The 115,343-nt window shown below is 41.6% G+C and carries 91 protein-coding genes (2 of these 91 only partly in view); 53 read left to right on the forward strand and 38 right to left on the reverse strand.

What is annotated here, in order from left to right:
* The 7 genes from N480_RS25810 to gyrA all read right to left on the reverse strand — a co-directional run.
* Window positions 1-92, reverse strand: partial view of a LapA family protein gene (locus tag N480_RS25810; RefSeq protein ID WP_331245805.1) — the 5' portion only. It extends 145 nt beyond the left edge of the window; 92 of the gene's 237 nt are visible here — the first part of the coding sequence; it begins with the start codon at window positions 90-92; its stop codon lies beyond the left edge, outside the window.
* 48 nt (window positions 93-140) lie between these two features.
* A complete protein-coding gene (ihfB, locus tag N480_RS18200) occupies window positions 141-431 on the reverse strand; it encodes an integration host factor subunit beta (RefSeq protein ID WP_063357208.1) in 291 nt (96 codons plus the stop codon).
* 60 nt (window positions 432-491) lie between these two features.
* Window positions 492-2,159, reverse strand: a complete 1,668-nt coding sequence (rpsA, locus tag N480_RS18205; protein ID WP_063373857.1) for a 30S ribosomal protein S1 — start codon at window positions 2,157-2,159, stop codon at window positions 492-494.
* Window positions 2,160-2,256: 97 nt separating this feature from the next.
* Window positions 2,257-2,964, reverse strand: a complete 708-nt coding sequence (gene cmk / locus N480_RS18210; protein WP_063373858.1) for a (d)CMP kinase — start codon at window positions 2,962-2,964, stop codon at window positions 2,257-2,259.
* Window positions 2,965-3,117: 153 nt separating this feature from the next.
* Window positions 3,118-4,398, reverse strand: coding sequence for a 3-phosphoshikimate 1-carboxyvinyltransferase (gene aroA, locus N480_RS18215; RefSeq protein ID WP_063373859.1), 1,281 nt, complete (start codon window positions 4,396-4,398; stop codon window positions 3,118-3,120).
* Window positions 4,398-5,480 carry a 3-phosphoserine/phosphohydroxythreonine transaminase gene (gene serC / locus N480_RS18220; RefSeq protein ID WP_063373860.1) on the reverse strand — a complete coding sequence of 361 codons (1,083 nt, stop codon included), beginning with the start codon at window positions 5,478-5,480 and terminating at the stop codon, window positions 4,398-4,400. Before serC ends, aroA begins: the two co-directional genes overlap by 1 nt.
* Before the next feature lie 184 nt (window positions 5,481-5,664).
* Complete coding sequence (gene gyrA, locus N480_RS18225; RefSeq protein WP_063373861.1) at window positions 5,665-8,343, reverse strand: DNA gyrase subunit A; 2,679 nt, start codon at window positions 8,341-8,343, stop codon at window positions 5,665-5,667.
* A gap of 181 nt (window positions 8,344-8,524) precedes the next feature.
* Between gyrA and ubiG the strand changes: the two genes are divergently transcribed.
* From ubiG to nrdA, 3 genes are all read left to right on the forward strand, one after another.
* Window positions 8,525-9,235 (forward strand): bifunctional 2-polyprenyl-6-hydroxyphenol methylase/3-demethylubiquinol 3-O-methyltransferase UbiG, encoded by a 711-nt coding sequence (ubiG, locus tag N480_RS18230; RefSeq protein WP_063373862.1) that lies wholly within the window; start codon window positions 8,525-8,527, stop codon window positions 9,233-9,235.
* The gene (locus tag N480_RS18235; RefSeq protein WP_063373863.1) at window positions 9,232-9,879 is read left to right on the forward strand and encodes an HAD family hydrolase; all 648 of its coding nucleotides are present in this window, start codon (window positions 9,232-9,234) and stop codon (window positions 9,877-9,879) included. Before ubiG ends, N480_RS18235 begins: the two co-directional genes overlap by 4 nt.
* Before the next feature lie 335 nt (window positions 9,880-10,214).
* Complete coding sequence (nrdA, locus tag N480_RS18240) at window positions 10,215-12,500, forward strand: class 1a ribonucleoside-diphosphate reductase subunit alpha (protein WP_063373864.1); 2,286 nt, start codon at window positions 10,215-10,217, stop codon at window positions 12,498-12,500.
* 263 nt (window positions 12,501-12,763) lie between these two features.
* Here nrdA and N480_RS18245 read toward each other — a convergent pair whose 3' ends face one another.
* From N480_RS18245 to N480_RS18260, 4 genes are all read right to left on the reverse strand, one after another.
* Window positions 12,764-13,588 (reverse strand): PhzF family phenazine biosynthesis protein, encoded by an 825-nt coding sequence (locus N480_RS18245; protein WP_063373865.1) that lies wholly within the window; start codon window positions 13,586-13,588, stop codon window positions 12,764-12,766.
* The gene (locus N480_RS18250) at window positions 13,588-14,586 is read right to left on the reverse strand and encodes an L-histidine N(alpha)-methyltransferase (RefSeq protein WP_063373866.1); all 999 of its coding nucleotides are present in this window, start codon (window positions 14,584-14,586) and stop codon (window positions 13,588-13,590) included. Before N480_RS18250 ends, N480_RS18245 begins: the two co-directional genes overlap by 1 nt.
* On the reverse strand, window positions 14,586-15,860 hold the full coding sequence (gene egtB / locus N480_RS18255) for an ergothioneine biosynthesis protein EgtB (RefSeq protein ID WP_063373867.1): 1,275 nt from the start codon (window positions 15,858-15,860) through the stop codon (window positions 14,586-14,588). The genes N480_RS18250 and egtB overlap by 1 nt, the downstream gene beginning before the upstream one ends.
* A gap of 379 nt (window positions 15,861-16,239) precedes the next feature.
* On the reverse strand, window positions 16,240-17,307 hold the full coding sequence (locus N480_RS18260) for a DUF4331 family protein (RefSeq protein ID WP_063373868.1): 1,068 nt from the start codon (window positions 17,305-17,307) through the stop codon (window positions 16,240-16,242).
* 432 nt (window positions 17,308-17,739) lie between these two features.
* Between N480_RS18260 and N480_RS18265 the strand changes: the two genes are divergently transcribed.
* The gene (locus N480_RS18265; protein WP_063373869.1) at window positions 17,740-18,747 is read left to right on the forward strand and encodes an AraC family transcriptional regulator; all 1,008 of its coding nucleotides are present in this window, start codon (window positions 17,740-17,742) and stop codon (window positions 18,745-18,747) included.
* 194 nt (window positions 18,748-18,941) lie between these two features.
* Here the strand turns inward: N480_RS18265 and pssA are convergent, their stop codons facing one another.
* On the reverse strand, window positions 18,942-20,267 hold the full coding sequence (gene pssA / locus N480_RS18270; protein WP_063373870.1) for a CDP-diacylglycerol--serine O-phosphatidyltransferase: 1,326 nt from the start codon (window positions 20,265-20,267) through the stop codon (window positions 18,942-18,944).
* A 255-nt stretch (window positions 20,268-20,522) separates the two neighbouring features.
* On the opposite strand from pssA, the gene trxB reads away from it, so the two are divergent.
* The 4 genes from trxB (at window position 20,523) to infA (ending at window position 23,291) form a co-directional block, all read left to right on the forward strand.
* Window positions 20,523-21,473: a thioredoxin-disulfide reductase gene (gene trxB / locus N480_RS18275; RefSeq protein ID WP_063373871.1), complete on the forward strand. Its 951-nt coding sequence runs from the start codon at window positions 20,523-20,525 to the stop codon at window positions 21,471-21,473.
* 96 nt (window positions 21,474-21,569) lie between these two features.
* Complete coding sequence (gene aat / locus N480_RS18280; protein WP_063373872.1) at window positions 21,570-22,286, forward strand: leucyl/phenylalanyl-tRNA--protein transferase; 717 nt, start codon at window positions 21,570-21,572, stop codon at window positions 22,284-22,286.
* Window positions 22,279-22,983, forward strand: a complete 705-nt coding sequence (locus N480_RS18285; protein ID WP_063373873.1) for an arginyltransferase — start codon at window positions 22,279-22,281, stop codon at window positions 22,981-22,983. The genes aat and N480_RS18285 overlap by 8 nt, the downstream gene beginning before the upstream one ends.
* An 89-nt stretch (window positions 22,984-23,072) precedes the next feature.
* Complete coding sequence (infA, locus tag N480_RS18290; RefSeq protein ID WP_023401681.1) at window positions 23,073-23,291, forward strand: translation initiation factor IF-1; 219 nt, start codon at window positions 23,073-23,075, stop codon at window positions 23,289-23,291.
* Between the two features lie 347 nt (window positions 23,292-23,638).
* Here the strand turns inward: infA and clpA are convergent, their stop codons facing one another.
* Together clpA and clpS are read right to left on the reverse strand one after the other, a co-directional pair.
* The gene (gene clpA / locus N480_RS18295) at window positions 23,639-25,903 is read right to left on the reverse strand and encodes an ATP-dependent Clp protease ATP-binding subunit ClpA (protein ID WP_063373874.1); all 2,265 of its coding nucleotides are present in this window, start codon (window positions 25,901-25,903) and stop codon (window positions 23,639-23,641) included.
* Between the two features lie 28 nt (window positions 25,904-25,931).
* The gene (gene clpS / locus N480_RS18300) at window positions 25,932-26,249 is read right to left on the reverse strand and encodes an ATP-dependent Clp protease adapter ClpS (protein WP_063373875.1); all 318 of its coding nucleotides are present in this window, start codon (window positions 26,247-26,249) and stop codon (window positions 25,932-25,934) included.
* 201 nt (window positions 26,250-26,450) lie between these two features.
* Here clpS and cspD point away from each other — a divergent pair, with 201 nt between their 5' ends.
* The 8 genes from cspD (at window position 26,451) to N480_RS18340 (ending at window position 35,030) form a co-directional block, all read left to right on the forward strand.
* Window positions 26,451-26,669, forward strand: coding sequence for a cold shock domain-containing protein CspD (gene cspD, locus N480_RS18305; RefSeq protein ID WP_063373876.1), 219 nt, complete (start codon window positions 26,451-26,453; stop codon window positions 26,667-26,669).
* A 355-nt stretch (window positions 26,670-27,024) separates the two neighbouring features.
* A complete protein-coding gene (locus tag N480_RS18310; protein WP_063373877.1) occupies window positions 27,025-29,247 on the forward strand; it encodes an NADP-dependent isocitrate dehydrogenase in 2,223 nt (740 codons plus the stop codon).
* A gap of 58 nt (window positions 29,248-29,305) precedes the next feature.
* Window positions 29,306-30,025 carry an rRNA large subunit pseudouridine synthase E gene (locus N480_RS18315; RefSeq protein WP_419554949.1) on the forward strand — a complete coding sequence of 240 codons (720 nt, stop codon included), beginning with the start codon at window positions 29,306-29,308 and terminating at the stop codon, window positions 30,023-30,025.
* A gap of 78 nt (window positions 30,026-30,103) precedes the next feature.
* Complete coding sequence (gene mnmA, locus N480_RS18320; protein ID WP_063373878.1) at window positions 30,104-31,204, forward strand: tRNA 2-thiouridine(34) synthase MnmA; 1,101 nt, start codon at window positions 30,104-30,106, stop codon at window positions 31,202-31,204.
* A complete protein-coding gene (gene hflD, locus N480_RS18325; RefSeq protein ID WP_063373879.1) occupies window positions 31,204-31,806 on the forward strand; it encodes a high frequency lysogenization protein HflD in 603 nt (200 codons plus the stop codon). Before mnmA ends, hflD begins: the two co-directional genes overlap by 1 nt.
* A 36-nt stretch (window positions 31,807-31,842) precedes the next feature.
* Window positions 31,843-33,213 (forward strand): adenylosuccinate lyase, encoded by a 1,371-nt coding sequence (gene purB / locus N480_RS18330; protein ID WP_063373880.1) that lies wholly within the window; start codon window positions 31,843-31,845, stop codon window positions 33,211-33,213.
* 77 nt (window positions 33,214-33,290) lie between these two features.
* Window positions 33,291-34,445: a cupin domain-containing protein gene (locus tag N480_RS18335; RefSeq protein WP_063373881.1), complete on the forward strand. Its 1,155-nt coding sequence runs from the start codon at window positions 33,291-33,293 to the stop codon at window positions 34,443-34,445.
* Between the two features lie 126 nt (window positions 34,446-34,571).
* Window positions 34,572-35,030: a GNAT family N-acetyltransferase gene (locus tag N480_RS18340; RefSeq protein ID WP_063373882.1), complete on the forward strand. Its 459-nt coding sequence runs from the start codon at window positions 34,572-34,574 to the stop codon at window positions 35,028-35,030.
* Here N480_RS18340 and N480_RS18345 read toward each other — a convergent pair.
* Window positions 35,014-35,457, reverse strand: coding sequence for a DUF4826 family protein (locus tag N480_RS18345; protein ID WP_063373883.1), 444 nt, complete (start codon window positions 35,455-35,457; stop codon window positions 35,014-35,016). The two genes, N480_RS18340 and N480_RS18345, sit on opposite strands and share 17 nt — an antisense overlap.
* 148 nt (window positions 35,458-35,605) lie before the next feature.
* Between N480_RS18345 and N480_RS18350 the strand changes: the two genes are divergently transcribed.
* Genes N480_RS18350 through N480_RS18395 form a run of 10 tightly spaced genes read left to right on the forward strand, consistent with a single transcriptional unit; the run spans window position 35,606 to window position 46,197 of the window.
* Window positions 35,606-36,751, forward strand: coding sequence for a methyl-accepting chemotaxis protein (locus tag N480_RS18350; protein WP_063373884.1), 1,146 nt, complete (start codon window positions 35,606-35,608; stop codon window positions 36,749-36,751).
* 7 nt (window positions 36,752-36,758) lie between these two features.
* Entirely contained in the window at window positions 36,759-37,127 is a 369-nt protein-coding gene (locus N480_RS18355; RefSeq protein ID WP_023401668.1) for a response regulator, read from the forward strand.
* 10 nt (window positions 37,128-37,137) lie between these two features.
* On the forward strand, window positions 37,138-37,413 hold the full coding sequence (locus N480_RS18360) for an STAS domain-containing protein (protein WP_063373885.1): 276 nt from the start codon (window positions 37,138-37,140) through the stop codon (window positions 37,411-37,413).
* Between the two features lie 9 nt (window positions 37,414-37,422).
* Complete coding sequence (locus N480_RS18365) at window positions 37,423-39,534, forward strand: chemotaxis protein CheA (protein ID WP_063373886.1); 2,112 nt, start codon at window positions 37,423-37,425, stop codon at window positions 39,532-39,534.
* Window positions 39,535-39,554: 20 nt separating this feature from the next.
* Window positions 39,555-41,537: a methyl-accepting chemotaxis protein gene (locus tag N480_RS18370; RefSeq protein WP_063373887.1), complete on the forward strand. Its 1,983-nt coding sequence runs from the start codon at window positions 39,555-39,557 to the stop codon at window positions 41,535-41,537.
* A gap of 5 nt (window positions 41,538-41,542) precedes the next feature.
* The gene (locus tag N480_RS18375; protein ID WP_063373888.1) at window positions 41,543-42,151 is read left to right on the forward strand and encodes a chemotaxis protein CheW; all 609 of its coding nucleotides are present in this window, start codon (window positions 41,543-41,545) and stop codon (window positions 42,149-42,151) included.
* Window positions 42,144-42,689 carry a chemotaxis protein CheW gene (locus N480_RS18380; RefSeq protein ID WP_063373889.1) on the forward strand — a complete coding sequence of 182 codons (546 nt, stop codon included), beginning with the start codon at window positions 42,144-42,146 and terminating at the stop codon, window positions 42,687-42,689. The genes N480_RS18375 and N480_RS18380 overlap by 8 nt, the downstream gene beginning before the upstream one ends.
* A 9-nt stretch (window positions 42,690-42,698) precedes the next feature.
* Window positions 42,699-43,502 carry a CheR family methyltransferase gene (locus tag N480_RS18385; protein WP_063373890.1) on the forward strand — a complete coding sequence of 268 codons (804 nt, stop codon included), beginning with the start codon at window positions 42,699-42,701 and terminating at the stop codon, window positions 43,500-43,502.
* A complete protein-coding gene (locus N480_RS18390) occupies window positions 43,499-44,572 on the forward strand; it encodes a protein-glutamate methylesterase/protein-glutamine glutaminase (protein WP_063373891.1) in 1,074 nt (357 codons plus the stop codon). The genes N480_RS18385 and N480_RS18390 overlap by 4 nt, the downstream gene beginning before the upstream one ends.
* A gap of 2 nt (window positions 44,573-44,574) precedes the next feature.
* Complete coding sequence (locus N480_RS18395; protein WP_063373892.1) at window positions 44,575-46,197, forward strand: bifunctional diguanylate cyclase/phosphodiesterase; 1,623 nt, start codon at window positions 44,575-44,577, stop codon at window positions 46,195-46,197.
* A 1-nt stretch (window position 46,198) separates the two neighbouring features.
* Here N480_RS18395 and N480_RS18400 read toward each other — a convergent pair whose 3' ends face one another.
* From N480_RS18400 to N480_RS18410, 3 genes are read right to left on the reverse strand one after another with little or no spacing between them, the layout of a single operon-like run.
* Window positions 46,199-47,428, reverse strand: a complete 1,230-nt coding sequence (locus N480_RS18400) for a lipoprotein-releasing ABC transporter permease subunit (protein ID WP_063373893.1) — start codon at window positions 47,426-47,428, stop codon at window positions 46,199-46,201.
* Window positions 47,421-48,125 carry a lipoprotein-releasing ABC transporter ATP-binding protein LolD gene (gene lolD / locus N480_RS18405; protein ID WP_063373894.1) on the reverse strand — a complete coding sequence of 235 codons (705 nt, stop codon included), beginning with the start codon at window positions 48,123-48,125 and terminating at the stop codon, window positions 47,421-47,423. The genes N480_RS18400 and lolD overlap by 8 nt, the downstream gene beginning before the upstream one ends.
* Complete coding sequence (locus tag N480_RS18410; protein WP_063373895.1) at window positions 48,118-49,320, reverse strand: lipoprotein-releasing ABC transporter permease subunit; 1,203 nt, start codon at window positions 49,318-49,320, stop codon at window positions 48,118-48,120. Before N480_RS18410 ends, lolD begins: the two co-directional genes overlap by 8 nt.
* A 156-nt stretch (window positions 49,321-49,476) precedes the next feature.
* Between N480_RS18410 and N480_RS18415 the strand changes: the two genes are divergently transcribed.
* Complete coding sequence (locus N480_RS18415) at window positions 49,477-51,132, forward strand: SulP family inorganic anion transporter (protein ID WP_063373896.1); 1,656 nt, start codon at window positions 49,477-49,479, stop codon at window positions 51,130-51,132.
* Between the two features lie 5 nt (window positions 51,133-51,137).
* Here N480_RS18415 and N480_RS18420 read toward each other — a convergent pair whose 3' ends face one another.
* Window positions 51,138-52,013: a LysR family transcriptional regulator gene (locus N480_RS18420; protein WP_063373897.1), complete on the reverse strand. Its 876-nt coding sequence runs from the start codon at window positions 52,011-52,013 to the stop codon at window positions 51,138-51,140.
* 98 nt (window positions 52,014-52,111) lie between these two features.
* On the opposite strand from N480_RS18420, the gene N480_RS18425 reads away from it, so the two are divergent.
* Together N480_RS18425 and fghA are read left to right on the forward strand one after the other, a co-directional pair.
* A complete protein-coding gene (locus N480_RS18425; protein WP_063373898.1) occupies window positions 52,112-53,233 on the forward strand; it encodes an S-(hydroxymethyl)glutathione dehydrogenase/class III alcohol dehydrogenase in 1,122 nt (373 codons plus the stop codon).
* 79 nt (window positions 53,234-53,312) lie between these two features.
* A complete protein-coding gene (gene fghA, locus N480_RS18430; protein WP_063373899.1) occupies window positions 53,313-54,155 on the forward strand; it encodes an S-formylglutathione hydrolase in 843 nt (280 codons plus the stop codon).
* Window positions 54,156-54,246: 91 nt separating this feature from the next.
* Here the strand turns inward: fghA and N480_RS18435 are convergent, their stop codons facing one another.
* Window positions 54,247-56,148, reverse strand: coding sequence for a beta-ketoacyl synthase (locus tag N480_RS18435; RefSeq protein ID WP_063373900.1), 1,902 nt, complete (start codon window positions 56,146-56,148; stop codon window positions 54,247-54,249).
* Window positions 56,149-56,270: 122 nt separating this feature from the next.
* On the opposite strand from N480_RS18435, the gene N480_RS18440 reads away from it, so the two are divergent.
* Window positions 56,271-57,260 (forward strand): GlxA family transcriptional regulator, encoded by a 990-nt coding sequence (locus N480_RS18440; protein ID WP_063373901.1) that lies wholly within the window; start codon window positions 56,271-56,273, stop codon window positions 57,258-57,260.
* Here the strand turns inward: N480_RS18440 and N480_RS18445 are convergent, their stop codons facing one another.
* The 5 genes from N480_RS18445 to N480_RS18465 form a co-directional block, all read right to left on the reverse strand.
* On the reverse strand, window positions 57,261-57,740 hold the full coding sequence (locus N480_RS18445; protein WP_063373902.1) for a GreA/GreB family elongation factor: 480 nt from the start codon (window positions 57,738-57,740) through the stop codon (window positions 57,261-57,263).
* A gap of 58 nt (window positions 57,741-57,798) precedes the next feature.
* Complete coding sequence (locus N480_RS18450) at window positions 57,799-59,688, reverse strand: hypothetical protein (protein ID WP_063373903.1); 1,890 nt, start codon at window positions 59,686-59,688, stop codon at window positions 57,799-57,801.
* 9 nt (window positions 59,689-59,697) lie between these two features.
* On the reverse strand, window positions 59,698-60,750 hold the full coding sequence (locus tag N480_RS18455; protein ID WP_063374238.1) for a hypothetical protein: 1,053 nt from the start codon (window positions 60,748-60,750) through the stop codon (window positions 59,698-59,700).
* An 80-nt stretch (window positions 60,751-60,830) separates the two neighbouring features.
* Window positions 60,831-63,905, reverse strand: coding sequence for a hypothetical protein (locus N480_RS18460; protein ID WP_063373904.1), 3,075 nt, complete (start codon window positions 63,903-63,905; stop codon window positions 60,831-60,833).
* A 460-nt stretch (window positions 63,906-64,365) separates the two neighbouring features.
* Window positions 64,366-64,671 (reverse strand): hypothetical protein, encoded by a 306-nt coding sequence (locus N480_RS18465; RefSeq protein ID WP_155732893.1) that lies wholly within the window; start codon window positions 64,669-64,671, stop codon window positions 64,366-64,368.
* A 468-nt stretch (window positions 64,672-65,139) separates the two neighbouring features.
* On the opposite strand from N480_RS18465, the gene ccoN reads away from it, so the two are divergent.
* From ccoN to N480_RS25670, 11 genes are all read left to right on the forward strand, one after another.
* A complete protein-coding gene (gene ccoN, locus N480_RS18470) occupies window positions 65,140-66,573 on the forward strand; it encodes a cytochrome-c oxidase, cbb3-type subunit I (RefSeq protein WP_063373906.1) in 1,434 nt (477 codons plus the stop codon).
* A 12-nt stretch (window positions 66,574-66,585) separates the two neighbouring features.
* A complete protein-coding gene (gene ccoO / locus N480_RS18475; RefSeq protein ID WP_063373907.1) occupies window positions 66,586-67,206 on the forward strand; it encodes a cytochrome-c oxidase, cbb3-type subunit II in 621 nt (206 codons plus the stop codon).
* Between the two features lie 6 nt (window positions 67,207-67,212).
* On the forward strand, window positions 67,213-67,398 hold the full coding sequence (locus N480_RS18480) for a cbb3-type cytochrome oxidase subunit 3 (protein WP_063373908.1): 186 nt from the start codon (window positions 67,213-67,215) through the stop codon (window positions 67,396-67,398).
* On the forward strand, window positions 67,395-68,360 hold the full coding sequence (gene ccoP / locus N480_RS18485) for a cytochrome-c oxidase, cbb3-type subunit III (RefSeq protein WP_063373909.1): 966 nt from the start codon (window positions 67,395-67,397) through the stop codon (window positions 68,358-68,360). Before N480_RS18480 ends, ccoP begins: the two co-directional genes overlap by 4 nt.
* Window positions 68,361-68,491: 131 nt before the next feature.
* Complete coding sequence (locus tag N480_RS18490) at window positions 68,492-68,983, forward strand: FixH family protein (RefSeq protein WP_063373910.1); 492 nt, start codon at window positions 68,492-68,494, stop codon at window positions 68,981-68,983.
* Window positions 68,984-68,988: 5 nt separating this feature from the next.
* Complete coding sequence (locus N480_RS18495; protein ID WP_063373911.1) at window positions 68,989-71,361, forward strand: heavy metal translocating P-type ATPase; 2,373 nt, start codon at window positions 68,989-68,991, stop codon at window positions 71,359-71,361.
* Window positions 71,358-71,531, forward strand: a complete 174-nt coding sequence (gene ccoS / locus N480_RS18500) for a cbb3-type cytochrome oxidase assembly protein CcoS (RefSeq protein WP_063373912.1) — start codon at window positions 71,358-71,360, stop codon at window positions 71,529-71,531. The genes N480_RS18495 and ccoS overlap by 4 nt, the downstream gene beginning before the upstream one ends.
* Window positions 71,518-72,189: a sulfite exporter TauE/SafE family protein gene (locus N480_RS18505; RefSeq protein ID WP_063373913.1), complete on the forward strand. Its 672-nt coding sequence runs from the start codon at window positions 71,518-71,520 to the stop codon at window positions 72,187-72,189. The genes ccoS and N480_RS18505 overlap by 14 nt, the downstream gene beginning before the upstream one ends.
* Window positions 72,190-72,379: 190 nt before the next feature.
* Window positions 72,380-73,108, forward strand: a complete 729-nt coding sequence (locus N480_RS18510; RefSeq protein WP_063373914.1) for an FNR family transcription factor — start codon at window positions 72,380-72,382, stop codon at window positions 73,106-73,108.
* 95 nt (window positions 73,109-73,203) lie between these two features.
* A complete protein-coding gene (gene uspE, locus N480_RS18515) occupies window positions 73,204-74,124 on the forward strand; it encodes a universal stress protein UspE (RefSeq protein WP_063373915.1) in 921 nt (306 codons plus the stop codon).
* Window positions 74,125-74,611: 487 nt separating this feature from the next.
* Complete coding sequence (locus N480_RS25670; protein ID WP_063373916.1) at window positions 74,612-78,706, forward strand: GEVED domain-containing protein; 4,095 nt, start codon at window positions 74,612-74,614, stop codon at window positions 78,704-78,706.
* 454 nt (window positions 78,707-79,160) lie between these two features.
* Here N480_RS25670 and ccoG read toward each other — a convergent pair whose 3' ends face one another.
* From ccoG to dapB, 6 genes are all read right to left on the reverse strand, one after another.
* Window positions 79,161-80,543 carry a cytochrome c oxidase accessory protein CcoG gene (gene ccoG / locus N480_RS18530; RefSeq protein WP_063373918.1) on the reverse strand — a complete coding sequence of 461 codons (1,383 nt, stop codon included), beginning with the start codon at window positions 80,541-80,543 and terminating at the stop codon, window positions 79,161-79,163.
* A 139-nt stretch (window positions 80,544-80,682) separates the two neighbouring features.
* A complete protein-coding gene (locus N480_RS18535; RefSeq protein WP_063373919.1) occupies window positions 80,683-82,122 on the reverse strand; it encodes a sigma-54 interaction domain-containing protein in 1,440 nt (479 codons plus the stop codon).
* Window positions 82,123-82,376: 254 nt separating this feature from the next.
* On the reverse strand, window positions 82,377-82,853 hold the full coding sequence (greA, locus tag N480_RS18540) for a transcription elongation factor GreA (protein WP_063357270.1): 477 nt from the start codon (window positions 82,851-82,853) through the stop codon (window positions 82,377-82,379).
* Window positions 82,854-82,899: 46 nt separating this feature from the next.
* On the reverse strand, window positions 82,900-86,118 hold the full coding sequence (carB, locus tag N480_RS18545; protein WP_063373920.1) for a carbamoyl-phosphate synthase large subunit: 3,219 nt from the start codon (window positions 86,116-86,118) through the stop codon (window positions 82,900-82,902).
* 18 nt (window positions 86,119-86,136) lie between these two features.
* On the reverse strand, window positions 86,137-87,273 hold the full coding sequence (carA, locus tag N480_RS18550) for a glutamine-hydrolyzing carbamoyl-phosphate synthase small subunit (RefSeq protein ID WP_063374239.1): 1,137 nt from the start codon (window positions 87,271-87,273) through the stop codon (window positions 86,137-86,139).
* A gap of 210 nt (window positions 87,274-87,483) precedes the next feature.
* Window positions 87,484-88,284, reverse strand: a complete 801-nt coding sequence (gene dapB / locus N480_RS18555) for a 4-hydroxy-tetrahydrodipicolinate reductase (protein WP_063373921.1) — start codon at window positions 88,282-88,284, stop codon at window positions 87,484-87,486.
* A 390-nt stretch (window positions 88,285-88,674) separates the two neighbouring features.
* Between dapB and N480_RS18560 the strand changes: the two genes are divergently transcribed.
* From N480_RS18560 to N480_RS18595, 8 genes are all read left to right on the forward strand, one after another.
* Window positions 88,675-89,988 (forward strand): Na+/H+ antiporter NhaC family protein, encoded by a 1,314-nt coding sequence (locus tag N480_RS18560; protein WP_063373922.1) that lies wholly within the window; start codon window positions 88,675-88,677, stop codon window positions 89,986-89,988.
* A 109-nt stretch (window positions 89,989-90,097) separates the two neighbouring features.
* The gene (locus N480_RS18565; protein WP_063373923.1) at window positions 90,098-90,877 is read left to right on the forward strand and encodes a hypothetical protein; all 780 of its coding nucleotides are present in this window, start codon (window positions 90,098-90,100) and stop codon (window positions 90,875-90,877) included.
* Between the two features lie 297 nt (window positions 90,878-91,174).
* Window positions 91,175-91,678 carry a hypothetical protein gene (locus tag N480_RS18570; RefSeq protein ID WP_081231919.1) on the forward strand — a complete coding sequence of 168 codons (504 nt, stop codon included), beginning with the start codon at window positions 91,175-91,177 and terminating at the stop codon, window positions 91,676-91,678.
* 706 nt (window positions 91,679-92,384) lie between these two features.
* A complete protein-coding gene (locus tag N480_RS18575) occupies window positions 92,385-96,482 on the forward strand; it encodes a TOMM system kinase/cyclase fusion protein (protein WP_063373924.1) in 4,098 nt (1,365 codons plus the stop codon).
* The gene (locus N480_RS18580) at window positions 96,469-97,650 is read left to right on the forward strand and encodes an amidohydrolase family protein (RefSeq protein WP_063373925.1); all 1,182 of its coding nucleotides are present in this window, start codon (window positions 96,469-96,471) and stop codon (window positions 97,648-97,650) included. Before N480_RS18575 ends, N480_RS18580 begins: the two co-directional genes overlap by 14 nt.
* On the forward strand, window positions 97,647-99,314 hold the full coding sequence (locus N480_RS18585; RefSeq protein ID WP_063373926.1) for a hypothetical protein: 1,668 nt from the start codon (window positions 97,647-97,649) through the stop codon (window positions 99,312-99,314). The genes N480_RS18580 and N480_RS18585 overlap by 4 nt, the downstream gene beginning before the upstream one ends.
* Window positions 99,315-99,373: 59 nt before the next feature.
* Entirely contained in the window at window positions 99,374-100,141 is a 768-nt protein-coding gene (locus N480_RS18590) for a phytanoyl-CoA dioxygenase family protein (RefSeq protein WP_063373927.1), read from the forward strand.
* A 17-nt stretch (window positions 100,142-100,158) separates the two neighbouring features.
* The gene (locus N480_RS18595) at window positions 100,159-102,237 is read left to right on the forward strand and encodes a YcaO-like family protein (RefSeq protein WP_063373928.1); all 2,079 of its coding nucleotides are present in this window, start codon (window positions 100,159-100,161) and stop codon (window positions 102,235-102,237) included.
* A gap of 85 nt (window positions 102,238-102,322) precedes the next feature.
* Here N480_RS18595 and N480_RS18600 read toward each other — a convergent pair whose 3' ends face one another.
* Window positions 102,323-104,095 carry a winged helix-turn-helix domain-containing protein gene (locus tag N480_RS18600; RefSeq protein WP_063373929.1) on the reverse strand — a complete coding sequence of 591 codons (1,773 nt, stop codon included), beginning with the start codon at window positions 104,093-104,095 and terminating at the stop codon, window positions 102,323-102,325.
* A gap of 117 nt (window positions 104,096-104,212) precedes the next feature.
* Here N480_RS18600 and N480_RS18605 point away from each other — a divergent pair, with 117 nt between their 5' ends.
* A complete protein-coding gene (locus N480_RS18605; protein ID WP_063373930.1) occupies window positions 104,213-105,703 on the forward strand; it encodes an amidohydrolase family protein in 1,491 nt (496 codons plus the stop codon).
* A gap of 49 nt (window positions 105,704-105,752) precedes the next feature.
* Here N480_RS18605 and N480_RS18610 read toward each other — a convergent pair whose 3' ends face one another.
* The gene (locus tag N480_RS18610; RefSeq protein WP_063373931.1) at window positions 105,753-106,121 is read right to left on the reverse strand and encodes a cupin domain-containing protein; all 369 of its coding nucleotides are present in this window, start codon (window positions 106,119-106,121) and stop codon (window positions 105,753-105,755) included.
* A gap of 95 nt (window positions 106,122-106,216) precedes the next feature.
* Between N480_RS18610 and N480_RS18615 the strand changes: the two genes are divergently transcribed.
* Together N480_RS18615 and N480_RS18620 are read left to right on the forward strand one after the other, a co-directional pair.
* Window positions 106,217-107,140: a LysR family transcriptional regulator gene (locus tag N480_RS18615; protein ID WP_063373932.1), complete on the forward strand. Its 924-nt coding sequence runs from the start codon at window positions 106,217-106,219 to the stop codon at window positions 107,138-107,140.
* A 122-nt stretch (window positions 107,141-107,262) separates the two neighbouring features.
* Complete coding sequence (locus N480_RS18620; protein WP_063373933.1) at window positions 107,263-109,794, forward strand: TonB-dependent receptor plug domain-containing protein; 2,532 nt, start codon at window positions 107,263-107,265, stop codon at window positions 109,792-109,794.
* A 526-nt stretch (window positions 109,795-110,320) separates the two neighbouring features.
* Here the strand turns inward: N480_RS18620 and N480_RS25455 are convergent.
* The 3 genes from N480_RS25455 to N480_RS18625 form a co-directional block, all read right to left on the reverse strand.
* Window positions 110,321-110,479 (reverse strand): hypothetical protein, encoded by a 159-nt coding sequence (locus N480_RS25455; protein ID WP_155732894.1) that lies wholly within the window; start codon window positions 110,477-110,479, stop codon window positions 110,321-110,323.
* A 49-nt stretch (window positions 110,480-110,528) separates the two neighbouring features.
* Window positions 110,529-110,663 (reverse strand): hypothetical protein, encoded by a 135-nt coding sequence (locus tag N480_RS25940; protein ID WP_269201034.1) that lies wholly within the window; start codon window positions 110,661-110,663, stop codon window positions 110,529-110,531.
* 170 nt (window positions 110,664-110,833) lie between these two features.
* The gene (locus N480_RS18625; protein ID WP_155732895.1) at window positions 110,834-111,700 is read right to left on the reverse strand and encodes a hypothetical protein; all 867 of its coding nucleotides are present in this window, start codon (window positions 111,698-111,700) and stop codon (window positions 110,834-110,836) included.
* A 437-nt stretch (window positions 111,701-112,137) separates the two neighbouring features.
* Between N480_RS18625 and sbcB the strand changes: the two genes are divergently transcribed.
* The gene (sbcB, locus tag N480_RS18630; protein ID WP_063373935.1) at window positions 112,138-113,607 is read left to right on the forward strand and encodes an exodeoxyribonuclease I; all 1,470 of its coding nucleotides are present in this window, start codon (window positions 112,138-112,140) and stop codon (window positions 113,605-113,607) included.
* Between the two features lie 42 nt (window positions 113,608-113,649).
* On the opposite strand, the gene N480_RS18635 is transcribed toward sbcB, so the two are convergent.
* Window positions 113,650-114,819 (reverse strand): cystathionine beta-lyase, encoded by a 1,170-nt coding sequence (locus N480_RS18635; RefSeq protein WP_063373936.1) that lies wholly within the window; start codon window positions 114,817-114,819, stop codon window positions 113,650-113,652.
* Between the two features lie 3 nt (window positions 114,820-114,822).
* Window positions 114,823-115,343 carry the 3' portion of an NAD(+) diphosphatase gene (nudC, locus tag N480_RS18640; protein WP_081231922.1) on the reverse strand. 415 nt of this gene lie beyond the right edge of the window, so only the last 521 of its 936 coding nucleotides appear in the window; its start codon lies beyond the right edge, outside the window — the gene reads right to left on this strand; its stop codon occupies window positions 114,823-114,825.

The following is a 115,343-nucleotide window of genomic DNA, read 5'->3' on the forward strand; positions in this document are numbered from 1 at the left end:
GCCAACGGCATTTCAGCACTTGCAACAATAAAGTTGACCTCTACAAGGTTTGGATTTTGTGTACCAACAACAAAAGCCACCAACAGCAACACTAACAACAGTCCTTTTTTTACAACTCGAACCAAACTAGGTTTCTCCAATTAGCCTTCAATACTAGCGTTAACGCGATCTCTTAACTCTTTACCAGGCTTGAAGTGTGGTACATATTTACCGTCTAACTCTACTGTTTCACCAGTTTTAGGGTTACGACCTGTTCTAGGTGAACGGTAATGTAGAGAGAAACTGCCAAAGCCACGGATTTCAATTCTATCTGAGCCAGACAGCGAACCTGCCATTTGTTCTAAAACTTCTTTTACTGCATTTTCTACATCTTTAACAGGAACATGCGCATGCTGTTCAGCAAGTTTTTCTATTAATTCAGACTTTGTCATAACGTTTCCTTAAGGTAAAAAAGAAGGGCAAAAGTGCCCTTCTTGTTTAGACTTTAAAAATTAGTCTTTCTGAGCATTTTTGAAAGCTGCAGCCATTGCATTTTCGAATGCAGGCTCTTCTTTCTTAAGCTTCTCTAGCGCTTCTTTCTCTTCAGCTTCGAAGATAGCTTTAACTGATAGGCTGATCGCACGGTTCTTACGGTCAACACCTACAAATTTAGCTTCTAGTTCGTCACCTTCAGAAACAACAGAAGTTGCATCTTCTACGCGCTCTTGAGCAATGTCAGCTACACGGATGTAACCTTCAACGCCTTCAGCTAGCTCTACAGTTGCGCCTTTCGCGTCAACTTCAGTCACTTTACCTTTAACAATAGCACCTTTTTTGTTTGCGTCTAGGTAGTTATTGAAAGGATCAGCTTCGATTTGCTTAACGCCTAGTGAGATACGCTCACGCTCTGGGTCAACCTGAAGAACGATTGCAGTGATCTCGTCGCCTTTCTTGTACTCGCGTACAGCTTCTTCGCCTGGAGTGTTCCAAGAGATATCAGAAAGGTGTACAAGGCCGTCGATGCCGCCTTCAAGACCGATGAAGATACCGAAGTCAGTGATAGACTTGATCTTACCAGTAACTTGATCGCCTTTGTTCTGTAGACGAGCAAATTCCTGCCAAGGGTTAGCTTTACACTGCTTAAGACCTAGAGAAATACGACGACGTTCTTCGTCGATTTCAAGAACCATAACTTCAACAGTATCACCTAGTGAAACAACTTTTGAAGGGTGGATGTTCTTGTTAGTCCAGTCCATTTCTGAAACGTGAACTAGACCTTCAACGCCTTCTTCGATCTCAACGAAACAACCGTAGTCAGTTAGGTTAGTTACGCGACCAGTAAGCTTAGCGCCTTCTGGGTAACGACCAGCGATTGCTGCCCAAGGATCTTCGCCAAGTTGCTTAAGACCTAGAGAAACACGTGTCTTCTCTTTGTCGAACTTAAGTACTTTAACAGCGATTTCGTCACCAACATTTACGATCTCAGATGGGTGCTTAACACGCTTCCAAGCCATGTCAGTGATGTGAAGTAGACCGTCAACACCACCTAGATCTACGAATGCACCGTAGTCTGTAAGGTTCTTAACGATACCTTTAACTTCTTGACCTTCAACAAGGTTAGCAAGTAGTTCTTCACGCTCTTGAGAGTTTTCAGACTCGATAACTGCACGACGAGAAACAACAACGTTGTTACGCTTCTGGTCAAGCTTGATTACTTTGAACTCAAGCTCTTTACCTTCAAGGTGAGCAGTGTCACGTACAGGACGAACATCAACAAGTGAACCAGGTAGGAAAGCACGGATTGAATCAACTTCAACAGTGAAACCGCCTTTAACTTTACCGTTGATAATACCGATAACAGTCTCTTGCTCTTCACAAGCTTTCTCAAGACGGATCCAAGCTTCGTGACGCTTCGCTTTCTCACGAGAAAGGATAGTTTCACCGAAACCGTCTTCGATTGCATCTAGTGCTACGTCTACTTCGTCGCCAACAGCAACTTCTAGTTCACCAGCAGCATTTTTGAATTGCTCTGCAGGGATTGCACTTTCAGACTTAAGGCCAGCATCAACAAGAACAATGTTGTTCTCGATAGAGATAACTGTACCTTTAACGATAGAGCCTTGCTCTGCTTCAAAACCCTTTAGGCTTTCTTCAAATAACTGCGCAAAATTTTCTGACATACTAAATACGTCTCATATATAAATGTACCAATAAGCAACCATGCTGCATGGGGTAGTTAAAAAAACACCAGCAGCCCTGCCAGTGCTATGAAATAAATTAGCTAACTTTTGGAAGTTTTCCTGCTAACACAGCCTCGTCAACGAGCTTTAACACTTGTTGGAATACCGCATCAGCGTCAAGCAACGTAGTATCAATATGAATGGCATCGTCTGCTGGCACCAAAGGTGCAACAGGGCGATTCATATCTCTATCATCACGCGCTTTGATATCTTCTAAAAGGCCCTCTAGTGTAACATCAAGGCCCTTATCCTTCAACTCATTAAAGCGTCTGTTAGCACGTTCTTCCGCACTTGCCGTCAGATAAATCTTTAGCTCGGCTGAAGGGAACACAATAGTGCCCATATCGCGGCCATCTGCGATTAAGCCATTTTCGGTGCTAAAAGCTCTTTGTCTTCTTAAAAGCGCTTCTCTAACACGAGGGAGCATCGCTATTTTTGATGCTGTAGCACCGACTTCTTCATTGCGAATTGTATTAGTTACATCTTCCCCTTCGAGTACAATTTTAGATTTTTTAGTCTCACTATCAATCATAAATTGAACATCAAGGTTTGCCGCAAGTGGCACTAATGCTTCTTCGTTATCTAAAGCAATTTGATGATGTAAAACAGCAATAGACAGCACACGGTATATTGCGCCACTATCTAAAACATCCCAATTTAGTTTCTCAGCCAACAAACGACATACAGTCCCTTTGCCAGATCCGCTTGGGCCGTCTACGGTGATTACGGGCATTGCAGCCTGCATTAATACCTCCTGAAATGCACACCTTATATAAATCGGCGCCTATTATACGCAAGTTTGATGAATAGATCCTTATCAACATGTAACTTTTTGTTCTGTTGATAAATTTGTCTACTTTTCAGGTAATAGGTGTGCGGGTGCACACCTATAGAATTTTTAGAATTGAGAGATGGAAGATAGTACTTCGAAATAGGTAGGAAAAGTTTTTGCTGTACAACCAGGGTCGTTGATTACAACTGGTTTTCCTCCTACAGCCACCATAGAAAAACACATGGCAATTCTGTGGTCATTGTAAGTATCAATTTCGGCTAATTTAAATTCTGTCGGTGGTGTAACTTCAATATAATCTTCACCCTCAACGACTTCAGCCCCCACTTTACGAAGCTCCGTTGCCATCGCAAATAATCTATCTGTTTCTTTTACGCGCCAGTTATAAATATTTCGTATTGCCGTTTTACCTTCAGCAAAAAGAGCAACAGTTGCCAGTGTCATTGCGGCATCAGGAATCTCATTGGCGTCTATATCGACGCCCTTCAAATGGCCTTTTCTAACGATGAGTTTTTCATCAAACCATTCAATTTGAGCGCCTACTTGCTCCATCACTTTGGCAAAACCAATATCCCCTTGAACACTAGCTAAACCAACACCGTTAATTTCAATTTCTCCACCAGAGATTGCAGCTGCGGCAACGAAATATGATGCAGAGGAGGCATCCCCTTCAACCATAATGCTACCTGGTGATTGATAACCTTGTTGTCCCTTAACATAAAAGACTTGATAGTTGTCATGTTCCACCACAACACCAAAGTGCTTCATCACTCCGAGTGTGATGTCTATATATGGTTTCGATACAAGCTCGCCAATTATTTTGATTTCACTATCACCTTCAAACAAAGGCGCAGCCATCAGCAATGCAGTTAAAAATTGACTAGAAATACTACCGTCAATTTCCACTCTACCTCCGGCAATTTTTTTACCTGCGATCTCCAATGGCGGGTAGTGCTCATTCTTGAGATACGTGACATCAGCGCCCAACGCGTCAAGTGCATCTACCAAGTGCCCTATTGGTCTTTCTTCCATTCTAGGTTCACCGGTTAACGTAAACTTGCCTTGTGTCGCAGCCAAGACTGCAGTTAAGGGGCGAAATGCGGTACCGGCATTACCTAGAAATAACGGCGCTTGAGGAGTGATTAATTTACCACCTGTGCCATGCACTGTTGCGACCGTCTTGTCTTCGTTTAATTGAACTTGTACACCCATTTCATCTAGCGCGCCAAGCATATGACGAATGTCGTCACTATCCAGCAGATTTCGAACTTCAGTCACACCATCACATAACGCAGCAAGCAACAAAATTCGATTCGATAAGCTTTTTGACCCAGGCAATGTAACCGAGCCCGATACTTTTTTAATCGGTTGTAGAGAGAGTTGTTCCATCAGCTATTCTCCTGAGCAAAGCGCTTCATAAATGCGATTAGCGCTTCGATACCTTCTTTGGGCATTGCGTTATAAATACTTGCTCGCATACCACCAACAAAACGATGACCTTCAAGTGCCATCAAGCCATTTTGTTCCGCTTCAGCTAAGAACTTTTCATTTAGCGCATCGTCTTTTAACCAGAAAGGTACATTCATCAAAGAACGGCAATCGGTTGCGACTTTGTTGAAATAAAACTCTGAACTATCAATGTAGTCATAAAGGAGTGCTGCTTTATCTCGGTTGTGCTTTTCCATTGCAGGTACGCCACCGATTGACTCTAGGTATTTGAACACCTCAGCAGCTAAATACCACGCATAAGTAGGCGGCGTATTATACATGCTATTTTGATTTGCTTCGATTGCATAATCTAAGATGGCCGGTCTTGGTAAGCCTTTTCTTTCTAAAAGAGTCTTGCGAACAATTGCGATACTTAGCCCAGAAGGTCCTATATTCTTTTGTGCACCTGCATAAATCAGATCAAAATCGTCCACATTAATTTCACGCGACAAAATCATTGAAGACATATCCGCGACAATCGGCGCGGTTGGATGCTTAGGGACATCAAATATTTCTATGCCATCTATTGTCTCATTCGGACAATAGTGAATAAAGGATGCTTTCTCTGGTAATGCCCACTTTTCTACAGGCAAAATATCAAACTTTCCTTCGGCATCTGTTCGAATGTCCAAAGATTCTACAGCCGTAAACTTAGCACCTTCTTTCGTGGCGCCAACAGACCAAATACCGTTTTCAACATAGACGCCTGGTGCGTCGTCTAGGTGCAAATTAAGCGGTACTGCAGCAAAATGGCCACGACCACCACCATGCATAAACAAGACTTCGAATTCATCTGAAATATTCATTAACCTTCTCAAACTAGCTTCACACTCTTGTGCCAACTCAAGAAACGGTTTAGAACGGTGGCTTATCTCCATTACCGAAACACCCAGACCTTGCCAATTAATAAATTCAGCTTGGGCTTTTTCCATTACGGCTGGAGGCAACATAGCTGGCCCCGCACAAAAATTATAAACGGTCATTTTTTCCTCATTCCAAATAAAAGACGTTATAAAAGACGAATGCTCTGCAGGTTAAACGCGCCGAACATAAAATAGTAGTCTATGAATTTACATCAAATACGATGTTTGATGAAACAAAATTATCTGCTAAATAATTTAATTTGATTGAATTTTTTTAATAAAAAAGCGGCCTAAGCCGCTTTTATTATTCTTCTGAGTCTTGTTCCGGTGTATTTTCTGGTGCTTGTTCACCAGTCGCCTCATCAGTGGCTACCTCTTCAAGGTCATCCACTTCGATTTCTTCAATACGCTGGAGTCCAACTACTTGCTCATCTTCAATGGTACGGATCAAGATAACACCTTGTGTGTTTCGACCAACGGTAGACACCTCGTTAACACGAGTTCTAACGAGCGTACCTCTATTTGAAATTAGCATGATTTCGTTGTTGTCTTCTACCTGTACAGCGCCAACTACATTACCGTTACGCTCAGTTACTTTGATAGATACAACACCTTGCGTTGCACGGCTCTTAGCAGGATATTCTTCAAGCGGTGTACGCTTACCATAGCCATTCTCGGTTACAGTTAAGATAGCACCATCGTTTTTAGGTACGATTAAAGAAACCACCTTCACGCCATCAGGCATCTTGATACCACGGACACCCGTTGCAGTACGGCCCATTGGACGAAGCGCTAGCATTTCTTCACCCGTTTCTGGGTCTAATTTTACTTCACCTGTTTCTGAGTCGCGTAGCTTCTCATTAAAGCGGACAACTTTACCGTGATCGGTGAATAACATGATGTCATTGCTACCATCAGTGATATCTGCACCAATTAGGTTATCGCCGTCATTTAGGTTAATAGCGATAATACCGCTCGCGCGCTGGCGGCTGTATGCTGTCAAAGGTGTTTTCTTCACTGTACCGTTAGCAGTTGCCATTAATACGTACTTGTCTTCTTCGTATTCACGAACAGGTAGAATTGTCGTGATACGTTCGTCTGCTTCAAGAGGCAGTAAATTAACGATTGGCTTACCACGTGCCTGACGAGAAGCAAGAGGCAGTTGATACACCTTCAACCAATACAAACGACCCGCTGTCGAGAAGCACAGAATCGTATCGTGTGTATTCGCGACAAGCAGACGTTCGATGAAGTCTTCATCCTTCATCTTAGTGGCTGCTTTACCTTTACCACCACGACGCTGTGCTTCGTAATCTGATAATGGCTGGTACTTAACGTAACCTTCGTGAGAAAGCGTTACTACAACATCTTCTTCGTTGATTAAGTCTTCTAAGCTAATATCATGGGCTGCTGCAGTGATTTCTGTGCGACGCTCGTCACCATACACTTCTTTAATTTCTACAAGCTCATCACGGATAACTTCCATTAAACGCTCTGGCGAAGAAAGAATGAGTAGTAATTCTGCAATTAGTTCTAATAACTCTTGGTATTCACCTAAGATCTTTTCATGCTCTAAGCCAGTTAGCTTGTGAAGACGAAGGTCTAGAATCGCCTGAGCTTGTTGCTCTGATAGGTAGTACTGACCGTCTCTAATACCAAGCTCTGGTGCCAACCAATCCGGTCTAGCAACATTTTGCTCTCCGGCTCTTTCAAGCATCGGCTGTACTGAGCCAAGCTCCCAAGCGCGAGATGTTAACGCGGCTTTTGCTTCAGATGGTGTTGGAGACTTTCTAATAAGTTCAATAATTGGGTCGATGTTCGCAAGTGCAATTGCCAGACCTTCAAGAGTGTGTGCTCTATCACGCGCTTTACGCAGGTCATATACTGTTCGGCGTGTCACAACTTCACGGCGGTGAATAACAAACGCTTCTAGCATTTCTTTCAGGTTGAAACACTTAGGCTGGTTGTTATCCAAAGCAACCATGTTCATACCGAACACAGTTTGTAGCTGAGTTTGCGCGTATAAGTTATTAAGGACAACTTCGCCTACTTCGCCACGCTTAATCTCAATAACAATACGCATACCGTCTTTATCTGACTCGTCGCGTAGTGCACTGATCCCTTCAACTTTTTTGTCTTTAACTAACTCAGCAATTTTCTCAATCAATCTTGCTTTGTTAACTTGATAAGGGATTTCATTGACAATGATGGTTTCTTTGCCAGTCTTCTCGTCAGTTTCGATTTCCGCGCGAGCTCGGATATAAACTTTACCACGACCAGTCTTGTAAGCTTGTTCAATCCCTTTTTTGCCGCTGATAATTGCTGCAGTTGGGAAATCAGGGCCCGGAATATATTCAATTAACTCTTCAATGGTGATATCTGGGTTTTGAATAATCGCCAAGCAGCCATTGATAACTTCTGTCAAGTTGTGAGGCGGAATGTTCGTCGCCATACCAACCGCAATACCAGATGAACCGTTTACTAACAGGTTAGGCACTTTGGTCGGTAAAACATCAGGGATTTGCTCGGTACCATCGTAGTTAGGTACGTAGTCTACCGTTTCTTTTTCTAGGTCAGCTAATAGTTCATGAGACATTTTAGCCATACGAACTTCGGTATAACGCATCGCAGCAGCTGAGTCACCATCTACTGAACCGAAGTTACCTTGACCATCAACGAGCATGTAGCGAAGTGAGAAAGGCTGAGCCATACGAACAATTGTATCGTAAACCGCACTATCACCATGAGGGTGGTATTTACCGATAACGTCACCGACTACACGAGCTGATTTTTTATATGGTTTATTCCAGTCATTGCGTAATTCGTTCATTGCGAAAAGCACACGGCGGTGAACAGGCTTCAAACCGTCACGTACGTCTGGCAATGCACGCCCTACGATTACACTCATCGCGTAATCTAGGTATGAATTTTTCAATTCATCTTCAATATTGACCGGGAGGATTTCATTGGCGAGATCAGTCATTTGATACCACTTTCCTTCAGAGTCTTGCCCTTTTATGTCACACTATTGGTGCCAAAGGGTTAAGTTATTATTTATTCGGCTGCCGATACTAACACAGATAAATCTAATTTGCAGTCGTAAAATGTCTGGTATTTTTATAAATAGCCAATACAATGCGCCCAGATAAACGAGGAAGCTTTTTATGACCGAACATCAAAATGTAGACCACGAAGAAATCGCGAAATTCGAAGAAATTGCCGAAAGATGGTGGGATACAGAAGGTGAATTTAAACCACTACACGACATCAATCCACTGCGATTAGATTTTATAAATGACAAAAGTGCTGGGCTTTTCGCAAAAAAAGTACTTGATGTTGGCTGTGGAGGCGGCATTTTAACCGAGAGTATGGCCAAGCTTGGCGCAGAAGCTACAGGTATCGACATGGGACAAGAGCCACTCAATGTCGCCAAGTTGCACAGCCTTGAAAGCGGCATTTCTGTCGAATATAGGAAAATACCAGCAGAGCTGTTTGCGGATGAGAACCCAGAGCAATTTGATGTCGTAACCTGTATGGAAATGCTAGAGCATGTACCGGATCCTTCTGCGATCATTGCCGCAGTAGCCAAAGCAGCGAAGCCTGGAGCAAGCGTATTCTTTTCAACTCTAAACAAGACACATAAAGCATATTTACTCGCTGTTGTCGCCGCTGAGAAGTTACTAAAAATGGTACCAGAAGGCACGCACGACCATAACAAGTTTATTCGTCCTTCAACTTTAATTGGCTGGGCAGAGCAACATGGACTAAAAGTTCGTCATTCAGCTGGGATCAGCTATAACCCATTCACTAAAACGTTCACTCTAAGTGATGACGTCAGTGTTAATTACCTACTGCATTTCGAGAAACTAGCATGACCAAAGCCGTTATTTTCGATCTAGATGGAACCTTGTTGAATACCAGCGATGACCTAGGCGCCGCGCTCAACCATGTATTACGTATTCATAACAAACCCGTTGTTTCTAAACGTGAATACAGTCCAGCTATTTCAAACGGAGTAAAAGCTTTGCTTGAAGTTGGATTTGGAGAAACGCTAAAAAACTACGATGTTGAAGTTCTTAGACAACAAGTGCTAGATAGCTACGCGCAAAATATTGCTGTCCATTCTCATTGCTTCGACGGTATCTCCGAGCTATTGCAAAAGCTCGAATCAATGGATATTGCTGTTGGCATCATGACCAATAAACCAGGCTTTCTAACAATCCCCCTTTTACAACAGATCCCTGATCTGGCTCATATTAAAGTTGTGGTTTGTGGAGACACGCTAACAGTCGCAAAGCCCAATCCAGAGCCATTGCTATTAGCCGCAGAACAGCTTGGTGTTGAACCTGCTCAATGTATTTATGTGGGTGATGCGCAAAGAGACATTGAAGCCGCCCATGCCGCTGAAATGCGTTCGGTCTCCGCTTTGTGGGGGTTCATACCTTCTTTGCAAGACGCACTCTCTTGGGGTGCTGAATTAAATCTAGAACACCCAACAGATATAATTTCGCATATATAGTGAGAAATTATAATTTGAGACACTACATATTGTGTCTTACACTTAGTTGGGAAAATAATTGAACATAAAAAAATCACTCGGATTTTTTACCAAAAAAAGACAAAAATCCTTGTATTGAAGTTGATTTTTTTACGGGCTCAGACAACGTGGATAATTGAAGGTTAGTAAATACTAACGTCTTGAATTTATCCCAATGTTATCCACAATCTGAGCCAATTTGTTCTATTGCAAAATACAAATAACCACACTATCTTGTGATGCACTTTCAAATAGGCACCATATCTAGTGGTGATTTCCTAACCAATATAAAGAACTTGGGAATACAGGCATAGCTTATGAACCAACAATTATCTGTCAGTAAAAGAAACGGTCGTAAAGAACCGCTTGATTTAGATAAAATTCATCGTGTGATAACTTGGGCCGCAGAAGGTCTAGATAATGTCTCAGTCTCTCAAGTAGAGTTAAAATCCCATATTCAGTTTTATGACGGGATCCGTACTGAAGACATTCATGAAACTATCATCAAAGCAGCTGCTGACTTAATCTCTAAAGACACTCCAGATTATCAATACCTAGCCGCTCGCTTAGCTGTGTTCCACCTAAGGAAAAAAGCTTACGGTCAGTTCGAGCCACCACACCTTTACGACCAAATCGTCAAGCTTGTGGAAGAAAAGCGTTACGACGAGCACCTATTGAAAGACTATACACGCGAAGAACTCAATGAACTTAATGAGTACATTGATCATAGCCGTGATATGACTTTTAGCTATGCCGCAGTAAAGCAATTGGAAGGAAAGTACCTAGTTCAAAACCGTGTAACAGGTGAAATTTACGAGAGCGCGCAGTTCTTGTACATACTTGTTGCAGCAAGTCTATTCTCAGATTACGACAAAGAAACACGTCTTGATTACATCAAACGTTTTTATGATGCTGTCTCTCAGTTTAAAATTTCTCTACCTACGCCTATTATGGCTGGCGTACGTACACCAACACGTCAATTTAGTTCGTGTGTACTGATTGAATGTGATGATAGCCTTGATTCTATCAATGCAACTTCTTCTGCTATCGTAAAATATGTTAGCCAACGTGCAGGCATCGGTGTAAACGCAGGTAGGATCCGTGCTCTAGGCAGCCCTATTCGTAACGGCGAAGCTTTCCATACGGGCTGTATTCCATTCTACAAACACTTCCAAACGGCGGTAAAAAGCTGCTCTCAAGGTGGTGTTCGTGGTGGTGCAGCTACCCTATTCTACCCGCTTTGGCACCTAGAAGTAGAGAACTTACTTGTTCTTAAGAACAACCGTGGTGTTGAAGAAAACCGCGTTCGTCATTTGGACTATGGTGTTCAATTCAACAAAACAATGTACTCTCGCCTTTTAAAAGACGACTATATCACGTTGTTTAGCCCATCAGACACGCCAGGGCTTTATGACGCATTCTTTGAAGATCAAGAGCTTTTCGAAGAACTTTACACTAAGTACGAGAAAGACGAATCAATTCGTAAGAAGCGTATTAAAGCAATTGAGCTGTTCTCAATGTTTGCGCAAGAACGTGCAAGTACTGGTCGTATTTACCTACAGAACGTGGATCACTGTAATACACACAGCCCGTTTGACTCAAAGGTTGCGCCGATTAGACAATCAAACCTTTGTCTAGAAATTGCTTTACCTACGAAGCCTCTTAACAACGTGAATGATGCAGAAGGCGAAATCGCCCTTTGTACTCTTTCGGCATTCAACTTAGGCGCAATCAAAGACTTATCTGAGCTAGAAGAGCTAGCTGAGCTTGCTGTTCGTGCACTAGATAACTTGTTGGATTTCCAAGACTACCCTGTTCCGGCTGCACACACAGCGACAATGGGTCGTCGTACTCTGGGTATCGGTGTAATTAACTTTGCTTACTACCTTGCTAAAAATGGTAAGAAGTATTCCGATGGTAGTGCAAACGCATTGACGCATAAAACGTTCGAAGCGATTCAATACTACCTAATGAAAGCGTCTAACGAACTAGCGAAAGAGCGTGGCGCATGTCCTAAGTTTGATGAAACGACTTACTCAAAAGGTATCATGCCTATCGATACATATAAAAAAGATATCGATAGCATCTGCGATGAGCCTTTACACCTAGACTGGGACGCACTTCGAGACAGCATCAAAGAATTTGGTATGAGAAACTCGACAGTTTCTGCATTGATGCCTTCAGAGACTTCTTCTCAGATCTCTAATGCAACTAACGGTATCGAACCACCTCGTGGCCACATCAGTGTTAAAGCGAGTAAAGACGGTATCTTGAAACAAGTAGTACCAGAGTATGAAAAGCTTAAAGATCAGTATGAGCTACTATGGGATATTCCATCAAATGATGGGTACCTTGGCCTTGTAGGTATCATGCAAAAGTTTATTGACCAAACAATTTCAGCTAACACAAACTATGACCCGACAAAGTTTGAGGGTGGTAAAGTACCAATGAAGCTGTTGTTAAAAGATTTACTTACAGCATACAAACTTGGTGTTAAGACGCTTTACTACCATAACACCCGTGATGGTGCGGCAGATGCGCAAGACGAATTGAAGCCAGAAGCAGAAGATGATGGCTGTGAAGGCGGCGCTTGTAAAATTTAACAAGCCATAAAATAGTAACAAGCCCAGCAAAAGCTGGGCTTTTTTAATTCAATGACGTAAAGCCAATTAAAGTCTCCCATAAAACCTCCCAATATAATATTTATTGTGGCAATAGTGACAACCCAAGCTGTTATTCTCATTGTTCACACTTGTCTCAATGAGTGTCCATTCGCACTATTTCCCTCACTAAAGCCTCACTGCTATATTGACGTTAGGAAATTCATACAAAATATTTTACTCAAAGTGTAAGGCTGTGAGTCTAACTAACAAGGAGTTCGCACATTTGCCAAAACACATACCTGATCCTTGTTCCTCGATATTTGATAACAAGCGCCTTGAGGTGACAATTGATAGCAGTTGAAAACCTGATGGAAGGGTAGCTGCCAAAACTCCGCCAATAGTGGCGCCACAGATCCTGTTGCGGGGTCTTCTTTAACCCCATACTGCGGTGCAAAATATCTAAAATATAGCGTATTAGATTGTTCAATATCTTGAGCCGTAACAAGTAACGCTCTGCGTGTAAGTTGACAATATTTAGCAACATCAAACTCAAAACTGGGCAACCTACCCTTATTTGGCACCTGGGCCACGAAGTAACCATCGTCAGACTCTGTGTGTTCCAATCTACAAACATTTTCGCCAAAAATATTGAAAATGTCGCTCCATAGCGCGCTGGGTCTGAGTTTGATTGAAGAAAGCAACATTTTGTATTTACCCGAAGCCTCCTTTTCAACACAAATTAAGTGACTGGCAGACTGGAAGCGTAGTGTATCTTGAGATGTATTTAAGGCTGTGAACAAAACGTCTGCTGCAGCCAATGTACCATGGCCACAGAGTTTAATCTCACTGAATGGGGAGAACCAACGAATTAAATGAGCGCCACCAGCCTTCAGAAATACAAAAACTGTCGCAGCTGCTGTATTGCTAGCGGCTATGGATTGAAGGTTTTCATCATCATTAAACTCACAGAAGCGCGTGCACAACCTAACATGCGCAAAGCTACCTCGATAGTGCTGCGAACAAAACACTTGACGAACAAAAACCTCATTCATATCGATTGTTTCGCCAACCACGTCTCTTACCTGCATTACAGGTCATCTTTGACCACTTGCCAAAGAGAGTCGACAAAATGATGCTGATCATCTGTAAAGTGTTGAATGACTTTGAAGCCAGTTTGTTGGCACAAACACTCAATATCATGAGGTGTAAACTTAAACGAATATTCTAGATGGATAGCTTCATATGCATCAAACTGAAATGCGCGTTGCAGCGCAGAGATGTATACTTCCTGCTTTTCGGTTGAAAGCACATAGCTTTCCATTGCACCTAATATGGGGTTATAAACGCCAAAATGTTGAAACTTATCTAGCTTAAAGTTGCCACCCAATTCGGTGTTTATTCGATGCAGTAAATTGAGGTTAAATTGTGCCGTCAGCCCAGCTTTATCATTGTAAGCCGCAGTGAGTTTATTCACGTCCTTTTTCAAATCATAACCAGTTAAAATAAAGTCTGATGCATTCAAACTCATCCAGAGTTTTCTTAGAAAACCATGACTCTGCTCTCGATTAAAATTACCAATATTAGAGCCTAGAAAGAGTACCAATTGCTTGTTACTCGATTGACTTCTAACGAGCTTTAGCCCTTCAAAATACTCTGCAACGACACCATGAATTGCCAACCTTTCATCCGGTACAATGTTCTCTTGTAACATTACCATGGCTTTTTCTGAAATATCGATAGGGTAAAAATTTACTTTGCAGCCAATTTGTAAAAAACCATCTATAATCAATTTGCTTTTGTGGCCATCCCCTACACCAAGCTCAATAATATCAATTTCAGGTTCATCAATTAACTGCGCTAACTGCCCGCTTATTCGAGTCAGGATTTCAACTTCTTTGGCTGTGAGGTAATAATCTTCATGCTGTGTAATCTTTTGAAAAATTTCACTTCCAGTATCATCATAAAAGTACTTTGCTGACAGGTGTTTTGGTGTCGCGCTCAATCCCGTCAGTACTTCTATCGCTAACTGGTCATCTTGGGTATTTTCGCAATGTGTGTCTTGCGTGAGTAATCTGAAGTGTGTCATTAAATATCCTTTGCTAATCTGATGCCTGAAAACATCCAACGTTGATTTGGTGCATAAAAATTTCGATAGCTATGTCGATAATGACCGTTAGGTGTGGCTACACATCCCCCTCTTAAAACAAATTGATTGCACATAAACTTGCCATTGTATTCATTGAGCATTCCCTGATAAGGTTTGTAGCCAGGGTAGCCTGAGTAATGACTTTTACTCCAACACCAAACCTGGCCAAATGGCACACTACTCTGAGTTGGATGATAAATGTCAGGTTTTTCGTTCGGGCGCCTGTCAAACTCAGGTACGCCAAACAAGTCACTGTCGAATGAGGTCAAAAACACTTCCATCTCTTGCTCACTAGGCAACCTGTGCCCCTTCCATTTTGCATACGCATCAGCTTCAAAATAGCTGATGTGTGTGACAGGCGCATTGAGATCCAGTAAATTTAAACCATGTAACGAAAACTCATACCACTTGTTTTCTATTTTTTGCCAATATAGTGGGTGTGTGAGTTCTTCACTAGTTACCCAATCCCACCCTAGGCTTAACCAAAACGCCGCTTCGTCATACCCTCCACTGTCAATAAACTCTAGATACTCTCCATTTGTAACCGTATTTTGGCTAATCGCAAAAGAATAGATATAAGCTTTATGCTTTGGTTTTTCATTGTCATATGCAAAAGTTCCCGCCAAAGCACCAATTTGAATTATCCCTTCGTTAAATGAACGCCATGCCGGTTTGGGGAAAGATGCCGTATTAAGGCGAGTCTTGCTAAATAACGGTAAGATAGGGTTGCATCCAAAGATATATTTAATGTCCATTAACAACAGCTCTTGATGTTGCTGCTCATGATGAAGTCCAACCTCTAACAAGGACAAAGCATCATCATCGACTTCAGCACTGGACAAATAATTCACGACCAGCTTATCCACATGGCTTCTATAGCGCATCACCTCCTCAACGGTTGGCCTTGAAAGATCACCGCGTTGGTTTTGCTGCCAATGATTGCCTGCTGACTTGTAATATGAATTAAACAACAGCCTATACTGACAATTAAACCGCGTATATCCGCTTAAACACTTTGCCAATATGACTTCTTCAAAAAACCACGTAGTGTGGCCTAAATGCCACTTGGGTGGACTCACATATGCAACTGGTTGCATAACGTAATCTTCAATTACTAGACATGAGCAAAGCGAAGTTGTACGCTCCCTAACCCGAAGGTATTTATCAATAAAGTACTTAGATTTTTCGTTACTGCTTAATTGTTGCCATTTCATACGCTACCTGATCAAGAAGCCTTCGTAATTTAGCTTGCTTTTTGATAGATAAACACCACAAACTGATGTCCACTGAAACCTTGACCTACCAGCCACTATTTCGATGTTTTTATCTACTTACCTGAGCACTAACTAAATACATTCCAGTCATTGAAGATTGTCTAGTGATGTATGTGTGTCAAGTTTGCTGTAGGGAAAGCGTGCTGCTGCGCTCTTCCATACGCTTTTACACAAGAAAGCACCGCGAATTGACATCTCAATGCGTATTGCACCACCTAGTCTGGTAAATAAGGTTTCAACTTGAAAAGTTTGCTGTCATCAAAGAAGGTGCTTCAACAAAATAGAAACACCAACACTTTGATAAATGCTATCAGTTGCTTTATTTTACAGGCACTACATACGGAAATTTAGTGGGGTGCCTGTTAAAGGAATTAGCATGATCGGTTACTTTACGTCCCATAAAAAGGCTTAACACCGCATCCATCGCATCATCGCTTGGCTTTCGCCCGTTTACACTTCCATAACGGTACTCGGCTCGACTGCCCACTTTGTATGGAATCACATCTGGTAGTAACTGCTCAGCAACAGAGTCCGAATACTCTACTATGTTTGTTTTTTTCCCATCCAGCGCCACTGCTCTTAAAACCATACCGGATATCGCATATCTACGAGACAAATCGCTATCCGGACGATGATGAACATGCTCACTAACTTCCATTTTGTTGTTTGCTAAAAATAGATGTGTGACTAGCGGATTTGCTACCCTGTTAACTTGTACCCACTGATCAACGTTGTACATTGCACTAGTCGCATACACGTGGATGTTCTCCGGTAACATCTTGTTTGGTACTTCAATCAGAATAACGCTGCTTTTAAAATCTTTAAATAAATCAATACCATTGTTGAACTTTGACAATTCAAGTTTACCTTTTCCAATCAGAGTCGTTAAAAATCCTATTATTCCCTCTGAATTTCCAACAAATGGGTCATGTGCCGCACCACTCCAAACTTTAATGCCATTTTTGAACCTAGCAGTCTTACCCACGGCCGCTTTGCCAAAAACTTTGCCTTTAACGCCAACCGCCTGATTTGCACCATCAATGATACCAAAAACCAACTGCCCTCCCTCTAAGTGCGTCGTTATCGTTAAACCTCCTCCACTGAATGATTTGTCGCGCGCAATATGAAAGCTATAAACGCCATTTTCACCAAACTCTGCTTTGTCTTTAGTTGTGGGGTTTACATCCATCATAAATGAAGTGTAACCACGCTGGTCCGAGTTAAAAACAAACATATCAGTTAAATCAAACTTTGGATGCTGTTGCGCCAATTTACTTTCGAAATGATGGCTTGCATGCGCTATTGGTGGACTTAGATTGAATCCAATCGCCACCAGTATTGCTCCAAATACAGTCTTTTTGATTGAATTTTCTCGTATTTTACTCATGATGGTCTCCTGTAATACTGTCGTGCAATTCAATAACGTTTTTATTATTGGTCATACCCTCCCCTCCCTATTTTAAGGTAAAGGTATTTGCTGGAAGCTGTGTAATCGCAACACCCGATGCAATCTATTGGCTTTTAGTACAAATACGCGGTATTCGTTAATGCTATGTGCCATCAAGTGCAATATCCATGACCGATGAGATTGATCTTTTGTCCAATCGTATAATTGTCGAAAGCGTTTTTGTTCTAAGTTGCTGGGTTGAAAGTTGAAGCTCCGAAGAGAAATCAGCGTGAAGAATCTCATCTTTGCTTATGGAGACACATTGGTCATTTGCTAAAAAACTGATAACCGATTCAATCACATACTTTTTGACGCACTATACTCAATAAGGCGATGTTGCTTTTTGCCTTGTGAACCAAACGGAGTAGTTAAATGTCAAACCTTGTTAAATTTAGCTTAGAAGATGATTTTCCTAGAGCTAAAAACTGTCTCGCTGGTTCTGATGCTTTATCTGATATTCTCAATGCCATTAGGCTCCAAGCGAGTAGTTATTTTTGTACTGACTTTGCTGCCCCTTGGGGTATAGAAGAGAGGAGTACTGACTACGGCACTTTTCACTTCGTAGTCAGTGGCGAGGCCTGGCTCACTATGAAGGATAAAAAACAACAAACCTATTTATCCTCTGGGGACATCGTGGCATTCCCAACCGGATCCGCTCACCATATCAGTGACAAACCCAGTAGCGACGTTTTCCCGGGCGACAAGTTGCTAGAAAAAATTCACAATAACGAAAACCCTTTTGCAGGAGAGAAAAACATCACGACCCTTTTATGTGGATACTTTAAATATCAACAGCACTCCAATTTGCCTCTATTAAGAGATATGCCGGAGTTTTTGCATATAAAAAGCGACGAGAAAGGGTCTTTGTCGAGGCTGAGCAATCTAGCCAACCTGTTAGCCCATGAATCTCGCTCCACTTTACCTGGTGGCACAGTCGTAGTGGATAGGCTCACAGAAGCATTTGTTATTCAAGTTTTACGATGGCATATCAATAGCAGTCAGCCCAACAAAGGTTATTTTGAGGCATTGGCAGATACTCGGTTAAGTTGTGCATTAAGTTTGATCCATAAAAGGCCGGCTGAGCCATGGACAGTTCAAAGTATGGCAAAGTCGGTAGGTATGTCTCGATCCGCATTTTCTAACTTGTTTCATGAAATCATTGGCATGACACCGATGTCCTATCTCAGTCAATGGCGTATGCATCTTGCTCAAGATTTACTCAAGACAGGTAAAGAATCAATGGTGAGTATTGCTGAGCAGGTGGGTTATCGTTCCGAGGCGTCATTTAGTAAGGCTTTCAAGAAAGTTGTTGGCGTTAGTCCTGGGCATCTGCGCCGGAATACCCTTAAAACAGAAAGCAGCACAACTAGTCCTTCGTGATTGCCTATCTGCTTTAAAGATTAAACGCGCGAAAAGACCGTAATTATAATAAGGAGTTAAATGATTACAGGCTGTATGAACATAGCATGTGTAACAAACTGCTCGCTATATAACATGTTCGCCCTTTCCGTGTATTTCTGAAGACGGGGCTTTGCTCTGTCATCACGCCATTGCAAAACCCCAAATATTTGTGTCTAAATAAACTTTTTAATAATGAAATCTACTTTAACCCGTTTGGCTTGCCCCAGTATTTTTTGTACTGGCGCAGGATAATCTTGCAGCGTCTCAATGTCATCAGGGCCAGAGAGCTTTCGGCAATGAGCTAAAATGGCCTCTTTTTCTGTATCAATATAAGACTTTAACTCTTCAGCTTTATCCTCAATCAAAATACCGTTTTCTATATCAAGCCCCCAAGCTCTTGGGTTTAGGTTATGTCCCGTCATTAGGTGAACTTGGTTGTCTTTATTTATACCTTTTAAGTGGAAAGAGTTAGCGCCATCTTTCCACAAGTACACGTTCAAAACTCCCTGCTCTATGTACTTTCTTTGTGATTTTAGGAACTTATGAAGAATGCGTTCATACAAATAAGGGAGCGCTCCTATCCGACTAAATGGCTTATCTGGCGATATATAAAAATCATTAGCAGTTTTATCACCCACCACTATAGTGATTGACTTACCCTGCTTCAACAATCTCCTCAATGACCTCAACAAAGGTGCAGGAAAATTGAAGTAAGGTGTATATAAAATTAGCTCTTGTTCTGTCGTGTCGAACAGCGCTTTAATCAATCGATTCAACTTATTTGTTCTGCGACCAAAGCCTAAGAATGCTCTTACATTTAATCCTGACGTTTCATCGCCTTCAGACATATCATAATTTGCCCTTTTCAAAGAACGCATTAGTTTCTTTTGCGCTAGTTTGATATCTGCAAAAGAAGGCAAAGGTCTCGAGTCTAACCTAGGGACAGCCTCAGAGCTGACTAAATGCTTTTCAATAAAGCCAACAAAGCTTTCAGCTAGCTTTGTGTTTTCAATCAAAAAGTATCTATCAAGTCGGTATTTGTCTTGTTGATGTAAATACACATCATTAATACTGGCGCCGCTGTACAGCACCATATCATCAATTACAAACCCCTTTAAGTGAAGTACACCAAACAATTCTTTGGCTTTTACTGGCACACCATAAACTTGCACATTTGAGCCAAATTTCTCTAAGAAATCGCAGTATAGGCGCGCATTACCTTCGGATTTTGCTTCTCCAATAAGGCCTCGTTGCGCTCTATGAAAGTCAACAAGCACTTTGATCTCTAAATCTGGGTTTTGTAACGAAGCATTGTGTAACGCAGTCAATACACCTTGACCTGCGCTATCATCTTGCAAATACAAAGCAGCAATATAAATTCGCTTTTTAGCTTTACCGATCAGAGATAATAATTCGCTGTGATAATGCTTAGCATCTGTTAAAACCGTGCACTTATTTGCCTCTAAAGAAAAGCCAGCGTTGTCCTGCCAAAATGCCATATATACCTTATATTCTTGGGCGGCCGTCACTACGGCAGCAAAAAAAATTCCTTAAAACATATCAAAAAAAAATAGAAAGGTCATGGAGATCCGACAATTTAAGCTTCGTTGGCTTACTTTTCCATCAAGTACAGTATTTTTGACAAGATTCTAATTTCTCCATTTGCTTTATTTGATTTTTATTTTACTTCTGGGTTGATTTACTTAGAATCGGCATCATTGTAATGCTAATACTAAATTTTAGGACAGAAATTAATGAGTGATAAGCACTGTAAACTACTGATTTTAGGCTCAGGCCCTGCTGGATACACTGCTGCGGTATATGCTGCACGTGCAAACTTAAACCCGGTTTTAATTACTGGTATGCAACAAGGTGGTCAGCTAACAACAACAACTGAAGTAGAAAACTGGCCTGGCGATGCACACGGCTTAACTGGTCCTGCATTAATGGAGCGTATGAAAGAACACGCAGAGCGCTTTGAAACTGAAATTATCTTTGATCACATTAACAAAGTAGATGTAACAAAAAGACCTTTCACCTTAACAGGTGATCAAGGCACATACACTTGTGATGCACTTATCATCGCAACAGGTGCATCTGCTAAGTACCTAGGTCTAGAATCAGAGACTAACTTCCAAGGTCGTGGTGTTTCGGCATGTGCTACTTGCGACGGTTTCTTCTACAGAGGTCAAAAAGTTGCTGTTGTTGGCGGCGGTAACACCGCTGTTGAAGAAGCACTATACCTTTCAAACATTGCTGAAGAAGTTCACGTTGTTCACCGTAGAGACAGCTTCCGCAGTGAAAAGATCCTATCTGATCGCCTTTTAGAAAAAGCGAAAAACGGTAACGTTGTACTACATTTTGACCGCACTCTAGACGAAGTTTTAGGTGACGACATGGGTGTTACAGGTATCAGAATTAAAGACACTAACTCTGATGCGACTGAAGACTTAGATTTAGCAGGCGTTTTCATTGCAATTGGTCACAAGCCAAACACAGACATGTTTGAAGGTCAGCTTGAAATGAAAGATGGCTACCTAGTTGTAGAATCGGGCCTTAACGGCAACGCAACACAAACAAGCGTTGAAGGTGTATTCGCGGCGGGTGACGTTTCTGACCACATCTATCGTCAAGCTATCACATCAGCGGGCACCGGCTGTATGGCGGCACTTGACGCAGAGCGTTATTTAGATAATCTAAAATAATACGTTAAGCACGCCACTTTTTGGCGTGCTTCCATTCTTATTTTGCTAAACTTACTGTATGTTTAGCGCTTAACTGCCTTACTCTTTAATTCAGATATGACGCAACAGCTGTTTCACTTATCACCGTCTGATTTTCTTTTTCCTCCTTGCCACTTTGCATTGACAGACCCTGATGGACTTTTAGCAATTGGTGGATGCCTTAGTACACAAAGACTGCGCAAAGCATACCAACTTGGTATATTTCCCTGGTTCAATGAACGCGAACCTATAATGTGGTGGGCACCGAGTGAACGAGGTATTCTTGAACTAGAAGATTTTCACATCGGACGTACACTCAAAAAAGCTAAAAACAAGCTCAACCCTAAAGTAACTGTAAACACCGCATTCGAACAGGTTATCGATAGGTGCCGTGAACAAAGGTTACACAACGAGGGCACTTGGATAAACAAAAATATGGTTCAAGCATACTGCCAAGGGCACCATGAAGGCTTTGCACACAGCGTCGAAGTGTGGGTAGAAGGCAAGTTAGTTGGTGGGTTATATGGCATTATGGTATCCGGTGTTTTTTGCGGTGAATCGATGTTTCATACTGTTCCTAATGCATCTAAATTGGCAATGTGGGCGCTTGTAAATTGGTTAAAAAGGCATGATGCCCACTTTATTGACTGTCAGTTGGATAACCCCTACTTGAGTTCTATGGGCGCAAAAGTCATTCCTAGAGCTGAATTTTTGACTAGACTTAAAGTAGCAAGCGACTACATTCCAAAAAATGATATGTGGCAGCCACAAGAACTGAGGGCGATATATGACTGAACACTTCCCATCAAAAATCGGACTCAGTCAACAGTTTGATTGCAGTTATTTACCAAATAGAAAAGAACAACTACTCGTAATTCTCGATCACGAATGCTATTCACCTGAACGTTTTGAAGCGCTGCTATCCCTTGGCTTTAGACGCAGTGGAGATCAAATCTATCGCCCCCACTGCCCTATGTGTAATGCTTGCCAGTCAGTAAGGGTACTGGCAGAGCAGTATGTTGCTTCCAAATCTCAAAAACGGAAGTACAAAAGAATTAAAAACGAATTTTCAATTCAAGTTAGTTTCGATGAAAAGCCTAACTATTACCCACTGTATGAAAAGTACATATCAGAACGCCATCAAGATGGCACGATGTACCCACCTAACCGGTTACAATATGAGAGTTTTTTATTTTGTAGATGGATGCCAATCTCTTTTATTGAGCTTTGGCACGAAGAAAAACTAATTGCAATTGCGGTTACCGACACAATGCCAAATGCGCTTTCAGCTATCTATACCTTTTTTGATCCTGATTATGAACACATGAGCCTGGGCACCGTCATGATTATGGCACAAATTGAACTCGCAAAATCTGAGAATAAACAATATGTTTACCTTGGTTACCAAATAGACGAATGCAAGAAAATGCGCTACAAAAAGCAGTTTTTACCAGCTCAACAGTTTAAAGAAGACGTTTGGACAAATATTTAAGTCACTAATTTAGGCTCCCTCCTTTACTTATTGCGTGCTTTTGGGCAAAATCTCCAACGATTAACTTATACAGAGGTGATACGCTCCAAATGGCGAAAGAAGACGTAATTGAAATGCAAGGCACGGTCCTTGAAACTTTACCAAATACTATGTTCCGTGTTGAATTAGAAAATGGTCACGTTGTTGTGGCTCATATTTCTGGCAAAATGCGCAAAAACTACATCCGTATTTTAACAGGTGACAAGGTCACAGTAGAGTTAACACCTTACGACTTAAGCAAGGGACGCATTGTTTTCCGCGCGCGTTAATTCTATTCGTCTCGCCAGCATCAATTGAGATGCTATAAGACGTATGTAGCAAAAAACCTAGCTTTATGGCTAGGTTTTTTGCATTTAGAGCACGCCTGACAACCGATTTTAGTAAATTCCTAACAACGCTATGCGTTTTTCGTTTAATAGCTAGCGCTAAGTTGGTAAAGCGTTAGAGAACAATAATCACGACTTTAAACCCATCTCTGTATCGCTGTAATTAAGGCTTCAAAAAGCCCGCCAAGCCCCCTTCGCCGACAGTCCCTCAATCTGGCTTATCTGTCTCAAAGAATAAAAAAGCCCGCTGAAACAGCGGGCTTTCCCAATTTAGTTATAACTAAGTAACTTTAAGCAGGCACTAATTCTTGCTCAAAAGTAAATAGCAATTCATTACCTTTGACTGATACTTTAACGCTACCACCATCAGCAAGTTTGCCGAACAATATTTCATTGGCCAATGGCTTTTTCAGGTTATCTTGAATTACACGGGCCATAGGCCTTGCACCCATTGATTTATCATATCCTGTGTCTGCAAGCCAATCTCTCGCTTCGTTAGTGAGCTCTAAGTTAACAGACTTTTTATCAAGTTGAGCTTGTAGCTCAACAATAAATTTGTCCACAACTTGCAAGATAACTTCTTTCTCAAGGTGGTTAAACCAAATAATGTTGTCGAGCCTATTTCTAAACTCTGGCGTAAATACTTTGTTGATTTCTAACATCGCATCATGTGAATGATCTTGCTGTTGGAAACCGATCGACTTTCTTACCGTTTCTTGCACACCAGCATTGGTGGTCATAACAAAGATAACATTTCTAAAGTCAGCTTTACGTCCGTTATTATCTGTCAACGTACCGTGATCCATAACCTGTAGTAATATGTTATAGATATCTGGGTGCGCTTTTTCGATTTCATCTAACAGCACTACAGCATGAGGGTGTTTAATCACCGAGTCTGTTAGTAGTCCACCTTGCTCAAATCCAACATAACCAGGAGGCGCACCGATTAAGCGACTTACCGCGTGTCTTTCTGAATATTCAGACATATCAAATCTGATAAATTCTATGCCCATGCACTTGGCCAATTGCTTGGTAACTTCTGTTTTACCTACACCTGTTGGCCCTGCAAACAGAAATGAACCAATTGGTTTTTCTTCATTGGCTAAACCAGAACGTGATAGCCTAATTGCGGATGTTAATGCATCGATAGACTCATCTTGACCAAACACCAACATTTTAAGATTGCGATCTAGATTTTTAAGGACTTCTTTATCACTAGATGAAACATTCTGCTGAGGGATACGTGCAATTTTCGACACTATCTGCTCGATATCCGACACCCCGATTGTTTTCTTACGTCTCGAAACAGGCAATAGTCTTTGGTTAGCACCAGCTTCGTCGATCACATCAATCGCTTTATCTGGCAAATGACGCTCATTGATATATTTCGCGCTCAACTCAGCAGCCGCTTTAAGTGCTTTTTGTGTATAGCGAATGCCGTGGTGTTCTTCATAGCGCTCTTTCAGTCCATACAATATCTTGGCTGTATCAGCCACACTTGGTTCGACCACGTCAATTTTTTGAAAACGACGAACAAGTGCCCGATCTTTTTCAAAGATGTTTTTAAATTCGGAATATGTTGTAGAGCCTAAGCAGCGTAATTTACCGCTTGATAATAGTGGCTTAATTAAGTTTGATGCATCCATAACACCACCAGAAGCCGCACCTGCACCTATGATTGTATGAATTTCATCAATAAACAAAATCGCATTTGGTTTAGCTTGCAACTCTTTTAATAGCGCTTTAAACCGCTTTTCAAAATCACCGCGGTATTTTGTTCCCGCTAACAAAGCGCCCATATCAAGAGAGTAAACGACAGCATCCTCGATTACTTCTGGCACTTGATCGTTAACAATGCGATATGCAAGGCCTTCTGCGATTGCTGTTTTACCTACACCCGCTTCACCAACCAATAGCGGATTGTTCTTCTTGCGGCGGCATAAGACCTGAATCGTACGTTCAACTTCTTGATCGCGCCCTACGAGCGGATCTATTTGGCCGGCTTTTGCCATCACATTTAGATTTGCCGTAAAGTTCTCTAGCTTAGTTTTTTCTTCGCTTTGAACTTCAGCCCCTTCATCATTTAAATCTTCGTGTTCTTCTGGTTCAGGCTCGTCGTCTGATTTTGAAATGCCATGGCTGATGAAATTAACAATATCTAGACGACTTACATCAGCTTTCTTAAGTAGATAAACAGCCTGACTTTCTTGCTCTGAGAAAATCGCAACGAGTACGTTCACACCCGTAACTTCGTTTCTTCCTGAAGACTGCACATGAAACACTGCACGCTGTAAAACACGTTGAAAACCAAGAGTTGGCTGAGTTTCTCTATCTTCTTCCAGCTCTGGTATGATTGGCGTTGTTTCATCAATAAATTCGGAAAGATCGCGCTTTAACCCTTCTGTGTCTACGCTACATGCATTTAATGCTTCACTTGCTGATGGGTTATCTATCAAGGCAAGTAATAAATGCTCGACCGTCATAAACTCATGACGACGTGTGCGAGCTTCGCGAAACGCGGTGTTAAGTGTAATTTCTAAGTCTTTATTTAGCATTGGCAACCCCCAACGAGAATAAATAAGGTCATTCTTGCTCACAACTACACAAGAGCGGATGCTCATGGTCGCGAGCGTATCTGTTCACCTGCTCAGCCTTTGTATGGGCTATGTCTGCAGGATACATTCCACATACCGCTTTTCCCTCGTGATGTACTTGTAACATCACTTCAGTTGCTCTTTCGCTATCCATGTTGAAAAATGTCATCAATACCTCAATGACGAAATCCATCGGTGTATAATCATCGTTATTTAAAATAACTTTGTATTTTCTTGGTGGTTGAAGTTTTTGCTTCTCTTGGTCTCTGACCTCTTCCAACACACCTGAATCTTTTATCCCACTCATAATTAAATATAGTCTTGTCTTATATACTCAAGCAAACTTGAATTAAAAAATAAATAAAATGTTAAAAAACTGCACTAAAAAACTTGACTGTATGGTTATTTAAACTACATTCTAGTCCTAGTTGTTCATGTTATGGACAGCTTAGCAAATTTCAAAGGTTAGATTAACTTAATTAGTCAACTTATAGAAGGATGTAGAAGTATGGCTTGCGGAAAAGTCAAATGGTTTAACAATGCCAAAGGGTTTGGTTTCATCGTAGAAGACGGCAGTGACGAAGATATCTTTGCACATTACTCAACGATTGTAATGGATGGATACAAGACGCTTAAAGCTGGTCAAGATGTAACATTCGAGCTACAGGAAGGGCCTAAGGGCTTACATGCTACTAATATTGCACCAAAAATTGGTGAAATGGCGTAGAATATTCTCAAGGCTCTAAAGCGAGTTACGCAAGTATCTCGCTTCATCTCTTTATTAATATCTCTCACGAAAGCCCCTATGTAACATATTTATCTATATCTGAAGTAAATTGCATTAGCAGCATTGCATTTAGATTGGTACAATCCCTGCCGATGTCCAGGTCTGTTAGTTATGTTTATTGCTTTACTAAGTAAAAATAACTAACAAACTTGCTAATTACTACGAATTTAGATTTGATCTTACAAGCTAATTTTTTTGCTGCTCACACGTCGATATAACGTTGGGTAACAAAAGTTAGCAAGATTTTGCTTATGTTGAACGGTCTTAGTTGACCCAAAACTATCTAGGAATGATGATGACATCAAAAATTATTTATACAAAAACCGATGAAGCGCCAGCTTTGGCAACATATTCTTTACTACCAGTAATCCAAGCTTATACTAAAGCTGCTGGTGTTGAAGTAGAGACAAGAGATATCTCTCTAGCTGGTCGTGTGATCGCAAACTTCCCTGGGTTCCTTAAAGAAGAACAAAGAATTGCCGATGCGCTTTCTGAGCTAGGTGAACTGGCAAAAACTCCAGAAGCAAATATCATCAAATTACCTAACATCAGTGCTTCAATCCCTCAGCTAAAAGCAACTATCAAAGAGCTTCAAGAAAAAGGCTATGCACTTCCTGATTACCCTGAAGAGCCTAAAGATGACAAAGAAGCTGCTATTAAAGCAACTTATGACAAAATCAAAGGTAGTGCGGTAAACCCAGTTCTGCGTGAAGGTAACTCTGACCGTCGTGCACCTGGTTCTGTAAAAGCTTATGCTCAGAAAAACCCACATTCAATGGGTGCATGGTCTGCCGATTCACAGTCTTATGTAGCAAGCATGAGTGAAGGTGACTTCTTTGGTTCTGAGCAGTCTACCACGATTGGTGAAGCAACTGACGTACGAATTGAGCACGTAGCTGCTGATGGCACAGTAAGTGTTTTAAAACAAAGCACGCCGCTTCTTGCTGGCGAAATCATCGATGCTTCACGCATGAACGTCAATGCGTTACGCAGCTTTTTACAAGCAGAAGTTGAAGCTGCAAAAGAAAAAGGTGTTCTTTTCTCACTTCATATGAAAGCGACAATGATGAAGGTTTCAGACCCAATCATTTTTGGCCACGCTGTTAAAGTATTCTATAAAGAAGTTTTCGAAAAACACGGCGAGACTTTTGAAAAGCTAGGCGTAGACGTAAACAATGGTATCGGTGACGTTTATAACAAACTAGCTAACCTTGACGACGCAAAGCGCGCTGAAATCGAAGCTGATTTAGCTGCAGTTTACGACATTCGTCCAAGCATCGCGATGGTAGACTCTGACCGTGGTATCACAAACTTACACGTACCAAGTGACGTAATCATTGACGCATCTATGCCTGCGGCAATCCGTACAAGCGGTCAAATGTGGAATGCAGAAGGTAAACAACAAGATACTAGTTTTGTTATCCCAGATCGTTGTTACTCTGGTGTTTATCAAGCAACTATTGACTTCTGTAAAGAAAATGGTGCTTTCGACCCGCGTACAATGGGTACTATTCCTAATGTTGGTCTAATGGCGCAAAAGGCTGAAGAGTACGGTTCACACGACAAAACGTTTGAAGCACCTTCAAATGGTGTTATCCGTGTAGTGGATAGTGCAGACAACGTACTTCTTCAACATGACGTTGAGCAAGGTGATATCTGGCGTATGTGTCAGGTTAAAGACGCGCCAATCAAAGATTGGGTTAAACTTGCTGTTAATCGTTCACGCGCTTCAAACACGCCTGCGGTATTCTGGCTAAACGAAGAACGTGCACACGATGCAGAGCTAATCAAAAAGGTAAATGCCTACCTTCCTGAGCACGATACTGACGGCCTAGATATTCGTATTCTTGCACCTGTTGAAGCGACTAAGTTCTCTTTAGCACGTATGAAAGACAGCCAAGATACAATTTCAGTAACAGGTAACGTACTTCGTGATTACCTCACTGACCTGTTCCCAATTTTAGAGCTTGGAACGAGTGCAAAAATGCTTTCTATCGTTCCGCTAATGAATGGTGGTGGTTTATTTGAAACAGGTGCGGGTGGTTCAGCTCCAAAGCACGTTCAGCAATTTGAAAAAGAAAACCACTTACGTTGGGATTCACTGGGCGAGTTCTTAGCTTTGGCTGCGTCTCTTGAGCACCTAAGCCAGGTTTCAAATAATTCAAAAGCACAAGTTCTTGCAGATACACTTGATGCAGCAACAGGTAAATTCCTTGATGAGAACAAATCTCCATCTCGTAAAGTGAATGAACTTGATAACCGTGGTAGCCACTTCTACCTATCTCTGTACTGGGCTCAAGAGCTTGCAGCACAAGATAAAGATGCAGAGCTAAAAGCTAAATTTGAAGCTGTTGCAAAGCAACTTACTGAAAATGAAGCAGCCATTGTTGCTGAGCTTAATGACGTTCAAGGCCAAGCAATGGACGTTGAAGGTTACTTCCAGCCGAATGACGAAAAAGCATTTGCCGCAATGCGCCCAAGCAAGCTGTTCAATGATGCACTAAACCTAATCGCTTAATTCTCGCGGTTAAGTCAAAAAAGGCAGCGATAAGCTGCCTTTTTTATTTTTAAGGTAGATGTCTCAGTGTGTAAACTTTGCTAAAATTCCACATTCGATGTTCCAGCCTAATATCAAGATGACCAACAGTAACCGTAATCGCCCTTTTCCACCTTCCGGTAAAAAGCCTTTTAATAAGAATAAAAGATATAAAAATCAGACTAAGCAAAAACCACCTGTAAAGCCCGAAGATGTAAAAGTGGTTTTGTTTAACAAGCCATTTGATGTGCTTTGTCAATTTACCGATGACCAACACCGAAAGACACTTGCAGACTTTATTGATATTAAGTCAGTGTATGCAGCAGGACGTTTAGATCGAGACAGTGAAGGCCTACTGCTCCTCACTAATTGCGGAAAATTACAACATAAACTCACAGAGCCAAAGAAAAACACCCACAAGACTTATTGGGTTCAAGTTGAAGGTAAGCCACGTGAAGAGCAACTGAATCAATTGCGTACCGGTGTTGAGCTGAAAGATGGGATGACTAAACCCGCAAAAATAGACGTAATACCAGAGCCCGAAGTATGGCCTAGAAATCCGCCAATTCGAGAACGTAAAAATATTCCAACCACTTGGCTGAGTATTACTATTTCAGAAGGGAGAAATAGGCAAGTACGACGGATGACCGCACATATTGGCCACCCTACTCTCAGATTGATCCGTTACAGTATTGGTAAGTACACATTATCTGGGTTAAATAACGGACAGTATAGGGTTTTACAAGGAAATAAAGTCTAAAGTGTGGCTTTTGAGGGGGGGCAATTGCATGCTATACTCACGGCCTTTCAAAAATTCATATAGATTTACAGCGATATTATGAGCGATAACAGTAACATTAAAGTGATTGTCGGCATGTCTGGTGGCGTGGATTCTTCAGTTTCAGCTTATCTTTTAAAAGAGCAAGGCTATCAGGTAGAAGGCCTTTTCATGAAAAACTGGGAAGAAGACGATAACGATGAATACTGTGCTGCTGCTGAAGATCTAAAAGATGCGCAAGCAGTCTGTGACAAGCTTGGTATCGAGTTACACACCGTCAATTTTGCGGCTGAATATTGGGACAACGTATTTGAGTATTTCTTGGAGGAATACCGAGCGGGTCGCACGCCAAACCCAGATATCATGTGTAACAAAGAAATTAAATTCAAAGCTTTTTTAGAGTTTGCTGCTGAAGCACTTGGCGCAGATTACATTGCTACTGGGCACTACGTACGTAGAGAAGAGCGCGATGGCAAATTTGCGATGTTAAGAGGCCTTGATAACAACAAAGATCAAAGTTATTTCCTATACACTTTAAGTCATGAGCATGTTGCTCAGACACTCTTCCCTGTCGGTGAAATTGAAAAGCCAGAAGTGCGTCGTATTGCCGAAGAGCAAGGCCTAATTACACATAATAAAAAAGACAGCACAGGTATCTGTTTTATTGGCGAACGTAAATTTAAAGACTTTTTACAAAAGTTTTTACCAGCTCAACCGGGTAAAATCGAAGACACCGAAGGTAATCATGTCGGCGAACATGAAGGCTTGATGTACCATACTCTAGGTCAACGCAAAGGTCTTTTAATAGGTGGTATGAAAGAAGGCTCAGGAGAACCTTGGTATGTCGTTGATAAAGATATCGAGCGTAATGTGCTTGTGGTTGGTCAAGGTAAAGATCACCCACGACTGTACAGTAATGGATTAAATGCGAACCAGCTTCACTGGGTTGACCGAGAAGGACCACAAGGTACAACGCGCTGTACTGTCAAGACACGATATAGACAAGAAGATATTCCGTGTACGTTATTAGTTGGTCAAGACGGCATGGCTCGTGTTTTGTTTGATGAGCCACAAAAGGCTGTCACGCCAGGCCAATCTGCGGTGTTCTACTCCGATGACGCTTGTCTAGGTGGCGGTATCATAGAGTCGGTGATTAAATAATGCAGCCAAAAGTCGTTATTCCTCTTGCCGCAATTTGCCAAATAGCAAAACTAGTACAAAAGTGTGCGAGATACGGTACTTTCAATGAAAATGAAGTGCACACTTTTTTGCAAAGTATTTTAAATACAGCGCCGGAAAACCCCGAAGATGTATACGACGACCATTTTGCCTTAAAAGGTGGTTATCAGGCGCTCGTTTCTCAACTTTCAAGCGAAGGTGAGAAAGACGTTGAGATAGTTAAATACGTTGGCAGTTTGATGCAGTTGGAAAGAGCTCTATCCTCTAATCCTGATGTGTTTTCAGAGTTGGCCAAACGTATTGAGCAAGTGGAGAGACAAACACTTCACTTTAATGTGTATGACGAGCAAATCCTTGGTGCTTTCGCTGATATCTATACCCAAGTTATCAGCCCTGCAGGGCCCAAAATTCAAGTTTTTGGTAAACCAGACTTGCTTCAGCAAACTCATATTCAGCACAAGATCCGTGCACTATTATTAGCAGGGATCCGAAGTGCAGTGCTGTGGCGACAGCTAGGTGGAAAACGCCGTCATTTCTTCTTTTCGAAAAGGAAGATCATCGCCACAGCACAACAGTTTATTTAAATATCGTTCAAAAAAACCAATTAGTTAGGAGAAATTATGGAGCTTTCAGCGTTAACCGCTATCTCTCCAGTGGATGGTCGCTATGGTAGCAAAACCAAAGAACTGAGAAGCATCTTCAGTGAGTTCGGTCTGATCAAATACCGAGTAACTGTTGAAGTTCGCTGGTTACAAGCATTGGCGAAAGCTGACGCTATAAAAGAAGTACCTGCGTTCAGCGACGAAGCAAACGCGCTACTAGACAGCATCGTTGACAACTTCAGTGAAGAAGATGCACAACGAGTAAAAGACATCGAGCGTACGACTAACCACGATGTGAAAGCCGTTGAATACTTGCTGAAAGAGAAAGTGGCAGACAACGCAGAATTACAAGCTGTAAACGAATTCATTCATTTCGCATGTACTTCTGAAGATATTAATAACTTATCTCACGGTTTAATGCTTAGCGAAGCCCGTGACGAAGTGTTACTGCCATACTGCGACAACCTACTGGCTGCGATTAAAGAAAAAGCGATTGAGTATAAATCAGTACCTATGATGACTCGTACTCATGGCCAACCTGCTTCACCTTCTACAATGGGTAAAGAGTTCGCCAACGTTTACGTTCGACTTCAGCGTCAACGTGAGCAAATTGCGAACGTATCTATCCTTGGTAAAATCAATGGTGCGGTTGGTAACTATAATGCACACCTAAGCGCCTACCCTGAGTATGACTGGCACGCGCACGCTGAATCTTTCGTAACGAGCCTTGGTTTAACTTGGAACGCATTCACAACTCAAATCGAGCCGCATGACTACATCGCAGAATTGTTTGATGCAATTGCGCGTTTTAATACTATATTGCTTGATTTTGACCGTGACGTTTGGGGTTACATCGCACTTAACCACTTTAAGCAAAAAACAATTGCAGGTGAGATTGGCTCTTCAACTATGCCACATAAAGTTAACCCAATTGATTTCGAAAACTCTGAAGGCAACTTAGGCCTAGCAAATGCAATCTTCGCCCACCTAGCACAAAAGCTACCGGTTTCAAGATGGCAACGTGACCTAACTGACTCTACAGTTTTACGTAACTTAGGTGTTGGTATGGGCTACACACTGATTGCTTACCAAGCGACACTAAAGGGTATCAGCAAGCTAGAAGTAAATGCCGATCGTCTACTAGCAGAGCTAGATGACAACTGGGAACTATTAGCAGAGCCAATCCAAACGGTAATGCGTAAATACGGTATTGAAAAGCCGTATGAAAAGCTTAAAGAGCTAACGCGTGGTAAACGTGTAAACAAAGAGATTATGGCTGATTTCATCGACGGTCTTGCACTGCCTGATTCAGCAAAAGCTGAAATGAAGTTAATGACACCGGCAAACTACATTGGCCGTGCTGAAGCTTTCATCGACGAACTAAAATAATCTAATATAAATTAGATATAATTAAGCGAAAGAAACAGCCGAGAGCTTGTTACTTTCGCTTTTTTTATGGGGAAAATATGTATCAGCTGTCTATCAATGGTATGACTCATCAAGAGTTTTTGACACATTACTGGCAAAAAAAACCTTTGCTAATCAAAGGTGGATTTACTGACTTTGAAGATCCTTTAACCGCAGAGGAACTCGCTGGGTTAGCAATGGAAGAAGCGATTGAGTCTCGCTTAGTCACAAATCATGAAGGGAATTGGCAAGCACACCACGGACCATTTGAAGATTTTTCAAAACTGACTGACAGCCACAGTACATTGCTCGTGCAGGCAGTTGATCATTGGCACCCTATAGCGGCTAAATTACTAGAACCTTTTCGATTTATTCCGAACTGGCGAATTGATGATCTAATGATTAGCTTTTCGACTCCTCACGGCGGTGTCGGCCCTCACTTAGATCAATATGATGTGTTTATCATTCAAGGTCAAGGCAAGAGAAGATGGCGTGTTGGTTTGCCTGATCCAAGCCTAAAACAATTTGCTAAAGACAAAGCGTTACTCCAAGTAGAGCAATTTGAAGCCATCATAGATCACGATTTAGAACCAGGTGACATTCTTTACATTCCACCTGGCTGCCCTCATGAGGGCTATGCAGTGGCAAATGCGCTCAACTACTCTGTGGGTTTTAGAGCACCAGACCAAAAAGACCTTATTAGTAGCTTTGCAGATCACATCATTGATGAAGAAGTGGGTAAGCAGCGCTATAGCGATGCGGGTATAGATGTAAGAAAATCACTTGGTGAAATTACCTCAGAGGATAAAGATAGAGTCCGTACGCTTCTTAATTCGCTGATAAATGATGAGTCTTTGTACAGTCATTGGCTAGGCACATTCTTGAGTCAGCCCAAACATGATATGGATCTCGCTCCTCTTGAAGATGCACTCGTAGCAGACTTTTTAGAAGATGAAATTGACGAAGAAGATGTGATTCACAGAGCGGGTGGAATCCGGGCAATGTACCAGCTCGTTGATAGTGAAATTCTTCTAAGTATCAATGGCGAAACCTACCACATTCCCGAGAAATACCTTAAACAAATACAATTGTTAACAGATGAAACATTTTTTTCATTTAATGAGGTAAAACCAGCTCTAACTTGCTTGGAATTCAAACAAACGTTAACTACGCTTATAAATGACGGGCTGTATTATATTGAAGCTTGGTCTTAATGCCTGACTTACAGGGCCAACCAAAGAATAAAGGTGTCATGACTTAGTGGCACCTAATAATAATAGGGGTTGAAATTTCCCTTATTCGTCAGGACGTGTTGAATGATTTTTCGCTAAGAGGTAATCATGATTTATCACGTCGACAAAGTGAGTTGGAAACAGACTCAGGGACAGCTGCGCCAAATACGTGAGCGTGTTTTTGTGTGTGAATTACATCTTCCTAAACATGTTGAATTTGATCAACATGACAGAACAGCAGACCACGTTCTTATCAGGGACGAAAACCAGCAAGCTGTAGGAACAGGACGACTGTGCAGCGATGGGTTGATTAGTAGAATCGCCATTGTAAAAGCGCACAGAAATCGTGAGGCTTACCAATCTCTTATTGGGTACCTAGCTGATTTAGCACAGCAAAAAGGACTCAAAGAAGTATTTGTTCAATGTATCCTTGAAGAAGTGCCTACTTTTCTTAAGTCTGGGTTTAGTAAACAAGGCTCTGTATTTATGGAAGCCGGCATTCCCAGGCAAAGACTCAAATGCGCAGCTTCCATGATAAATTCAGAGCCGTTTACGATGCTTCACTAGGCCACAATTTGTCGCTTTCATAAAGGTCATACAGAGCATGCGCACGATTAACAAGCAAGTTAGCAAAATCTAACTGAGTCTTGTCTCGAACACCTGAAGCCATGATGCCATCAGCTTTGATCTGCCATTGAAAAGAAAAATACCTCAATACATCTCTAGGGTTGGATGCTGCAGACTCTTCTGTTGCATCTGTTGGCATTTGGCCCGAAATAGCCCAATATCCCTTCCCTTTTTGGTCTTTGAACTTCCAAATTGCAATTGCTGGCGGTAAAAGACGGCATTCTTTCTCAACGACTTTCGTCGTGATTATCCCTTTTTCTGCTAAAAACTTCTGAGCATTCTGCAGATGTTGCCTCTGCCACTGTACTAATCTTTGTTGCTTTTGTTCTTCTGTCAGCTCTGGCTCAACGTGTTTATTTTCACTCATAATATTACTTCTCTAATTTTTTTACTCACTCTATTAATTTCGTTAACTCGTTGCAACAAAGAAACGCCTAAGACACAAAACAAATTAAAGTTTGCACAATAATCATACTTTACTAGTCTAAAAATAATCCAACAAAGGATTTAGTAAAATGCTCTTGTTTGTCTCTTATGCTATGCCGATTGTTATATTGGTAACTGGGTTCTTCTTTATTGAGTCACTCATTGTAACAATCATTGTGTCTGCGGTTTGTGCATTAGGCCTAATATTGCAAAAAACAGCATTAACAAATAAAGAGAAAGAAGAAAACGAACACAATATTGATACTGTAAACAGTGCTTTCGAATCACAGCAAAACCAAGAGGACGACTTAGCATGTTTAGAGCAGCTAAGTAGCGTCATTATTCCTCAACTTATCGCACAAGTTACCACAGCGAGGGAGCAAACAAAAACGTCCGTCGTCAATATGTCGGGAGAGTTTTCACAGTTAGTAACCAATATTTCAGACACATTGGAAAGAACCAATTCGCAAGATGGTAATAGCCTGCAAGAGGTTTCTGAAACAAGCCGAGAAAAACTGAATGGCGTGCTTGAATACATTGAGCAAACCAATGACTCGCAAGCTCAAATGACCGAAACGATAAAAGACCTCGTACTGAAAAGCAATGAGCTGCAAACAATGTCGATTGATGTTTCCAAAATCGCAGAGCAAACAAATTTACTCGCCCTCAATGCTTCCATTGAAGCGGCTCGCGCTGGCGAAAACGGCAGAGGGTTTGCTGTCGTAGCTGACGAAGTAAGGTCTCTCGCCAACTCTAGTGGTGAGACCGGTGTTCGTATTGGGCAGTTGATTGAAAGTATTGCGAATGCAATGCGAACTTCCATGGACATGATGAATGCAGAGCTCGAAAAAAAGCAGTCTTTAACCGAAAAATACCGCTCAGAAATCAATCAGGTCGTGGACGAATGGTTAGAGCTCTCCCAACAGGTTGAAGCACAAGCCGCCGAATTACATACATCCAATTTAGATATTAGAGAGAAAGTCTCACAAATCCTCGTAGACCTGCAATTCCAAGATAGAGTCGACCAGATCCAAGACAGTGTGACCATCGCTCTGAATCTCATGACAGAAGAAATAGACCAATTTATTACCAGCAGACGTGAATGTAAAAAAGCTAAATTTAATCACCAAAGGATTAGTAAAGCGCTTAAAAAAACAGCCGCCACAAACGAGCAACGAGATATTTTGTCAAAGCACGGTGGTGACGATACTGTCGATGACTTAACTTTTTTATGAGGAAATTATGAGTAAAACAATATTAGTAGTAGATGATTCTGATTCTCTCAGACAAGTCGTAAACATCGCGCTCACAGGCGCTGGATTTAACGTTATAGAAGCTCGAGATGGGAAAGATGCGCTGACCAAGCTCAACGGCAATAAAATCCATCTCATTATCAGTGATGTAAATATGCCAAACATGAATGGTATCGAATTTGTCAAGCAAGCAAAGCAATTGCCTCAGTACAAGTTCACACCGGTGATCATGCTCACAACCGAAAATCAGCAAAGTATGATGGAAGAAGGGAAAAAGGCCGGTGCAAAAGCCTGGATGGTTAAACCTTTTAAGCCAGCACAAATGCTGCAAGCAGTTTCAAAGTTATTAATGATGTAGAGAGTTAAGTATGTCTGAGTGTTTTAAGTTCCCGTCTGAGCTAACAATATATGAAGTTCAGGAAACGTTTAACGAAATAAAGTCTTATATTTCAGACAAAGAGCACGTCTCATTCGATTTCAGTGAAACAACAGAGATCGACTCAGCCGGCTTGCAGTTGATAATTTGGGTCGTTTATCACAGCCAAAAAGTTGGGTTAAATATAGAAGCTATCTCTACCAATGAACTAATAGAAACACGGTGTAAAAAATTGGGGGTAGGAATCTCCCCCACTCTAAGCGACTAAGGGGCAAACATGTCTATTGATTTGTCTTCGGCAATTGCAACTTTCGTAACCGAATCGAAAGAGCTATTGCAAGAAATGGAGAATGGGCTTCTAGATCTTGAGTCTGAGACCTCCGAAGAGCATGCCAATGAGATTATCAATGCGCTCTTTCGAGCAATTCATACAATAAAAGGCAGTGCGGGAATATTTGACTTTGAGCATGTCGTTACCCTCACCCATATTGCCGAAACCCTGCTAGAAGATGCGAGAAATGGCAATTTGCAATTAGATAAAGAGCTTATTTCACTTTACCTAGAAACCAGAGATGCCACTGAGTCATTGATTGTATTAGCTGCCGCTGAAACAGAGCCAGACCAAGCCCTATTGAACAAAGTGAATAATCTGGTGTCCTGTTTTTCAAAGTACATTGACGCAGAAAATAACCAAATTATCCACCAAGATGCTGCCTCAAGTTCGAGTGAAGGCACGCTCGATAACGAACGATGGATTTTATTTTTTGTACCAAATGAAAATGTGCTTAGAAATGGCCTTGACCCCTATTCGTTCATCCATTATTTGGACTCAGAGACTTCAAATTTGGTTGTAAATACTTGGGTTGAAGCGATGTTTGGTCCCCATCACTTTGACCCAGAGTCAAATTACTTATCGTTTGTTTTATCTTTCGATTCCGACAAAACAGAAAATGAAATATTGGATGTATTTGAGTTTATTCAAAGTGAAGCATACATTGCCGTGCTACCACCGAAAGGTAACATTGATGTATTGAAACATAGCATACAAAAATATCAGGATTTTGACTTTATTACAGATGCGCTTCGCAAAGCAGATAGTTCGTTTGCAGATATCGTCAAGCTCCTAAATTGCGATGCGACTGACACCAATGATCCCGTCCCTGCTGTGCCTGAAGGGCCAGTACCACCTGCCGCATCGAAGATCCATAAAAGTAAAACACTCAGAGTGGAAGCCCTCAAGTTAGACCGACTCATTGACCAAGTCGGTGAAATGGTTATCACGGGTGCCCGGACAAACTTACTTGCTCACGAAACAGGAAATGAAACGCTCATTGAAGCCATGGCCTTATTGGAGCGTTTGGTCGAAAATATTCGAGACAGTTCACTTAAGCTCAGAATGGTGCAGATTGGTGAGACGTTCAATAAGTTTAAACGCGTAGTAAGAGACATCGCTGACGAACTCGGTAAACAAGTCGATTTAACAATTATTGGCGCCGAAACTGAACTTGATAAAACATTCGTGGAAAAGGTTAGCGACCCTCTTATGCACATTGTAAGAAATGCAATCGACCACGGTATAGAGGACCCTGAAACGCGGCTCGCTCAGGGCAAACCTGAACAAGGGCAACTCACCTTAAAAGCTTATCACGACTCCGGCTCCATCGTGATTGAAGTCAGCGATGATGGAAAAGGCCTCGATCAAGAAAAAATCCTCAAACGCGCTATCGACAGAGGGTTGATTTCTTCAAGCCAAACCTTACAAGAAAAAGACATCAACCTACTAATTTTTGAACCAGGTTTTTCCACTGCAGAGTCCATAACCAATATCTCTGGACGCGGTGTCGGCATGGATGTGGTTAAAAGAAACATCGATAGTTTGAGAGGCAGTGTAGAGGTTGAAAGCGTTCAAGGTGAAGGGTCAACAATTTTGATCCGACTGCCGCTGACGCTCTCTATTATTGATGGCTTTATGTTTGAAGTACATAAAGAAAACTACGTCATTCCACTAGACACGGTCGTCGAATGCTTAGAGCTTCACGAGGTAGTATCGGAACAAGATATTCAAGACAAAAGTTACATAAACCTTCGCACAGAAGTACTGCCATTTATTAGATTACGTACCTTATTTGGTATAGAAGAGCAAATTGACCATACTCGAGAATCTTTGGTCATTGTGCAATTTGGCACACTGCGCGCTGGGTTAGTTGTAGACTCGCTGAAAGGCGAGTTTCAAACGGTTGTTAAACCGCTAGGAAGGCTGTTCGAAGGACTCAAATGTATAAGTGGCGCAACGATTTTAGGTAGCGGTAATGTCGCAATCATTTTAGACGTCTCCGCGTTAATAAAGTCAGCCATATCAGTATATGAAGCATTAGAGAAAAAACATTAGGCAATGGCCGGAGAACGAACATGTTTAAGAACTTTACTATTCGCAATAAAATAATTCTTGCGATGTTTACCATGGGGCTATTGCTGCTAGTTATAGCCATGTCAGTGCAACTCAAAAACGGCGAGATTGAGGAGTTTGCGGTCGATGTGGGCAAAGTTGATATACCTGAGACGATTTACGCATTAAACATGCTGGATGAACTGGGTGATATGAACAGCAACGTCCTTGAATATATCGCCGGTGAGTCTGACGAGAGTGAAGACTTTAGATCAAACTACAACGAGTTTATTCGCTACCTCGAAGATTTAAAACAGCTCGGGACGGTAAACAACTCCATGGTTCGCCAACTAGAAGAGTTAGTCACTCGCTATGCGAACGAGAATCAAGAACTTATCTTTGACCGCTTTGACCCTTTGTTAGAAGCCAAAGCAATAGACAAATACGACTACCTAAATAAAGAGTTCGCTATTCCTCTTGAGCAGTTACTAGATACTTTAAAAGAAGAAGAAGTTGCAGATGCTGGTAGCAGCGGAGATTTCAATGAAGTGGTAAACGACGACCTCCCAGGCGTACGCTACTACTTAGAACTTATTGATGAGCAAGGCGATATGATGAGTTCTCTTAACGCCTATATGCGGGGTGCACTTGGTGCCGACGCTGCTTTCGAAAAAGACGCTAGAACATTTACCGGTTTTCTTGGTGATTTGAAGCCCTTAGAAAGAAAGCCGCCAGAAATTAAAGCACTGAGTGAAGTAGAAAGAATGTATCTTGAACTCTATAACGGCGGTAAAGAAATATTCGCCATGTATGACCCTCGCGACAAAATTAAAGCGTCTAGAGATGTCGACCGCTTAGAACATGAAGTGTTTAACAAAATTGAAGATTTACTAGAAGAAATTTCGAATGAAGCCATCAAAGAAGGTGACGACTCTCTAAACTCGCTCGTAACAGCAGCGCGAGAAAGCATCTCTCTGGTTTGGGCCTTGCTCGTTGTTGCTATCATACTTGCCACTGCCACTGCTGCATTCTTAATTCGCGGCATTGTAATCCCTATCAATGCGCTTGCTGAAGCCGCAGAAGATCTGCGCTCAGGAGAAGGCGACTTGACTCGTCGAATTCCTGACTTTGGCAATGATGAGATAGGCGAAACCGCACGCAGTTTTAATGGCTTTATTGAACGACTTCAAAATATTCTGCTGGATATTCAAGAATCTGTAGAGTCGATCGCGCATAGCACGAATGAGGTTGGAACCACTTCTAGAATGCTCAGTTCTACCTCCAATCAACTGGCCGCTAGTGTTGAAGAAACGTCGGCTTCACTGGAGCAAATGAGTTCTTCTATTTCCATGAATACCGAAAACTCTAAAGTCACCAACGACATCGCCAAACAATCTAGTAGCGAAGCTAACGATGGAGGACGTGCAGTAAAAGATACCGTCAAGGCAATGACTCAGATTGCAGAAAAAATAGGCATCATCGAGGACATCGCATACAAAACCAATCTTTTGGCCTTAAATGCAGCCATTGAAGCAGCAAGAGCGGGTGAACATGGTAAAGGCTTTGCGGTGGTCGCTGACGAAGTTAGGAAACTTGCTGAGCGTTCACAGGTGGCTGCGCAAGACATAAGTACGCTAGCCGATAACAGTGTAAAAATCGCACAGCATGCAGGTGGTATGCTCGACAGAATGGTGCCAAATATAGGTAAAACAGCAGATCTTGTTCAAGAGATCACTGCAGCATCTACAGAACAAAGCACCAGTGTCGCAGAAATAAACCGGACCGTGTCTCAACTTGACGAGATTGCACAGCAAAATGCCTCTGCATCTGAAGAACTCGCGTCAACAGCCAAAATGGTGCAGGACCAAACAAGTGATATACGCTCTACCGTTAATTACTTTAAGCTGAGCAACGACAGACAAATGATGAAGATTAGACGCTCCGTGCAAGAAGGAAAGTCTTCAAGCTCAATGCCAGAAGAAGGCTATACGCCATTTGACGAGTAAAGACTATGACTGATCAAACAACTCAAAATAGCTTTGTCGATAAAGATAAGTATCTGGCTTTTGAGCTGAATCATGCTACGTACTCTATCAATATATCGTTGGTCAAAGAGATTATGGAGTATGTAGAGGTCGATCCAATCCCGATGGCTCCTGATTTTATTATCGGCGCCATAAATTTACGGGGTGAAGTTATTCCAGTATTCGACTTGTCTCTACGCTTGGGAAAACTGCCTCAAGCACTCACAAACAGAACATGTATTATCATTGCTGAGTGCCTTTTTAACGAGCAGCAGATAACCATTGGTTTAAAAGTAGACATTGTGACCAAAGTACTTGATATCTCCAGTGCAGATATAGACAAAGTGCCGAGTATTGGTGGCCAATTTCATAGTCGGTTTGTATTAGGGCTAGCAAAACTGCCTGACAAATTAATGACAATTTTGGACATTTCAAAGATCCTCACGCTAGATGATATGAAACTCATCGAAGATCTCAACAACGCGGAGCTAAGCGAAGAAACTGATCCGGATATCTCTGACTCGGATAAGGATGAAGATGAGAGCACCCACGATAACGCATGTGAAAATGACGAAGCCGAGGTAAATCATGAATAACGCTCAGCCCGACAACACTCATATTCAGCAAAAAGATGAGCTAAGATATCTATTCGTTAAAGTTGGGCACGACCACTTTGGTATTCCTATTGACTCAGTCAAAGAGGTTATCGAGTTAGTAGAGACCACGATGGTTCCCATGTGCTCTGACGTGATTCGTGGCGTAATCAATGTGCGTGGTAGCGTTATCCCTGTATTGGATCTTCAAAGGCGCCTTGGACTCAAACTAACCACACCTTACGACAAATATAGCTGTATCGTCTTGTATGACTTCTATGACCACTCACTAGAAGAGTCAATGACTTTGGGCATGCTTGTAAATAGCGTGGTTTCTATCGAGTTTATAGATTTAAGTAACCTCGAGTCGTCCCCTTCCTTTGGTTCGAATATTCCTCGTCATTACGAGTGGAAAATGGCAAAAATCAATAACAAGCTAACTACCCTGTTAGATATTGCTAAAGTTCTGAACGTAAACGAGATTAACTCTTCTCTCAAACATGAACAAGAGCAATTCTTTATTGACTACTGCCAAAGGTAACGAGAATAGATGTCGATTTCTAAGCTTGAGTTCAATCAGTTAAATCGTGTTTTAGATGAACATACAGGCATAAGATTGAACTTTAACAAAGCAGACATTATGGCAAGCCGATTGAGTTCTAGATTGAGGTCAAACCATTGTGCGTCATTTAATAAATACTACCAACTCATTGTTAGCCCAGAAGGAAAGAGCGAACTCGATATTTTTATCGACAAAATGACCACGCATGAAACCTATTTTTTCAGAGAGCAGGTGCAATTCGAATTTATGTACGACTATCTTCGCCAAAAAAAAAGTAGAAACGTGCCAATTAGAGCTTGGAGTGCTGCTTCTTCAACGGGGGAAGAAGCATATTCGATTGCAATGGTGCTCGATGATTTATTCTATAGTGGAAACTGGTCTGTAACGGGCACCGACATATCACCAACCGCTGTTGAAATGGCTAAAGAAGCTTGTTTTGCATTATCAACAGTACAAAAAATACCCAAAAAGTACCGGCGTGCTTATTGCCTTAAAGGAACTGGGCAAAACGAAGGTACCTTTACAGTCAACAAATCGATTCGGTGCCACTGTAATTTTAGCGTTGATAATCTGTTAAAGCTAAGAACAGTAGACTATTCCTTTGACATCATATTTTTACGCAACGTACTCATTTACTTTGATGAAGCTAAACAACACAAAATTATCGACAACATAATTCACCGTCTTAACCACGGGGGCCTATTGTTTTTAGGCCATTCAGAATCATTGCGAAAAAAACGACCTGGCATAGAGTTAATTCAGCCCTGTATTTATAAAAAGGTGCGATTATGATTAGCGTGTTCATCGTTGATGACTCTGCGGTTATGAGGCAACTAGTCGGAGAAATCATTAACCATGATAGAGAGTTAAAACTGATTGGCTCGGCTCCGGATCCAATTTTGGCTGAAAGAAAAATGAAAATGAACTGGCCTGATGTTATCTTGCTTGATGTAGAAATGCCTAAAATGGACGGCATCACATTTTTAAAAAAGATAATGCAAGAAAGACCGACACCTATCATTATGTGCTCTGCACTGACCCAAAAAAATACAGAAACCACAATGGAAGCGCTAGCTTCTGGCGCCGTGGATGTAATCGCTAAGCCAACTCAAGGGCTTGCAAACTTTATAAATAATCAAGGTGTGACTCAGATTATTGACGCTATAAAGGCCGCCGGTAAAGCCAAGGTAAAACCGATGCGCTACTTGGCGGAAGAATCGGTTAGACGCAACCACACAGCGGATGAAGTGCTACCCCCTCCAAGCCCAGACGAACTCCAACCACCCATTACTTCTGATAAAGTCATCGCAGTTGGCGCTTCCACAGGTGGGACTGAAGCTTTGACAGGGTTTCTTTCTTTGCTACCTCCTACAACCCCCCCGATCGTTATCGTGCAACATATGCCAAGTAAATTTACTCACGCTTTTGCTCAGCGGCTAAACAGCATAACTCGACATGTCGTAGTCGAGGGAGAGACCGCAATGCGCCTGAAATCAGGACATGTGTACATCGCCCCAGGCGGTAAGCATATGTTGGTAAAACGCCAAGGGAGCGACTACTATTTAGAAATACGGGACGGCCCATTAGTCAGTAGGCATAGGCCTTCTGTGGATGTGCTGTTTAGATCTGTCGCACAATCGGTCGGCAGAAACGCAATTGGCGTCATTTTAACGGGAATGGGTGATGATGGCGCCTCTGGCATGTTAGACATGAAACACGCTGGCGCAATTAACTTCGCTGAGAGTGAGTCGAGCTGTGTCGTGTTCGGCATGCCCAAGGAAGCTATCGCAAGAGGAGCCGTTGATAAAGTGTTTTCTCTGAGCAATATTCCGTATCAAATTTTAAAAGTGCTAAGGTGCTAGGTATGCAAAAAAGCCTCATTGAGCTGCTCAACATCATCTACGTTGCGTATGAAAAAGACGGTACTATCACCGGAATTTCTGACAACGCAAGTGACCTGATAAAACTTAATGTGAATGACAACATCGTAGACAGCCCCACTTTAAAATTTTTTGACGAAGAGTTCACTGAGCTCAACAGCAAGGACATATTATTCGAACCCTGCTTTGAGCAATTAGAGGTAGGAGTTAGCGTTGACAACAGCAATGTACACTGGGTCAGGTTTAACTATACACGGAAAAATACGCTCACTTTCGTGAAAGTTGAACTAATCGAAGAGCTGGTAGCAATACGAAGGCTCAATAAACAACTGGCCATTAGAGATCCGCATACAGGGTTGCTCTACAGAGAAGCATTTGTCGCTAAAGTTCAAGAGTTAGATACTCATGGCATCATGTGCTGTATTCGAATATGTAATTATCAACGAATATCCGAGGTATGGAATATTGGTGTCGCCAACTTAGTGTTTATGGAAGTCCTTTCACGGTTTCAAGGAGATTTTGAGCAAGGGATCTTTTCGAAACATTCCTCAGATTGCTTTTGCGTATTTGTCCCCCACACTACCCCTATCAACATTGAAGCTTTATACAACCATCTAAATGAACCATTTGAATTTAACGACAGTAGCTTCTACAGCAATGTAGCATTAGGTTATTACAAAGAGAGTCATGTAGATGATCACGAATTGAGCTTAAACAAAGCAGAAATGGCGACATTTGATGTTTTGTCGGACAAGCTGAGATTAGTAGAGTTTCAAGAGGGTCTCGCTAGGCAAATTGAACGCCAAAATAAAATTGAAACAGCACTTAGAGATTCATTCCATCAAGATTTAAATAATAGCTTTACTGTCGTGTTACAGCCTCTGCATGACACTAAAACTGAATGTCTCATAGGGGCTGAGTGTTTAATGCGCTGGACACTAGAAGGTAAGCCAATCTCGCCAGCTGAGTTCATACCAATTGTAGAAAGTACAGGTGATATCAACAAATTGACACTCTTTACGCTTACTCAAATAAGAAAGACAGTTGAACACCTGACCAGTGAAGGGATCGATTGCAAGCACTATATGTTCGCTATCAATATTAGCGTTGTAGAGATTCTAGATGTTAAATTTGAAAACAAGCTACTCGCCGCGTTAGCTGAACATAACATTGACCCAAAACGTATCAAACTAGAATTAACTGAATCCGCCCTCATAGACAACTTTTCGTACGTAAACGAAGTGTTGGTGTCTTTACAGTCAAAGGGGTTCTTAATTTCTATTGACGATTTTGGTACCGGATTCTCCAGCTTAAGTTATTTGTGTAAGCTCAATTTTGATGAAATTAAGATCGACAGATCATTTGTGACTAACGTCGTGAAAGATGGAAAACTACAATCAGTTTTTAACTCAATCGTTTCACTGGCAAAAAACCTCGACAAACCGCTGGTCGCGGAAGGCGTGGAAGATATGGAGCAAATGATTTACGCAAAAGCAAAAGGCGTACAATATGTCCAAGGGTACTATTACAGTAAACCCTTGCCCATCGACGCCTTTGTTGAATACGTGCTAGAAGATAAGTCTAGCTATTTGCACTTTGAGAGCTGAGCTACCCACCACCTAACACTCGAGCCGGTTCGATTTTAGTAGCCTGCCATGCCGGATACACGCTCGATAATACAGAGATAATTAACGTTGCGGCCAATACAATGATAATATCAGCGAACACGAGTTTACTTGGTAAAAACTCTATGAAGTAAACGCCCTGCAATGGATTAGCTCCATCAAGTGAAATCCACAAAGAGAACAAGTCAGTGATACTCAACGCAATCAAAGTGCCCAGTGCCAGCCCAAAAAAAGCCCCAACCATGGCATAACTCAAACCTTGTACAGCAAACGTCATAAAAATCGTTTTATCCTGCATTCCCATGGTTTTAAGAATGGCAATATCTGCTTGTTTTTCTTTTACTTCCATCACCATAGATGAAATGATATTAAAACTTGCCACCGCTATGATTAAAAAGACCACCAAATATACAATAGTTCTTACCATTTGAATGTCTTGGTATAAACTTCCTTGGGTACGAAACCAACTCTCAACATACACAAGGTCTGGCAGTGCTCTACCTGCGCTCATCGCAATTTGATGTGCATTAAATACATCATCAACTGAGAGTCTTAAGCCTGTTACAGTCTTTTCAGGTAACGACAACGCTTTTTGGATCTTTGGTAAGCTGACCACCACGAGGTTTCTATCTACTTCACCACCCATTGCAATCAACCCAGCAACGCTAAATGACACTCTTTTTGGTGCCGCGAGGGCATTTTTTGCATGTTGGTTTGCAATCAATATAGTCACTTTATCGCCAACTTGAACCTGCAATTGCTTTGCAATTTCTCTACCTAACAAAATCTCATCACTGGATAATTGGCTAAGCTGAAACGATTTTATATAGAGCCCAATGCTTGACACACCTTGATGCCTCGTCGGGTCAATGGCTTTGAGCTGAGCTGCTTTTAGCTGACCTTTAAACTGGACCATAGTGGTGAGGTTTATCTCAGGTACCGCAGACTTTACACCAGGCTGCGCTTCTAATAGTTGGACTTTCTTAGGCCAATCTTCTATCGGATCGTAAGGTGCCTGATAACTAACGTGCGGGACAACAGATAACAACCTTTCCTTAAGCTGGTGTTCAAAGCCATTTATAACCGACAGTGCGACAATAAGGACTGTCACACCGAGAAACACACCAATGGTAGACGCCTTGCTTAAAAAGCCAAACAAACCACTGTGGTTTTTTGATTCACGAAGTCGCTTGCTTAAAAATAAACTAAGCATGCTTCACTCCAGCGCCTTGGTAATTAACGAGCACACCATCATCCAATTGCACGACCCGCCCCAGCTTTTCGGCCAACTCTAGATCATGAGTTACAACAACAAAACTTGTTTCAAACTCCTGATTCAATTCGTTTAATAACTCGTAAATTTTAAGCGCATTATGTTTGTCTAAGTTTCCGGTAGGTTCATCCGCGAGTACCAAAGAAGGCTTGGTTACAAGCGCCCTTGCAATGGCTACTCGTTGCCTTTCTCCACCAGACAATTCTGAAGGTCGATGATCAATTCGATGTGCTAAGCCTACTTTTTCAAGCATTTCTGTGGCTGTTTGATTTGCTTCAGCTTTTGACTTGCCAGCTATTAGCAGTGGCATCGCAACATTTTCCAATGCACTAAAATCCATCAACAAATGATGAAATTGGTAAATAAAGCCCATATGGCGATTACGGAATTCAGCTTGCTTAGCCCGAGAGAGCTTGTCTACTTCCACCCCTTTGATTTTTAAACTACCATCTGTTGCGCCATCAAGCGTTCCTAATATATGCAAGAGTGTACTTTTCCCCGAGCCTGAGCTTCCCACAATAGATAGGGTTTCTCCTTGTTTCAGCGATAGATCAACACCTTTTAGTACCGAAACCTGTGAGCCAGCTTCTTGATAAGACTTGCTTAATTTCTGACACTGAATAACGGGATCACTCATATCTTAATACCTCAGCAGGCATCACTTTTGCTGCTTTTTTTGCAGGGTAAAGTGTTGCTAAAAAACTTAATAATAAACTTGTAAAAATAATGAAAGACAGGCTGACTGAATCAAATTTAACTGGTAGCGCCATTCCTCCAAGCAGAGATAAGCCAATTAAATTCAGTACTTCATTTATATTGGCCGCAAGTGCAATACCTAAAACAGACCCTATTAAAGTACCAACCACACCATTATATAAACCTTGAACCATGAATACTTGAGCAATTCTACTCGGTGTGAACCCTAAAGTTTGTAAAATTGCGACCTCTCCTTGCTTTTCGCTGACCATCATGGAGAGAGCAGAAACGATATTAAACACCGCGACAATGACGATTAATGCGAGAAGCAAAGACATTACACGCTTCTCCATAGCGACAGCTGCGAATAGCGCCCCTTGCTGTACCTGCCAATCTTGGTACTCGTACTGAGAGAATAATGCCTGATTAGTTTGTTTGAACTGAGCGACAGAAAAAGCGTCTTCAAGCGTGATACTTACATCGTACTCATCTGGCTTTTTCTTTAATAGCTTTAATAGACTGGTGCCATCGGCAAACGCCAAGCTAGTATCTGCCTCACTGGCAGAATTATAGATCACCGCGACCGTAAATAAGCGCTGTTTTGGCACACGCCCTAGCGGAGTGTAGCTCGTTATATCAGGAAAAATAACTCGCACCTTACTCCCTAGCCTAACATCAAGCTTATTTGCCAGAAAACGACTCAGGGCCAACTGATAACGCGAATCCTCTAAGGTTTGAACACTGCCTGATTCGACATGTCTAGAAATGGCGCTAGGGTAACCTTTAAATGTACCTTGTAACCTTACGCCCACCAGCTCTTTATTCGTTTGCAAAATTACATCTGATGTAACGTACGGCGTAACACGCTGGACACTGGGCAGTGTTGCGAACTGCTCAGCTTCTATTCGCGGCTGATCAGGTGTTTTTTTCGCTAGTTGCACATGAGGTATTAGATCTAGCATGGCACTTTTCAAACTCTGCTCAAAGCCGTTCATAACCGAATTAACCGTTATTAAAGACATAAGTCCAAGTGCTATACCTGCAATTGAGAAGAAAGATATAAAAGAAACAAAGGCGTTACCTTTTGAGGAACGACTGTACCTAAGCCCGACAAACAAGCTAACCGATTGAAACATATTAAAAATTTAATTCTGAATTTTCATCTAGGAACTAATCCTAACACAGATAGGAATTTACGGTCACACTTAGATGTGTAAAAAATTTTTAATTATCCGCTACTTAATATCTTAATTTAGTGTAAAATGCGTGAAATCTTGCGGTATGGAAGTTCTATGTTATCCCTAGACAGATTTAAGCATATGAATTTAAAGGGAGATTTTTTCGGTGGTGTGACCACCGCAATCATATCTCTCCCTCTCGCCCTAGCCTTCGGGGTTGCTTCTGGTGCCGGTGCAGAAGCAGGAATGTGGGGCGCTATTCTCGTCGGTCTTTTCGCTGCCTTATTCGGCGGCTCAACCTCCTTAATTTCTGAGCCAACAGGTCCGATGACTGTTATTATGACAGCTGTTTTGACCACCATGATGGCGCAATATCCCGAAAGCGGGTTGGCTATGGGCTTTACCGTCGTTATGATGGCTGGAGCATTCCAAATACTTTTGGGTACATTGAAGTTAGGTAAATACGTCACGCTTATGCCATATAGTGTGATATCGGGCTTTATGTCTGGTATTGGTGTGATCCTCATAATATTGCAACTGGCACCATTACTAGGACATCAGTCGCCTGCTGGTGGCGTTTTAGGTACTTTATCAGCACTGCCAGCATTAATACTTGATTTGCACTTTGCAGAATTATTTCTAGGTGCAATCACTCTTGCTATATTATTTTATTTGCCACAAAAGTATCGACAATATGTTCCCGCACAACTTGTTGCTTTAGTTGCGGTTACGCTTCTTTCGATCATATTGTTTGATACAGACAGTATTAATCGCATCGGCGAAATCCCAAGTGGGCTACCTTCGATCGTGTGGCCAACGTTTACTGCTGACCAATTTACCTCGATGGTAATCGACGCATTAGTACTGGGTACACTAGGCTGCATAGATACGTTACTTACTGCTGTTATTGGAGACAGTTTAACCAGAACCGAACACGATTCTGACAAAGAGTTACGTGGCCAAGGTATTGCAAATATGATCTCAGGGCTGTTTGGTGCATTACCGGGCGCCGGTGCAACAATGGGAACAGTTGTAAACATTCAAGTAGGTGCGAGATCTCCCCTCGCAGGAATTATCAGAGCACTCATTCTAATGGCCGTGGTTTTTGTAGCAGGAAGCCTGACAGAACCAATTCCAATGGCTGTATTAGCCGGTATCGCTGTATATGTAGGCTATAACATACTCGATTGGAGCTTTATTCAGCGCGCGCACAAAATCAGTATCAGCCAGATGGCGATCATGTATGGCGTTATGCTTCTCACCGTGTTTGTTGATTTGATTGTTGCTGTGGGGTTAGGTGTTTTCATTTCTAATATCATGGTAATTGAGAGATTGAGCCGTGTGCAAGAACAACACGTGAAAGCAATCAGCGACAGTGATACTGATGAAGATGTACCTTTAACCGCACATGAGAAGTCACTCCTTGAAAAAGCACAAGGTCAGTTACTGTTTTTCTACTTATCTGGTCCAATGATTTTTAGCGTATCTAAAGCGATCGCGCGTCAACATAGGCAGATTAGTGAATATAAAACGATGGTTTTGGACTTGAGTGACGTTGCCATGTTGGACGTAACAGTCAGCCTTGCTATTGAAAACGCTATCTCAGATGCTGTTGATGCAAATGTGCAGGTGTTCATCTATTCGCCGAATCAAGAAACGAGTGAAAGGTTAAACAAGATTAATGTACGTGAAAAGCTAGGCGATGATGCGTTTTGCACTAGTCGAGAGTCAGCGCTAAACAAAGCATTAGATGTTATGAGCTTGAGTTAACCGGGTTAGTTTCTGCCTAACCCTGCTGCAAGAAACTCAAGCAACTCTCTAACTGAAGTAGGCAAATACCTTCTGGGTGGATATACCGCCCAGATCCCTTCTGATTCAGGCTCAAATTCTTGCAAGACTTCAACCAAGGCACCATTTTCGATCGCTTCCTCTAAGTAATAGTGTGGAAGTTGAACGAGACCAAGGCCCTGCTCCGCCGCATTCACTAATGCCCACCCACTGTTGCACCTTAGTCTGCCTTTAACATGTAATTGCACCTCTTTGCCTTCATCTAAAAACCTCCATGCACTTGACTTGCCTAACAAGCAGTAATGATGTTCTAAATCATTCAGTGTTTCGAGTTTTGGTGCGTTAGACAAATATTTAGGTGCGCCACAAACCAACGTTTGGCGGTGAGCTAGTAATCTAGCCCTTAAAGAAGAGTCCTTCAAGTTGCCTAGCCTAATTGCAAAGTCAAAGCCCTGCTCTATCAAATCAAGCTGATTGTTATTTAGCTCCATATCTACCTGAATATTGGGATATATAGACATGAACTTATTAACGAGTGGCATGATGTATTGCTCTCCATACATCACAGGTGCGGTTATTTTGATCTTTCCTGCTGGTTCCGCATCACGTTGTCGTAGTGCTGATGTTGCATCATCAAGGACATGCTGCAAGTGTTTTGCATGAGATAAAAATACATTCCCCTCAGTCGTTAGAGATAACTTGCGCGTTGTACGATTTAATAATTGGTAACCCAACGTTCCCTCTAACGCTTTCACACGACGGCTGACTTGTGCTACAGATGTATCTAGTTGTTCTGCAGCTCCTGTAAACGAACCACAGACCGCTACTGCAACAAATTCATCAATGCCTACCCATCTGTCCATTATTACATATCCGTAAAAGTATTTTATTATTTTGGAGATTATCAAATTTATAATAAAGGTTATACTAAGCTCATCTATAAAAGTAGGAAAACAAAGAAATGGGACAATTTATCAAATCAAAAGCAGCCATCGCATGGGGCCCAGGTCAACCACTTAGTATTGAAGAAGTAGATGTCATGATGCCTCAAGCTGGTGAGGTGTTGGTAAAAATCACCGCTACAGGCGTTTGTCATACTGATGCATTCACCCTGTCTGGTGATGATCCTGAAGGCGTATTCCCAGCGATTCTTGGCCACGAAGGTGCAGGTATAGTTGAAGCTGTAGGTGAAGGCGTAACAGGTCTAGAGGTGGGCGATCATGTTATTCCACTTTACACGCCAGAGTGCGGCGAATGTAAGTTCTGTACTTCAGGTAAAACTAACTTATGCCAAAAAATTCGCGAGACCCAAGGTAAAGGTCTTATGCCAGATGGTACCACACGCTTTTATAAAGACGGTGAACCAATCTACCATTACATGGGCACTTCTACTTTCTCAGAGTATACGGTACTGCCAGAGATCTCGCTTGCAAAAGTAAACAAAGAGGCTCCGCTTGAAGAAATTTGCTTACTTGGCTGTGGCGTTACAACAGGTATGGGTGCTGTACTGAATACAGCTAAAGTGCAAAAGGGAGACACGGTCGCAATTTTTGGCTTAGGTGGTATTGGTCTGTCAGCCATCATCGGCGCTACGATGGCTGGTGCTGGTCGTATTATTGGTATTGATATCAATACTGACAAATTTGAATTAGCCACAAAGCTCGGAGCAACTGATTTAATCAACCCAAATGATTACGACAAGCCGATTCAGGATGTCATTGTTGAGATGACAGATGGTGGTGTTGATTTCTCATTTGAGTGTATCGGTAATGTGAACGTTATGCGCAGCGCGCTTGAGTGTTGTCATAAAGGCTGGGGGGAGTCGGTGATCATTGGTGTTGCCGGTGCTGGACAAGAGATCTCTACAAGGCCTTTCCAATTAGTGACTGGTCGCGTTTGGCGCGGTAGCGCTTTTGGTGGCGTAAAAGGCCGTTCTGAGCTGCCTGAAATAGTAGAGAGATATATGGATGGCGAATTCAAACTCAATGACTTTATAACCCACACAATGAAACTTGAAGACATTAATGAAGCATTTGAATTGATGCACAACGGCGAAAGCATTCGCTCTGTTATCCACTACTAAAAGTCTGAGTGGCGGTAGGTTTTGCTGCCGCCAACAAATCAACCTACAATCCAATTAACACAAGGGTGTATGAGTAAGTATGGAATTGATAAGCGAAAACAAAGTATTCGGCGGTTGGCATAAGCGATATAAACACATGAGCTCCGTCAATAATTGCGAGATGACTTTTGCTATATTTTTGCCTGAGCAAGTCGCAAATGGTGAACAGGTGCCTTCTTTGTATTGGTTATCAGGGTTAACCTGTACTGATGAGAACTTTATGCAAAAAGCAGGTGTGTTTAAATACGCAAGTGAACATGGAATTGCCATAATCGCGCCTGATACAAGCCCAAGAGGTGAAAACGTCGCTGATGACAGTGATGGTGCATATGATTTCGGATTAGGAGCTGGCTTCTATGTCAACGCCACACAAGCGCCTTTTAGCCTTCATTACAATATGTATGAATACATAACCAAAGAATTACCCGCACTTATTGAAGCCAACTTTCCTGTAAACGACAAAAAAAGTATTAGCGGGCACTCAATGGGCGGACATGGCGCCTTAGTCATTGGATTACGCAATAGTCTTGATTACCAGAGCATCTCTGCTTTTGCACCAATCGTCAACCCCATTAATTGTCCTTGGGGACAAAAAGCGTTTAAAGGTTATCTAGGTGATGATACGGCAACTTGGCATGAATACGATGCTACCGTATTAATGCAAACTTCTTCTTACGACAGAAAACTGCCAATTAAGATAGACCAAGGTGCGGCAGATCAGTTTTTGGAGGCCCAGTTGAAGCCTGAAAACTTTATAGAAGCAGCACGAGTTAAAGATTTTGGGGTCGATTATCAGAACCATGAAGGTTATGATCACAGCTATTTTTTCATTTCTTCTTTCATCGGGCACCACATTAAATTTCATGCAACTGCTTTGAAGTGAGTGTCGTTGGGTTGCTGTGCTATTAGTTAAACTGCACACAGAAAAAAGGCGCTTTTCCCTAGCGCCTTTAATTGCTTAACATTAATTTTAATTACTTACTTATATCCTGATACTGATTCAAACCATCTAGGGAAATAGGTTGTTCAAATCCGGGGATATGTAATTCACTCTGATCAAGTTGTAGACCTGATTCATCAATCATGCCATTGCCAAAACGATAAATAAGCTCGTATTGCCCAAGATCAGCTGCATCTTTATAAGCCTGCTGATTAACAACGGTTTGATTCAATTTTTGTGAGTAGGATTCAAGCGCTTCTTCTCCATGACGCTTTCTCAATAGGCTTTGAGTTACGTTAGGCGAGAATACGGTCGCAGTTGCATTATTGCCACCAAACCCTTTCGAGTTAATAAATGCGACATCCATCTCACCACAGTCATAGTGCTCAGTTCGAATATCTAGGTGTTCATTCCAAACATCATCTGCAACTTTATCGATAGTTGTAATGCCTGGCATAACATTATGGCTGAACACACCTAGTGCCATCGCCAATTGATCTCCAGAAGCTGGGGCAATTGTATGACCTACGAATGCCTTTGGTGCGGCTAGTTTCCACCCTTCAATCGAGAATGCTTCTGCAACTTTATGATAAATTGCTGACTCAGTAACGCGGTTTTGTGGCGTACTCGAACCATGTGCTAGGATGAAACTGCGTTGTTGTAACGATTCGGAGCCAACGATTTGCTGAGCTAGCGCAACCGATTTAGCCATCGTAATGTAATTGCCCGGCCCTGGCGCTGTGATAGATTTTTTAACACCATCGGCATTTACAAACACATCGACGACTGAACCCATTACTTCAGCACCTAATTCAAGTGCTAACTTGTCATCCATTAAGATTGCAACTTGCGCACCTTCACCAATTGTGAATCCACAGTTTTCACCAAACGGCCTACTGGTCCTGCGGTGATCAGCAACATCTGAGTTATCAAGCTTTTTCAAACCCTCTTCATTTGCTAGTGCGCCCATATTACCAAAGCCTTCAATGACTTCTGGTGTTAACGCACATTCGACACTCGCTACAACAGCAATGCGTGTACGTCCAGCTTGAATGTCATTCACAGCAGCTCTGAGATTATATAAGAATGTTGCGCATGCACCCGTCGTAGAAAAAGTCGTTCCTACACTTCCTGTAACGTATGCATTGATAAAGTCAGTAGACATGGTGTTTAAGCCCAAAGCTAGCTGCTTTGTACTAACACGATCACCTTTTAATCTGTTTCTAACAAGACCACCTAGGCCCTCTGCGTCCATTTGCCCTGCTACAGAAGCCGAGTAAGTCCCGATTTCGTCAGGTTTTACACTGTTAATTACGTGGTCCCAGTCTAAGCCTGTTGATTTGATAGCATCGGTTGCTGCAAAAATGGTAGCCTGCAAGCCTCTTGGTTGATAGCGGCTGTTGTACATTTTAGCTGGTTCAAAGCCGGTAGGTAGCTGACCCGCAGCTTTTATAGGGTTATCTCTGTAACTATCATGTTTTATTTCTAGCTGTTCAGGAACTCTAACACTAACCGTTTTTGGTTCAATTTCTTCAACAATCCAACTACTAGGTACGGGAGATGGCAGATCGCGTTTTCTACAAGTAAAAGAGATTCCTTCACTGCTATTTGCAGTAATAGTCAGCTTTTGGTGCCAATGTGTGGCGTCTACATCAAAGTGATTTTTTTCGATTTTTCTAATCAAAGTGCCAGAAATTATCTGCTCACCAAATTTTTTCTCAACATCTTCTGGACTCACGACTTCCCCATCATGAGTGACTAGTTTGCCTTCTTCAAAAGATACTAAGTTCATCAACGTAGCGAGGCCAAGAAAAGTTTCCTTTCTCGCAGCATCATCAAGCTTATCAAGTATGATTCTTCGGTAACCTTGGTGGAAAGACGTACGACCTGCGGCGTTGATACCGCCCATACCGACTATGATAGGTAATGCTGTCATATATAACTCGTTTAATACTTATTTGTTGCAATAATTCTAGAATGAAGTAGATAATATAACTTCACATATTTCGCCATTAATCATGCTTTTTTCGCCAACACAGAGTGGTCAGATGAGTTTCAATGAATCAAATTAGAATAGCATTAACATTATACGAACAATTATTAATCACTAGCGTAACTTTACCAATTGAAATGCTCCGTGCAGGAGAAGCATTTGCCAAACGGCACTCACGAGCTTCATTTGTGCCTCTTAACATAGAATGTTTAAGCCAAACAGGTGAAGTTATAAAAACGCCCATGGGCCTTTCTATGGATATACACTCTAATTTTAAAGCGTTGAAGGAGTATGATTACGTGATCGTACCCAGCATTTGGCGTAATCCAAGGCCCGTTGTTGCCAATAACCCTCAGCTTGCAGAGAGCCTTTCAGAAGCTTGGTATCAAGGCGCAACGCTAATTGGCGTGGGTACTGGCGTGTGCTTTTTGGCTGAGTCAGCAGTACTTGACGGCCATTCTGCTACAACACATTGGCACTATGCTAAGCAATTTTCAAAAAGCTACCCCCATGTTCAGCTAAAACCCGACTACTTCATCACACAATCCGATCGCATATATACAGTAGCGAGCCTCAATGCTTTAGCTGACGTAATTGTACATTTAATTGGTCAGTTCTATGGCAAAGAGGCTGCAAATCACGTTCAGCAAAACTTTTCTCACGAAATAAGAAAGCCCTATGAAGAGCAGCGTTATTTAGAGGGAGCTGTCGATAGACACAGTGATGAGCAGATTGCTGCAATTCAGTTTTGGTTGAAAAATAATGCAAACTCAATTACTTCACTTAGTGATGTGGCTGAACAGTTTGACATGAGCTACCGCAGTTTTAATCGGCGCTTTAAGTCAGCAACAGGTAAAACGGCTATTTATTATGTTCAAGAGGTTAGAATACAGCAGGCCTCTGACCTACTGTCTTCGACCAACTTGAGTATTCAAGACATTGCTCTGACGGTAGGGTTTAGCTCGCAAAGCCAATTATCACGAGCATTTAAGGAGCACATGAACCAAACCCCAAGCAACTACCGACAAATCGTAAGGAAAAAGTTGTTTTCGTAATTACAAAATGTTTTCAATACACAGGTATTGAATACGATTATTAAAATTAAACTCGACCTCGTCACCTAAGCTTTTTCCAGCGATGGCTTGCCCCAGTGGCGAGGCTAGTGTCAATATCATCACGTTAATCGACTCAATTTCAATTTTTAGGCCCCCTTCTGCCGGCCCTATGTAATACCAGTTCGAAGCAGGTGTTTCTTCGTTCGAAACTTGCACTAGTGCGCCTTCAACAACATGCTCTGCTGTATTTAAACTATAGGTCTCTTTAAAAGCGTTTATTGCACTTATTGCCTGCTCAACTCTCTCACTTTGGCCTTCAGCCAAATAACCCGACTCAATACTCAGCGAGTCATATTGAGTTTCTGCGGCGCTCTGTTCATGGATAGCGTCTTGGCGAGCACTATCTGCCGCAGCTCTAGCTTCATACAATTTACCTTCTAGGGCGAGTTTCAACGCCTCAATAACGACTATTTTCTTCACTGTATCCTCTTAAAAACAAAAAGGGCCAATCGGCCCTTCTTGCTTTTACACTATAAATTTAAAACAAAGACTCAAAGCTACCATCTGGAAACAACACTCCGGGGATGCCTCGAATAGTCCTAACATCCCCAACGATTTTATCACCAAAATAAAACCCGCCAGTATAGAGCTTATCTTTCTTCTTGATATCAACCCAATAGCCGTCTCTACCTCGAGCGATTAAGTTAATATTGCCACCGACATTGGTTACTGTTAGTTCGCTTACATATCCGCCTAATATCATTGAGACATCAACCGTACCAAAGTTAGTAAACGTATTCGGCTCCCCACTAAGCTGAAAGCGAAGATCTTTACCACCGTTTAACGCCAATTCTAACTGCACCCCAAATGTAAGATCAAGCTTCTCAGTTATTGCGAGCGGAGAGCGTTCATTGGCATAAAGCCTAATCGGCGTAGTTTGATTTGGCGTTGTAAGCACACCATCCACCATCAGGTATGGTATTATCGTTTTGGTGGAACGTATGTTCAGAGCTTCACGAATCGCATCAAGCTCAATTTTACCAGTTAAAACGGCATTCGTTTGTGTAAGCTCCAAACTGCCTTTCGCTGATGCTACACCTGTTACTTCTTGTACATTATTTGGATCAAAGCTGCTGCTAGACACAATTTCAAACGTTTCAAATGTAAAGTCCAGGCTTGTGCCAGGCTTGGTAACGACCCCGCCACCTGTACCAACTATCTTATCTCCCAATGTTGGGCTAATTCGCCATTCTGGCACACTAACATCGATATTCACATCAAAGCCACGGCGAGTGCCGATGACCTTCCAACGAAAACCTAATTGCGTTTCATAAGTAATGTTCAATCCGGTTAATTCATACTGCCCCGCCTCAGATCCCTCAGCTGGAGATACGTGTTTTACAACATCCCCTATAACCTCACCAATCGTCACTAAAGCTTCTTGTGCATCATCACTCGCGATGTTTTCAACATCATTAAGTTTTTCTTTTAATTCTGCACTGTATTGTTCGTCTTGAAGCCTAAGTACTCCAAGAGCATTTCTTACTTCATTGAGTAGTTCGTTACTATATGGCGTGACGGTGCTTTGCATTTTGTCTAGTGGGCGCAATCTAAATAACTCATTCACCTCAAGTAATGTTTTTGCGGCGTGTTGCCGATATAGGGTATTTGTGTCTTCACCTAATAGCGTGTCAGATAGATATTCATTCGCCAACTCCGAGTACAAAGTCCAAATATTGCTCTCCCCAGACATGGCTGAGTTAAACGCATCAACAAATTGTGACGAGTTAGATGTATTTGATTGGTACTGCTGCATAATGTCTGCATAAGTCATCGCACTGGCGACATACTCTGCTTTTCTACGTTGAAGTATAGTGTTGATCGTTAAATGGTAGTGTGGCGCTGCGGTTAATGATAATGGCCTACTATCATAATTACTAAACGCGACAGCACTCGAATAAGGCGAAAAATAAAGTTGGTTTAGACCAGGTACTGGAAGTGCAGTAAGTTCTAAGTTTAATTTAGCGTTGACTGGCTCGCCAAAATCAATTTCATTATTTTCGTTTAGATCGTTAGGGTCATTTAACTTAGATCTGCCACAACCAAGTAATTTAGGGCACAATATTTGGTCGTTTTGCGGCTCAAACTTAATATGATACTGTCCACCTACTGCTAATGTGGTGGAAAACTCACTTAAGGCATCTGTCGTAAGAGTAGAAATAGAATTATCTTGCAGATTAGTGATAACCAGCTCACCTTTTTGCGCAAGAAATGAGGGTAAATAAAACTCTAATTCAGCTTCTAATTGCGCGTTTACATCATTACCAAACCCAGGTTCAATATCTGCTACTTTTGGTGCATCTCCCCCACTGCCACCGCAACCTGCTAGAAAGACAGCCCAAGCGCATATTACACTTAACTTTTTCATAATTACTCCCTAAAACGCAAACTTAAAATACCAGTTAACTTTTGCATAATATGCGTCATCTAAATCAAGCTTGTCTGTTTTAACCGAGACACCAAAATATTTATTTGTAATTCCAAGCTCTATGGCCTTCGAATGGGTTTCATATCCAGAAAAAACACTCCAATTATCACTGAAGTGGTAATGAACATTACTTTGAATAAACGTGTCACTATTGAATTTTCGGGTAAATACATCAAATGAAATTTGATCGCTATATCGATATGATATGTCAAAATAGTAGCGAGCATCATGTTCAAATGAATACTTAATTTCACCACCAAAAGCAGAGGTTTGTAATCGAACTGAAGGCTCGGTGGTTATACTGTCTCCCTGCTCCGTAAAAGGCACATCTGTTGTAAATCCATTTACGAAGCCTACCCCATCATATTTAGTTTCATTGATTAAGTCTTTTGCTCTTATAGAGAGTTTAAAGTCGTCATTAACTTGCCATTGAACTTCAAGATCAAATGAATACCCGTTTCCCTCTGGTCTTTCGACAGGAGTGAAAGACTTAAATAATATGTCTCGCGAAAAATAGTACTCAGTCTGTAATTGCCCTTTAATTTCATCACTGAACACTGTGCCATCGACAACAGCATCTTGAAAATGGGCACTTTGGTAATATGTCACTTTGGGTGTAATCGTGATCCCATTACCAAGCGCTTCGATGTCATAAGCTAAAAATACACCATGTGTTGTTGATTGCTTGCCTTTGAGTAAATATCGATAATTTCTCTTTTCGAAAGGTAAGTCATTTTTCTCCAAATACGTGAATAGCGCAGTATCAGGGTCGAATTCCAAAACATAGTTGTATCGGCTTTGTGCACCAAAAGAAAACCCTTTGTATTTAACGCCTAGTTCAAAAATATTGTAAGTAAATGCGCTATCTCCTGAAGTTAGCGGTTGATCAAATTCATCAAGGAAAGACTTTACAGGCTGTGCTTCTGTATAAATCTCAGACTCAAATGAGTGAAGAAGCTCAATATCTGCCGCACTGCAAGTAAACGCTGCACACAGTGCCATAGTAGAAAGGCCGTATTTTATCATAAGCAAGTAGAACAAAGGCGGTACTATTGTGCCGCCTTTCCTGTGTTATTATTTTTTTATTGATTGGTCGATTGACCTATGAAGTCAATGTCTGTGTAGTCAATTGAAACACCGTCAATATACGTAACTCGGAATCCATTAGTGATTTCAAGTACATCACCCACCTTTAATGGAGACGAGTTATTGTTGATCAGGACTTCACCAACAAGTGGAGCATCTGAATCGACTAGATTGACATTAAAGGCGTAACCATTAAACAGATCTAACGTCACGTTCGCCATACCCAGTTCATCGACGCCATCTTCATTTCTCAATGCAAGCTCAAGACCCATCACTAAATCTTGGGTTGTACCATTGATTCTGACATCTGCAACTTCAATCGCGTCATCAACAAATAGAGGAGATGGGTTGCCATTTGCATCTACTGAAGTCAGCTCAGCAAACATTGTGCCATTGAAGCCATATTGACCATCAATGAATTCAACAATGTTGAACGTTTCAGCTTTAGACGCCTCAAAATCTTTGGCATCTTCTATCGTCGCAATGTTACCGTCGATTGAAATGACAGAACATGATGCGTTTGGCGTTTCTATGGTACCAAGTGCCCAACGTTCACACTCTGCCAAATCTGGTGACTTCACTTCAACAGTTTGGCCTTCAACAGCTTTTAACATACCGCTCCAAGTCAAAATAATCCGACTAGAGGCACCAGAGTTCACTTGCGCGACCGCAGAGATATCAGTACCTTCCTGAGCATTTGTCAGTTCAATTCGATATCCGTCTGTGTCATATGTATACGTCCAAGCTGGATAGTTTGGTGCTGTACCGGTATGCAACCCTGACCCAAGATCTTGTTCCCAAATGTCTCTTACAACGTCATAAACGACTTCGCCGGCATTAAAGACAGCATCGGCGCCATCTTTTGTGACAAACCCAATTGACGTGAGTCTCGTTGTACCTTCCTTACCTCTGGCGACATCGAACCCTGCTGAAATTTGAGTTCGTAATGCACGAATAGACTGCTCTTTCGCTCTAAATGCTGCAAGATCTGAATTAAACTGGCTTTCAATACCTTGCACAGATGCAAGAATTTGTTCAGCCTCTTCTTTTTGAGAGTCAGTAGCAGACGAAACATAACTCTCAGCTCGCGTTTTTGCCAGCGCAATGTCACTGAGAATTCCACTCACACCGTTATTTATCTCTCCAAACAATTCAACAGCACTCTGCGCTGTTGCTAGCGCCCCTTCTAGGGCGCTTGTATCTGTAGCAGCGGCAAACTGGCTCGTTGCATCCTCTACGGTGTTATCTAAAGTATTATTTTGAGCATTGAAATCGTTTTGCGCCTCAACAATTCTTGCAAGCGTGGTCTCAGCGAGTATTTTTGCGATATTCTCACCATCGCCAAACGCATCTAATGCCTTTTGTAGCTCCTCATTCGCACTTGCCACTAAAGCTACATAGCTTGAATTCACAGTATTGGCATTTTGTATCAATGATTGCGCACCAGTTAATACTGCTTGCGCAGCACTCGTTAAAGACGTGAATGACTCAGCACTGCTCTCAATGAGCGTGACCTGTGCAATTAGATTCGTAATATCCGAAATAAGATTACTCGCCCCAATCGTTACAACTAAACCATCCGCCAACTGCAAGTAAGCTTCTTTTTGAGCCTGAGTATCGAGTGTTTGACCAGCTGCGACAACCGCGGCTAAGCTCGTATTTAACCCTTCAAACCTGTCGTTGAGTGTAGCGAACCTAGTTTGAGCGTTTGAGAGCGCTTCGCTCAATTGGGCAACCCCTTCATTTATCAGCGCTTGGTCACCTGCATTACATTCATCACCAGTACACCCTAAGTCTTCAACAGCCTTTTTAGAGTCTTCCGCTGCATCATTTAAAGTCGACTCATCTGTAGCACCGGCTTCAATCGCCTCATCTCGCGCCTCTTTTGCTTTGTCTGCCAATTCAGAGATTGCGTTATCGCTCAATTCTGGCGCTATGTCTCTTAAAGCATTCTTTATCGCTTCAACATCACCACTGGCAATAGCCACAAATACAGTTGCGGTTTTCGTTACTTCCTCTTGAAGCGTTGCGGCAAGCGCTGCAACCGCCTGATTATTACTTCCTTTAACCGCACCGCCAGACACCCCCTCTTTCAGAACCCCTATAACTGAATCTAATGAAGAGCCTGTTCCATTGGACGCGATATTCTGTATCGTCGATGCAACATTTATTAAAGCAAGCGTACCTGCATTAACCACATCATCAGACCCGACATTTGTGAAGTCAATTGCGCCACCAATAGAAATATCACCCGCAAGAAGAATCGCTTCCTTCGCTGCATCAGGTCCCAATAGCAAGAGTAACGTGTTTAAACTCGCCTTTGATATTACCTCGCTGTTAATCGCATTTCCGTTTTCAGATTCGGCTTGCAGTAACTCCGTTGCAAGACTTGTAAAAATTGTTGCATTGGCTGTATATGCTTTGGTTGTACCCTCAGCTCCTTTCGCATTTCGACTTGCTTGTGCGGTTATTTCCTTCACTACGTTTAACGTCAAATCATCTTGATACCATTCATCAAAATCGACTTTTAAATTGGCGTTCACATCGAGAGAAGAAGCGGCTGAAAAAGAGCCACATCCTAGAATTGCATCACATTTAATAAAGCCACTTGATTTGGTAGTCTTTACAGTTATGTAGAGTGCACCACTAAAACTCTGGTCAATGTAAAAACCGTAGGTGCCATCATCCGCAGTCTGCAGCGAACTTGGGCTACCTGCAATGATTTGTGCATGTGCTTTTGCGATGGCTTCGCTTTCTGTTGTCGAAGTAGCCTTTTCTTCTACACTTACTAACTCAGACCTAAAAGCAATATCGATTAGCTCGCCATCTTTTAGCTCTTTAACGGTTAATTCTGCACCTCTCATGGTTCCTTTGACCGCTTTGCCCGAAACAAAAACATTGAACTCTGCGGTGGCCGTACCTTCTACATCTGTAGGATCTACGGGGGTTACTGGATCGACAGGTACAGTAGAGGCACCGTCTTCACTATCAAAAAGACTACATCCAGTTAAACCGAGAGTTAAAGCTAACGATGCAGCTACTGGGGTAAGGTAAATTTTTTTATTCACCACTGAGGCCTCCTTAAATGCCCAACATTTTTCTTTTAGTTATGTAAAGCGTAGTTGTAAAAGCATAAAACTCTAGCGATGGTTCATATTTTTTGTTGGATATTTTGTACTTAGCTCATAATCAACTATTCTAATTACTGCACTCAGGCCAAACCGAAATACGACAAACCCAACAAACAACACCAAAAACGCAACAATATAAGCGCAAAGAGTATAAAAAACCCACAACTTGTTAAATCAATGAAAGCAAATTTATAAATAAAACGCAATACGATCATTAATTAATCATAAAAGTTAAATTTTATTGATTTTTGCCGTTTAAAAAGTAATTAGTAAGTTAATCGTAGTAAATACGAGACCTAGACGGGATTTGATATTGACGTATTAAACCGAAATGACACTTTTATTAAAGGGCTATTTGGTGAATTTTGCGAGCAAGTTTAACAGTACAAATCATCAATAATCATTGATACGTATACACACTTGGAGAAAAATCTAACTTGTCGTTATTTGAGTTGTGCAATACGAGTTTCCATTTCATTTCTGACAAATTGCATGACCCTACCATAATCTCTGATTGCCATACCCCCTCCCCTTGCTCTTCAAACAGCAATGGGATCTTACCCATGTACATGGACACGCCTTCCAAATGAGCATTGCTAACATCAATAGGCTGCTGTGAAGTAAAAAAAACCTTAAATGGTGTTTCTGGCTGAGGCTTCTCAATTTCAACCCAAAACGCGATGTTGTCTTGAAAAACACAAGGCATTTCCTGCGTGCAATTTTTAGTTTTAATTGAACGTTCACTTTTTTCTGAACTTTCATGTATACTTATATCTAGGTCTGAACAAGCCACCAGAAAAGAAACTAAAAATACCACTGCGAATGTTGAAAAATAGCGCATAATTTAAACTGACATCAGGCTTAGTAAGTAAGCTCAATGTTACGCTTTTCGATTGGTTTGAGCCAGTTAAGTTTAGGTAGAGTCTAGATTTGGTGCGGCAAAACTCGTTACATACAGTCTACTCACTGAAAATTTGATTGATGTCATGCTTTAGGGTGTTTTAGGTATCTTTTGTTTTGCAAAAAAATTATTATTTCCTTGCAAAAATAAGGGTTTCTCGGGCGTGCTTTGTCACTTTAGCGTACTCAAAGCAAGCCTGTTGAAATATAAAAATAGGGCCTGTTTTACAGGTTATTCATTTCTAATCGCATTAACTGCAGCGGAATCCAGAAAATGAGCCAAACAGTAGCATCACAAACTGAGTACAATTATAAAGTTGTACGCCAATTCGCTATAATGACAGTGATTTGGGGCATCGTTGGCATGGGTGTAGGTGTCTTTATCGCAGCGCAACTCGCTTGGCCTGCTTTAAACTTCGACATTCCATGGTTAACTTACTCTCGACTTCGTCCGTTACATACGAACGCTGTTATTTTCGCATTTGGTACAAGTGCATTATTTGCAACATCGTATTATGTTGTTCAACGCACATGTCAAACGCGTTTATTCTCCGATAAACTAGCTTCTTTTACTTTTTGGGGCTGGCAAGCAATCATAGTTGCAGCAGCAATTACACTTCCTTTGGGTATCACAAGCTCAAAAGAGTATGCTGAACTAGAATGGCCAATTGATATCGCAATTGCTGTCGTTTGGGTAACATATGCCGTGGTTTTCTTTGGCACGCTTATTAATCGTAAAGTATCTCACATTTACGTTGCCAACTGGTTCTATGCAGGGTTTATAATTACTGTGGCTGTTTTACACATCGTAAACAGCATGGCTGTGCCCGTTTCTTTAACAAAGTCTTACTCTATTTACGCTGGTGCAGTAGACGCCATGGTTCAATGGTGGTACGGACACAACGCCGTAGGCTTCTTACTCACAGCTGGCTTTTTAGGAATGATGTATTACTTTGTTCCTAAGCAAGCAGGACGTCCGGTATATTCATACCGCTTATCAGTCGTCCACTTCTGGGCGCTAGTTTCTTTGTATATTTGGGCAGGTCCTCACCACCTTCATTACACCGCTCTACCTGATTGGACGCAGTCTTTGGGTATGGTTATGTCTGTTATCCTCTTCGTGCCTTCTTGGGGCGGGATGATTAACGGTATTATGACGTTGTCGGGAGCATGGCATAAACTTCGTACTGACCCAGTATTAAGGTTCTTAGTTGTTTCTCTTTCGTTCTACGGCATGTCAACGTTTGAAGGCCCAATGATGGCAATCAAATCGGTTAACGCCCTTTCTCACTACACAGACTGGACTGTCGGTCACGTACATTCAGGTGCACTTGGTTGGGTTGCTATGATTTCAATAGGCGCAATCTACCACCTAATTCCAGCATTGTTTGGTCATGCAAATATGTATAGCGTTAAATTAGTAAATACGCATTTCTGGCTTCATACCGTTGGTGTAGTTTTGTACATCGTTGCAATGTGGATCTCTGGTGTAATGCAAGGCCTTATGTGGCGAGCGGTTAATTCTGACGGAACATTAATGTATAGCTTTGTGCAGTCGCTAGAAGCATCTTACCCATTCTATGTTATGCGTTTCTTAGGTGGTGTGTTCATCGTCGTAGGCATGCTAGTTATGGCCTATAACGTGTTCCGCACTGTTACAGCGAAAAGTGGCTCTTTAGCTACCGATGCAAACACACAAATGGCTTAAGGGGTAACGAATATGAGCAGCAATGGTTCTACTAATAAACATGAAATTGTAGAAAAGAATGTCGGCTTAATGGCTATTTTAACAGTGTTTGCAATCAGCTTTGGTGCACTTGTGGAGATTACTCCACTTATGTTCCAAAAAGACACAACCCAACCTGTTGATGGCTTACGTCCACTTACAGCACTAGAGATGGAAGGACGAGATATTTATGTGAGAGAAGGTTGTTATAACTGCCATTCTCAGATGATCCGCCCTTTTAGAGATGAGGTTGAGCGCTATGGCCATTATTCAGTAGCTGGCGAATCGGTTTGGGATCACCCTTTTCAATGGGGTTCTAAACGCACTGGGCCCGATTTAGCCCGTGTAGGTGGCCGCTATTCTGATGATTGGCACTATGCACACCTAATCGACCCTCGCTCAGTAGTTCCCGAATCGAATATGCCTGGCTATCCTTGGCTCGAAGAGAACATTCTGGATGGTAAATTAACTGCCAAAAAACTTGAGGTCTTTAAAAACTTCGGCGTTCCTTATACCGACGAAGATATTCAAGGTGCAAAAGCAGCTGTTGAGGGCAAAACAGAAATGGAAGCGCTCATCGCCTATTTGCAACAACTTGGCACGCATTTGAAGTAATTAATTATGGATTATGGCACATACAGAGGCATTTTAACTCTGGTAATTTTAGTACTGTTCATTGTGATTGTTGTGTGGGCTTATAGCAAGCGGACCAAAGGTAGATTTGACGACGCCGCTAAAGCAATTTTCGACGACGAAATTAAACATGACAACACGATCTCAAAAGAGGAAAAGGAGTCTGAAAAATGACTAGCTTTTGGAGTATTTGGGTCATCGTATTGACCCTAGCATGTCTGGCTCTGATATTTGGCCTGCTTATTTGGAACCTGAAAAACTACACAGGTGTCGAAGAAGGCGAAAGCTGTGGTCACGAGTTTGACGGCATCGAAGAATTAAACAACCCACTACCAAAATGGTGGACCTATATGTTCTTCGCAACCTTTGTTTGGTCAGTTTACTACTTAGCAATGTACCCAGGCTTGGGTAACTTTGCCGGTTTGTTAGGCTGGACGAGTTCCAACCAAGGTGTCACTTCGATGGAAGAATCCAAGCAAGCCGTGCTAGACGCAAAACAAAGTGGCGTCTGGGTGCAACTTGATAAAGAGTTTGAAGCCGCAGACGAGCGATTCGGACCTATATTCAAAGCTTTTGCTCAGCAAGACGTATTGGCACTAGCAAAAAACAACGAAGCACTTGAAATCGGCCAACGTCTGTATGCGCAAAACTGCGCACAGTGTCACGGCTCAGATGCACGTGGTGGATTGGGTTTCCCTAACCTAACTGATAAAGACTGGTTATATGGTGGCAACCCAGACCAAATTAAAGAAACCTTGTTACATGGTCGCGTTGCCGCAATGCCTGGCTGGGAAGCGGCGCTAGGCGAGCAAGGCGTTAAAGAGATGACAGCTTATGTTCTTAGTTTGTCAGGTCGTAAAGTCAATCAGAAAGACGCTGATGCAGGCAAAAGTAAATTTGCAATGTGTGCCGCATGTCACGGCATGGATGGCAAAGGTTCCGTTGCACATAACTTACCATTTGGTGCGCCAGACTTGACTGACAATATATGGCTTTATGGTGGCTCTCAAAGAGCTGTTGAAGAGTCAGTTCGTCACGGTCGTGCGGGTGTGATGCCAGCTTGGAAAGACATACTAGGAGAAGATAAGGTCCACTTATTAACTGCATATGTCTACAGCCTTTCACAAGACAAATAAGTAAATTATATTAACCTAGTAAGCCTCTGGTATTCAGAGGCTTACTTTTTAAAAAAGCAAACACCTAAACTTTAAACATTTATACAACCGTACTTTAAGTACATAACAACATTGTAAAGTAGTGAACAATTATGAATCCAACTCCGTGGTATAAGAATTTTTGGCCTTGGTTTTTAATGTTTTTCCCGCTTGTTACGATTATAGCGTGCGTTATTTTGGTCAGTGTTGCCGTAGGCAATGGGCCCGATATGGTAGTTGATGATTATTATAAAAAAGGCAAAGCTATCAACTTAGAATTAAGCAAATTTAATAAAGCAAAAGCGCTTTATTTGCACGGAGATTTGCAAGTAGAAAACGACAGAGTAAGCTTCAATTTCACCAAAGGCGATCATAGCAAAGTAAACGCGCTTAAAGTCTCTTTTTATCACCGCACTATTAAAGAGTACGATTTTTCCCTTACCCTCTTAGCCAACGCCAGTGGTGCATTCACTGGATTGCTTGAAAAACCTCACCAAGGCGCTTTTACTGTTTTTATCGAGCCTATGGATGGGAGTTGGAAAATGAAAGAGAATCTACAATTGCCAACTAAGAGTCTTATTTCAATCACACCGCAGTACAAGTAGGCGATATGGCAAAAAGTTGTTTTCATTGCCTTGAGCCCATACCAAAGGGTTTTACTGGCGAAATTATTTTTGAAGGTGTTTCTAACCCGGTTTGCTGTACCGGGTGTCAAGCCGTCGCTGACACTATACTCGCCCAAGGCATGAGCGATTATTATAAATTTAGAACCGAAACCAACGGTAAAGTCGAAGAACTAGTTCCTGAAAAACTCAAAGAATTAACGAGTTACGATAACCAAGATATACAGCGAGACTTTGTTGATCAGCAGGGAGATCTTAAAGAAGTATTATTAAGCGTCGAAGGTATAAGTTGTGCCGCGTGTGCTTGGCTAATCGAAAAACAACTTCTTGCGATCTCAGGCGTCAAGCGAGTCGATGTCAATACTTCAACCCATCGCGCCATGATTTTGTGGCAAGACAAAAATGCCAAACTCAGTGAAATCATTGCTGCGCTCATGCAAATTGGCTACAAAGCCTACCCTTTCCAAGCTGATGAAGAAGCAAGTCAAAAACAAGCTGCTGCCAAAGCTTATATGAGACGCTTAGGTGTTGCAGGCCTCATGACTATGCAAGTAATGATGTTTGCCTTTGCAATGTACTTTGGCATGTTTTCTGGCATGGATGAGGGATTTGAGCAGTATTTTAGATGGATCAGTTTAGTTTTAGCTTCACCTGTTATTTTATACTCCGCACTGCCCTTTTTGACCAATGCAGTAAAAGGCCTACAAAGTAAACAACTCAATATGGACTTACCTGTGTCCCTTGCTATTTTTGGCGCTTATGGTGCGAGTTGCTATGCCACTGTGATGTCGGTTGGCGAGGTCTATTTCGAATCGATTTGTATGTTTACATTTTTATTGCTGCTGGGTAAGTATCTTGAGTTTAGAGCGCGAATGAAAGCAAGTGAATTTACAGCAAACTTACAAAAACTGCTGCCGTTGACCGCAAGAAAAATATCAGGCAACAAAGAAGAAGTCATTGCCGCGAAAAGCCTGCAATTAAATGACATGATTTTAGTAAAACCAGGTGAAGCAATTCCAGCCGATGGTCTAGTCGTCGAAGGAAACAGTACCGTCGACGAGTCAATGATGACAGGTGAGCATCTGCCAATCAAAAAGTTTGAACGTCACCAAGTTTATGCTGGCACATTAAATCACGATGGCTTAATTACGGTTCGTATCAATAAGGTTGGACAAAATACTTTACTCAACCAAATCATTAAACTACAACATAATGCGTTGATGAAAAGGCCAAAAATTGTTGAAGTAACAGATAAAGTGGCACAGTGGTTCGTCGCTTGCCTTTTAGTTTTTGCCTCAATAACGGCGATTGGTTGGTATCACGTAGAGCCCGAACATGCATTTTGGGTAACCATTGCTGTGCTTGTAGCAACCTGTCCATGTGCACTTAGTTTGGCTATACCAACAGCACTCACCTGCGCCGTTGCAACGCTCACCAAAAAAGGAATTTTGATAAAAGAAAGTCATGTTCTTGAAACCACGCCTAAGGTAACGCGTTATGCCTTTGATAAAACAGGCACACTTACTGAGGGGCGTTTTTCCATCATAAAAACAACCATGCTTGATCAGAGTTATTCTGTTGAGCAAGCGCTTGGATTCGCAAGCGCATTAGAAAGATACTCTGAGCACCCTATCGCAAAAGCATTTACGCAAAAGGATGCACAAGTTATTGAGATAACTTCTCCTTCCGTGAAAACAGGGCTTGGCGTCTCCGGTGAAATGAATGGCAAACAGATTGCGATAGGAAAACCTAATTGGTTTAACAATCATGCGTCATTTGCACAAGCAACCCTTTTTATCAACGAGCAGCCTATTGCAGACTTTTATCTTCAAGATAAAGTTCGAGATAGCGCACATAAAGTAGTCGCTTATTTGCAAAGCAAAAACCTAACCTGCCATATGCTTACAGGCGACAGCTCAAATGCAGCAAAAGACTTAGCTGATGAGCTTGGGCTTGATTCATTCAAACAAGCGTGTTCACCCAAAGACAAGCAGATCAGTGTTGAAAAGTGGTCAAGAGAACAAGATGTTGTTGCCATGATTGGTGATGGCGTAAACGATAGCCCTGTATTTAATAGCGCTCATTTATCAATTGCGATGGAAACCGGTGCCGATATTTCAAAAAATACAGCCGATGTAGTACTGTTAAATAGTGATTTGAACTCACTACGGACACTGCAAACAGTTGCTGTCAAAACTAAGCGAATCATTAAGCAGAATTTGACGATTTCGTTACTTTATAACGGCTCCATTTTACCGTTGGCTGCCATGGGGATGGTGCCTCCTTGGCTTGCAGTAATAGGTATGTCGGCAAGCTCGATTGTCGTAATTTCTAACTCATTGAGGTTATTAAAACTATGAGTATTATCTATGTACTAATTCCCATAGCGATTCTATTTGTCGTCATTGCCATTGGCGTATTCTTTTGGGCTGTAAGAAGTGAGCAATTTTCTGATTTAAATAAGCAAGCGCACAGCATATTGTTTGAAGATGACAAAGAGCAGCACAAAAAGAGCAATGATGGAAATTAATTTGGCTAGCGCATTTTTTATGGGCCTAGCAGGCAGTGGACACTGTTTAGCTATGTGCGGTGGCGTCGCCTCTAGTTTACAGCTTGCGCAAGACAGACAACACCCACTGGTGGTCGCGTTTTTATATAATTTCGGTAGGCTTTTAAGCTATGCAATGGCGGGCACGTTAGTCGCTTTACTTGGTACATCTTTTGCGAAACAAAACACCACATTCGCGCTCGGCCTCTCTTACTTAAGTGGTATTTTTATGCTGCTGGTCGGTCTGTATATTATGCGATTTGTGGGCACGCTAAATTGGCTAGAAAAGTTAGGTAACTTTGTAGTCTGGCAAAGAATCGTAAAATTAAACAAATATATATTGCCCATCGACAGCAAGAAAAAAGCATTAGCATACGGGGCCCTTTGGGGCTGGCTTCCTTGTGGCTTAGTGTACAGCGCATTGGTTTGGAGTTTACAAGCCTCTAGTCCGCTTTTGGGTGCACTTACCATGGTTGCATTTGCACTGGGAACCTTTCCAGCTCTTATCGTAGCGGGCCAGTCAGCTCAAGTGTTAAACAATTTTTTAAATCACCCAGTTACCCGAATAATTTTAGGAAACTTGTTTGTTTGGTATGGGTTGTACCTGATTATAATAGCTAGTAACAAATTAGTACTTTAATCTGGTTTTATGGTGGTCATTGTAAGATAATACCAACCATACAATAGGCGATTGGAAGCAGGAGTTTTTATTCGCCTAAATCGTGGAAGTTTTGTGGTAAAGATCAAAAGTACTCTAGTTTTGTCTGTATTTACCAATAACTTTTTGAATTTAATATTTTTTATGTGCGTCTAAGAGTAATGGATTTATTATGGATTTAAATAATCGCTCCAAAAGTCAGTGTACGATCAGTTGTACAAACTGCAGTATTAGTCAGCTTTGTTTGCCCTATTCTCTAAATGGGAATGAAATGGACAAACTTGATGAAATCATTGAACGTAAAAAGCCTTTGCACAAAGGTGACTTTTTGTTCGAATCGGGCTCGAAGCTTGAAGCAATTTATGCAGTCAGGTCCGGGTCATTTAAATCTTATACTTTATCAGAACAAGGCGACGAACAAATCACTGGCTTTCACCTTGCCGGAGATCTCGTTGGCTTTGATGCCATAAATAAAATGCAACACCAAAGCTTTGCGCAAGCACTCGAAACATCAATGGTGTGTGAGATTCCGTTCGATACACTCGATGAACTAGCGGGTAAACTTCCTAAGTTGCGTCAACAAATCATGCGTTTGATGAGTAGCGAAATTAATTATGACCAAGAAATGTTGTTGCTACTTAACAAAAAAACTGCTGAGGAGAGGCTCGCAACATTCATCTATAACTTGTCTAATCGTTTTGGTGAACGAGGTTTCTCCAGAAAAGAGTTCAGATTTACGATGACACGCGGTGAAATCGGCAACTATTTGGGACTTACAGTTGAGACAATCAGCCGCCTGCTAAGCCGTTTCCAAAAAGCTGGGTTAATTAAAGTTGAAGGGAAGTTCATTACCATCCTTGAAGCCGATGGATTAGCGAGTGCAGCAGGTATTAGTAGTTGATCTAAACCAATTTTTCCATCGAAATAGCTTTATACCTTGGCTATATCGGTTACACTCAAAGTATACTGATTAGCCAAGCGCCATAGGAGGCTCCGATGGATAAGATTAAACGTATTCTCACTGTCATTGACCCAACTAAAGAGCAGCAAAATAGTCTTGAACGATCTATCAGTCTAGCGAAAAAAACAGGGGCTCAAATCACCGCATTTTTATCTATCTATGACTTTTCATATGAAATGACCACCATGCTTTCTAAAGAAGAAAGAGAAGCCATGCGGTTAGCAGTTATAAAAGATAGAGAAGAATGGATCAATGAACTCATTACTGATTATGTTGGCCTTGATATTAAGGCTAAAGTTGTGTGGCATAATCGCCCCTATGAAGCCATTATCGAAGAAGTGCTAAACGCACAATTTGATATTGTTATTAAATCAACACATCAACACGACACGCTAAAGTCGGTGATTTTCACACCCACTGATTGGCATCTGATTAGAAAGTGCCCTACTCCCGTATTACTTGTTAAAGACCAAGCTTGGCCAGAGCATGGAGAGATCATTGCCGCTGTTAATTCTGTCAGCGACAACGAGCAACATCAAACATTAAATAAGCGAATAATTAAGGACGCTTTGTTTATTTGTGATCTCGCTGATGCATCGTTAAGCCTAGTCAACACATACCCAGCAACTCCAGTAAATATTGCGATAGAAATTCCAGAGTTTAACCCATCTCAATATAGCGAAGCAGTCAAAAAACATCACGAGGATGAAACATGGTCGCTTGCCAATGAGTTCAATATTGCGAAAGAGACCTGCATTGTCGAAGAAGGTTTACCCGAAGATGTGATCCCAGCAATAGCCCAGAAAAAGTCGGCTGAATTGGTCGTCATTGGTACTGTTGGGCGAACGGGCCTTAGCGCTGCTTTAATTGGCAACACCGCTGAGCATGTCATTGATAGCCTTGACTGTGATGTGTTGGCGCTCAAGCCTGATGGCTATAAAAGCCCACTAGAATAAATGCCACAGAAAAGTCCGATAATAATATCGGACTTTTTATTTTATAAAATTAAATAGTACACTCATTTAAGTATGCCTAATAGACTCCTATAAATATTCAGCTATTAGTCCCCCCCCCTCCTCTTCTAGCTGAGCTTTTTTATTCCATTCCTTAAATTACGTGTATACCCTCCCTTAAAATTAATAATTTTTTTCATTTTTTTCCCTTTAGTACCCAAGTTGATACTCCATTGATTTTGTTAACAAAAACGGAACTTCTTATCCTTGTTTCTTAATTGATACACCCCAATGCGTTGATATAAATTCAACAAAACCATGTACAAATCTTAATCGCATATTATATATTGTATACAATCATACTTTATAAACTGTCATTAAAGTATGGTATGCAAGAGGTATGTCATTGAAATTCAATGCCTAAAACTCCTCTTTAACAACATGTAAAGCATATTTGTGCTTTACCCATACTCGTTAAAGGAAAGTTACAGTGCGACAAAAAAACCAATTAAAAAAGCTGGCGCTAGCAACGGCTATCACTGTTTCATTTTCAGCTTCGGCTCAACAAACCTATCTATTCGATAGACAATTGAGCTTCGAAAATGAAATTACGAACCGAGCACAGTCATCAACAGCTGAGCCTAGCCAAACAAGGCAAAAGCTGATTTTAGATTCAATTAAATTAAACAGTGCTTTGGGTACAAGCCTACAAGTGGGAAATTCACTTAGCCTCACAATTGACGGGCAGTATGTACAAATTCACCTGTATGAAGTAACGCAACAAAATAGCAAAACAACCTACATTAACGGCCGCTCGTCCGATGGGCATGCTAAGCTGTCAATGATAAAAACAAACAACAGTTACAGCGCAAAAATTTATATCGGTAATACAGGCTATTTATTAACTCCCACGGGGAATGGACAGTATAAATTAAGTAAATTCACCCAAGATAATGCACCTATTGACTCAACGACAGATAGACCGGGTTTGGAGCATGGAGATTCTTCACACGGTTTAGTTAGCCACACAGATATCTCTCCTTTTTTACGTGCTGGCGCAAGTAGCGATGCCAATGCTGTACCCGAAGTAACCGTGGTTGTTGCTTATACGGACAAACTCGCTGCCGAGGTTGGTGATGTCGATGCATACATCGCACTGATGGAAAAAGACACTAACGACAGCTATGCAGCAAGTGGCATTAATGCCAGTGTTAGAGTAGTACACTCCTATCAAACCGGTTATGTGTCAACCGGTGATATGTCTGAGGATAACTCTTTACTACTCAACGAAAATACCAGTAGTTGGCTAACTGAACCCAATCCTCTCGCCCCAAATGGATTTGGCGTAGAACTAAAGAGTATTAGAGATGAACACCACGCAGATATCATGGTCTTCTTAGCAGACCAAAATGCTAGTTCACCTTGGGCCGGATGGGCAGGACAAATAGGTACGGATGCCGAGAGCGCTCTGTTTACTATGAGTAGTTGGGGTACCTTTAAAAATACCTTTGGCCATGAACTCGGTCACTTGTATGGTGCAAGGCATGACAACGATTCAACGACCACGCCTTTTGCTTTTGGTCATGGATTTTGTAATGACTCCAAAACCTGGCGCACTCTCATGGCCATTAGTGATTGTGGCGAAAGACTAAATGTATGGTCTAATCCAAATAAAACTTATCAAGGGGAAGCAGGGGGTACTGTCGAAGTCAACGACAATGCACGCGTACATAATGAACGCGCGACATTTATGGCTGCTTTGCGGACCTCATCACACAACGCGCCGTCAGCTACGATTACTCAAACAACCATTACACCAGGTAGCCTAACAGCCAATTTCTCAGGTCAAGCAAATGACAGCGATGGCAATATTGTGTCTACACTATGGGACTTCGGTGATGGTGTATACAACAACAAACCATACGCACAAGGTGACTCTGTTACACATACGTATTTATTCCCCGGCAATTACATTGTTAGATATACAGCAACAGATAATGAGGGGTTGATCCATTCAACCTCGCAGCAAGTCACTATCACCTCCACTCCAGGCCAAAGCTACTGCGGTGTAAAAGGATTAAATGCGGTCTATCAATATACACAAAGTGTGTCTGTGAATGGTAAGACGCATCAGTCGGATAGAAGGCAGTACACGGATCACACTGCATTGGAACCATTTACTGTTTATGCTGGTTCGGCAACAGGCATTGAGCTACAACAAGGTACCCGTGGCAGCAAGTTTGGTCCCTACTCCGCATATTGGGCCGTATATGTTGATTTAAACCAAAACAACAGTTTCGATGATCCAGGAGAGCTCATTCATTTTTCTGAGCCACTACCCAAGTCATCTCCTGAACCCATACTTGCTAGTATCACAATTCCAGACAGTGCACTTGCGGGCACAACTCGAATGCGTGTTATTCAATCTAACACCCTACGTGAAGGAGAAACACAACTTGCAGCCTGCGGCGATTTTAAGTTTGGTGAAGCTGAAGATTACAGCATTAATATAATTAAACAGCAGAACCCAGCAGAGTTTACGACGTCTATTAACAATAGCGATCTCAATGTCGGATTTTCTGTCGACTCTGCCGATGTTGCATCGGTTAAATGGGACTTTGGTGATGGCCTCTTTAGCGACTCGAGCACGAGCACCTCTTTCAATCCAAATCATCAATATGTTTTTGGTGGAGAGTACACCGTGACGCTTACGGTTACTTTGAAAAATGGTGAAACTTATACTCACACTAAAGTCATTACGGTAACCGCCCCTACTGGACAAGACTATTGCCGTGCGTATGGTAACCAACCAAAGTATCAATACAACGCAAACGTCACACTGAACGGTAATAGCGTTACTTCTGGCTCGGCAAATTATACTGACCACACAGACAAAGTATTAGGTGCCGTTAAAGGTGGCAATATTCTTTCTGTACGTCAAGGTGCTACAGGTTCTAAAACCTCTTATAACGCTGAATGGCGCGTTTATATTGATATGAACCAAAACGGTACTTTTGAAGACTCTGAAAGTGTTTGGTACTGGGTAGGCGCAAATACAGCAAATGACATTGAAAGAACAATCACTATTCCTACAACGGCATTAACGGGTAAAACCAGAATGCGTGTGCTGCAAAGTTACGAAGAGTTGAAATCTCCATGCGGACGCATCAGATGGGGTGAAGTTGAAGACTTCACTGTAGACATTCAGTCTAATAATCCAGCCGATTTCACGGCCAACGTAACTGCAAATAACCTGACTGTGAACTTTACAGACTCATTGGGAAGTAATGCGGATATTGCTTCAATTGAGTATGATTTTGGCGACAGTGTGGTTAATCCAAATCATACCAGCACACAAAGCAACCCTTCGCACACTTATCTATATGCAGGTACTTACTCTGTTAGATTAAAAGTGACTTTACAAAATGGCGTAAGCTACATGAAAGAGCAAGACGTCGCTGTAAACGGGCCCGCTTATTGTATCGCCTACGCTAAATCGACTACTCAATGGACTAGTAACGTGCGCGTTGGTATCTTGAGCAACAGTTCAGAGAAAAGCCAATTTAGTCGTTATGAAAATACAGGCTTTAGCTTCAAGAAAGACGTTGCAACAAGTATTGGATTAACACACGGTTCCAATGGACCATACCTAGCAAATTGGGCCGTCTATGTAGATCTTAATCAAAACAACCGCTTTGATGATGCAGGTGAACTATTAATCCAAACAAGTGCAACTACCTTTGACGAAATCATTAACTCTGTAACAATTCCAGCCTCTGCTAAAAGCGGCCCGACCACTATGCGAGTGATCCAATCCTATGAGTTAGCCGATGGGAAATTGCCTGCATGTGGTACATATGACTGGGGTGAAGTAGAAGATTACACAGTCACGATAACGGATGAGCAAGGTCCTGATTCTGATTTACTCAATGGTGTAACAAAGTCAGGTATCTCAGTTGCAGCAAAAGAAACCAAAACCTTTACATTCTTTGTTCCTGAGGGTGCCAAAGACATCAAAGTTGAAATGGGCGCAGGAACCGGTGACCCAGATCTTTACGTAAAATTTGGCGATTTAGATACGGCTAATAACTGGGACTGTAGACCTTATACTAGCGGCAACAGAGACGAGACTTGTGATAGCAGTAAACTCAACAAGTCAGGTGGTATTTACTATGTATCCGTTGTAGGTTGGACCGCATCAGACAATGTCACATTAACTGGCTCATATACCGCAGGCGATGTTATCGAGCCACCTGTTAATGTTTGTGCAACTAAGGCACCGCAAACGCGTGGTAACTTATCTAATAATGACGCTATCTGTATGGGCAGTAACACCGTCTATGTTGCCATTAGCGTGCCAGCTGGCCAGTCGAAGCTAACCATCAGCACTACAGGTGGTGACGGCGACGCCAGCATTTACCAAAATGCGGCAGGCTGGCCAAGTGCGAGTAACTTCCAAAACTCAGCAACCACCCAAGGTAGCAGCGAAGAGCAGATCGTAATCGCTAACCCGAGCTCTGGATGGCACTACTTAATGGTGTCTGGCCAAGGCTCCGGTGCACAGCTTAACGCAAAGTTTGAATAAACACATCATCATCTCCCTAGCCAAAGCCTCTTGGTAGTAAGAGGCTTTTTTATAGAGTAAACAGGTAGGCAACTCCTAGCCCACATAAACAAAACAGCACCTTCATCAAAAGACTTAATCCCTTATTTTTGTTTGACATTTCATTTTTCCTAATGCCTTTAAGATAGCGAGCGTCTTGACTAGATAAATCTTTACAGTGTGGGCACTCAGGTTGATCGTCACTCACTAAAACACCGCACCTTTCACATGGGCTACTATGCTCACTTTTATAATTAAAAAACTGAAACCACATCTTTTCTTTAAGCACCTAAAGTTGAACTACAAGCTGATTTCCAAAGCACTGCTTAGCCAAGGAGTATGACAGCTATCGACTGGCGAATTGTACAGGTAATTTCGAAAGAAATAAAAAAGGGCCCGACGGCCCTTGAGGAATAACCCAGTGCTCTACTAAACACTAGTTTTTATAAAAATAGCTCTCTTTCGTTATCGAAATACTGCTATCTTCATTCGCGGAAATCGTAAAAGTAATAGGAATACGTTTGCCTTTGAGGTCGTAACCATCAGCTGCAATAGTAACGGGCACCAATAACATCTTACCGGCTTGGATCTCAATGCGCTCTGGCGCAGTTAACTTAGCATTGTTTATCCCACTGAAACTTACTCTGTAATGCATTGTTTGTTGAGTTTTGTTAATGACACTCAAAGTGTAAGGATTTTCGACTAACCCTTCGTAATTCACGCGATACAGTGCATTTCTATCTCTTATTACAGAGGCCTCTATTGGGGTGCGGTTAAACGCCCAAATAGCCATGGTAACGATTATCAAACCAAATAAAGCAGCATAACCCACCAATTTAAGCCTAAATGGGCTCGACTTCTTACCTGCGGTTTGGTTTTCACTGGTATATTTTATTAGTCCTTTAGCATAACCAAACTTGTTCATTGTATCGTCACAAGCATCGATACAGAGCCCACAATTAATACACTCATATTGCAGTCCATTACGGATATCAATCCCAGCAGGACACACTTCAACACATAAGTTGCAATCGACACAGTCACCTAGCCCCTGTGCTTTGTGGTCTGACTTACGTTTGCGTCGGCCTCTGTTTTCTCCTCTGATAGCGTCATATGCAACGACTAATGTATCTTTATCAAACATTACCGATTGGAAACGTGAGTAAGGACAAGCGACGGTGCACATTTTTTCACGTAAGAATCCAGCGTTGCCGTACGTACAAAATGCAAATAAGAATACCCAAAAGCTTACTAGTCCAGACCACTCCAATGTAAACATTTCTATATATAGTGTTTTTGCAGGCACAAAATAGGCCATAAATGAAGTCGCTGTAAAAACGGAAATGACCAACCAAATAAGATGCTTAGCAACTTTTTTAGTTGTCTTTTGCATGTTCCAGTCAGACTTATCCAGCTTTATCCTTTGGTTTCGAGTTCCCTCCACTTTGTGCTCCACCCAAGTAAACATGAGCATCCAAATTGTTTGAGGGCAGGTGTAACCACACCACACACGACCTAACCAATTTGTAATAAAGAAAAGGCCGAACGCGCCGGCCATAAAAACCCATGCTAGGATCATAAAGTCATGGGGAAGGAAGGTTTGACCGAAAATTCTAAACTGCTGACTCGCTACATCTAGCAAAACAGCTTGCTGGCCTTTGTATGGTATCCAAGGGATAGCGACAAATACAAACATAAGGATCCAGCCAAGGTAACGACGGATTTTTTGGAAGAAGCCTTTTTGCTCACGGATATAAATTGGGCCCTCTTGCTTGTAGGGCTTTATAATCATATCTTCTTCTTTGATATCAAACTTCATATTACTTGCTTACAAATAGTGAAACACAGTTCATACTTTGCAACTTTCAGACCAAACTGAAACTTTGATATATCATTGTTTTATAAGAACTTAATAATTATTACCACTCAGCAAGGTCGTGAAATATCACGAACAACCGTTAGATATCACGATTTTTAACAATATTGAGCTTTTTCATCTTCGACCGAAGAGTGCTTTCGTTTAGGCCTAACTTTTCTGCTGCACCAGCCTTTCCTGATATTTTCCAACCACAAGACTCCAAAGTCTTAGTAATATGACGCTTTTGAATCGCCTCCAAACTTTGATTCTTATCATCATCTTGCGTATCAATCTCACCTAAATCTAGTGGTTGGGACAAATGCAGTGTATGACTGTGGGACAAGATTGCTTCACGCTCTAACACATTCTGTAATTCTCGAATATTACCTGGCCAACTATAAGCTTGCAGCTTCTTCAATGATTGCTTGGCTATACCTTTAATTTGCTTTTTGAGTCGGACATTCAATTTGCTTATCATGTTTGCACAGAGCATTGGCAGGTCTTCCACTCTCTCACGCAGTGGTGGAACCTTGATAGGAAAGACATTTAGGCGATAGTACAAATCCATTCTAAACGCGCCTTCTTCGACCATTTTCCACAGGTCGCGATTGGTTGCAGCAATAACTCGAATGTTCACAGCAATGGTTTTACTGCCGCCTACTCGCTCAAACTCTTGCTCTTGTAACACCCTTAGCAGCTTACTTTGCGCTTCTTGTGGAAGTTCACCAATTTCATCCAAAAACAAAGTTCCATTGTGGGCTAGCTCAAAGCGCCCTTTCCTCTTATCATGCGCGCCAGTGAATGCCCCTTTTTCGTGACCAAAAAGCTCTGACTCTAATAGGCTTGGAGAAAAAGCAGCGCAGTTGACGCGTACAAATGGCATCTCAGATCGCCCGCTCAAAAAGTGTAAATTTCTAGCAACGAGTTCTTTGCCTGTGCCATTTTCACCGAGGATTAGAACAGTACTATCCGTTTTACTCACCAGTTTTATTTGTTCGAGCATTCTAATAAACACATGACTTTCACCAACGAGTCCTGACCCCTGCCAATTTTGATTTATTTCTGAGAGTAAATAACTGTTTTCATCTTTGAGCTGTTCTGACAAATTCTGAACCTGTTTCAACGCACTTCTAAGCGCCTGCTCAGTTTCTATCTGTTGTGATATATCACGAAAAATAGCCACTGCACCAATGATCTGGTCATCGCGATAAACTGGTGTTGATGTGTACTCCACAGGAAAACAAGTGCCGTCCTTTCGCCAAAACACTTCCCCTTTAACATATCGTGTTTCACCATCAAACATGGTTTTATAAATTTGGCACTCATCCGCGGGATATTCGCTACCATCAGCATGGCTATGATGATGGTATTGATGAATTTTTTTACCCAGTAACTCCCCTGATTCCCAGCCAGTCATTTGTTCAGCTGCAGGATTAATAAATACAGCATTACCAGATAAGTCGAAACCGTATATTCCTTCCCCTACTGCATTGAGCAGTAATTTTGGATCATTTAAAAAGTGCTTAATAACAGAAGACATGATACCCCCTCGCGATATTTCACGAGTATAGTATCGTAAAGAAAACCTTCGTACGAATTAAGGTCGTCAGTATATGATCTTGATCAAAAGATCCTAGTAATGGGCTCTATTGCATTTATGCTGCGTTATTTATGTAATTACGTTAAATAGGGCTCAAATAGAGCTAGACGTGAGTAAGTGTGATGATAATAGAAAGTATAAATAAAAAAGCCCAACATGTTCCTGCTGGGCTTTTGGTCTATAGGTTAGACAAATTAGATATATTCAACTTCGATGATTTCGTATTCAACAGTACCGTTAGGAGTTTGAATGTTAACTGAATCATCTAGCTCTTTGCCAACTAAGCCTCGAGCAATTGGTGAGTTCACAGAAATTAAGTTGTTTTTAATATCTGCTTCATCATCGCCAACAATTTTGTAAGTTACTTCTTCGTCAGTATCTACATTTACAATAGTTACTGTACTGCCAAAAATAACTTTGCCATTGTTTGCCATCTTTGTGACGTCAATTACTTGAGAAGTCGATAGTTTAGCTTCGATTTCTTGAATACGCCCTTCACAAAAACCCTGCTGTTCACGCGCTGCGTGATATTCAGCATTTTCTTTTAAGTCACCATGCTCGCGCGCTTCGGCGATATCGGCAACAATTTGGGGGCGGACCACTTTTTTCAGATGGTTCAGTTCTTCACGAAGCAATTCTTCGCCTCGCACAGTCATCGGAATTGATTGCATAAGTCTCTCACTTACCACCAAGGCCAAAGGCCTTGGCTTATATCCATTAGTTCAATCGCTGGTGTAATTCTTGTACAGAGTTTACAGAGCTTCTGTCATCTGCGGCATGCGCAGTACAGTTTGCAAACGCTGCATTTAGCGTGGTGGTGTAGTTAGTCTTATGCTGAAGTGCACCACGACGTAACACCTTCGAATCTTCAATCGCTTGGCGACCTTCAGTGGTATTTACGATGTAGCTGTACTCACCATTCTTGATGCGGTCAAGAATATGAGGACGACCTTCAAATACCTTGTTCACGCGACGAACTTCAATGCCAGCCTCTTCTAGTGCTTTAGCTGTACCGTTCGTTGCGTCAAGCTCAAAACCGATAGCTTTCATCGTTTTAGCAAGCTCAACAACGCGTGACTTGTCGCTGTTACGGACAGATAGTAACGCGCGACCGCCACGTGGTAAAGCGTTTGATGCACCTAATTGAGCTTTTGCGAATGCTTCGGCGAAGTTTTCACCAACACCCATGACTTCACCCGTTGAGCGCATCTCTGGACCACGGATTGGGTCAACACCTAAAAACTTAGCAAAAGGAAGTACAACTTCTTTCACGCTGTAATAAGGAGGAATTACTTCTTTTGTTACGCCTTGGCTTTCTAGAGATTGGCCAACCATACAACGTGCAGCAACTTTCGCAAGTGCAACACCTGTTGCTTTAGAAACAAATGGTACTGTACGCGCTGCACGAGGGTTAACCTCGATTAGGTATACTTTGCCATCTTTAACAGCAAACTGTGTATTCATCAAACCAACTACGCCTAGCTCTAATGCCATATCACGTACTTGCTTACGCATTACATCTTGAATGTCTTGCGATAAAGTGTGAGCCGGTAGTGAACATGCCGAGTCACCAGAGTGAACACCTGCCTGCTCAATGTGCTCCATGATACCGCCGATGATCACGTTTTCACCATCACAGATAGCATCAACGTCAACTTCAATTGCATCATCTAGGAAACGGTCTAGAAGGACTGGCGCTTCGTTTGAAACAGATACAGCCTCCGTCATATAACGACGTAAATCATCTTCGTCGTATACGATTTCCATCGCACGACCACCAAGTACGTATGAAGGACGAACAACTAGCGGGAAACCGATTTCTTGAGACTTCGCTACCGCTTCTTCTAATGAAGTCACTGTTGCATTTTCAGGTTGTAGCAGGTCAAGACGCTCTACAAGTTGCTGGAAGCGTTCACGGTCTTCAGCACGGTCGATGGCGTCAGGAGAAGTACCAATCACTGGCACACCATTCGCTTCAAGGTCACGCGCTAGCTTAAGTGGTGTTTGACCACCATACTGAACAATAACGCCTTTTGGCTTTTCAACGCGCACAATTTCTAGCACATCTTCAAGTGTAATCGGCTCGAAGAATAGACGATCTGATGTATCGTAGTCTGTAGAAACTGTCTCAGGGTTACAGTTAACCATGATAGTTTCATAACCGTCTTCACGCATTGCAAGCGCTGCGTGCACACAACAGTAATCGAATTCAATACCTTGGCCGATACGGTTAGGGCCACCGCCGATAACCATGATCTTGTCTTTTTCAGAAGGCGCTGCTTCACACTCTTCGTCATAAGAAGAGTACATGTAAGCAGTGTCTGAACTGAATTCTGCTGCACATGTATCAACACGCTTGTAAACAGGTAGGATTTCTAACTGATGACGCTTTTTGCGGATTTCTTTTTCAGATACACCTGCAATTTCTGCGATACGTGCATCAGAGAAACCTTTACGCTTAAGGCGACGTAAGAATTCTTTGTTAAGACCTGCAAGGCCTGCTTCTGCGATTTTCGTTTCATCTTTGATGATGTCTTCAATCTGAACTAAGTACCAACGGTCAATCTTCGTTAGTTCGAATACATCTTCAACGCTCATACCGTGACGCATTGCATCAGCAATGTACCAAATACGCTCTGCACCTGGCTCACGTAATTCACGGATGATTGTTTCTTTTGCTTTAGGGTCGTCAAGAGCAACAATTGGATTGAAGCCTGTTGCACCGACTTCTAAGCCACGAAGTGCTTTATGAAGAGACTCTTGCTGGTTACGACCAATCGCCATAACTTCACCAACAGACTTCATCTGAGTCGTTAGGCGGTCATTTGCGCCAGCGAACTTTTCAAAGTTAAAACGAGGGATCTTAGTCACAACGTAGTCAATTGAAGGCTCGAATGACGCAGGTGTCGCGCCACCCGTGATGTCGTTTTGAAGCTCGTCTAGCGTATAACCTACAGCTAGTTTTGCTGCGATTTTCGCGATTGGGAAGCCTGTCGCTTTTGATGCAAGTGCCGATGAACGAGATACACGAGGGTTCATTTCGATGATAACCATACGACCATCTTTTGGATTCACACCAAACTGAACGTTTGAACCACCTGTTTCAACGCCAATCTCACGCAGTACCGCCATAGAGGCGTTACGCATTAACTGATACTCTTTATCAGTCAGTGTTTGCGCAGGTGCAACTGTGATTGAGTCACCAGTATGAACACCCATTGGGTCAAAGTTCTCGATAGAACACACAATGATACAGTTGTCGTTTTTGTCACGTACAACTTCCATTTCGTATTCTTTCCAACCTAATAAGCTTTCATCGATTAGAAGCTCATTTGTTGGCGAAAGATCTAAACCACGTGTACAAATCTCTTCAAACTCTTCCATGTTATAAGCAACACCACCACCGGTACCACCCATTGTGAAAGAAGGACGGATGATACATGGGAAGCCAATACGTGTTAATACGTCTTTTGCTTCATCCATTGAGTGTGCGATCTCTGCACGAGGACACTCAAGGCCAATGTTCTTCATCGCGATGTCGAAACGCTCACGGTTTTCAGCTTTGTCGATTGCATCAGCAGTTGCACCGATTAACTCAACATCATGCTTAGCAAGCACACCGTGTTTGTCTAGGTCTAGCGCACAGTTAAGCGCAGTCTGGCCACCCATCGTTGGTAATACTGCATCTGGCTTTTCTTTTTCGATGATCTTTTCAACAACTTCCCAGTGAATTGGCTCGATGTACGTCGCATCAGCCATTTCTGGATCTGTCATAATTGTTGCAGGGTTCGAGTTTACAAGAATTACTCGATAGCCTTCTTCTCTTAGCGCTTTACAGGCCTGAGCACCAGAGTAGTCAAATTCACATGCTTGGCCGATAACAATTGGGCCTGCGCCCAAGATTAGAATGCTTTTTATGTCGGTACGTTTTGGCATTGTTACTCCAGTAATAAATTAGGCTTTACGCGCTTGCATTAATTCAATGAAGTGGTCAAACAACGGGGCTGCGTCGTGAGGACCAGGGCTTGCTTCAGGGTGACCTTGGAAACTGAAAGCAGGCTTATCAGTGCGGTGAATACCCTGTAACGTACCGTCAAATAGTGATTTATGAGTTGCTCTAAGGTTCTCAGGCAAGCTCGCTTCGTCAGCTGCGAAACCGTGGTTTTGCGCAGTGATCATCACAACATCGCGGTCAAGATCTTTAACTGGATGGTTACCACCATGGTGGCCAAACTTCATTTTTACAGTTTTAGCACCTGACGCCAACGCCAGTAATTGGTGACCAAGACAAATACCGAAAATTGGTGTGTCAGTTTCAAGGAACGACTTGATAGCATCAATTGCATAAGTACATGGCTCTGGATCACCAGGTCCATTTGAAAGGAAGATGCCATCTGGATTTAATGCCAGTACTTCTGCAGCGGAGGTTTCTGCAGGTACTACCGTTAGCTTACAGCCACGGTCAACTAGCATACGCAAGATATTTTTCTTAACACCAAAATCGTAAGCAACAACATGGAACTGCTCTTCACCCTGCTCTAGCGTTTTAAAGCCTTCGCCCAGTGTCCAGCTACCTTCATTCCAATGGAAAGAAGATTCTGTTGTAACAACTTTCGCTAAATCCATTCCTTTAAGGCCTGGGAATGCCTTAGCCGCTTCATGCGCCTTTTGCTCATCGATGTCATCACCTGCGATGATACAACCGTTTTGAGCACCCTTATCACGTAAGATACGCGTCAATTTACGCGTATCGATATCCGCTATCCCTAAGATATTACGTTCTTTTAAATAATCACTTAACGATTGTTCGTTACGGAAATTACTTGCTAGTAATGGTAAGTCACGAATCACGAGGCCTTTCGCCCAGATTTTGTCCGCTTCTTCGTCTTCACTGTTTGTACCAGTGTTTCCGATGTGCGGGTAAGTTAAGGTGACAATTTGTTCCGCATATGACGGATCTGTCAAGATTTCTTGATATCCTGTCATAGACGTATTGAATACTACCTCACCAACAGATATACCGTCGGCGCCGATGGCAGTACCGCGAAACACCGTACCGTCTTCAAGGACTAACAGAGCGGATTTAGTCAAGTTAACCTCCATAGATATAAAAAAACGGGATAAGCAAACACGCTTTTTTCCCGTCTACAAAGCGCTTGGTAACACGCAGATATTAAATTTTTGGCAAATTCGTTATAGTCTACAGCACTTTCTGAGATTCGTCTAACTATTCATTGAAAAAATTTAAAAATAAGCCCTTAAATGTATTTTCTTTGTGAAACCGCCAAAAAAATAAACAAACTACTTCAAACCAAGGACATCTTGCATGTCATAAAGTCCTGCTGGCTTATTTTTCAACCATTGCGCAGCCCTTACAGCCCCTGATGCAAACGTAAGTCTCGAAGCCGCTTTGTGGGTTAATTCAAGTCTTTCTCCCATCGTTGCGAAATAAGCGGTATGTTCACCAACTATGTCACCTGCTCGGAGGACTGAATAGCCAATTTCATCTTGACTTTTTGCTTCATGCACATTAGTGCGGTCGTATCGTGCAACTTCATCATGATCCCACCCTTTAGCCTCTGCAATTGCTTCGCCAATAGCTAAAGCCGTACCAGACGGCGCGTCTATTTTATTGCGGTGATGTGCCTCAAAGATTTCAATATCCATTTCGTCTGCAAGTTTTGTCGCAGCGGTTTGAACAAGATTTAAAAGCAAGTTCACACCAACACTAAAATTTCGCGCAAATACTATTGGAATCACCTTTGCCGCTTCCCTTAACTGGCCCATTTCAGTGTCTGTTAATCCGGTTGTACCAATTACCATGGGCGTTTCATTGTCAATTGCACTTTGCAAGTGTGTCAGCATGCCCTGCGGTAGTGTGAAATCAATTAAGACCTCTGCATGACCTACATCACCTTCTTCATCTGAAAATTCCAGTTCCGAAGAATGAACGGGTTGTAGCGCTTTTATAGGAGTATCTAAAAACGGCGAGCTTGATCTTACAAATGCAGCAGCCAACTGTGCTTCTTTTTCTATTTCTACAGCTTCAATTAAAGCTTGACCCATTCTGCCGTTGGCTCCAAACACACCTATTTTTGTCATTATTTTCTCATTCCTAGTTTTCAACATCATTTTAAATTTGGCGTTATAACGCGCCTCAAACATAGTCAAAATGCTCATGTGACATGTAATAGCAAAGCGGCTATTTCATGACGCTAGTAAGCAAAATCATTAAGTTACAGTATCAGTAGTGTTTTACTCAAGCTATGTCAGGCCTAGAGTTTAGCCCATCTCTATGTCATAGTCAGTTATTGAATAATTATAATAAACACCATTGGACTTTAGACGTCTAAACATTTAAACTTCCACATTCGCCGATTTAAATTATTGCGGGCGTTGAAGTTTAAATACAGCTAATAATGACCCTGTTGGCTGTGGTTGTATCTACTTACACAGGTCGTATTAAGTAGATAATGGTTTTTGGGGAGTGCTATGCAGCCATCTTTTGACAACTCACGTGCAAAGTTATCTTTGCTACCTTTACTTACATTTGTTGCGCTATTTTTAGGCGCGGGACTTTACTTACACTCGCAAGGTGTTGATTACGCTTTTTATCAGCTACCTGCTCCAGTCGCTATTTTGCCAGCGATTGTTTTAGCGTTTTGGCTAAACAAAACATCTATTAATCAAAGTGTAGAAACTTTTATCAAAGGCGCAGGGCACAGTAACATCATTACTATGTGCTTGATTTACTTGCTAGCAGGTGCATTTTCAGCAGTAGCAGGTGCAACTGGAGGCGTGGACGCTGTGGTAAACGCAGGTTTGTCACTTATACCGCCCTCATTTTTACTGCCCGGATTGTTTTTGATTGCCGCTGTCGTATCTACTGCGATGGGTACTTCAATGGGTACTATCGGTGCTATCGGTCCCATTGCGTATGCAGTCTCTGTTAAAACAGGAATAGATCCAGCATTGATGGCAGGCACAATTGTCTCTGGCGCAATGTTCGGTGACAACCTGTCTATCATCTCTGACACAACAATCGCGGCTACACGTACCCAGGGCTGCGAAATGAAAGATAAGTTTAAAGAAAATTTGAAGATAGCTTTACCAGCGGCCCTGCTAACAGTGCTTCTTTTAGTCTTTTTAACACCTGAACCTCAGGCAGTCGAAACCAAACCATTTGACTGGTTACTTGTACTTCCTTATATATTTATTCTGGTATTGGCCGTTATGGGGCTAAATGTTTTCGCAGTGCTTTTTAGCGGCATTATATTCGCCGCAACTGTCGGCTTTGCAGGTGACTATGAGGGCGGAGCTTTTGTAAAAGATGTGTACAAAGGCTTTACTGATATGCAGGAGATCTTCTTATTATCTATGTTTATCGGTGGCCTTTCTGAATTCATCAGAGTTAACGGCGGCCTCGAGTACATCGCTAAAAAAATACATAAGCTAACAGCAGCACTTGGTAAACTCAATACTAAAGTCGCTGACCAACTGGGTATTGCGGCATTGGTTTTGACCAGCAACATGTGCATCGCAAATAACACGGTAAGTATTATTGTTGCCGGCCCTGTCGCTAAAAAACTTGCTGAAGACAGTGATATATCGCCAAAACGTTCAGCCAGTTTACTTGATATTTTTGCCTGTGTTATGCAAGGTTCACTGCCCTACGGTGCACAAGCACTATTGCTTGGTACCACGTTTGGTATTAACCCTTTTGAAGTTTCAATGTCATCGTTTTACTGCTTTATTTTAGCAATTACGGCTGTAACGGTAATTGTTTTACGTCGTAATCACGCCTGACCTTAATCGCGCCCAGTTTTTGGGCGCATTAATTACCCTTGGCAAAATTCACATAACTTCATGAATTAATATATAATTACAAAGTTCCCAAACTTTGAAGAATTAATTAATGAATAAAAAGTTATGTCTGACTCTCTCTCTTGCGCTGCTATCTTCAACTACTTTCGCGGCAGACTGGAGCAACACTCAACTTCATATCAACAATGGTGACTTTAAAAACCCATTTAGTCGAGTTGAGTCCAATACAACCGTGTACTCTCTGCAACATAGCTCTGGTTATGCCTATGGTGACAATTTTTTCTTCATTGACTATCTCGTTGATGATTTGAATGATGATTACCAAGACAGAGACTTTTATGGAGAATGGTACTCAACATTTAGCTTGAGTAAACTTGCCGATATGCAGTTTGACAATAGCTTGATAAAGGATGTGGGTATTGTTGCAGGCTTCAACATGGCTGGCGACTCTAAAGTCATGAAGTACCTACCAGGTGTTAAGGTTTCTTGGAATGTCGAAGGCTTTTCATTTCTTTCGACACTCTTTACGGCATATATTGACGACAGTGAAGGTTTATCGAAAGGTGGTGCACCAGCTCAAACGAATAGTTGGATGATAGATGTAGCTTGGGGCTATCCTTTTACTCTCGGTAATCAAAAGTTCGAAGTCACAGGACATGTTGAATACATCGCCGAGCGAGAAAGCGAAACTGGTGGCGATGTTAAAGGCTGGCTTTTAGCACAGCCCATCATTCGTTGGGATTTAGGTCATGCTTTAAATATGGCCGAAAAGCAGTTGTATTTGGGCGTTGAATGGCAGTATTGGCGCAACAAACTAGGTACGGACACCAATGAGTCTGTCCCTCAAATCCACCTAGCTTGGACGTTTTAGGGTTCTCCTGCATGTAGCAAGCTTGAAAAGCGCGCTACATGCTAACTCACTTACCTCCAACTTGATGCGCTCCGTGCTTGTTGACAGCACACTCCCCTACATTTTATTTGGTTATCAGCTACGAGTGTCATCATTTAGACTTCCATTGAATATATCGTTGTATTCAAACCATTAAATCATGTCTAATTTATAAAAAAAATTAAAATTACCTCTAAAGTATCTCGCTCTTAGCCCGATATATATTTCGGGATACTGTACTCGTCTATCTTTCACGAATTGTTATATCAGGGATTTTGAATGAACTTACTACATGAAATGAGCCTTGCTTATGGCCATATGTTAAAAACAGACATTATGGCGAAGGCAAAAGAAAGGGAACAATCAGACGCTGTTGATGGAGAAAGTGTAGAGAATAAGGAATCGAGCTCTAAACATACGGAGAAAACGTCAGAGTTGGAAGGCACACACAAGCTTTCGGAAGAAGAAAAAGAAAAACTTTCAGGTCGTGAAGCCCAAGAAAAAAATGAAGACAAGTATGGCGACTTACCTGAACACATTCGCCGTATGTTAGAACGCTTAGAAGAAATGAAAGAAGAACTAGATGTACTTAAACAAGAAGTTGTGCAGCTAAATGCTAAAATTGACCACAATAACGAAGCTGAAAAAGCAATGTACGACCAAAAAAACCAGTACTTCATTCAACTTCAAAATCAGTATTTTGACATGATCAAAAATGTTAAAGAAGCAATGAAAGAAGCTGGAGTTACAGATATGAGTGTGCTACTCAAAGCGATAGCATGACCAATTAACATTGAGCAAGCAAGTGAACAACATATACACATCGCAAAAGGCCTATATTATACAGCTTATAAAAACAATAAAGTCAAAAAAACATAACAAAACCAGATAATCTTCGCATTTATTTAAATACACCCAATACTTTCAATAAACAAAACAATAAATATACACTTCTTTGAGCATGAAATAATATTGCTCCTCAAGTAACCCAACTGAGTGCCCCCCCCCCATTCCTTCAAGTAGCTACTTAGCATATTACCCTCTACAAAATGATGTAGAACAACATCATAGGTTTAATTGATTGCCTAGCTAGTCATACTCTTGTGAACCGGCTTTTACTGTTTACACTAACCCTTGAATCAACCGCTCAAAAATCAACCAAAGATATTACACCGCATTACACCTGTATTTACTAATTACATTTAATAACGTAGTATCGAATTTCTCATGCCGAGAAATATAATTGCAAATAACAGAATTAAATAACACGAAACAAGACATCAAACCAGTTTGAAAAAAACGATTAACTTAACAATTAAGCACTATATTATACCAAATATCAAAAATACTAGTTTTAGCGTTACAAGCAGTTATAATTGTAGAGTTTAGGTTTACTAAACGGGTGTTACATAATCGTTCATTTATTATTATCGCACACAATAAATGTACGCTATAAACGGATATTAATTTAGAGAAGCTAATTAACACTATGTCATTAACTCAATTTTCTGATTCATACATCTACGAACGCTTTGAGTCTTCCAATTACGAGTTGCTAAATAAGATTGGTGAGGGTGGCTTCGGTAAAGTATTTAAGGCCAAGCAAAATAGCACAGGTCAGATTGTCGCTATTAAATTCCTCGCTATAGAACCTCATTGTGAAGAGCAAAAAAAACAAAGATACATTGAACGATTCAAGCGTGAAACATCACTAAGCAGCCAATTGCAACATCCCAATATCGTTAGGTTATTAGATCAAGGTCAGCTTGATGAAGACTTGCTTTATGGCGTATTTGAATTTGTAGAAGGACGTTCACTACGTGAGCATCTGTTGATTGAAGGCCCCTTTAGTGCGCCTGAGGCAACAGATATTATGTCTCAAGTATTGGACGCACTCATCCATGCACATAGTAAAGGCATTGTTCACCGAGACATTAAACCCGCCAATATCATGCTGAGTAAAACTGGCGCTAAGCTACATGCAAAAATATTAGACTTTGGTATTGGTACGCTCACCCATGATAGTCGTCAAGCAGATTTCAGAACACTCACATTAACACAAGAAACTTTAGGTACTCCCTCCTATAGCGCGCCAGAGCAGTTACGAGGCGAACCTGCTACAACAAAGACTGATTTATATGTTTGGGGACTCGTATATCTTGAGTGTTTAACTGGCTCCCCAGCAATGAATGGTACTAGCGTAGCATCCATTTACCATAAACAATTGAGTGATGCGCATATTCCAATACCGAGCGCACTTTTAGGCCATCCCTTAGCAGGTTTATTAAGACGAGTGTTGAACAAAAGCGCAATAGAACGGGTTATTACAGGTGAAGAAGCGTTTAATGAATTAAAATCCATTAATGTTTCAAACTTAGTCGGCGTTATATCTGACTTTACGCCACCAGCTCAAGATGATGAAACGATTATTATACGCAATGACTCAACAGGTCAAAACCCAGGGTTTAATTACACTGCGCTCACTGAAAGGAAACAAATTACAGTCTTAGCCGTGCGATACAGTACTACATTTGTAGATAACCGGGAGCATGACTTAGACGTTATAGATACTCTGCTCAAATCACAAAGCAACCACTGTATTGATATTGCGACCAGATTTGGGGCCTATCATGTAGGCAGTGTTGCAGACACTTCTCTATTTTATTTTGGTCACCCAAATGCCAGCGACAACGATACGCGACTATGCGCAAGAAGTGCACTGGAAATTGTCAGTGATATTACAAAACGAAATGCCTTGATTAGAGATGCACATGGTGCACAAATCAATGTACATGTCGGTATCAACACGGGCATTTTTATAACATACGCAGACAAAACGCCCGATGGCCATGTTGCAAACGCAGCAATGGCGTTAGCTAGAACGGCCAAAGAAAAGCAGATCCTATGCAGTGCAGAAAGTAGATCCATATTAGATCCCTATAGTGAATTTGAAACCTTTGTCCCTTTAAAGTTAGGTCAGTCCTTCAGGCCTGAAAATGTTTATGATCTAAAAGGTGAGCGTCAAGTTGAAGCCTTTGGCTTTATGAGAGGCACCCGTAACAACCACGATTTAATAGGCAGAACAGAAGAGTTAAACAAAGCTTTATCACTATTAAGCAATTCCAATAGTACATATAACTTTGCCTATATATATGGTGAAGCTGGGATAGGTAAGTCTAGACTGTTACAAGAGATTAGAGGTAATGCTTCTGATTACCAACACTTGGTCGCACAGTGCCTTCCCGAACATAAAAATAATGCTCTGTATCCAGTTATCAATTTAGTTAAGTATCTATTCAATACTGCCAAGTCTGACCCGAAATTGATCTCGGCACATTTTAAAGAGGTTATTTCTCAGCAAAACAGAGCAATGAATACCGAGCAAGTACTGCCAATTTTACTGATGTGGCTTAATATCGAGCTTCCAAGTGATATGCATGCCTCCTCGCTAGCACCCGAACAACAAAAAGCACTGTTATTCGACGCAATAGCCTACCTGCTTCTCTCTCAGCTGCACAGTATAAATAATCAAAAACTTTATGTGTTTGAAGATATACATTGGGCCGATACAATTACACTAGACTTTATTTCTTACTTTACTTCTGTCGCATCTAGCCAACACGCTGTTATTTGTACTTCTCGCAACGCCATGCCAAACAGGTTTGATGAACAAAAAGCGCTATGTTTACAACTTAAAAAGCTGCCTTATAAAGCAACAGCTCAGTTCATAGTGAAGTTATTTGACAATCAACCAGTCTCAGAAAATGTAATTGACATATTAAACAGCCGTACTGATGGCATCCCGCTTTTCATCGAAGAGCTCGTTGGTATGTTAAGACAAAAAGAGCTTGTTGAATTAAACAAACATGGGGAAATAGATTTCTCTAGCCCAGATAAGCTTGATCAAGTACCAAGCAGCCTCAGGGAATCTTTGCAGCAAAAGTTAGATGGTCTGAACCATGCCAAGGAAACAGCACAACTTGCTGCAACAATTGGTAGAGAGTTTGAGTATGACATTCTGGTAGCGGCATCTTCACTGAGTGAAAACCAAATTCAAAATGACCTAAATGAGCTAATAAGCAATGATCTAATTATTCAACAACGGCGAGTAAATCGAGATAGCTATATCTTTAAACACGCGCTTGTTCGAGATGCAGGTTACGAGAGCATGGATCGCACAGTGGCGACCGCAAAACATAAAGTGATTGCAGATACTTTCGCACATTATTTTTTATCTCGAGCTGAAAACCAACCAGACATGCTAGCTCAGCATTATGCAAAAGCTCAAGGATTTATCGATGCGTCCAGTTGGGGTGTAAAACACGCTAAACAGCTGCTCAAAAACGCCTTATATTCCGAAATTATTGACTATAGTGCTCAGATCCAAACATGGCTCAATCAAATCGAAGAAGGACGTGACAAACTCTACTTAGAACTAGAGTCAAAAGATATCGCTCTGACAGCAAATATGACGATATACGGTTATGGCGCAGAAACTGTACTGGCTCAAAGTAGAGACATCGAGTCTATTGTACATAAGTTATCGGCTCATAAACTTACACATGACCAGCAAGAGTTTTGCGCGGCTTCACAGATAAAGAGCGATTGGACTTTATTCTTATCAGCCCACTATTGCTCCAATCGTTCAGACGCAATTTCGTTTGGCTATAAATTACTGAAACAAACCCAAGAGTTATCAGACAGACAAGCTGAAATGGTAGTGAAAGTACAGCTTGGCCAAGCTCATTATGTTGATGGCGATTTAACGGAGTCAATTGCCTTTTACGAGGAAGCTTTAGGCATGTACCAAGCTGATACTGACGACACACTCTCACTGAAATACGGTACAGACCCTCAGGTGCTGGCTCTATGTTTTGCCTCAATATCTTATGCTTTTGCTGGAAATTCAGAAAAAGCATACAACTATGTTTACAAGGCAAGAGACATTGCTGAAAAGCTCAATGACTCAACCTCCATTGTGTTTGCGTATATGTTCATCGCTCAAGTTGCCTCGTTTCTTCATGATAAAGACGTCGTTATTGAGACTATTGAACATTATGAGCAACATCATCGAGATGGTGAGTTAACCTATTTCGAGCAGTACCTTTACTTGTACTACTTCTGTTTAACAGGGAAAACTGAACAAGCCCGTAAGTCACTTGATGCCCAAATTGAGTCTGGGCAGGTGTTTGCTATTGCATGGTATGCCACATACATTGCTGATGCATATTTGGCAGCCGAAGATATACAAGCCGCCTATGAACTCATTGATACTTGTTTGGCCAGAAGTATAAAAAACAGTGAAGGCGCTGCTATTCCGGTGCTTGAAAACAAATTGGCTGAGATAACCTGTCGGCTTGAAGAAAAGGACTTATCAAGAGCCAAAGCACTGCTTCAATCTTCTATTGCAAGGAGTCAAGATTGTAAAGCTCACCTTATCGAGTTGGAGGCACAAATTGTTTTAGCCAAGCATTTGCAAGAGCCGCAAGCCATTTCCCGTATAGATGAAATTATTAATCAATACCCTAGCTTGACACACTGTGGATTAATTAAACAATTTGAGGAATATGCCAATGACAATACTTGAAGATATTAAAATACACGATGCTGATAGACACGTCATTGAGCCTATGGATTTATGGACTGAGTCATTGGGCCAAGCATTTATAAATAAAGTTGGACTCAATTTACGGTTCGATACGGTCGCAAATAGGCTCGATCGTACTCAGCGCTTAGGCAGCTGGGCTGATATTCGGTTATCCCCTCAGTTAATGCTTAAAGGTAAGCCTGCACTAAAAAAGTGGAATGAAAATATGCAAATCCACGCAGCTTACAAACGAGAAGAAAAATTTGCTGAGGCTGACAGTCAAATGAGCTTAGGTATGGATCCTATCAAGCAAGTCCAGTCCATGGGAGAAGAAGTCCATACCGCAAGCATGTTTCCGACTTTTGCAGGTTTTATCGTTAATAATCACAATTTGACGGATGATGAGTCGCTGCAATTTTGTAATGCATATAATCACTGGCTCAATGACTATTGTAAAAATCACGACCGACTTTATGGTGTTGGGCTAGTCAGCAGGCACAACCCATCTAACCTCGTTTCTCAGGTAGAACAAATAAAACGCTTTGGTTGGAAGACAATCGTTTTAAGGCCAGAAGTGATTAACGGAAAAGATCTGGGGGACCCGGAATATAATGCATTTTGGGATATTTGCGAGAGCTCAAACATCTCTATCGCATTTCATGGTGGCACACACCTACAAGCGCCAACAGCCGGCTCGGATAGGTTCTCTAGTCACTTTGCAATGCACGCATGTGCACACCCAATGGAAATGCAGCAAGCGTTTTTATCATTATTAGAGTCTGGCGTGTTACATAGACACCCAAATTTAAAGTTCGCGTTTTTGGAGGCTGGCGCTGGATGGGTACCTTCTTGGCTTTGGCGATTAGATGAAATATGCAAAGACGACTTACCAAACGAGCTTGCTCACAATATAGCAATGCCCCCTTCAGAGTACTTTAGAAGGCAATGCTGGGTCGGTGTTGAGCTTGGGGAACCATGCCTACAAGAAGTGATAAAAATGATAGGTTCAGACAAATTACTGTACGGCACTGACTTTCCCCACCCTGACCATTTGAAGTTTGATATTAATGAGTTTAATGAAAAGAACACAGGCCTAAGCAGTAACATAATTGCACAAGTGCTTTCAGGAAATGGTTTAGAGTTTTTCAATATAGGACAAAAAAAATGAGTTCAAATTTTCAACAGTATGCAAAGCAGAAATTAAGTAGCGACCAAGGAGACATCAGCCATAATGCTCAAAACTCAGGAGAGTTACAAAAGATAGTCGAGAGCTTTATTGAACATCATAATACTTGGATTGTTCGAGACCGTGCAAATTGGGATCTTCTATGGCAAGAGGCGACTGCGCACTATTGGCATAACTTTGAAGACTACCAACAAGTTCACAGTATCTTTGCCAAGCAAGAAGACCCAGAAGTACAATACATACATCACAATGGTACTATTTACTCTTCAAACTTTGTCTTTGATATTTTTATAAAACTTGGAGTTGCCAACATCACCGCTCTACCAAAACAAAAAGTTGCCTTTTTGTTTAATGATGATGTGGATGGCAAAATTTCGAACTCAAATCAGTTTATTGTCGTTTCGGGTGAGTTTTTCTTCGACGCCGCAAATGCAAAATCGCAACCTACATACAATGCTGAAAAAGCTTTCGAAGATAGTAATGGTTGGGAAGATGTCAGTGCCACGTTGAAAATTAAAGTTCCCCCTTCAGATCTGTACTCGTATGCCAACCCTGCCCTGTTCAGAAACGCAAACCAGTTCAATACACAGGCACAAGAGAGCTTATTCAATTTAATCGCTACGCTTGGAGAAAACACTCTTTCAGAGCAAATTAATAAACTGGTGACTACAGCAGTCAACTCTGTAGAAATTAACTTTGATTCGAGCACTTTTTTACATTCGGTCTACAGTAAAGCGCCTGAGGCAGTTCAGAGAGATTTTGCAACGTTAGCTGCAAACTTTAATAAACCCTATAGTGAACTTGATACAACACAATTGGTTAACTTTTTTGCGCAAGCTTATAGCCTTGAGCAGCTGATATCTGCTGCAAAGACACAGAGCAAAACAACAACTATCGCTTTTGATACATACCAAAAGCTACATGATTTATACCAGAATGTTACAAAGGTAGATAAAGACCTTAAATGCGAGCAGCTGACAGCGCTCATTAGCTTCTTGAATCAAATTTCTTCGAATCAGGCTTACACCCTGTCTTCTTATACCGCGCTCAACTTGTTCTTCCCATTTGGCTTTGAAATGACTCAACCGTTCGAGTTGAACCCGGTAAACGGAGAAAAGAATAACACGGATGAATTAGCAGGTTTAGGCACTCAAGTACTCACAAACCTGTCTCAAAAGTTTAAAGCGGGTGTTTTACAAAACCCTGTAAAGCTTGCTTACAACAGCGCAGGCTACAATACCGAAACAATATTTGGTAGCCCTGGTGACAGAGGCGGCGCAGCCGGTCTAGACGGAGACTACGCGTGGAGCCAATTTGTACCAAGAATGGTTGCATACAATTGGAACTTTAATAGCCTAGGCTTAGACGATGGTAAAGAGAAGAGCCTAAGCGATAAAGCATTCTCGGCTATGAAAACGCTGTTTGGATACCATGTCCCTCAGGCAATCAATATTGAAGTTCAAGAAGCAGCGCGATTACCGTTTGTCTTTACAGACAATACAGAAAAAACTCGAATTTGGAATATCGAAGAGTATTTAAGTGAACTTGTAATCGAGTTCCCTAATCCTCCACAGGGCTTTTTCCAGCCGATCGCACTTGCTGATTTTAGAGCGATTCGCGCAAACGAACCATTTACTTGTGCATAATTAACTGAATAGTATGCGGTCGAGCGAACACGCTGCACTGGCCGCATACTTTTAAAAATATGAATCGATATAATTACAACAGAGATGGGTTCTTTACTGGCGAGCTCCCATCCGAATCCAATATACACCTAGACAATTCGATTGCAAAACTACCGAACATACTTGCGGGAAAATTTGATTTAAATAACGCTCCTTGGGCGGCGGTTGGTTTTGAAAATCACGAAGAGCTCAAACGCATTTCACAGCTGCATATTGTTGACCAAGATTTTCGCAATTTGATTACCTGTTCTGATCTTGCACAACTGGTTGCTAAACATTTAAATGCCTCTCAAATTAAAGTTTGGGGCAGCCAGCTTTATCTCAAACCACCAAGCTACTCTGATAAAACGACCGTTGGTTTTCATAGGGACTCACAACATATGCCACTCTTTAAAGCTGGCAGTATAACTCTATGGATACCTTTCATTGATTGTGATGAACTAAATGGCAGCTTAAAATATTTGCAATGCTCTCACCATTGGGAACATGCTCTCCCCGCTTCGGGGGCTCACTTTCAAAATATTTTATCGCAAGAGCACTTGCTAAAAGAACTGGTTGCAGATGATGAGTGGAGCAATATTTCAGTCAATTTAAAAAAAGGACAATTTAGTGTACATCATATGCACACTTTGCATGGAAGCGGGCCCAACTATTCGCGCAATTGGCGGACAGCTTTGGCCATTGGCTTGCTCATTGACGACTACGAACTAGACACACATGCACCAGATTATGGGTTTAAAAAAGCATTGTCAGATGAATTTTTATCGCCCGTGATATTCCAGAAGTAAAAAATGCGATTAAGACGATGAATAAGACAGTTAACTGGCTACCGCAATATAGAGCAATACGTTTACCAAATGACAATTTAATCGTTCTAGATGCTCAAAATGAGTACCTTTTCGAGCATACGTCATTCCCTTTATTTCATTTAATCAATGGCGCTCGGTCTTTGGATGAAATTGCTTCCCTGGCAGAAAACGAACAGGTAGCGAGAAAATTTTTGGCTGTTTCTAATCAATTAATTGCGAGAAATCAGTTCATTACCTCAACTGCACTGAAGGGCAACTCAAAAGTAGCAAGTTTTAACTCAGTGAAAAACAACGTCTTCAGCAATTTAGGCTCTGAAGCCAATAAGATAATTCGGGATATACAGACTTTACCTGAAACTTTCGTTCACGTATTCACAAGTAGCATCACAGCTCCTGCTCTTAAGCCAGTTATAGACAAGCTTTGCCAAAAACACACTGTTAATTTAATTATCGTGAATCAATCAAATGTCATACTGAGTCCAAAGTTAACTGACATTACCGTGTTTGAGACACTTTTACAGCGTCTGTTCGACAACAAACCAGTTCTTAATTTGCTTAATCAATATTGCACTGACGAACTCAGCTGCATACCAAATTATATGGATGGTAACGACGAGCTGCCGAACTCTATAAAACAGCTACCGAGCATACTAAGCGCGCTTATTTCCTACCCAGATCGCGCCCAGAATAATGTACTTGAATATGACCTAGCTGATAATAGGGTTGTGAAGCATCCCTTTTATCGCCTCAATAGCAGTGATGAGATAGAAGTTGAATTAGTACTACGTTCACGAAAAGTTACTGATGATAAAGATGGTGGCTCCCGATGCCAATCAGCAAAAGACACAGTTGATATGCTTCACCCATTTGTGAGTCCACTCACGGGACAAATTACCCACCTTGAGGTGGTAAAACAAAAGCTCCCAACGCCTGTAAATACGTATAAAACCGCATTTTTCAAAACACCTGCAATAAAAAATATCCACAACATTGATAATGAAAGCTTCATTCAAATCTGCCTAGGTAAGGGAGTAACTAAATACCAGTCAATGGCCAGCGCTTTGTGTGAAGCGATAGAACGGAAAAATGCACAGTATAGCCAGATACAACCCAGCGTGTTTGCCCATTCTCAAGAATTAGCTCATCGCCATTATCATTTCGAGCAAATTGCCCAATACAGTTATAGGCAATATCAGAATTTTTCTGACCCCAAACACCCAGACTCCGCGAGAAAACAAGCAGTTATCCAAGTTACTAATGAAGAGATTAACTGGCAAGAGACTTGGTCACTTACACACAATGAAGCTGTTTATGTTCCTTATGTCCTCTGCTTTGCAAATACACCTTACGAAGAAGATAAGTATGGTAAGTGGCAATCCAACGGGTGTGCAGCTGGAAACAACTTAGAAGAAGCAATTCTCCAAGGTTTATTCGAACTTATTGAGCGAGATGCCGTTGCTATTTGGTGGTACAATTTGCTACCGCGCCCTAAATTTGACCTTAGCAACTTAGATCCAAACTATTTAAACCCTCTACACCAAACCCTTTCCCACGAACATGAATATTGGGTCTTAGATTTGACTATTGATACAGGCATAGCCGTAATGGCTGCAATTGGCCGGAATAAGCAAACATTGGGGTGGACCTTTGGATTTGGATGCCATATAAACCCGAATATGGCGGCTCAAAGAGCATTGACGGAATTGTGCCAACTTATTCCCATTCGAGACCAAAATGGGGCACCTTTCGATTTTGACGCAATTGAAAACGATGACTTTTTATTGCCAAGCTCAAGTAGCAAGCACCTTCCTTCACTGCTACAGCCCAGTGGAGATTTAAAACTCGACATACTAAATATTGTTGAACAGCTTAATAGTTTAGACATGGAAACCTTAGTTTTAGACTACTCTCAACAAGCAATTCCCCTTAAAACGGTGAAAATATTTGTTCCTGGGCTATGTCATATTTGGCCACAGCTTGGGAATAATCGACTTTACAACACACCCAAGCACCTTGGTTTGCAAACTCGAACACGAGATGAATCGACGATAAACCAACAAGGCCTCTATGTTTAAGCTTCCTATTAGGCACTCGTTCTCGTTAGTGCCTATTAGTACAATTTTAAACAAATGCGCTTTAGCCGCAATGCTTATAAGCGGGTTAGTTCACAGTAGCTTGCATGGTTTTCAGCTTCTTTAACCACATATCACGTGTTTCTACGTCGCCTGTTAGTTCACTATACATTTCTACAGCAAAGATGTTGTCATTGGCATCGGGCAACCATCCACTATCCAATAACTCAAATAGTGATGGAGTCAATTTTTCTGGCTTTTCATTTAGGACATACCAAAACGGCTGATAGCGGATATCCAGTTTTGTCGGTCCATTTAAAAAAGCACTAATGAGCGCTCTGATTTCCTGTGCTTTACTTCTCTCATCCACCTTCTTTAAAATGAGCGCATATAGCAAGTAAACACCAATATGCTCGTTAACTTGAAGATTCAATGTGCTTACTTCTTTAAAATGTTTTTCAAAGAGGCGCTTTGCGGTGCTGTATTGCCTAGTTTGATATAGGCCCATGATATAGGGCATTGCATAGTGATTGTCCTCTGGTGCTAATAAGTAGCGCTGCCTTAATAATTCTATGGCGCCTTCTTTGTCTTCGCTATACCACCTTAACCCTGCTCGAACATATAAATTAAATGACGTTGTACTTTGCTGCGTTATTTGGATCTCTTCTGATTTTTGTATTGCTTCTTCTAACTTTCCTGTACTCAGTAAAAACAAAATATGCGAGAGCTTGTGAAGTGGGTAAACTCGACTGTACTCTGTCATGTGTTTTTCGAACCAAACTTTATACTCTCTTGCTCTTTGCATGTTCAACAAATAAAAATCTAATTGGTAAAGCGCAATATGTTTAACATGCGGTGCGATTTCAACGCTACGCTCAAAATACTTTCGCGCATTTTTTAAGTCTCGACGATTTAAGTAGGTGTATGCGAGCCCTCTTAATACCGTTGGATTGTTAGGTGCAAGCCTAAACGCTTTTAAATGGGCATTTAGCGCTTCATCTAAATTGTTTTTCTCTCGATGAAAGCGTCCGTACCAATGCCATAACATTGGAGAATCATTTGACAATGAAAGCGACCGGTCAAAATACGTTTTCGCTTTATCGAACCTTCCACTTAAAGTTTCTAATCTCGCAAGCGAAGTAAGCACATCAGGGTTGTTGCCATCAAGCTCCAAAGCCTTAGATAATAGCGGTCGACACAAAGCGTCTACTTGTGATTCTGGGAATGAGCCATATATTGCTAAAGCCATGTAGGTATTACATAAGCCGCTCATAGCAAAAGGATGTTCAGGGTTAACTTCCAACACTTCGGTATAGATTTGTTTGGCCTTGGTAATTCTTTCAGGTAGCTTTGATTTCGCAAGATGCTCAGCTAAGGATATTTCCTCAAAGTGGGGGTCACTTTTTGAATCAATTTGCTTTTTTGTATTATGAGTATGAATGGTCCATAAAACAACAACTACTAAGACCGCTGCACCTATCAACAAAAGTGGTTGAAGCTTTGGTTTAGTCTCTACCAACGGCGTATCAAAGTTACACACTTCAATTTCAGTAGACAGCCGATATCCTTGGCTAGAAATACGTTCTATGTAATCAATATCGCCGTCTTCATTGAGCACCTTTCTTAGCATTGCAACTGCTTGGTAAACAGAGTTATCTGAGACAACTCTGTCAGACCATACCAACTGAGCAAGGTTTTCAACACTGAGTGGGTTATTGCGGTTTGCAATAAGGGTAGTGAGCAGCGTCATCACTTTTGGCGTTACAACATGAACAGAAGAAGTGCTTACGTGCTGCATTTTGTTTAGTTTAGGTGTGACAACCCACTTCCCGACGCGAAATTTTTCTAGCTCTGATTTCATATTAGCTTTTGTTTTTATTGCTTTTTTATTTTTTAAGAGAAATTTAAGATTTCTATTATTGGATTTTCATTAAATCGGTCGCAGTTTTTATAAGCTCTGCGCAGTAACGGAGGTCTTATGAAAAAATATATACAACTTACTGCCCTATTAACTACGGCAAACCTAGCTTTCGCTCAAGTCGATTTACTCGTAACCGATGCAACGATTATATCACCGATAAGTAAAAGCGAAGTATCTATAAAAACCAATCATTGGCTATCAATTAGTGAAGGCCGAATAATTGAAATCTCAGATCAAAATAAACTGCCCTTGGCAAAACAAACGATAAGTGCTGATGGACAATTTTTAATTCCTGGCTTAACCGATAGCCACACTCATTTACGGACAATGCCTGGACTTTTAAAAACAGACAAAGACGCCCCAAAGATGCAGGCAGCGTATTTAAAACGCCAAGGCAGCAACTACTTATTTTATGGTGTAACACAAGTCATAGACCCGGCAAATACCGCACAAGGAATCACTGACTTTACAACACATAACATATCACCTAACGCTTACTTTTGTGGTGCAATGCCAATATATCAGGGCTATGCGGCTCAAGGCATCAAATATCAGCATCTTAGCAAGCGCAAACCTTACTATGTTCACCAACATGGCGACCCATCGCACTTGACTGCGCCGGCTATCACTTCTTTGCACGAAGCTACAGCGGCGGTAAAAAGAATGAAAAAAGATGGTGCAATCTGTACCAAAATATACCTAGAAGATGGATTTGATAAGGCTAAAAATATACGCCTCATTGACAACGAAAATATTAAACAAATTGTCGCAGAAGCAAACCGCCAAAAACTACCTGTGATGGTTCACGCCAATGCTACCGATATGCATTCAATCGCGCTAGATAGTCGAGTGGACATTCTGGCTCACGGTATTTGGAATTGGTTAGATGAGCATCAACGCGGGGGCAGTGTTTCTCAGGAATTACCCAAAAATGTGCAGCAAGTTGCAGATGGTATCTTAAAATCTCAGACTTACTACCAACCGTCTCTAAATGTGATGCGCAGTCTTACCGACGTCATGGTGCCAAATCATTTGGAAAAAACAAGATACCAAACAGTCTTACCGACTTGGCAAATTGACTGGTATATGTCCCATGGTGGACAATGGTTTGCACGCGAAATGGTGTCTGGTTGGAAAGGCCTGACACACCAACAAAAAATTGATTACATGCGCACTAAACAAACCAATGGAAAACGCGTTCTGAATTATCTATACCAACATGGCGGTGAAATATTGCTGGGCTCAGACACACCTCCTGCTCCAACATACGCTTCACAACCCGGACTATCTACTTTTTGGGAGCTACAAGATATGCACGACGCTGGTGTAGACTTAATCGGGCTGTTAGCCAGCGCCACAATAAACAACGCGAAAGCGTATGGCCTAGAATCAAAATATGGAGCCATTCTGCCAGGCAAAATCGCAAACATACTGCTACTCAATTCAAATCCTCTTGAATCAGTCGATGCTTACGACGATATTGACCGTATTATCCTAAATGGGGTGGTCCATCAAAGAGCTCTGTTTCATATTAACAATGTAAAATGAATTGAAATGTATCTAGCCTTGTAAGCCCACTACATCGCTAGATATATTCTTATATCCAAACATCGTTTTGTGCAGTTAACTTACCACCAGCTTCACCGGTATTGACGACACCTTTTGGCTCAATGAGCAAAATTTCACATTCTTGTTCTGCTACAGGCTTATGTTGTTCGCCTTTTTTCACAATAAACATGTCTCCGCTCTTAAGTACCTCAATTCGATCGTTGAAATGAATATCTAATTGCCCTTTCAAAACGAAAAATAGCTCATCTGTATCATCGTGTTGATGCCAAGTAAACTCACCCTGTACTTTCACTAACTTTATTTGGTAATCATTCAATTGCCCAATGACTTTGGGCGACCAATGCTCGTCAAAAAGCGCTAACTTCTCTGCCAAATTGATTACGACGTTATTACTCACTTTTAATCCCCTTTTTAGCCTACACGAAGATTAATTTGCAATTAAACATGAATCAAATGTACATTTTTCAGATAACCATGAATTTGATACATACTATGAATCTAAGACAATTTGACCAAAACCTTTGGTTAGTATTGGACGCGCTATACCAAACCCAAAGTGTGTCTGGCGCTGCAAAAAGTTTAAATTTGAGCCAATCAGCTATGAGCCATGCATTAAAAAGGCTACGAATTGCGTTTAACGACCCACTTTTTGTCAGAGAAAGCGGTAAGATGCTTCCGACTCAAAAAGCACTTGAAATTAAACCGCTTACACAGCAAGGCCTTGCTATTCTCCATCAGGTCGCAAATAGCCTTGATAGCTTTAATCAAAATACGACAAACCGGCAATTTGTGATTGCTGCAACTGACTTTACAACTAAGCTATTTATTTATCCCCTGCTCAATATGCTATCTGTACTTAACAGCAATATTCGCATTAAGGTCATTGATCTTAGCTCGGAAGTCCCAATTAAAGCGCTGTCCTCTAATCATATCGACTTGGTCCTGACATTTAGTCACGAACAAGCTTTTGCAAATAATCTTAGTCAGCAAAAATTGATATCTGGGCAATATCGCGTAGTTGCCCGGAAAAAACACCCGATTGTTTCAAACAAACTCTCTTTAAATGCTTATTTAGATGCAAAACATATACTCGTCTCCCCTTGGGGGGCAGACAGCGGTAGTTTAGACAACGAACTTAATAAACTCGGAAAGTCACGTCATATAGCGGCCATAGTCCCACAGCTTATGAGTGCCGTTGAACTGGTGAGCAACAGTGATTTAATCGCTACGGTCCCTACTCTCTCTATCAGGCAACACGACATTGCAAATGTACAGATATTAGAGCCACCTCTCGCATTGCCTGACTATAAATTGTTCATGGTGTGGCACCCATCATACAACTTAGACCAAGGTCTAATATGGCTACGTTCTGAGCTTGAAACTATTGCAGCACAAATACTTGAAGGATATTCATAGTCATGCAGCCGATGCTCTGTTTACATATTTAGAACAAAATTATTGCACTTGAGTTTTATTTATGACAACGTCTAAGGCAGGCAAAGCCGTTAAAATAAAAAATAATTATAGAGTAGTAAGTTATGACAGGATCTCTCAAGCTATCGCCAATAGCATTAGCACTATTGGCAAGTACCACGATGGCGCAAGCCAATGAGCCAACCGAAGAAAAAATTGAAACAATTTCAGTCCTCGGTTCAAAAGTTTCAAACCGTACTGCCACCGAGTCAACCTCGCCAATTGATATCTTAGATACTGAACAACTCAACAAAGGTGGTTTCACAGAACTAGGGCAAAGCCTTCAATCTATTGCCCCGTCTTTTAATTTTAGTAGAACTCAAGTATCGGATGGCTCGGATTTGTTCCGTCCAGCAACTTTGAGGGGCTTACAACCAGACCAAACATTAGTACTTATCAACGGAAAAAGAAGACACACTCAAGCCATCTTCGGGTTGTCGGGAACTGTGGGCGCGGGCGCTGCGGGAACTGATATGAATTCCATTCCTATGATGGCACTAAAGAATGTCGAGATTTTGCGTGATGGTGCTGCGGCAAGATATGGTTCTGATGCCATTGCAGGCGTTATTAACTTATCTTTGAATGACTCAACAGGCGTAACGACTGGCTTTTTCCAAGGCAGCTCTACTGGTGAAGGTGATGGAGACACTTATGCATTTGGGTTAAACCGAGGCTTTGATATTGGCAATGAAGGCGGCTTTATTAACGTATCTTTAGAGTACAGAGATGCCGACGGTACGAACAGAGCAGAAAGAGATACTGGCGGCTCTTCTACAGTTGCTAAAGGCGATCTATCTGACACTGTTCGCTGGCGTCAAGGAAATTCAGACAGTGAATTTATGTCTATTTTCTACAACGCAGCACTGCCAGTGGGAGATAAAGAGCTCTATTCATTTGCAGGTTACTCAAACAGAACGGCACTAGGTAATGGCTTTTATCGTGACTTTGATCGCGCAGAACGCAATGTCCCACAGGTTTATCCTGACGGGTTTTTACCTCGCATTGACAACGAAGCGGAAGATATCTCCTTTGCAGTGGGCCTAAAAGGAGACATCAATCCAGATTGGAACTTTGACTTGTCCACTGTGTATGGCGAAAACCAATATGACTATTCTTCGTCAAATACCATCAATGCGTCTTATGCCGCTGAATACTTAGCAAATAACCCCAATGCCAGTAGTCAAGATATCGCCGATAATGCGGGACCGAGAGGTGGATACTCTGGAGGATTCCGTTTTGATCAATGGACAACAAATCTAGATATCAATGGCGTGATAGACAGAGACAATGCAGAGCCTGTCTACCTATCTATCGGAGCTGAATATCGCAAAGAAAACTACCAAATCGTGCCTGGTGAAGTTGCTTCATACGCTTGCGGCGCCTCTAACGCTGAGCGTTCTTTTGCCTCTGTAATAAACCCAGACGTTTTTGCTGACTGTGGCTTTCAAGCATATCAGGGGTTAAGACCTGATGCAGCAAACAGTGCTGATCGCTCTAGCCATGCTATTTACGTTGAAGCTGAAACACTACTCAATGAAAATTGGTTAGTCAGTGCAGCATTAAGGTATGAAGATGTGTCTGATTCAGGCGACGACACTATTTGGAAATTGGCAAGTCGTTACGAAGTAACTGAAGACTTAGCTGTTCGTGCGGCAGCCTCAACCGGCTTTCGAGCGCCATCATTACAACAGTCTGGATATACAGCATTTACGACGACTTTAGGGGGCGATGGTTCTTTAGCAACATCATATACTGCTACGGCTGGATCACCCTTCCCTTCTGCACTTGGAATAGACGGGTTAAAACTTGAGTCATCAGACAACTACAACTTGGGTTTAGCCTGGGATGTAAGCGGCAACTTATCGCTAACTTTAGATTTCTATCAAATCAAGATTTACGACAGGATTAACTTAGGTAGCTTCATCGGCGCTGACAGCGCGGAACTCACAAACTTTGCCGACGCAAATACCGCACTAAAAGCAACAGGCGCTGTTCAAGGAAACTTCTTCTCAAACTCCTTAGATTCAACCACCAAAGGGGTTGATTTAATTGCGTCATACAATACGGATTTCGGTAATGGCGAGCTTGAAATTACCTTTGCAGCCAATAAAAATGAAACGACCATCGACAGAGTTAACTCTCCCGAAGGTATTCCTGATACCATTGCTCTTGATGAACAACGTCGCTCATTTTTGACTCACGGTCAACCGCAAGAGCGTGCCACATTGACGTTTGATTACCAAACAGAACAATGGTCATCTTTGCTAAGGTTCAATTACTTCGGTGAGACAGAAGTAAGCTACTTTGCTGGCAGACACATTGTGCTACCGGACTTTTTATCACCGACTAATAGCTGGCAACAAACAAGTGTCGTTGAGTCAGCGGTCTTAGTCGATGTGAACTTCGGATATGAATTGACTGAAAACCTCAACCTGTCTGTCGGGGTTGATAACATCTTTGATGAGACACCTGATGAACTTGGAGAAGATGAGGTCTTAAACTTCATTACCAATGGTGCAATGCGCTATCCACTTAGAGCTCTACCATATGGCTTTGATGGAATGACGTATTACGCGAAAGTCAGCTTTAGCTTTTAAATAAAAATTGTTCTTGGTGCATTGAGCGCTTTTTCAGTGCACCATTTTACACTTCCCCCTTACCACCTCAACACCGTTCCTGCGATAATTTAAAAACGTACAAAATCACTTCGCCTTTAGTTTGGTCAATGGCGCAAAATAACACCAAATACACTACAAAAACCGGTGTAAACTCCTCTAAATTCACCTTTTAAAGTGACATATAAACTGCGCAGTATTTGGCATTGAAATTAGTATAAATTGATGAGGATTTATGAGCCACATTTATGCACTCTACTTTTATTATGCTCGACATACCTGCCTCAGGCACCTCTTTATCTGCAATTTTTGACATATTGGACACTGTCGAAACCATGAAAGCTGCACCAAGCATTTGATAGAACATATTCTAAATGCAAAGAGAGGTATAATATAGCTTCGAGCTTTCCCTAGTCTTTTGGTCTCTATGTCATCGATTTTTTATTGAGAATGGCAACAATTGAGCCTCTGTGTAAAATAAGCGTTTAGTGATAGAGAAGCTATCAGCTCATTGCTCATATGCAGAACTGCCAATATAACGAATCGTTTGGGTTACTAATTTAAGAAATGAGTATGTCAGCAACGACATCAAAAGCGTATCGAACCCCTGAGAATATAAAGGTCGAGCAAAAAAGCTCGACGCTTCAATAGATATGCGAGTTATCATTTAATGCTCAATTAAAGAGCCTAAGACAAACCCCTTTATTGAGAGGAGCTTAACCTGCGGGGGGCTCATCCCCCCTTGCAGTTGTAATATCAATGCTACCAACAGTGGTCACACCGTTACCACCAACAACTTGCTTTAGGTCCTGCATAGACAGTTTTTTTAAGTTCTTTTTTTTCAGCTTCATAACACTTTAACACCTTAAAAATGACGAGAATCGTAATTCCCATATAAGGTCCTTAGTATACTGCTAGGCTCTGAAAAAACGACAGGAATAGTGTTACTTTTTGTACCGAATAGTTTATTGCGCAATTTACGAGCCTATTTGTTGGAGTGGATATTTGACTGTTACTAGTTTTAATCAAAATTAAGCTTATTTATTTCGAGTTTTTGCGACAACACTTCGAAAAAATCCTTTTTTATATTCATAAGAGGTATGTAAGCTTGCAACAATAATCTAATCTCACTGGCGTTCTCCCCTCCTTCAAAATCTTCTATTTTGATATCTTTCATCAACTCCTCTACCACTGATTTACTTTGTTCTTTATCAATATTAGCTGAGCTAAGGAGTTCAATACTCTCTTTCATTTGTATACTATCTAATTCAGCTTTTATGTATTTTTGAGAGCTAATCGCTTCAGCAAGTAATTTTTTGAAAGAATCGAAATCTGATTCAATTATTTTGAAATAGTAATTAGAAGAAAACCGAATTTTATTGAAGTAGTCTTGAAACTCATGAGCACTTTCAGTAAACGAGTCACTTATCGTTTTCAATTCATTATATTTTTTAATTACAACTTCCTGATAATATTTTTCGCATTCGTCTGCCAGTTGCGAGCTTTTCTTCAGCTCTTGCTCAGTTCGTTCAGCTGAATTTTTCGACAACATGTTTTCAAATTTATTGCGTTCATCTACTTTTTGTCTATAAATTTTAATTCTAATCGCAATATCCAAAAACTTAACAAATAAGTCTCTCCAATTTGCGTTTAGCTCTGGTAGTACTTTACAAACCATATGATACCTTTGAGGAAAAGCCTCACGTATTTGCGCTTTGCTATATTCATTAAATGCAAAGATTAATGCTGCCAGAGCAGAGAAACCACCAATCCAGCTTCCTAGCGCGCCCAGTCTCTCCAGAGTGCTCATACTGATAGAAAACCAAGCTAGGTAAACGCCATAGAAAGTAAAAATAGAAAGAATAAGAATCGATGTAAACTTCTTCATTTGCAGGTTGTCCTCGAACTATCCGCCCCACAAGCCATCTTATTGCCAATAATTCAGCCCTATAGATCGTGCAGAACCAGCTTGAATACCCTAGTGAGGAGTGAGTTTTTATTTAATTTTTATTACTTACCAACTCCCTTTGTTATTGTTCTACATAGGGAAACACCAACCCTATCACTTTTATCAAACGTGGCCAATCCTCATTGTCTGGGCGGAAGGCCCACATAGCATTATACCCTGCATCAAACTCCATTAAGCAGACCTATCGATAGATTGCTCACTTGCCGATAAAAACGAGCTACATTCTTCAACGAAAATTACGCAAACTCTAAATTCACAACACTTAGTTGATTATGAATCGAAGCTAATTTTCAAATGTGTTACTATGCGTGCGTTAAAAACCAATCATTACAGCACAATAGATAGCTCACGACTTTATGAAAGAAAACAATAAATTACATACAAAAGAAAATGTTGAAAATATACCAACTATCTATTGGCATGACTATGAGACTTGGGGGGCAAGCCCTCAAAAAGACAGGCCAAGCCAGTTTGCTGGAATTAGGACCGATTATGACTTAAATATCATTGGTGAACCTCTTATTGAATATTGCCAGCCTGCACCAGATTATTTACCGCACCCTGAAGCATGTTTAATCACAGGTATAACACCGCAGCATGCGCTTAAACACGGTTTACCAGAAAGCGAATTCATGGCTAAAATCCATGCTGAGTTTATTAAGCCAAATACATGTGTTGCTGGCTACAATAGCATTCGATTTGATGATGAAGTTACCCGTTACAGTTTATATCGCAATTTCTATGACCCGTATGAGCGCGAATGGCAAAATGGCAATAGCCGCTGGGATATTATTGACCTTGTGCGTGCCTGTTATGCACTGCGCCCAGAAGGGATTGAGTGGCCTTTAAAAGAAGACGGTTCACCAAGCTTTAGACTTGAAGAGCTCACGGTAGCGAATGGTATAGAACACAGTGCAGCGCACGATGCTCTGAGCGATGTTACAGCAACTATTGCGCTTGCTAAATTAATTAAAGAAAAACAACCAAAGCTATTTCAGTTTTTCTTTAACTTACGTACCAAAAAGGCATTAACTGAGCTGGTCGATGTATTTAATATGCAACCTTTAGTGCACACTTCGTCACGAATTCCTGCCACACAGGGTTGTACGACCTGGATTGCACCGATGAGTTTTCATCCCGTCAATAAAAATGCTGTCGTTTGCTTTAACCTGACACATAACCCAAGTGTATTGATGGACTTGTCTGTAGAGGAGCTAAGAGCGCGCTTATACACAAAACACTCTGACCTTGAAGAAGGCGAGCTGCCGGTTGGTTTGAAACTCATTCACATTAATAAGTGCCCGATTCTAGCACCAGCAAAAACACTTTTACCTGAGAATGCAGCTCGTTTGGGAATAGACCGAGAACAATGCTTAGAGCATCTCAAGTTCTTAAAATCTCACCCTGAATTACGCGATAAGGTATCTCAAGTATTTGCAGATCAGGGAGACTTTAGTGACACAACTAACCCAGACTACCAACTATATAACGGCTTTATTAGTAAGGCTGACAAAGCTAAGCTTGCGATTGTACGAAATTCTTCACCGGTTGAGTTAAGTAGCTTATCTTTAGATTTTGAAGACCCTAAGTTTCATACTTTATTATTTAGATACAGAGCAAGAAACTGGCCTGAAAGTTTATCTCAATCCGAGCTAGAAACTTGGCGCAAGTATTGTCAGGGTAAACTCATGCACGGTGAAGACAATCCGTCTATCAATGCTCAAGATTTTATGCTCACTCTTGAAAATCTCGTTTACGAGCATGAAGGAAACGAAAAGAAAGTCTCGATTCTAAAAGCGCTTTACCATTACGCTCAAAGCCTATAAATGATAAAGGGAGCTCGTAAGCTCCCTTATTAATGTGTTGATTTAAAGATGTGACTCGTACACCTTTAATGCTTGTTCTAAGTCTGCAATAAGGTCTTCAACATCTTCAAGACCAATATGCAAACGAATTATCGGTCCGTGTTCCCAACCTGTGGTTGTACGTAACGCAGCCATTGTGCGATTTGCTGTCACTAAGCTCTCATATCCACCCCAAGAAAAGCCCATTTTAAAATGGTGAAGGCTATCTAAGAAGCGGTTGATCGCTTTTTGGTTTCCGGACTTCATAACAAAAGAGAACAGACCATTGCTGCCGTCAAAATCTCGCTTAAAAAACTCATGCCCAGGGTTCGTAGGTAGCGCAGGATGACGAACGTGGTCAACAAGTGGGTGCTCAGTTAGCCAGTTAGCCACCTTAAGCGCACTTTTCTCATGTTGTTGCAGACGAACCGGCATGGTACGCAATCCCCTTAATGCCAAATATGCATCATCTGCCGATGTACATTGACCAAGAAGATACGAGTTTTCTCGTAAAGTTGGCCAGTGCTCCTCACTTGCAACGGCAACACCCATCATGACATCTGAGTGGCCAACAATGTATTTTGTAGCGGCTTGGATACTGATGTCTACTCCATGCTCAAGCGGTCTGTAGTGCCAACCATTACCATAAGTATTATCTAGCATTGTGATGAGACCATTTGCTTTCGCTTCTTTAACCAAAGCCGGTACGTCTTGCACTTCCATGGTAATTGAGCCAGGAGACTCTAAAAATAACACTTTGGTGTTCTCTTGAATAAGGTCTTTTATACCTACACCAATCATTGGGTCATAATATGTCGTTGAAATTCCAAGTCCTGCTAAGATTTTGTCACATAGATCACGAGTTGGCTCATAAGCCGTATCAACCATCAATAGGTGATCGCCTGTCTTTAAAAATGACAGTAAGCTTTGGCTTATTGCTGCTGCACCACTTGGGTATAATGCGCACCCAGCACCATTTTCGAGTTCGGTGATGGCATCTTGCAGCGCGTAGTGTGTATTGGTGCCCCTGCGGCCATAAAATAACGTACGATTACCTCGTTCTTTGATGGCTTCGTGCATATCCGCTACGGAGTCAAACACAACTGTAGACGCGCGTTGAACGACTGGATTAACTACACCTTGCGTATATTGCGATTTGCGCCCTGCGCTCGCTAACTTAGTATTCTTTTTCATTGTTTACTCTTTTTCTGGTAGTTGACGCCAATGCTCAACTAAAAAACGTGATATTGAATCTGGTCTTGTAAGCTTATAACCAGGTACGTCATCTCCCCACTGGGCAAATTTGTTGAGATCTTCTCTAGAAAACCACTGCGCATGCTCAAGTTCGTCTTGTTCTACAAAAATATCGGTTGTCTCTGCTGTAGCAATAAAGCCAAGCATTAATGAAGATGGAAACGGCCAAGGCTGTGACGCCAAATACTGTACATCAGTAACTTTAACACCCGCCTCTTCTTCTACCTCACGTGCAACTGCCTGTTCGAGCGTTTCCCCAGGATCAACAAACCCAGCTAACGTTGAATATACACCTTCAGGCCAAGTTTCTTGGCGACCAAGTAAACATCTCTCTACACCATCGGGGAAAGTGTGTTTAACCAACATGATCACCGCAGGGTCTGTTCTTGGAAAGGTCATATGCTTACACTCTTTATTTGTGCATAGACGAGCATGTCCGGCCTCTACACTGAAATTCTCGCTAC

It is taken from the genome of Pseudoalteromonas luteoviolacea S2607 (genome assembly GCF_001625575.1).
GTDB classification, from domain to species: domain Bacteria; phylum Pseudomonadota; class Gammaproteobacteria; order Enterobacterales; family Alteromonadaceae; genus Pseudoalteromonas; species Pseudoalteromonas luteoviolacea_E.

Bases quoted from the DNA above. Each gene is read 5' to 3' on its own strand.
- ihfB (WP_063357208.1), bottom strand. From the start codon at position 431: ATGACAAAGTCTGAATTAATAGAAAAACTTGCTGAACAGCATGCGCAT.
- rpsA (WP_063373857.1), bottom strand. From the start codon at position 2,159: ATGTCAGAAAATTTTGCGCAGTTATTTGAAGAAAGCCTAAAGGGTTTT.
- cmk (WP_063373858.1), bottom strand. From the start codon at position 2,964: ATGCAGGCTGCAATGCCCGTAATCACCGTAGACGGCCCAAGCGGATCT.
- aroA (WP_063373859.1), bottom strand. From the start codon at position 4,398: ATGGAACAACTCTCTCTACAACCGATTAAAAAAGTATCGGGCTCGGTT.
- serC (WP_063373860.1), bottom strand. From the start codon at position 5,480: ATGACCGTTTATAATTTTTGTGCGGGGCCAGCTATGTTGCCTCCAGCC.
- gyrA (WP_063373861.1), bottom strand. From the start codon at position 8,343: ATGACTGATCTCGCCAATGAAATCCTCCCGGTCAATATTGAAGATGAA.
- ubiG (WP_063373862.1), top strand. From the start codon at position 8,525: ATGACCGAACATCAAAATGTAGACCACGAAGAAATCGCGAAATTCGAA.
- N480_RS18235 (WP_063373863.1), top strand. From the start codon at position 9,232: ATGACCAAAGCCGTTATTTTCGATCTAGATGGAACCTTGTTGAATACC.
- nrdA (WP_063373864.1), top strand. From the start codon at position 10,215: ATGAACCAACAATTATCTGTCAGTAAAAGAAACGGTCGTAAAGAACCG.
- N480_RS18245 (WP_063373865.1), bottom strand. From the start codon at position 13,588: ATGCAGGTAAGAGACGTGGTTGGCGAAACAATCGATATGAATGAGGTT.
- N480_RS18250 (WP_063373866.1), bottom strand. From the start codon at position 14,586: ATGACACACTTCAGATTACTCACGCAAGACACACATTGCGAAAATACC.
- egtB (WP_063373867.1), bottom strand. From the start codon at position 15,860: ATGAAATGGCAACAATTAAGCAGTAACGAAAAATCTAAGTACTTTATT.
- N480_RS18260 (WP_063373868.1), bottom strand. From the start codon at position 17,307: ATGAGTAAAATACGAGAAAATTCAATCAAAAAGACTGTATTTGGAGCA.
- N480_RS18265 (WP_063373869.1), top strand. From the start codon at position 17,740: ATGTCAAACCTTGTTAAATTTAGCTTAGAAGATGATTTTCCTAGAGCT.
- pssA (WP_063373870.1), bottom strand. From the start codon at position 20,267: ATGGCATTTTGGCAGGACAACGCTGGCTTTTCTTTAGAGGCAAATAAG.
- trxB (WP_063373871.1), top strand. From the start codon at position 20,523: ATGAGTGATAAGCACTGTAAACTACTGATTTTAGGCTCAGGCCCTGCT.
- aat (WP_063373872.1), top strand. From the start codon at position 21,570: ATGACGCAACAGCTGTTTCACTTATCACCGTCTGATTTTCTTTTTCCT.
- N480_RS18285 (WP_063373873.1), top strand. From the start codon at position 22,279: ATGACTGAACACTTCCCATCAAAAATCGGACTCAGTCAACAGTTTGAT.
- infA (WP_023401681.1), top strand. From the start codon at position 23,073: ATGGCGAAAGAAGACGTAATTGAAATGCAAGGCACGGTCCTTGAAACT.
- clpA (WP_063373874.1), bottom strand. From the start codon at position 25,903: ATGCTAAATAAAGACTTAGAAATTACACTTAACACCGCGTTTCGCGAA.
- clpS (WP_063373875.1), bottom strand. From the start codon at position 26,249: ATGAGTGGGATAAAAGATTCAGGTGTGTTGGAAGAGGTCAGAGACCAA.
- cspD (WP_063373876.1), top strand. From the start codon at position 26,451: ATGGCTTGCGGAAAAGTCAAATGGTTTAACAATGCCAAAGGGTTTGGT.
- N480_RS18310 (WP_063373877.1), top strand. From the start codon at position 27,025: ATGACATCAAAAATTATTTATACAAAAACCGATGAAGCGCCAGCTTTG.
- N480_RS18315 (WP_419554949.1), top strand. From the start codon at position 29,306: ATGTCTCAGTGTGTAAACTTTGCTAAAATTCCACATTCGATGTTCCAG.
- mnmA (WP_063373878.1), top strand. From the start codon at position 30,104: ATGAGCGATAACAGTAACATTAAAGTGATTGTCGGCATGTCTGGTGGC.
- hflD (WP_063373879.1), top strand. From the start codon at position 31,204: ATGCAGCCAAAAGTCGTTATTCCTCTTGCCGCAATTTGCCAAATAGCA.
- purB (WP_063373880.1), top strand. From the start codon at position 31,843: ATGGAGCTTTCAGCGTTAACCGCTATCTCTCCAGTGGATGGTCGCTAT.
- N480_RS18335 (WP_063373881.1), top strand. From the start codon at position 33,291: ATGTATCAGCTGTCTATCAATGGTATGACTCATCAAGAGTTTTTGACA.
- N480_RS18340 (WP_063373882.1), top strand. From the start codon at position 34,572: ATGATTTATCACGTCGACAAAGTGAGTTGGAAACAGACTCAGGGACAG.
- N480_RS18345 (WP_063373883.1), bottom strand. From the start codon at position 35,457: ATGAGTGAAAATAAACACGTTGAGCCAGAGCTGACAGAAGAACAAAAG.
- N480_RS18350 (WP_063373884.1), top strand. From the start codon at position 35,606: ATGCTCTTGTTTGTCTCTTATGCTATGCCGATTGTTATATTGGTAACT.
- N480_RS18355 (WP_023401668.1), top strand. From the start codon at position 36,759: ATGAGTAAAACAATATTAGTAGTAGATGATTCTGATTCTCTCAGACAA.
- N480_RS18360 (WP_063373885.1), top strand. From the start codon at position 37,138: ATGTCTGAGTGTTTTAAGTTCCCGTCTGAGCTAACAATATATGAAGTT.
- N480_RS18365 (WP_063373886.1), top strand. From the start codon at position 37,423: ATGTCTATTGATTTGTCTTCGGCAATTGCAACTTTCGTAACCGAATCG.
- N480_RS18370 (WP_063373887.1), top strand. From the start codon at position 39,555: ATGTTTAAGAACTTTACTATTCGCAATAAAATAATTCTTGCGATGTTT.
- N480_RS18375 (WP_063373888.1), top strand. From the start codon at position 41,543: ATGACTGATCAAACAACTCAAAATAGCTTTGTCGATAAAGATAAGTAT.
- N480_RS18380 (WP_063373889.1), top strand. From the start codon at position 42,144: ATGAATAACGCTCAGCCCGACAACACTCATATTCAGCAAAAAGATGAG.
- N480_RS18385 (WP_063373890.1), top strand. From the start codon at position 42,699: ATGTCGATTTCTAAGCTTGAGTTCAATCAGTTAAATCGTGTTTTAGAT.
- N480_RS18390 (WP_063373891.1), top strand. From the start codon at position 43,499: ATGATTAGCGTGTTCATCGTTGATGACTCTGCGGTTATGAGGCAACTA.
- N480_RS18395 (WP_063373892.1), top strand. From the start codon at position 44,575: ATGCAAAAAAGCCTCATTGAGCTGCTCAACATCATCTACGTTGCGTAT.
- N480_RS18400 (WP_063373893.1), bottom strand. From the start codon at position 47,428: ATGCTTAGTTTATTTTTAAGCAAGCGACTTCGTGAATCAAAAAACCAC.
- lolD (WP_063373894.1), bottom strand. From the start codon at position 48,125: ATGAGTGATCCCGTTATTCAGTGTCAGAAATTAAGCAAGTCTTATCAA.
- N480_RS18410 (WP_063373895.1), bottom strand. From the start codon at position 49,320: ATGTTTCAATCGGTTAGCTTGTTTGTCGGGCTTAGGTACAGTCGTTCC.
- N480_RS18415 (WP_063373896.1), top strand. From the start codon at position 49,477: ATGTTATCCCTAGACAGATTTAAGCATATGAATTTAAAGGGAGATTTT.
- N480_RS18420 (WP_063373897.1), bottom strand. From the start codon at position 52,013: ATGGACAGATGGGTAGGCATTGATGAATTTGTTGCAGTAGCGGTCTGT.
- N480_RS18425 (WP_063373898.1), top strand. From the start codon at position 52,112: ATGGGACAATTTATCAAATCAAAAGCAGCCATCGCATGGGGCCCAGGT.
- fghA (WP_063373899.1), top strand. From the start codon at position 53,313: ATGGAATTGATAAGCGAAAACAAAGTATTCGGCGGTTGGCATAAGCGA.
- N480_RS18435 (WP_063373900.1), bottom strand. From the start codon at position 56,148: ATGACAGCATTACCTATCATAGTCGGTATGGGCGGTATCAACGCCGCA.
- N480_RS18440 (WP_063373901.1), top strand. From the start codon at position 56,271: ATGAATCAAATTAGAATAGCATTAACATTATACGAACAATTATTAATC.
- N480_RS18450 (WP_063373903.1), bottom strand. From the start codon at position 59,688: ATGAAAAAGTTAAGTGTAATATGCGCTTGGGCTGTCTTTCTAGCAGGT.
- N480_RS18455 (WP_063374238.1), bottom strand. From the start codon at position 60,750: ATGGCACTGTGTGCAGCGTTTACTTGCAGTGCGGCAGATATTGAGCTT.
- N480_RS18465 (WP_155732893.1), bottom strand. From the start codon at position 64,671: ATGCCTTGTGTTTTTCAAGACAACATCGCGTTTTGGGTTGAAATTGAG.
- ccoN (WP_063373906.1), top strand. From the start codon at position 65,140: ATGAGCCAAACAGTAGCATCACAAACTGAGTACAATTATAAAGTTGTA.
- ccoO (WP_063373907.1), top strand. From the start codon at position 66,586: ATGAGCAGCAATGGTTCTACTAATAAACATGAAATTGTAGAAAAGAAT.
- N480_RS18480 (WP_063373908.1), top strand. From the start codon at position 67,213: ATGGATTATGGCACATACAGAGGCATTTTAACTCTGGTAATTTTAGTA.
- ccoP (WP_063373909.1), top strand. From the start codon at position 67,395: ATGACTAGCTTTTGGAGTATTTGGGTCATCGTATTGACCCTAGCATGT.
- N480_RS18490 (WP_063373910.1), top strand. From the start codon at position 68,492: ATGAATCCAACTCCGTGGTATAAGAATTTTTGGCCTTGGTTTTTAATG.
- N480_RS18495 (WP_063373911.1), top strand. From the start codon at position 68,989: ATGGCAAAAAGTTGTTTTCATTGCCTTGAGCCCATACCAAAGGGTTTT.
- ccoS (WP_063373912.1), top strand. From the start codon at position 71,358: ATGAGTATTATCTATGTACTAATTCCCATAGCGATTCTATTTGTCGTC.
- N480_RS18505 (WP_063373913.1), top strand. From the start codon at position 71,518: ATGATGGAAATTAATTTGGCTAGCGCATTTTTTATGGGCCTAGCAGGC.
- N480_RS18510 (WP_063373914.1), top strand. From the start codon at position 72,380: ATGGATTTAAATAATCGCTCCAAAAGTCAGTGTACGATCAGTTGTACA.
- uspE (WP_063373915.1), top strand. From the start codon at position 73,204: ATGGATAAGATTAAACGTATTCTCACTGTCATTGACCCAACTAAAGAG.
- ccoG (WP_063373918.1), bottom strand. From the start codon at position 80,543: ATGAAGTTTGATATCAAAGAAGAAGATATGATTATAAAGCCCTACAAG.
- N480_RS18535 (WP_063373919.1), bottom strand. From the start codon at position 82,122: ATGTCTTCTGTTATTAAGCACTTTTTAAATGATCCAAAATTACTGCTC.
- greA (WP_063357270.1), bottom strand. From the start codon at position 82,853: ATGCAATCAATTCCGATGACTGTGCGAGGCGAAGAATTGCTTCGTGAA.
- carB (WP_063373920.1), bottom strand. From the start codon at position 86,118: ATGCCAAAACGTACCGACATAAAAAGCATTCTAATCTTGGGCGCAGGC.
- dapB (WP_063373921.1), bottom strand. From the start codon at position 88,284: ATGACAAAAATAGGTGTGTTTGGAGCCAACGGCAGAATGGGTCAAGCT.
- N480_RS18560 (WP_063373922.1), top strand. From the start codon at position 88,675: ATGCAGCCATCTTTTGACAACTCACGTGCAAAGTTATCTTTGCTACCT.
- N480_RS18565 (WP_063373923.1), top strand. From the start codon at position 90,098: ATGAATAAAAAGTTATGTCTGACTCTCTCTCTTGCGCTGCTATCTTCA.
- N480_RS18570 (WP_081231919.1), top strand. From the start codon at position 91,175: ATGAACTTACTACATGAAATGAGCCTTGCTTATGGCCATATGTTAAAA.
- N480_RS18575 (WP_063373924.1), top strand. From the start codon at position 92,385: ATGTCATTAACTCAATTTTCTGATTCATACATCTACGAACGCTTTGAG.
- N480_RS18580 (WP_063373925.1), top strand. From the start codon at position 96,469: ATGACAATACTTGAAGATATTAAAATACACGATGCTGATAGACACGTC.
- N480_RS18585 (WP_063373926.1), top strand. From the start codon at position 97,647: ATGAGTTCAAATTTTCAACAGTATGCAAAGCAGAAATTAAGTAGCGAC.
- N480_RS18590 (WP_063373927.1), top strand. From the start codon at position 99,374: ATGAATCGATATAATTACAACAGAGATGGGTTCTTTACTGGCGAGCTC.
- N480_RS18595 (WP_063373928.1), top strand. From the start codon at position 100,159: ATGAATAAGACAGTTAACTGGCTACCGCAATATAGAGCAATACGTTTA.
- N480_RS18600 (WP_063373929.1), bottom strand. From the start codon at position 104,095: ATGAAATCAGAGCTAGAAAAATTTCGCGTCGGGAAGTGGGTTGTCACA.
- N480_RS18605 (WP_063373930.1), top strand. From the start codon at position 104,213: ATGAAAAAATATATACAACTTACTGCCCTATTAACTACGGCAAACCTA.
- N480_RS18615 (WP_063373932.1), top strand. From the start codon at position 106,217: ATGAATCTAAGACAATTTGACCAAAACCTTTGGTTAGTATTGGACGCG.
- N480_RS18620 (WP_063373933.1), top strand. From the start codon at position 107,263: ATGACAGGATCTCTCAAGCTATCGCCAATAGCATTAGCACTATTGGCA.
- N480_RS25455 (WP_155732894.1), bottom strand. From the start codon at position 110,479: ATGATAACTCGCATATCTATTGAAGCGTCGAGCTTTTTTGCTCGACCT.
- N480_RS25940 (WP_269201034.1), bottom strand. From the start codon at position 110,663: ATGAAGCTGAAAAAAAAGAACTTAAAAAAACTGTCTATGCAGGACCTA.
- N480_RS18625 (WP_155732895.1), bottom strand. From the start codon at position 111,700: ATGAAGAAGTTTACATCGATTCTTATTCTTTCTATTTTTACTTTCTAT.
- sbcB (WP_063373935.1), top strand. From the start codon at position 112,138: ATGAAAGAAAACAATAAATTACATACAAAAGAAAATGTTGAAAATATA.
- N480_RS18635 (WP_063373936.1), bottom strand. From the start codon at position 114,819: ATGAAAAAGAATACTAAGTTAGCGAGCGCAGGGCGCAAATCGCAATAT.